94 protein-coding genes and 2 pseudogenes (2 of these 96 cut by a window edge) are annotated in these 115343 nt (G+C 62.7%); 41 read left to right on the top strand and 55 right to left on the bottom strand.

The genetic code is table 11. The features are described 5' to 3' along the window. Positions 1-693, top strand: partial view of a precorrin-4 C(11)-methyltransferase gene (gene cobM / locus QA637_RS14780; protein WP_283062028.1) — the 3' portion only. It extends 66 nt beyond the left edge of the window; only the last 693 of its 759 coding nucleotides appear in the window; its start codon lies beyond the left edge, outside the window; the stop codon is at positions 691-693. Between the two features lie 64 nt (positions 694-757). Here cobM and mnhG read toward each other — a convergent pair whose 3' ends face one another. From mnhG to QA637_RS14730, 10 genes are all read right to left on the bottom strand, one after another. Next, the gene (gene mnhG / locus QA637_RS14775; RefSeq protein ID WP_283062026.1) at positions 758-1129 is read right to left on the bottom strand and encodes a monovalent cation/H(+) antiporter subunit G; all 372 of its coding nucleotides are present in this window, start codon (positions 1127-1129) and stop codon (positions 758-760) included. Next, on the bottom strand, positions 1126-1407 hold the full coding sequence (locus QA637_RS14770) for a K+/H+ antiporter subunit F (protein WP_153436990.1): 282 nt from the start codon (positions 1405-1407) through the stop codon (positions 1126-1128). The genes mnhG and QA637_RS14770 overlap by 4 nt, the downstream gene beginning before the upstream one ends. Next, entirely contained in the window at positions 1400-1888 is a 489-nt protein-coding gene (locus QA637_RS14765) for a Na+/H+ antiporter subunit E (RefSeq protein ID WP_283062025.1), read from the bottom strand. The genes QA637_RS14770 and QA637_RS14765 overlap by 8 nt, the downstream gene beginning before the upstream one ends. A 1-nt stretch (position 1889) precedes the next feature. Further along, the gene (locus tag QA637_RS14760) at positions 1890-3506 is read right to left on the bottom strand and encodes a monovalent cation/H+ antiporter subunit D (RefSeq protein WP_283062024.1); all 1617 of its coding nucleotides are present in this window, start codon (positions 3504-3506) and stop codon (positions 1890-1892) included. Then, positions 3499-3846, bottom strand: a complete 348-nt coding sequence (locus QA637_RS14755) for a Na+/H+ antiporter subunit C (protein ID WP_153436987.1) — start codon at positions 3844-3846, stop codon at positions 3499-3501. Before QA637_RS14755 ends, QA637_RS14760 begins: the two co-directional genes overlap by 8 nt. Continuing rightward, positions 3846-6773, bottom strand: coding sequence for a monovalent cation/H+ antiporter subunit A (locus QA637_RS14750; RefSeq protein WP_346283767.1), 2928 nt, complete (start codon positions 6771-6773; stop codon positions 3846-3848). Before QA637_RS14750 ends, QA637_RS14755 begins: the two co-directional genes overlap by 1 nt. 196 nt (positions 6774-6969) lie before the next feature. Next, positions 6970-9639: a bifunctional diguanylate cyclase/phosphodiesterase gene (locus QA637_RS14745; RefSeq protein WP_283062020.1), complete on the bottom strand. Its 2670-nt coding sequence runs from the start codon at positions 9637-9639 to the stop codon at positions 6970-6972. Between the two features lie 117 nt (positions 9640-9756). Next, entirely contained in the window at positions 9757-11376 is a 1620-nt protein-coding gene (locus QA637_RS14740) for a cisplatin damage response ATP-dependent DNA ligase (protein ID WP_283062018.1), read from the bottom strand. A gap of 5 nt (positions 11377-11381) precedes the next feature. After that, the gene (locus QA637_RS14735) at positions 11382-12392 is read right to left on the bottom strand and encodes a ligase-associated DNA damage response exonuclease (protein ID WP_283062017.1); all 1011 of its coding nucleotides are present in this window, start codon (positions 12390-12392) and stop codon (positions 11382-11384) included. A gap of 67 nt (positions 12393-12459) precedes the next feature. Next, on the bottom strand, positions 12460-13413 hold the full coding sequence (locus QA637_RS14730) for a nucleoside hydrolase (RefSeq protein WP_283062016.1): 954 nt from the start codon (positions 13411-13413) through the stop codon (positions 12460-12462). A 347-nt stretch (positions 13414-13760) separates the two neighbouring features. On the opposite strand from QA637_RS14730, the gene QA637_RS14725 reads away from it, so the two are divergent. Next, positions 13761-14405, top strand: a complete 645-nt coding sequence (locus QA637_RS14725) for a hypothetical protein (RefSeq protein ID WP_283062014.1) — start codon at positions 13761-13763, stop codon at positions 14403-14405. Between the two features lie 78 nt (positions 14406-14483). Here QA637_RS14725 and lysS read toward each other — a convergent pair whose 3' ends face one another. The 5 genes from lysS to QA637_RS14700 all read right to left on the bottom strand — a co-directional run bounded on the left by lysS (position 14484) and on the right by QA637_RS14700 (position 20645). Then, positions 14484-15980: a lysine--tRNA ligase gene (lysS, locus tag QA637_RS14720; protein ID WP_283062012.1), complete on the bottom strand. Its 1497-nt coding sequence runs from the start codon at positions 15978-15980 to the stop codon at positions 14484-14486. Between the two features lie 10 nt (positions 15981-15990). Next, on the bottom strand, positions 15991-17448 hold the full coding sequence (gene gltX, locus QA637_RS14715; protein WP_283062010.1) for a glutamate--tRNA ligase: 1458 nt from the start codon (positions 17446-17448) through the stop codon (positions 15991-15993). A gap of 459 nt (positions 17449-17907) precedes the next feature. Beyond that, positions 17908-18663 carry a TerC family protein gene (locus QA637_RS14710; protein WP_283062008.1) on the bottom strand — a complete coding sequence of 252 codons (756 nt, stop codon included), beginning with the start codon at positions 18661-18663 and terminating at the stop codon, positions 17908-17910. A 211-nt stretch (positions 18664-18874) separates the two neighbouring features. Next, complete coding sequence (locus QA637_RS14705; protein ID WP_283062006.1) at positions 18875-19714, bottom strand: AraC family transcriptional regulator; 840 nt, start codon at positions 19712-19714, stop codon at positions 18875-18877. Positions 19715-19949: 235 nt separating this feature from the next. Next, entirely contained in the window at positions 19950-20645 is a 696-nt protein-coding gene (locus QA637_RS14700) for a TetR/AcrR family transcriptional regulator (RefSeq protein ID WP_283062004.1), read from the bottom strand. 243 nt (positions 20646-20888) lie between these two features. Here QA637_RS14700 and QA637_RS14695 point away from each other — a divergent pair, with 243 nt between their 5' ends. The 5 genes from QA637_RS14695 to xylB all read left to right on the top strand — a co-directional run bounded on the left by QA637_RS14695 (position 20889) and on the right by xylB (position 27571). Then, positions 20889-22103 (top strand): HlyD family secretion protein, encoded by a 1215-nt coding sequence (locus QA637_RS14695; RefSeq protein WP_283062002.1) that lies wholly within the window; start codon positions 20889-20891, stop codon positions 22101-22103. 28 nt (positions 22104-22131) lie between these two features. After that, positions 22132-23721 (top strand): DHA2 family efflux MFS transporter permease subunit, encoded by a 1590-nt coding sequence (locus tag QA637_RS14690; protein WP_283062000.1) that lies wholly within the window; start codon positions 22132-22134, stop codon positions 23719-23721. Positions 23722-23844: 123 nt separating this feature from the next. Beyond that, the gene (locus tag QA637_RS14685) at positions 23845-24963 is read left to right on the top strand and encodes a metallophosphoesterase (protein WP_283061999.1); all 1119 of its coding nucleotides are present in this window, start codon (positions 23845-23847) and stop codon (positions 24961-24963) included. Between the two features lie 105 nt (positions 24964-25068). Beyond that, complete coding sequence (locus tag QA637_RS14680) at positions 25069-26106, top strand: LacI family DNA-binding transcriptional regulator (RefSeq protein WP_283061997.1); 1038 nt, start codon at positions 25069-25071, stop codon at positions 26104-26106. 10 nt (positions 26107-26116) lie between these two features. Further along, entirely contained in the window at positions 26117-27571 is a 1455-nt protein-coding gene (gene xylB / locus QA637_RS14675; protein WP_283061996.1) for a xylulokinase, read from the top strand. 77 nt (positions 27572-27648) lie between these two features. Here the strand turns inward: xylB and QA637_RS14670 are convergent, their stop codons facing one another. Further along, positions 27649-28008, bottom strand: coding sequence for a nuclear transport factor 2 family protein (locus QA637_RS14670; RefSeq protein WP_283061984.1), 360 nt, complete (start codon positions 28006-28008; stop codon positions 27649-27651). 133 nt (positions 28009-28141) lie between these two features. Here QA637_RS14670 and xylA point away from each other — a divergent pair, with 133 nt between their 5' ends. The 8 genes from xylA (at position 28142) to QA637_RS14630 (ending at position 37216) form a co-directional block, all read left to right on the top strand. Next, positions 28142-29452: a xylose isomerase gene (xylA, locus tag QA637_RS14665; RefSeq protein ID WP_283061982.1), complete on the top strand. Its 1311-nt coding sequence runs from the start codon at positions 28142-28144 to the stop codon at positions 29450-29452. Positions 29453-29707: 255 nt separating this feature from the next. After that, positions 29708-30760, top strand: coding sequence for a sugar phosphate isomerase/epimerase family protein (locus QA637_RS14660; protein ID WP_283061980.1), 1053 nt, complete (start codon positions 29708-29710; stop codon positions 30758-30760). 150 nt (positions 30761-30910) lie between these two features. Beyond that, positions 30911-32095 (top strand): Gfo/Idh/MocA family protein, encoded by a 1185-nt coding sequence (locus QA637_RS14655; RefSeq protein WP_283061979.1) that lies wholly within the window; start codon positions 30911-30913, stop codon positions 32093-32095. Between the two features lie 201 nt (positions 32096-32296). Next, complete coding sequence (locus QA637_RS14650; protein ID WP_283061978.1) at positions 32297-33670, top strand: GH1 family beta-glucosidase; 1374 nt, start codon at positions 32297-32299, stop codon at positions 33668-33670. 382 nt (positions 33671-34052) lie between these two features. Then, a complete protein-coding gene (locus tag QA637_RS14645; protein ID WP_283061977.1) occupies positions 34053-35132 on the top strand; it encodes a methionine ABC transporter ATP-binding protein in 1080 nt (359 codons plus the stop codon). Further along, the gene (locus QA637_RS14640; protein WP_283061975.1) at positions 35122-35787 is read left to right on the top strand and encodes a methionine ABC transporter permease; all 666 of its coding nucleotides are present in this window, start codon (positions 35122-35124) and stop codon (positions 35785-35787) included. The genes QA637_RS14645 and QA637_RS14640 overlap by 11 nt, the downstream gene beginning before the upstream one ends. A gap of 39 nt (positions 35788-35826) precedes the next feature. Next, the gene (locus QA637_RS14635) at positions 35827-36603 is read left to right on the top strand and encodes a MetQ/NlpA family ABC transporter substrate-binding protein (protein WP_153436967.1); all 777 of its coding nucleotides are present in this window, start codon (positions 35827-35829) and stop codon (positions 36601-36603) included. 214 nt (positions 36604-36817) lie between these two features. Continuing rightward, complete coding sequence (locus QA637_RS14630) at positions 36818-37216, top strand: GFA family protein (RefSeq protein ID WP_283061973.1); 399 nt, start codon at positions 36818-36820, stop codon at positions 37214-37216. 79 nt (positions 37217-37295) lie between these two features. On the opposite strand, the gene trhO is transcribed toward QA637_RS14630, so the two are convergent. The 3 genes from trhO to QA637_RS14615 all read right to left on the bottom strand — a co-directional run bounded on the left by trhO (position 37296) and on the right by QA637_RS14615 (position 39715). Further along, positions 37296-38240 carry an oxygen-dependent tRNA uridine(34) hydroxylase TrhO gene (trhO, locus tag QA637_RS14625; RefSeq protein ID WP_283061971.1) on the bottom strand — a complete coding sequence of 315 codons (945 nt, stop codon included), beginning with the start codon at positions 38238-38240 and terminating at the stop codon, positions 37296-37298. Positions 38241-38336: 96 nt separating this feature from the next. Then, entirely contained in the window at positions 38337-39245 is a 909-nt protein-coding gene (locus QA637_RS14620) for a CHAD domain-containing protein (protein ID WP_283061969.1), read from the bottom strand. Then, positions 39242-39715, bottom strand: a complete 474-nt coding sequence (locus tag QA637_RS14615) for a CYTH domain-containing protein (RefSeq protein ID WP_153436964.1) — start codon at positions 39713-39715, stop codon at positions 39242-39244. The genes QA637_RS14620 and QA637_RS14615 overlap by 4 nt, the downstream gene beginning before the upstream one ends. A gap of 201 nt (positions 39716-39916) precedes the next feature. On the opposite strand from QA637_RS14615, the gene QA637_RS14610 reads away from it, so the two are divergent. The 4 genes from QA637_RS14610 (at position 39917) to QA637_RS14595 (ending at position 42594) form a co-directional block, all read left to right on the top strand. Then, positions 39917-40555 (top strand): 2-dehydro-3-deoxy-phosphogluconate aldolase, encoded by a 639-nt coding sequence (locus tag QA637_RS14610; RefSeq protein WP_283061966.1) that lies wholly within the window; start codon positions 39917-39919, stop codon positions 40553-40555. 275 nt (positions 40556-40830) lie between these two features. Beyond that, complete coding sequence (locus QA637_RS14605) at positions 40831-41535, top strand: tellurite resistance TerB family protein (protein WP_283061964.1); 705 nt, start codon at positions 40831-40833, stop codon at positions 41533-41535. Between the two features lie 148 nt (positions 41536-41683). Beyond that, a complete protein-coding gene (locus QA637_RS14600) occupies positions 41684-42382 on the top strand; it encodes a GNAT family N-acetyltransferase (protein WP_283061962.1) in 699 nt (232 codons plus the stop codon). After that, the gene (locus QA637_RS14595) at positions 42379-42594 is read left to right on the top strand and encodes a hypothetical protein (RefSeq protein WP_153436959.1); all 216 of its coding nucleotides are present in this window, start codon (positions 42379-42381) and stop codon (positions 42592-42594) included. The genes QA637_RS14600 and QA637_RS14595 overlap by 4 nt, the downstream gene beginning before the upstream one ends. Positions 42595-42662: 68 nt before the next feature. On the opposite strand, the gene QA637_RS14590 is transcribed toward QA637_RS14595, so the two are convergent. From QA637_RS14590 to QA637_RS14580, 3 genes are all read right to left on the bottom strand, one after another. Next, entirely contained in the window at positions 42663-43694 is a 1032-nt protein-coding gene (locus tag QA637_RS14590) for a nickel/cobalt transporter (protein WP_283061960.1), read from the bottom strand. Continuing rightward, positions 43688-44332 carry a DUF1007 family protein gene (locus tag QA637_RS14585; protein WP_153436957.1) on the bottom strand — a complete coding sequence of 215 codons (645 nt, stop codon included), beginning with the start codon at positions 44330-44332 and terminating at the stop codon, positions 43688-43690. Before QA637_RS14585 ends, QA637_RS14590 begins: the two co-directional genes overlap by 7 nt. Positions 44333-44430: 98 nt before the next feature. Continuing rightward, complete coding sequence (locus tag QA637_RS14580) at positions 44431-45321, bottom strand: LysR family transcriptional regulator (RefSeq protein ID WP_153436956.1); 891 nt, start codon at positions 45319-45321, stop codon at positions 44431-44433. A 694-nt stretch (positions 45322-46015) separates the two neighbouring features. On the opposite strand from QA637_RS14580, the gene odc2 reads away from it, so the two are divergent. After that, positions 46016-47155: an ornithine/lysine decarboxylase gene (gene odc2 / locus QA637_RS14575; RefSeq protein ID WP_234886754.1), complete on the top strand. Its 1140-nt coding sequence runs from the start codon at positions 46016-46018 to the stop codon at positions 47153-47155. An 88-nt stretch (positions 47156-47243) separates the two neighbouring features. Beyond that, complete coding sequence (locus QA637_RS14570) at positions 47244-47834, top strand: GNAT family N-acetyltransferase (RefSeq protein WP_283061957.1); 591 nt, start codon at positions 47244-47246, stop codon at positions 47832-47834. Positions 47835-47929: 95 nt separating this feature from the next. Here the strand turns inward: QA637_RS14570 and QA637_RS14565 are convergent, their stop codons facing one another. Both QA637_RS14565 and QA637_RS14560 read right to left on the bottom strand, forming a co-directional pair. Continuing rightward, a complete protein-coding gene (locus tag QA637_RS14565; RefSeq protein ID WP_283061956.1) occupies positions 47930-48322 on the bottom strand; it encodes a VOC family protein in 393 nt (130 codons plus the stop codon). A 24-nt stretch (positions 48323-48346) separates the two neighbouring features. Beyond that, entirely contained in the window at positions 48347-48982 is a 636-nt protein-coding gene (locus tag QA637_RS14560) for a LysE family translocator (protein ID WP_283061954.1), read from the bottom strand. A gap of 412 nt (positions 48983-49394) precedes the next feature. Between QA637_RS14560 and QA637_RS14555 the strand changes: the two genes are divergently transcribed. Continuing rightward, the gene (locus QA637_RS14555; protein WP_283061952.1) at positions 49395-49841 is read left to right on the top strand and encodes a glyoxalase superfamily protein; all 447 of its coding nucleotides are present in this window, start codon (positions 49395-49397) and stop codon (positions 49839-49841) included. A 161-nt stretch (positions 49842-50002) separates the two neighbouring features. Here the strand turns inward: QA637_RS14555 and QA637_RS14550 are convergent, their stop codons facing one another. From QA637_RS14550 to QA637_RS14540, 3 genes are all read right to left on the bottom strand, one after another. Next, positions 50003-50992, bottom strand: coding sequence for a WD40 repeat domain-containing protein (locus tag QA637_RS14550; protein ID WP_153436950.1), 990 nt, complete (start codon positions 50990-50992; stop codon positions 50003-50005). A gap of 43 nt (positions 50993-51035) precedes the next feature. Further along, positions 51036-52115: a CobW family GTP-binding protein gene (locus QA637_RS14545; protein ID WP_153436949.1), complete on the bottom strand. Its 1080-nt coding sequence runs from the start codon at positions 52113-52115 to the stop codon at positions 51036-51038. Between the two features lie 126 nt (positions 52116-52241). Next, positions 52242-53033: a creatininase family protein gene (locus tag QA637_RS14540; RefSeq protein ID WP_153436948.1), complete on the bottom strand. Its 792-nt coding sequence runs from the start codon at positions 53031-53033 to the stop codon at positions 52242-52244. Positions 53034-53145: 112 nt separating this feature from the next. Here QA637_RS14540 and QA637_RS14535 point away from each other — a divergent pair, with 112 nt between their 5' ends. The 3 genes from QA637_RS14535 (at position 53146) to QA637_RS14525 (ending at position 55861) form a co-directional block, all read left to right on the top strand. Continuing rightward, positions 53146-53643, top strand: coding sequence for a MarR family winged helix-turn-helix transcriptional regulator (locus QA637_RS14535; RefSeq protein WP_153436947.1), 498 nt, complete (start codon positions 53146-53148; stop codon positions 53641-53643). Positions 53644-53848: 205 nt separating this feature from the next. Next, a complete protein-coding gene (locus QA637_RS14530; protein ID WP_184108580.1) occupies positions 53849-54871 on the top strand; it encodes a LacI family DNA-binding transcriptional regulator in 1023 nt (340 codons plus the stop codon). A gap of 24 nt (positions 54872-54895) precedes the next feature. Beyond that, positions 54896-55861, top strand: a complete 966-nt coding sequence (locus tag QA637_RS14525) for a 2-hydroxyacid dehydrogenase (protein ID WP_153436946.1) — start codon at positions 54896-54898, stop codon at positions 55859-55861. A 3-nt stretch (positions 55862-55864) separates the two neighbouring features. Here the strand turns inward: QA637_RS14525 and QA637_RS14520 are convergent, their stop codons facing one another. Then, positions 55865-56617 carry a gamma-glutamyl-gamma-aminobutyrate hydrolase family protein gene (locus QA637_RS14520; RefSeq protein ID WP_153436945.1) on the bottom strand — a complete coding sequence of 251 codons (753 nt, stop codon included), beginning with the start codon at positions 56615-56617 and terminating at the stop codon, positions 55865-55867. Positions 56618-57048: 431 nt separating this feature from the next. On the opposite strand from QA637_RS14520, the pseudogene QA637_RS14515 reads away from it, so the two are divergent. The 6 genes and pseudogenes from QA637_RS14515 to QA637_RS14485 all read left to right on the top strand — a co-directional run bounded on the left by QA637_RS14515 (position 57049) and on the right by QA637_RS14485 (position 64343). Further along, positions 57049-59359 (top strand): annotated as a pseudogene (locus QA637_RS14515) (putative bifunctional diguanylate cyclase/phosphodiesterase). A gap of 284 nt (positions 59360-59643) precedes the next feature. Further along, positions 59644-60420 carry an N-acyl amino acid synthase FeeM domain-containing protein gene (locus QA637_RS14505; RefSeq protein ID WP_153436943.1) on the top strand — a complete coding sequence of 259 codons (777 nt, stop codon included), beginning with the start codon at positions 59644-59646 and terminating at the stop codon, positions 60418-60420. 489 nt (positions 60421-60909) lie between these two features. Further along, complete coding sequence (locus tag QA637_RS14500) at positions 60910-61134, top strand: aa3-type cytochrome c oxidase subunit IV (protein WP_153436942.1); 225 nt, start codon at positions 60910-60912, stop codon at positions 61132-61134. Between the two features lie 240 nt (positions 61135-61374). Next, a complete protein-coding gene (locus QA637_RS14495) occupies positions 61375-62523 on the top strand; it encodes a Re/Si-specific NAD(P)(+) transhydrogenase subunit alpha (RefSeq protein WP_283061949.1) in 1149 nt (382 codons plus the stop codon). Next, complete coding sequence (locus QA637_RS14490) at positions 62523-62933, top strand: NAD(P) transhydrogenase subunit alpha part 2 (protein WP_153436941.1); 411 nt, start codon at positions 62523-62525, stop codon at positions 62931-62933. The genes QA637_RS14495 and QA637_RS14490 overlap by 1 nt, the downstream gene beginning before the upstream one ends. A gap of 9 nt (positions 62934-62942) precedes the next feature. Beyond that, positions 62943-64343, top strand: coding sequence for an NAD(P)(+) transhydrogenase (Re/Si-specific) subunit beta (locus tag QA637_RS14485; RefSeq protein ID WP_153436940.1), 1401 nt, complete (start codon positions 62943-62945; stop codon positions 64341-64343). Between the two features lie 394 nt (positions 64344-64737). On the opposite strand, the gene QA637_RS14480 is transcribed toward QA637_RS14485, so the two are convergent. From QA637_RS14480 to rpsU, 4 genes are all read right to left on the bottom strand, one after another. Further along, entirely contained in the window at positions 64738-66006 is a 1269-nt protein-coding gene (locus QA637_RS14480) for an adenylate/guanylate cyclase domain-containing protein (RefSeq protein ID WP_153439457.1), read from the bottom strand. A 262-nt stretch (positions 66007-66268) separates the two neighbouring features. Then, on the bottom strand, positions 66269-66748 hold the full coding sequence (locus tag QA637_RS14475; RefSeq protein WP_153439455.1) for a DUF992 domain-containing protein: 480 nt from the start codon (positions 66746-66748) through the stop codon (positions 66269-66271). A 142-nt stretch (positions 66749-66890) separates the two neighbouring features. Continuing rightward, positions 66891-67757 carry a tetratricopeptide repeat protein gene (locus QA637_RS14470; RefSeq protein ID WP_167528221.1) on the bottom strand — a complete coding sequence of 289 codons (867 nt, stop codon included), beginning with the start codon at positions 67755-67757 and terminating at the stop codon, positions 66891-66893. 272 nt (positions 67758-68029) lie between these two features. Further along, entirely contained in the window at positions 68030-68242 is a 213-nt protein-coding gene (gene rpsU / locus QA637_RS14465; RefSeq protein ID WP_012709405.1) for a 30S ribosomal protein S21, read from the bottom strand. Between the two features lie 345 nt (positions 68243-68587). On the opposite strand from rpsU, the gene QA637_RS14460 reads away from it, so the two are divergent. The 5 genes and pseudogenes from QA637_RS14460 (at position 68588) to QA637_RS14440 (ending at position 75183) form a co-directional block, all read left to right on the top strand. Beyond that, positions 68588-69841, top strand: a complete 1254-nt coding sequence (locus QA637_RS14460; RefSeq protein WP_153439451.1) for a sarcosine oxidase subunit beta family protein — start codon at positions 68588-68590, stop codon at positions 69839-69841. 66 nt (positions 69842-69907) lie between these two features. After that, complete coding sequence (locus tag QA637_RS14455; RefSeq protein ID WP_153439449.1) at positions 69908-70249, top strand: sarcosine oxidase subunit delta; 342 nt, start codon at positions 69908-69910, stop codon at positions 70247-70249. After that, a complete protein-coding gene (locus tag QA637_RS14450; RefSeq protein WP_153439447.1) occupies positions 70246-73239 on the top strand; it encodes a sarcosine oxidase subunit alpha in 2994 nt (997 codons plus the stop codon). The genes QA637_RS14455 and QA637_RS14450 overlap by 4 nt, the downstream gene beginning before the upstream one ends. Beyond that, complete coding sequence (gene soxG, locus QA637_RS14445; protein WP_153439445.1) at positions 73232-73786, top strand: sarcosine oxidase subunit gamma family protein; 555 nt, start codon at positions 73232-73234, stop codon at positions 73784-73786. Before QA637_RS14450 ends, soxG begins: the two co-directional genes overlap by 8 nt. 272 nt (positions 73787-74058) lie before the next feature. Continuing rightward, a pseudogene (locus QA637_RS14440) lies at positions 74059-75183 on the top strand (zinc-dependent alcohol dehydrogenase family protein). Between the two features lie 16 nt (positions 75184-75199). Here QA637_RS14440 and QA637_RS14435 read toward each other — a convergent pair. From QA637_RS14435 to QA637_RS14375, 13 genes are all read right to left on the bottom strand, one after another. Then, positions 75200-76273, bottom strand: coding sequence for a DUF2332 domain-containing protein (locus tag QA637_RS14435; protein WP_153439441.1), 1074 nt, complete (start codon positions 76271-76273; stop codon positions 75200-75202). Further along, on the bottom strand, positions 76266-76754 hold the full coding sequence (locus QA637_RS14430; RefSeq protein ID WP_153439439.1) for a MaoC family dehydratase: 489 nt from the start codon (positions 76752-76754) through the stop codon (positions 76266-76268). Before QA637_RS14430 ends, QA637_RS14435 begins: the two co-directional genes overlap by 8 nt. A 140-nt stretch (positions 76755-76894) precedes the next feature. After that, positions 76895-78859 (bottom strand): glycogen debranching protein GlgX, encoded by a 1965-nt coding sequence (gene glgX, locus QA637_RS14425; RefSeq protein WP_283064974.1) that lies wholly within the window; start codon positions 78857-78859, stop codon positions 76895-76897. Between the two features lie 264 nt (positions 78860-79123). Next, a complete protein-coding gene (locus QA637_RS14420; protein WP_283061937.1) occupies positions 79124-80752 on the bottom strand; it encodes an alpha-D-glucose phosphate-specific phosphoglucomutase in 1629 nt (542 codons plus the stop codon). A 4-nt stretch (positions 80753-80756) separates the two neighbouring features. Further along, on the bottom strand, positions 80757-82199 hold the full coding sequence (gene glgA / locus QA637_RS14415) for a glycogen synthase GlgA (protein WP_153439436.1): 1443 nt from the start codon (positions 82197-82199) through the stop codon (positions 80757-80759). A 6-nt stretch (positions 82200-82205) separates the two neighbouring features. Further along, entirely contained in the window at positions 82206-83468 is a 1263-nt protein-coding gene (gene glgC, locus QA637_RS14410; RefSeq protein WP_153439434.1) for a glucose-1-phosphate adenylyltransferase, read from the bottom strand. A 98-nt stretch (positions 83469-83566) separates the two neighbouring features. Then, on the bottom strand, positions 83567-85777 hold the full coding sequence (gene glgB / locus QA637_RS14405) for a 1,4-alpha-glucan branching protein GlgB (protein ID WP_153439432.1): 2211 nt from the start codon (positions 85775-85777) through the stop codon (positions 83567-83569). Then, positions 85774-88251, bottom strand: a complete 2478-nt coding sequence (locus QA637_RS14400) for a glycogen/starch/alpha-glucan phosphorylase (RefSeq protein ID WP_327791016.1) — start codon at positions 88249-88251, stop codon at positions 85774-85776. The genes glgB and QA637_RS14400 overlap by 4 nt, the downstream gene beginning before the upstream one ends. Before the next feature lie 274 nt (positions 88252-88525). Beyond that, positions 88526-89791: a vWA domain-containing protein gene (locus tag QA637_RS14395; protein WP_153439430.1), complete on the bottom strand. Its 1266-nt coding sequence runs from the start codon at positions 89789-89791 to the stop codon at positions 88526-88528. Positions 89792-89968: 177 nt separating this feature from the next. Further along, positions 89969-90847, bottom strand: a complete 879-nt coding sequence (locus tag QA637_RS14390; RefSeq protein ID WP_153439428.1) for a transglutaminase family protein — start codon at positions 90845-90847, stop codon at positions 89969-89971. Positions 90848-91077: 230 nt separating this feature from the next. Then, positions 91078-93480, bottom strand: a complete 2403-nt coding sequence (locus tag QA637_RS14385; RefSeq protein ID WP_153439426.1) for a circularly permuted type 2 ATP-grasp protein — start codon at positions 93478-93480, stop codon at positions 91078-91080. After that, on the bottom strand, positions 93481-96801 hold the full coding sequence (locus QA637_RS14380; protein WP_283061935.1) for a transglutaminase family protein: 3321 nt from the start codon (positions 96799-96801) through the stop codon (positions 93481-93483). 120 nt (positions 96802-96921) lie between these two features. After that, positions 96922-97956 carry an aldo/keto reductase gene (locus QA637_RS14375; RefSeq protein WP_153439422.1) on the bottom strand — a complete coding sequence of 345 codons (1035 nt, stop codon included), beginning with the start codon at positions 97954-97956 and terminating at the stop codon, positions 96922-96924. A 108-nt stretch (positions 97957-98064) separates the two neighbouring features. Here QA637_RS14375 and QA637_RS14370 point away from each other — a divergent pair, with 108 nt between their 5' ends. Beyond that, positions 98065-99027 (top strand): LysR family transcriptional regulator, encoded by a 963-nt coding sequence (locus QA637_RS14370; RefSeq protein WP_283061934.1) that lies wholly within the window; start codon positions 98065-98067, stop codon positions 99025-99027. A gap of 98 nt (positions 99028-99125) precedes the next feature. Here the strand turns inward: QA637_RS14370 and QA637_RS14365 are convergent, their stop codons facing one another. The 3 genes from QA637_RS14365 to QA637_RS14355 form a co-directional block, all read right to left on the bottom strand. Beyond that, on the bottom strand, positions 99126-99896 hold the full coding sequence (locus QA637_RS14365; RefSeq protein WP_153439418.1) for a VOC family protein: 771 nt from the start codon (positions 99894-99896) through the stop codon (positions 99126-99128). A gap of 144 nt (positions 99897-100040) precedes the next feature. Further along, a complete protein-coding gene (locus tag QA637_RS14360; RefSeq protein ID WP_153439417.1) occupies positions 100041-100514 on the bottom strand; it encodes a DUF1579 domain-containing protein in 474 nt (157 codons plus the stop codon). Between the two features lie 97 nt (positions 100515-100611). Beyond that, the gene (locus tag QA637_RS14355; RefSeq protein WP_153439415.1) at positions 100612-101337 is read right to left on the bottom strand and encodes a DUF899 domain-containing protein; all 726 of its coding nucleotides are present in this window, start codon (positions 101335-101337) and stop codon (positions 100612-100614) included. Positions 101338-101400: 63 nt separating this feature from the next. Here QA637_RS14355 and QA637_RS14350 point away from each other — a divergent pair, with 63 nt between their 5' ends. Beyond that, positions 101401-101889, top strand: a complete 489-nt coding sequence (locus tag QA637_RS14350) for a MarR family winged helix-turn-helix transcriptional regulator (RefSeq protein ID WP_153439413.1) — start codon at positions 101401-101403, stop codon at positions 101887-101889. A 176-nt stretch (positions 101890-102065) separates the two neighbouring features. Beyond that, positions 102066-102470, top strand: a complete 405-nt coding sequence (locus QA637_RS14345; RefSeq protein WP_153439468.1) for a GFA family protein — start codon at positions 102066-102068, stop codon at positions 102468-102470. Between the two features lie 69 nt (positions 102471-102539). Here the strand turns inward: QA637_RS14345 and ilvD are convergent, their stop codons facing one another. Beyond that, positions 102540-104378 (bottom strand): dihydroxy-acid dehydratase, encoded by a 1839-nt coding sequence (gene ilvD, locus QA637_RS14340; protein ID WP_153439411.1) that lies wholly within the window; start codon positions 104376-104378, stop codon positions 102540-102542. 292 nt (positions 104379-104670) lie between these two features. Between ilvD and QA637_RS14335 the strand changes: the two genes are divergently transcribed. Together QA637_RS14335 and QA637_RS14330 are read left to right on the top strand one after the other, a co-directional pair. Next, a complete protein-coding gene (locus tag QA637_RS14335; RefSeq protein ID WP_153439409.1) occupies positions 104671-107934 on the top strand; it encodes an adenylate/guanylate cyclase domain-containing protein in 3264 nt (1087 codons plus the stop codon). Between the two features lie 160 nt (positions 107935-108094). Continuing rightward, positions 108095-108775, top strand: a complete 681-nt coding sequence (locus tag QA637_RS14330) for a peroxiredoxin-like family protein (RefSeq protein ID WP_283061932.1) — start codon at positions 108095-108097, stop codon at positions 108773-108775. A gap of 179 nt (positions 108776-108954) precedes the next feature. On the opposite strand, the gene QA637_RS14325 is transcribed toward QA637_RS14330, so the two are convergent. The 6 genes from QA637_RS14325 to QA637_RS14300 form a co-directional block, all read right to left on the bottom strand. Then, entirely contained in the window at positions 108955-110220 is a 1266-nt protein-coding gene (locus tag QA637_RS14325) for an MGH1-like glycoside hydrolase domain-containing protein (protein WP_153439405.1), read from the bottom strand. A 16-nt stretch (positions 110221-110236) separates the two neighbouring features. After that, positions 110237-111298 carry an ABC transporter ATP-binding protein gene (locus QA637_RS14320; RefSeq protein ID WP_153439402.1) on the bottom strand — a complete coding sequence of 354 codons (1062 nt, stop codon included), beginning with the start codon at positions 111296-111298 and terminating at the stop codon, positions 110237-110239. A gap of 13 nt (positions 111299-111311) precedes the next feature. After that, on the bottom strand, positions 111312-112157 hold the full coding sequence (locus QA637_RS14315) for a carbohydrate ABC transporter permease (RefSeq protein WP_153439400.1): 846 nt from the start codon (positions 112155-112157) through the stop codon (positions 111312-111314). Then, on the bottom strand, positions 112154-113005 hold the full coding sequence (locus QA637_RS14310; protein WP_153439399.1) for a carbohydrate ABC transporter permease: 852 nt from the start codon (positions 113003-113005) through the stop codon (positions 112154-112156). Before QA637_RS14310 ends, QA637_RS14315 begins: the two co-directional genes overlap by 4 nt. Positions 113006-113071: 66 nt before the next feature. Next, positions 113072-114346 (bottom strand): ABC transporter substrate-binding protein, encoded by a 1275-nt coding sequence (locus QA637_RS14305; protein ID WP_153439397.1) that lies wholly within the window; start codon positions 114344-114346, stop codon positions 113072-113074. A gap of 47 nt (positions 114347-114393) precedes the next feature. Continuing rightward, positions 114394-115343, bottom strand: the 3' portion of a protein-coding gene (locus tag QA637_RS14300) for a LacI family DNA-binding transcriptional regulator (RefSeq protein ID WP_153439395.1). The gene runs 55 nt beyond the window's last position; only the last 950 of its 1005 coding nucleotides appear in the window; its start codon lies off the right edge, out of view; the stop codon is at positions 114394-114396.

The following is a 115343-nucleotide window of genomic DNA, read 5'->3' as shown; positions in this document are numbered from 1 at the left end:
CTGATCGGCCGCTGCCCGGTCTGCCTCTATGCCGGCTCCATCGTGTCGCCCGAGCTTCTGCAGTATTGCCCACCCGGCGCCCGCATCGTCGATACGGCGCCGATGTCGCTCGATGAGATCGAAGCCGAATATGTTCGCGCCGCAGAGGCCGGCGAGGACGTGGCTCGACTGCATTCGGGCGATCTTTCCGTTTGGAGCGCGGTCGCCGAACAGATCCGCCGGCTCGAGAAGCATGGCATCGCCTATACGATGACGCCCGGTGTGCCGGCTTTTGCGGCCGCCGCCGCAACGCTCGGCCGGGAACTGACAATTCCGGCCGTGGCGCAAAGCCTGGTATTGACCCGCGTTTCCGGTCGCGCCTCGCCGATGCCGAACAGCGAGACGCTCTCCGCTTTTGGTGCCACCGGCTCGACGCTGGCGATCCACCTCGCGATCCATGCGCTCGACCGGGTCGTCGAGGAGTTGACGCCGCTCTACGGTGCCGATTGCCCGGTTGCGATCGTCGTCAAGGCGTCGTGGCCGGACGAACGGGTCCTGCGCGGCACCCTCGGTGACATCGCCGCCAGGGTCGCGCTCGAGCCGATCGAACGCACGGCACTGATCTTCGTCGGCCCCGGCCTCGAAGCCGCGGACTTCCGCGAAAGTTCCCTCTACGACCCTGCCTACCAGCGCCGGTTTCGCGGTCGCGAATAGAGCGGGATGAGGAAAAGCGTGTGCGGTTTTCCGCCCGCACCCCGCTTCAACTTATTCAAATCGATCAGTCGGTGCCCTTCTCGCCTTCCGGCTTGTGCTTGCGCGGAACCCCGTCCTGTTCTTCGAAGCGGTCGCGGTAGAGCGCCGCCTGGCCGAGCAGCGCCAGCGTCACCGGCGTCGTCACGGTGACGAAGAAGATGATCAGCAGTTCGTGGAAGATCCAGCGGCTTTGCAGCACGGCGAAGCAGAGCATCGACGCCAGGCAGATCAGGATGGTGCCGCCGCTGGTCGCAATTGTCGGGGCGTGCAGCCGTTCGTAGAAATTGGAAAGGCGCAGCAGGCCGAGCGAACCGATCAGCGCCATCGCCGCGCCGAAAAGCAGCAGGCCGCAGACGAAGACGGCGGCCCAAGTCGGCAGGTCGGTCAGATGGCTCATTCGATCACCTCGCCGCGCATCAGGAATTTCGCAAAGGCGATCGAAGAGACAAAGCCGATCAGCGCTATGATCAGGGCGGTCTCGAAATAGATCGTGTTCGCACTGCGGATGCCGAAAGACAGCAGCATGAGCATCGCGTTGATGTAGAGCGTGTCGAGCGCGAGGATCCTGTCCTGTGCTCGCGGCCCTCTTGCGATGCGATAAAGCGCGCAGGCCATCGCCAGGCCGAGCATGACCTGGGAAAGCAGGACCGACCAGGTGATAGCGAGCTCAGTCATGGAATATCTCCTTCAACGCCGCTTCGTAACGCTTGACGGTCCCCAGCCACACTTCCTCGTTCTGCAAGTCCAGCACATGGAAAAGCAAGGTCTTCCGGTGGCGGTCGTATTCGAGCCATGCCGTCCCCGGGGTCGCCGTCATGATGCAGGCCAGGAGCGCGAGAGCGTTCTCGTCTTCAAGATCGACGTCGACGGTCAGAAAGCCGGCAATTGCGGGCACGCGGCCGGCACGCAGGATGATCGAAGCAACGGCGATGTTCGAGCGGACGATGTCGGCGATGACCTCAACAGCGAAGCCAGCCGCGCGTCCGATGCGGTGCAGACGCGATCTTGCCGGATGCAGCTTGAGCGTCACCCAGCCGAGCGCCATGCCGAGCACGAGTCCGATCAGTATCGACCCAGGCGCCAGCGACTGGTTCAAGAGCAACCACATAATGAGCAGGGCGAGCGACAGCAGCGGATAGGGGAACCAGGTGCGCATTCTATTGCCCTCCCGCCCTTGGCGCGGAAAGAATGCGCTCGCTCTGGAACAACGGGTTGAGCAGATCGTCGGCGGTGGCCTGCATGTAGCGCATGGCGGGGCCGGCCTGAAGGCTGAGGAAGATACAGGCGGCAAGCAGAACGAGAACGGGCGTGATCTCGATGACGAAGACCCGCGGCACAGTGCCTTCGATCGAGGCCCAGAAGGTGCGGATGCCGATGCGGTTCATCGCGATCATGGCGGCAAGCCCCGACAGGATGAGAAGCACGACATAGGTCCAATCGGCGGCAGACATAGCCGTCGCCAGATCGGCGCCCGGCACGTCGAAGAGGCCGCGCAGGATCGCGAACTTGGCGACGAAGCCCGACAGGGGCGGCAGGCCGGAAAGAAGCACGGCACACAGGCAGAAGCAGAGGCCGAGAACGGCCATTGTGCCCGGTATCGCGACGCCGACCTCCTCCTCTTCTTCATCCTCATCGAAGTCGCCATAGGCTTCCATCGTCACCGCCAGAACGTCGGCGCCGGCGTCGCGTCCGCGCTCGACGAGTTCGATGAGCAGGAAGAAGGCGGAGATCGTGAGGGTCGAGCTGACGAGGTAGAAGAGAGCCCCGGCGAGCATCCCCGCATGGCCGAGGCCGATCGCCGCAAGCAGCGTTCCGGAGGAGACGAGCACCGAATAGCCGGCGAGCCTGCCCATCGCCTGTGAGGCGAGCACGCCGATTGCGCCGAAAGCAATCGTCAGCATGCCGCCTGCAACGAGCCAGTCCTGGCCGAAGCCCGCCGAGGCTCCGGCGGCGGCACCGAAAACGAGGAAGTGCAGGCGGACGATGACGTAGATGCCGACTTTAGTCAAAATGGCAAAGACTGCGGCGACCGGCGGCGTCGCGGCCGCGTAGGCCGGCGGCAGCCAGAAGCTCAGCGGCCACATGCCGGCCTTGACGAGGAAGGCGATGCCGAGGATCGCGGCACCGGCTTCGACGAACTGCCGGTTTTCGGGCGTAAGTGTTGCGAGCTTGGCGGCGAGGTCGGCCATGTTGAGCGTGCCGGTGACGCCATAGATCAGGCTCACGCCGATCAGGAACAGCGACGAGGCGGCAAGATTGACCGCGATATAGTGCAATCCAGCCTTGACGCGCATGGGGCCGGAGCCGTGCAGCAGCAGGCCGTAGGATGCCGCCAGCATCATCTCGAAGAACACGAAGAGATTGAAGATATCGCCCGTCAGAAAGGCACCGTTGAGACCGGCGATGAGAAGCTGGAACAGCGAATGGAAATGGTGGCCGGCCGTGTGCCAGCGCGCCATGGAATAGACCTGGGCGGCAAGGGCCAGACCTGCCGTCAGGCAGAGCATCAGGGCGGACAACCGGTCGAGCACGAGAACGATGCCGAAGGGCGCCGGCCAGTTGCCAAGCTGATAAATGCCCGTCCCGGGTAGATTGCCAGCGTTCGCGGCGATGCGCATGAGGACCAAGGCGAGAACGAAGACGACGAACGTCGAGCCGAATCCGAACATCCCTTTCAGCATCCGATTGCGCTCGTCGATCGGGATCAAGGCCGCACCGACGGCGAGCGGCAGCAGGATCGGCAGGATCAGAAGGTGCTGCAGCCAATCAGTCATGGCGCTGCTCCCTTCCGTCGACGTGGTCGGTTCCGGTGAAGCCGCGCGAGGCGAGCAGCACGACGAGGAAGAGCGCCGTCATCGCAAAGCCGATGACGATCGCGGTGAGCACCAGCGCCTGCGGGACGGGATCCGTATAGGTGGCAAGGTCGCCGGCGCCGGCCGGATTAAGCACCGGCGGCGCGTTCACGCGCAACTTGCCCATGCCGAAGATGAAGAGATTGACGGCATAGGAGAGCAGCGAGAGGCCGATGATGACCTGGTAGGTTCGCGGCCTCAGCAACAAGTAAACGCCTGACGCGGTCAGCGCACCAATCCCTGCGGAGAGGATGAGTTCCATTACCGGACCCCCTCTTTTTCGGCGCGCGCTGCCCGCATGTGGGCGCGCGGCGCGCGGACGGATTGGTGGGCAAGCGCGATGAGGATCAGCACCGTGGCGCCGAGAACCAGCGAAAAGACGCCGAGATCGAAGAGGATGGCGCTTGCCAGCGGAAATTTGCCGACGATCGGCAAGGTCGCATATTGTGCGTGCGAGGTCAGGAACGGGTAGCCGAAGAGCCACGATCCGGCACCGGTCGCGACTGCCACCAGAAGGCCGATGCTCATCCAGCGCAGCGGATGGATGCGCAACCGCTCCTCGACCCAGCGGGTGCCGCCCGACATATATTGCAGGATGAAGCCGATCGACATGGCGATGCCGGCGGCAAAGCCGCCGCCCGGCAGATCGTGTCCGCGCAGGAAGAAATAGGCGGCCAGCAGCCCGGTAATGGGGAACATCCAGCGCATTATGACGGAGGGCACGAAGAGATACTCGGCAACACTGTCGCCGGCTGCCCGATCCGGATGATCGTCATCGAATGCATTCTGCACCCGCTGCTGTTCCGGGGCTTCCAGGCTGTCGGCCTGCGGACGGAAACGCAAGAGAAGCGCAAAGACCGTCAAGGCGACGATGCAGAGCACGGCGATCTCGCCAAGCGTGTCGAAGCCGCGGAAATCGACGAGGATGACGTTGACGACATTGGTGCCGCCGCCTTCCGTGTAGGCGCGCTCGAGGAAATAGCTGGCGATGGTGTTGGGCAGCGGCCGTGTCATGACCGTGTAGGCGATGAGCATCATGCCGCCGCCGGCCAGGATCGCGAGAATGAAGTCGCGCAGGCGCCTGAGGCGGATGCGGAATGGAAGATCCTCCGTATCCTCCGGCTGCTTGATGCGCTTCGGCAGCCAGCGCAATCCGAGCAGGATGAGCACGGTGGTGACGATTTCGACGAGAAGCTGGGTTACCGCGAGGTCGGGTGCGGAAAGCCAGACGAAGGTGATGCAGGTGACGAGACCCGCGCCGCCAAGCAGCACGAGCGATGCCAACCGATGAAACTTCGCCTGATAGGCCGATCCGACGGCGCAGGCGATGCCGATCACCCAGAGCACGGCGAAGGCCGGATCGATGCCGTGTATGACCAGGGGTGGAAGCTTGAAACCGCCGAGCACAAGCGGTGACGCCCCCGCGACGAGCGCAAGGACGACGACGAAACCCATCTGCGGCTGCAGGCGACGCGTGCCGAGGCTCTGCTCCAGCGAGCGTGCCCACTTCCATGAAAGCGTCACCAGCACGCGTTCGAAGATGCGCTGGCCCTGGAGCAGGCGGAAGACAGGCGGCCCCTCGACGCTGGTCGCAAGGTAGGAGCGCATCAGGAAATAGAGGCCGACCCCGCCCGAAAGCGCCACGAAGCTCATGATCAGCGGGACGTTCAAGCCGTGCCAGACAGCAAGGCTATACTGCGGCGTGCGATCGCCGAGGATCGAAACGACGGCCGTATGCAGAAACGGACCAATCGTCTGGGCGGGAATGATGCCGACGACGAGGCAGGCAAGCACGAGGAAGTCCACGGGCGCGCGCATCCAGCGCGGCGGCTCGTGCGGTTTCTTGGGTAGGTCCTTCGGCAGGGGACCGTAGAAGACGCCATGAATGAAGCGGAGGGAATAGGTGACGGCAAACATGCTCGCGATCGTCGCGACATAGGGTGTTACCGTATCGAGTGTGTTGATGAGGTGCGTCTCGATCGCCTCGGCGAAGAACATCTCCTTGGAAAGAAAGCCGTTGAGCAGCGGTACGCCGGCCATTGCCGCGCTCGCCACCATGGCAAGCGTGGCGGTGATCGGCATGTAGTGGAAGAGACCGCTCAGCCTTCGCATGTCGCGCGTGCCGGTTTCGTGGTCGATGATGCCGGCCGCCATGAACAGCGACGCCTTGAAGGTGGCGTGGTTTACGATGTGGAAGACCGCGGCGACGGCCGCGAGCGGGCTGCCGAGGCTCAAGAGCACGGTGATGAGCCCCAGATGACTGATCGTCGAATAGGCGAGGAGCCCCTTCAGATCCTGCTGGAAGATCGCGAAATAGGCGCCGAGCAAGAGGGTCGTGAGACCGGCCAGCCCCACGATCCAGAACCAGGCCTCTGTGCCGGCCATCACCGGCCAGAGCCGCGCGAGCAGGAAGACGCCGGCCTTCACCATGGTTGCCGAATGCAGATAGGCCGAGACCGGCGTCGGCGCAGCCATCGCGTGCGGCAGCCAGAAATGAAAGGGAAACTGCGCGCTCTTCGTGAGCGCGCCAAGCAGCAGAAGAACGAGGACGGTCAGGTAAAGCGGGTGGTTGCGGATCGTATCGCCCGAGGCGAGCACGACATCGAGGTCGTAGCTCCCGACGATCCGGCCCATGATCAGCAATCCGACCAGCATGCAAAGGCCACCCATGCCGGTCATAGTCAGCGCTATGCGTGCGCCGTCGCGGGCGTGGGCATTGTGGTGCCAGTAGCCGATGAGCAGGAAGGAGACGATGCTCGTCAATTCCCAGAATACTGCAAGCAGGATGAGGTTGCCGGAAAGCACGACGCCGAGCATCGATGCCATGAAGGCGAGGAACAGCGCGAAGAAGCGCGGGACCGGGTCCTCGGCAGCCATGTAATAGCGGGCATAAAGGACGACGAGAACGCCGATCGCCGTGATCAGCGCCGAAAACAGCCAGGCGAAACCGTCCATCCGCAGCGTGAAGTTGAGCCCGAGTTCAGGGATCCAGTCGAGCCGATAGTGCAGCACCCCGCCCGAAGCGACGAAGGGATATAGGCCCGCGGTCATCAGAAAGCAGACAAGGGCGATCGCACCGGCGAACCAGGCCGTGGCACCGCGTTGATCGGACGGAAAGAAGATTGCGATGAGGCTTCCCGCAAAAGGCGCGAGAATGAAAACAGGCAGCAATTTCCCCGCGTATTCTATCGTTCCGTTCCCCTCGTTGGGTATGCTGGAGAGTGGGACCGGGGGTCCCGGAAGTGGCGCTCAAAAGCGACCACCGCAAACGATGCCCGGACAATCCGCGAAGCGGCAAAGGCATGTGTTTTTATGACTTTTTTCCGGCCGACTGCCAAGTCGTTCAGGAAGAAAAACGCTACGGTTGGATAACTTGTCTCAGGTGCTACGCGGCCTGCCAACGGCGTTCGAAAACGAAGGTCGCGAGATCGTTGGCATTCATCGGTCGGGCGAAGGCATAACCCTGCAGACCGTGGCAGCCCAACTCCTTGAGGATGCGGGCATGCTCCAGCGTCTCGACGCCCTCGGCGATCACCTCGATGCCGAGCGAGGTGCCGATGTCGATGATCGATTCGACGAGCCGCCGCTGCGCGGGCGAGGTCAGGATCGGCAGGATCAGCTGACGATCGATCTTCAGCCGGCGCGGCGTCAGTTTCGTAAGGCTGAGAATGGAGGCGTAGCCGGTCCCGAAATCGTCGATTTCGATCTCGATGCCCAGTTCCTTGATGCGCTCGATATTCGAAAGCACCGTCACGTCGTTTTCGTCGAAGGAGATCGATTCGAGCAGTTCGAAGGAAAGCCGCCCTGCCGGTATCCGCAACTGCTTGAGGCGCTGGATCAGGCTGTCGTCGCGCAGCCGAGGATAGGAGAGATTGACCGAGACCTTCGGGATATGGATTCCGTTTGCTTCCCACCTCCAGATCTGAAACAGCGCCTGTTCCAGGACCTTCTGGTCGATCGAGGCGACGACGTTGATATCTTCCGCCGTCCTGAGGAAGGCGTGCGGGCCGAGCAGCCCCTTGGTCGGGTGGTCCCACCGCACCAGCGCTTCGACGCCGATGACGTCGAGGGAGGCTGGGCAGAATTGCGGTTGGAAATAGGCGATGAATTCATTGCGCTCGAGACCGCGAAGAATTTCGTCGGCGGTCTGCTTCGTCTGGAACACCGCCGTCTTAAGTGCGCCCGTGAAGGTCTCGTGCCTGTTGCGCCCGCGGCGCTTGGCCTCATAAAGCGCGATGTCGGCGTTGACCAGAATCTGAGAAAGCTCGTCTCCCGCGAGCGACTGGGCGGCAATACCGATGCTGACGCCGATCCGGCATTCCTGATCCTTGTAGCGGACCGGCACGCTCATCGCTTCGACGACACGTGACGCAAGCGCGGCGTCCTCGTCGCGGCCATGGCTCTGTCGGATGATTACGAATTCGTCGCCGCCGATGCGGGCGACGAAGTCACCTTCGCGCGCATTCCGGCGCAACAGTTCAGCCGCATGCCTCAGGATTTCGTCGCCGGCAGCATGGCCGAGCGTGTCGTTGATCTGCTTGAAGCGGTCGAGATCCATGTGAAAGATGCTGAGCTTCGCTCGGTCATCGAAATGCTGGCTTCGGTCGGCGAGGATCTGATCGAGGAAGCGGCGGTTCGGCAGACCGGTGAGCGGGTCGTGCAGCGCATTGAACTCCATGCGATGGCGCGCGGCTTCCAGTTCGGTGCTATGGGCCTCGGCGAGGCGCTTGGCCTCCGAAAGCGTGGCCCTCGTTTCGAAATCGGCCGTCACGTCCCAGTTGACGCCGACGATCTTCCTGCGCCCGTCCGCGCCGGCATAGGTAGAGCCGATCGCCCGGATATGACGGACCTCGCCGTCGGCGAGGCATATGCGGAACTCGGAATTGTAGGCGCCGCCGGTGGCAAGCGCTTCGGCAAATTCCTCCTCGGCGCGCGCCAAGTCGTCCGGGTGCAGCGTATCCTTCCAGTCGTCGTAAATTTCGCGCATCGAATTCCCGATGCCGTAGAGCTCCTTCATCCGGCTGTCCCACAGCAACTTCCCGCTCTCGATATCGAGTTCCCAGATGCCGATCTCCGAAGTGTCGAGCGCGATCTTCAGCCGATGGGAAAGTTCCTGAAGCCGATCCTTGCTTTGCTTCAGCGCGCGAATGTTCCTCTGACGTTCGGCCATGAGCCGGCCCGTGAAGAGCATGGGCACGACGATCATCAAGCCGCCGATCACGATCAGGAGGCGGATCTGCCAGGCGTTGGCGGGCGTCGCCGGCCAGCCGCCCTTGGGGATTGCCGCGATGCTCCAAGAACCTCCGGGGAGGGATACGCTCATCTCGACAGGGGCCTGGCTGAAGACCGCGGGATCTCCGAAGAAGACCGCTCCCTGGCGCCCCAGGCCGTCGCGACCGGCTATCGCGATGTCGATGCCGAGTGTCGACGAGACGAGGCCGCTGTCGCGGTAAAGGCGGTCGATATCGATCACCGCCGAAACGACGCCCCAGAAGCGGTTGCTGCCGCCGCCGAAATCGGTCGACACCGGAAACCGGCCGATCAGTCCCTTGCCGCCCTGGACGAGGTCGACCGGACCGGCCAGCACCATCTGGCCGGTTTCCCTGACGCGCATCACTGCGGCGCGCTGACTTTCGTTCTTGCGGTAGTCGAGCCCGATGACCCCTTCGTTGCCGGCTGTCGGATAGATCATCGACACGACCAGATCCGGGGCGGCTGCAACGTGGCGAAGCTGTGACCGTTCGGTGAAGATGCTGCGGGCAAGCTTACCGAAGCGCTCTTGCCGCATATCGGGTTCGGTGGCGATCGTGCCAATCAGGCCGCGAACGAGCTGGATATTGCCATTGATGCTGGATTCGATCCGCGAGCGTATCGGATTGAGCTCGTCCGCCACCTGCGCGCGCTCGCGTGCTTCGGAGATGACCAGATTCTGGTTATCGGCAAGGAATCCCGCGATCACGACGACAAAGGTCGCGATGAACGTCGGTAGATAGGTCGGTGTCAAAACCTTAGAGAACCAGGATTCTCTAAGGTTAACGGCACGTTTATCTGTCACAAGGTCACCCCAGAGCGGTGCATACGGCGAAGTACCGCGGAATGATTACAAATTCTTCTTAAAATTTCTTGCCTTGGATCAGTCGATTCTTGCGCTTTTGCCACGCCTCGTTGCTCGTCAGCGCGGTCCCTTCATCTCGATCATCGCCTGCAATGTTTCGAGCCTGTCGGCGTCCCGCGGCAGCTTGTCCGCGCGGAGGCGGGCAATACGCGGAAAGCGCATCGCCACCCCCGACTTGTGCCGGGTGGAACGGTTCAGGCCTTCGAAAGCGACCTCGACGACGAAACCGGAATCGGGCTCGGCGCGGACCGCACGTACCGGACCGAAGCGCTCGACCGTATTGTCGCGGACGAAGCGGTCGAGAATTTCGAGTTCGGCATCGGTGAAGCCGAAATAGGCCTTGCCGACCGGGACCAGGACTGTTTGCCCGTCGCTCTCCGTCCACACGCCGAAGGTGAAGTCGGAATAATAGCTCGAGCGTTTGCCGTGGCCGCGTTGCGCATACATCAGCACGGCGTCAATGTTGAAGGGCTCCCGCTTCCACTTGAACCAGGGTCCCTTCGCCCGGCCAGCGACATAGGCAGAGTCCAGCCGCTTCAGCATGACGCCTTCGATGACCGGGTCCGGCGGGTTCGAGCGAAGCCGATCGAGCTCCTCCCAGGTGGAGAACGGGACGAGCGGGGAGAGGTCGAAATGCTGGGGAGATGCCGCGTCGATCAGCCTGCCGAGGGCCTGGCGGCGCGCCTGGAACGGTTCGGCCCGAATGTCCCGTTCGCCGGAAAAGAGGATGTCATAGCCGCGAATGAAAGCGGGATAATCCTCGAGCAGCTTGCGATTGACGGTCTTGCGGTTCAGGCGCTGCTGCAGGTCGGCGAAAGTGCCGGTCGCCTGGTTGCCGCGTGCCGTTCCGCCGACCAGCAGTTCGCCGTCGATGACGCCGGTGAAGTCGGCCGCGTCGAGGATTTCGGGAAAGGCGCCGGAAATCTCGTCACCGCTGCGCGAATAGAGCCGCCGCACGCCGCCGATATTCGCCAGCTGAACACGGATCCCATCCCATTTCCACTCGGCCGCGAAGTCCGCCGGATCCAGCCCTTCGAGGTCGCCTTCGCCGACCGGTGTGGCGAGCATGACGGCATGAAACACCGCCGGCGTTGTCAGGACCGGCATGTCCGCTTCGCCGCTGAGCCAGAGAAAAAGCGGCAGATAGGGCGGCGTCAATCCGTGCCAAAGGGTGTCTATCTCGCTGACATCCCTGCCGCCCATTTCCGCCAGCGCCTGTTTCGCCAGCCGTGCCGAAACGCCGATCCTGAGGCCTCCGGTCACGAGCTTCAGAAAGGCGAAGCGGCCCGATGTGTCGAGTTGATCGAGCATGTCGCGGACCAGCGATCGCACCTCGGACCGGCCCGCCATCTGCAGCCGCTCGACGACCTCTCCGAGCGGAATATCGGCTGCAACGCGCTCCTCAGGTGGCTCCCAGACCAGCGAGACGGTCTCCGCGAGATCGCCAACATAATCATAGGAATAGCGAAACAGCACCTCGTCCATGCGCTCGAGCAGGAGGTCGCGGATCAGTTGGGGCTTGACAGTGTTGAGCGTCAGCGTTCCGGCGATCGCGGCAAGGGCGTAACCGCGGCTCGGGTCGCCGGCCTCGCGAAAATAGTCCGCAAGCAGACGGATCTTGGCATTTCGCTGCGGCGTCAGAACCAGCCGGTCGAGCAGTTCGGCGAAGGCCTTCATGGTTCTCACTCTCCCTCGTCGTCGTAGCCGACGAGGTGGAGGGAACGCGCCGGAATGCCCTGCAATTCGCACCAGCGCACCAGAGCTTCCTCCCGGCCGTGTGTCACCCAGACTTCGGCCGGCGCGATCTCGCGTATCGTTCCCGTGAGTTCGGCCCAGTCGCAGTGGTCGGATATGACGAGGGGCAGTTCGACGCCGCGTTGCTTGGCACGCTGGCGGATGAGCATCCAGCCTGAGGCGAAGCCAGCGAGGGGATCGGCGAAGCGCCGCGCCCAGCGATCAGCAAAGGCCGAGGGCGGGCCGATAACGATGGCGCCAGCGAAATCCCGCCGGCTCTCGCCGGCCAGTGTCGCAGGTCGGATCTCACCGAGGGCGATGCCCTCGTTCTGATAGTATTCGCACAGCCTGGCGAGCGCCCCATGGATATGGATGGGCTCGTCATAGCCCTGCTGACGCAGGAGGGCGATGACCCTCTGCGCCTTGCCGAGTGCATAGGCGCCGACCATGTGGGCGCGCTCCGGAAACTGCCTTAGCGACATCAGCAGCCGGGCGATTTCGGCGCCGTCATCCGGATGGTGAAAGACCGGGAGGCCGAAGGTCGCCTCGGTGATGAAAACGTCGCAGGGAACGGGCTCGAAAGCCCGGCAGGTCCGGTCCGGCCGCCGTTTATAGTCGCCGGAGACGACGATCCGCGTTCCATTCGCCTCGACGGCGATCTGCGCCGAGCCGAGCACATGGCCGGCCGGATGAAAACGGACGGTCACGCCGTTGACGGTGATCGTTTCTCCAAGGGGAGCGATCTGGCTCGCACCGCAAAAGCCATCGCCGTAGCGGATGCGCATGATGTCCAGCGTCTCGCGCGTCGCGAGCACATGGGCATGGCCCGCGCGGGCATGGTCGGCATGCCCGTGCGTGATCAGCGCCCGTTCGACCGGTTCTACTGGGTCGATGTAGAATTCGCCGCGTTCGCAGTAGAGGCCCTTGGGGGCGGGATAGAGCAGGTTGTCCGGTCTCATGCAGTCAAAGATAGCCGGCAGATGCGTGTCTGCCAGCTATGCGGACAAGATTTTCGCCGCCCGTGCCTCAGTGGCTCAACGAGAGCGTATCGGCGATCAGCTTCAGCACGCCCTCGGCGTCGATGCCGGTGCAGACCTTCTGGCTCGGAAGGCCGTCCCAAGGGCTCGGCGGGAAGAGGCGCGCATCCGGTCTCTGGATCGTCTGGCCATCGGCGATGCCACCGCAGACGACGCGAACCGAGCCGCTGCGGGTGCGGAACAATTCCGGCGCAACCACATAGGCGCAGGCGCAGCTGTCATGGACGATCATGCCGTCATCGACATGCTGCTCGTAGAAGGTGATGTAGAACTGCGAGATGTCGGACAGGAGTCTGGCCGGCGCTCCGCCGCGCTCGGCGATATCGACCAGCATGGCCCGTGTCATCACCGTCCGCGTGGTCACATCGAGACCGATGACGGTGACGGGCCACGGCGCCGTCATCACCACGTCGGCCGCCTCCGGGTCTCCATGGATATTGGCTTCCGCCGCCGGCGTGATGTTGCCGGGAACGTCGAAAGCGCCGCCCATGATCACGACATCCTTGACCAGCCCGGCGATTTCCGGATCGTCGCGCAATGCCAGCGCCAGATTGGTCATCCGCCCGACGGCGACGAGCGTCACTTCGCCGGGATTGGTGCGCAACGTATCGATGATGAAACGATGCGCCGGACGGGGGTCGAGCGGCAGGTCGATCGTTTCCGGCACGTCGATGTTGCCAAGCCCATCTTCGCCATGAATGCCCGTCGGCCAGCCGACATGGGGGCGACCGTGATTGAAGGTTTCGCCAAGCCCCCTGGCGACCGGCGCTGCGATGTTCCACGCCTGCTTCAGGAAAAGCGCGTTGCGCGTCGTCGTCTCAACCGAGGCATTGCCGAAAACGGAGGTGATGCCAATGAGATCGATGTCCGGGTGCCGATGCAGGAAGAGAAGCGCCATCGCGTCGTCGACGCCGGGGTCCGTATCGAAAATAACCTTGTGCATGTGTTCTTCTTTTCTTTTTTGGAAGTGGGATCAGGAGGGTGAGAACGCCGCAGACGCGCCACGATGCGGCCGGCCCCTCACACGAAGAATTTGCGGCATCCCTTTTAATTGAGCCCGGCGCCAGAGCAAGACCCGCGTGTGATCAGTCGCCATGACTGTCCCCCTGGGAGGATCGTGGCAGTTCGGCCAGAGTTCCGCAGCCACACAGGATGAATACCGGTGATCCGGATCACGCATTCTTCTTATCCCGCTGAACGGACTTAAACTTTCCGAAAGGTCGTTGACCTATCGTGGCAACGGCCTGCGGGCTTTTCTTTGCGATTTTGAAGACGACAGCGGAGCCGCAGGTGAAGGCTATTTTCAGCAGATTTCGTCCTTCCAAAAAGCTGGTGGTCATCCTGTCCGCCGCGCTCAGCGTATCCGCAGCCTCCGGTGGCGCCGCCGTCTATGTCGGCCGCGACAGCCTCATGGTCCGACTTGCCGAGCCGCCCCCATCCGGGCTCGAATGCACGACAATCCGGACACTGAAGCTCGATCATCAGGGACAACGCTGGGTCAGGATGCATGTAAAGACCGACAGGGCTAGCGGACCGGACCGCATCAGGACAGCGCTGCGCGTGGTCGGTGCGCTGTCGCAGAAGGAGAAGGCCGATCTCTATCAGGTTGTCGTGCTCGACGCGGCGGGACCGGAGGAGCGCGCTGCGGTGCGCGGCGCGGCGATTGGCGCCGAGGTTCTTTTTGCCCCCGGTCCCCGGAGCGTCAGGGGCATGGAGGAGCCGTTCCGCGCTTCCTACAATGATGGGACGGCGAACGCTTCCGGCATGTTCCACGGCAAGACCGTTTGGCTTGAGCTTGACCAAGTGCGTGCCCTGATGAGCGCCATGGAGGATCGTTCGCTCTGCATCGATCCGTCGGCAGCGACGGAAAGCGCGGAGGCTGACGAAGCCGCCGAGCAAACCATCGAGAGCGCCAAGGCGCCCGCCGGCCATTAAGGCAATCCGTCGCGACAAAAGCATAAAGCCCGCCGGATGAAGGCGGGCTTTATGCTTGGCTGTGTTTGTTCGCGTGGCTCAATCAGCCTTATGGCGTCGGGCCGGGAACAGGATAACGTCGCGTATCGACGGCGCATTGGTCAGAAGCATGATCAGGCGGTCGACGCCGATGCCCAAGCCTCCGGCCGGTGGCATGCCCTGGTCGATCGCATCGAGGAATTCGTCGTCGAGCTGCTTTGCCTTCTCGCCGCGTGCATGTGCCTGTTCGAGTTGCTCGACCATGCGTGCGCGCTGCTCTTCCGGATCGTTGAGCTCCGAAAAGGCATTGCCGAGTTCCCAGGTGTTGCAATAGGTCTCGAAACGCTCGACAAGGCGCGGCTCACCCGGCACTTCCTTGGCGAAGGGCGAGATGTCCTTCGGGAAGTGGGTGACGTGGGCCGGCTGGATCAGCGTCGGCTCGACCTTTTCCTCGAAGACGAAGGCGAGGCACTCGCCCCAGGTCCAGTCCTTTTCGACCTCGAAGCCGGCCGCGCGCGCGGCGGACCGCGCTTCCTCGTCGGTATTCATCGCCAGGAAGTCGATGCCGGTCACCTCCTTGACGGCGTCCGGCATGGGCACGCGGCGGAACGGACCCTTGAAGGAGATTTCCTTGTCTCCGTAGGTGAACTCCGTCTTGCCGTGGACCAGGAGCGCCAGTTCGGCGAACAGCCGCTCGACGAGGTCCATCACGTCCTCGTAGTCGGCATAGGCCCAATAGCACTCCATCATGGTGAATTCCGGATTGTGCCGGGTGGAGACGCCTTCGTTGCGGAAGTTGCGGTTGATCTCGAAGACCTTGTCGGTCAGCCCCGAGACCAGCGTGCGCTTCAGGTAGAGTTCCGGCGCGATGCGCAGGAACATGTCTAACTTCAGCGTGTTGTGATGCGTCTTGAACGGCTCGGCGGTGGCGCCGCCATAGACCGAATGCAGCATCGGCGTCTCGACTTCCATGAAGCCGTCATTTTCCATGAAACGGCGGATTCCGGATACGATCCGGCTGCGCTGCTGGAATCGGAGCTTCGACTCCTCATTGGTCATGATGTCGAGATGGCGCTTGCGGTAGCGCAGCTCGATGTCGGAGAGTCCATGCCACTTCTCCGGCATAGGCAGAAGCGACTTGGTCAGCATCGTGATCGATTTCGCGTTGATCGTCAGCTCGCCGCGCTTGGTCCGGCGGACGATGCCCGTAACGCCGATGATATCGCCGATGTCGATCATCGGCAGCAGCGTCCGCGCGTCCTCCGGGGTCGTGTCCTTGTGCGAGAAAATCTGGATCTTGCCGGAAGCGTCATGGATATCCATGAACATGCCGGAGTTGCGCGAGGAAAAGACGCGGCCGGCGACGGTCACGACGTCCTGCGTTTCGGTGTCCGGCTCGAGGTCATCATATTTCTTCGCGAGTTCCGCATTGGTCATCGTCCGGTGGAAATGCGCCGGATAGACGTCGCCGATCTGTTCGCGCAGGAGCTTCAGCTTCTGTGCGCGCACTTCCGTAGCGTCGGAGGAAAGGCTGGCCGTTGCTGTCTTCTCGTTCATGGTCCTGTCCTTACTTTCCGCTGCCCGCCATCGATGCGACCACCTGGGCCGCGACCTTCAGACGCTGGCGCACGACGGCGCGGCCAAGCAGTTCCATCGAATCGAACAGCGGCAGCGAGCGCTGCGAGCCTGACACGGCGACGAAGAGCGGCGCGACGATGGCCTTCAGCTTCTTGCCCATGCGCTCGGCGATCGCGCGCAGTTCCGCTTCGATCGATTCCTTGTTCCATTCGAGGATCTTTTCAAGATCCGGCTGAACGGTATTGAGGATCTCGAGCAGTTCTTCCGGCGAGGCCTTCACACCGGCAAAAGCCGCCGGCTGCAGGCCGAGATCCGACCTGAACAGGAAGGCCGCGAGGTCGGGAAGTTCGCCGAGCTTCGAGATACGCGACTGGGCGAGCTTCAGGCCCTCCTTGAGGCGGTCGTTTTCAGCCGCCCAGGCGACGACCCGTGCGGCAAAATCTTCCTCGGAAAGCTTCTCGCGGATCCAGCGCGCGTTCAGCCAGTCGAGCTTCTGGATGTCGAAGATCGCGCCAGCCTTGGAAAGGTTTTCCGGATCGAACTTTTCCGCCAGTTCGTCCATCGTCAGCAGTTCTTCGCCTTCGGCGATCTGGATGAAGAACAGGCCAAGGAAGTTCATCAGCGCTTCCGGCAGGTAGCCGAGCGCCGTGTAGTAGGAGATCGATGTCGGGTTCTTGCGCTTCGACAGCTTCGACTTGTCGGCATTGCGCATCAGCGACAGGTGCATGAACTTCGGCGGTTCGAGGCCGAGATACTGATAGATCAGGATGTGCTTCGGCACCGAGGCGAGCCATTCCTCGCCGCGCGCGACGTGGGTGATCTTCATCAGATGGTCGTCGACGACGTTTGCCATGTGATAGGTTGGCATGCCGTCCGCCTTAAGCAGAACCTGCATGTCGACCGCATCCCACGGAATCTCGACGTCGCCATAGACACCGTCGTGGAACTTGCACGAGCCTTCGGTCGGGATCTTCATGCGCACGACATGGGGCTCGCCGGCGGCCACGCGCGAGGTCACTTCCTCGGCCGAGAGGCTGAGGCAGAGCCCGTCATATTTCGGCGGCTTGCCGGCGGCGCGCTGCGCCTCGCGCATCTGCTCCAGCCGCTCGGGCGTGCAGAAGCAGCGGAAGCCGTGGCCATTCTCGACGATCTTCTCGACGTAGGGCTTGTAGATGTCCTTGCGGTCGCTCTGGCGATAGGGCCCGTAGGGGCCGCCGATATCGGGGCCCTCGGACCACTTCAGCCCACACCATTTCAGCGCGTCGAGCACCTTCTGTTCGAACTCCGGCGTCGAGCGCGTCGCGTCGGTGTCCTCGATGCGCAGGATGAACTCGCCGCCGTGCTTCTTTGCGAAGAGATAGTTGAACAGCGCAATATAGGCTGTGCCGACATGCGGTTCGCCGGTGGGAGAGGGTGCAATGCGCACCCGGACTGCTGGATCTGCCATGGTCTTTGCCCGTTTCGACGTGCTCTTGGGCCCTGCCGGAGTGCACTTCCGGCTTATGGCCGCGCATTTTATGGGAAGGAAAGGCCCACAAGGGTGCCGCACCAGCGGTATCGGCGGGCAATTCCAGTCGGCTGGCGTGAGACCATAGAAAGCCCTGCATGTCAACGGAAAGTGGACAAGGTCATTTTGTTGGAACGTTCACGGTCGTTAAGCGTTTGATCAATTGAGGACGCGGACCGTGTCAACCGGACGCGACGGAAGTGGAGAATGCGGGAATTTTTCCGGTTTCTTCCCGCAACCAACGAAAACGGTAGTCGAACTCCCAACCCGTCCGGTTCGTATCCTCACTTGTCTCCCGCAGTCAGAGAGGCCTGCATTCGCCGAATGCAGGCCTCTTCATTTGTCGTTTCGCGTGCGGCTGTCCAGACGGAAACCGCCACCCACTTTTCTGGAGTTGCTTTAGTGCAGCTTCTTCGCCTGCTGCCTTCTCAGCCGGGCGTTGCGCGCCATCATGTTCAGCATCTCGACGAGGGCCGAGAACGCCATGGCGGCGTAGACGTAGCCCTTCGGAACGTGGAAGCCCATGCCCTCGGCCATCAGCGTGGTGCCGATCATCAGCAGGAAGGCAAGCGCCAGCATCACGATCGTCGGGTTTCTTTCGATGAAGTTGGCAAGCGGCGTCGCCGCGAGCAGCATGACAGTGACGGCGACGATCACCGCAGCGACCATGATCGGCAGATGCGGGGTCATGCCGACGGCGGTGATGATGCTGTCGACCGAGAAGACGAGGTCAAGCAGCAGGATCTGGCCGATCGCTGCAGCAAAGCTGTTGATCGCCGAAGAAGCGATGAAGTCCTCGCCATGATCGCTGGGATCGACATTGTGGTGGATCTCCTTGGTCGCCTTCCAGACGAGAAAGAGACCGCCGGCAAGCAGGATCATGTCCTTCCAGGAGAAGGCGTGGCCGAGGGCCTCGAAGACCGGCTCGGTCAGTTGCACGATCCAGGCAACGGTGCCGAGCAGCGCCAGGCGCATGATCAGTGCAAGGCCGATGCCGATGCGGCGGGCGCTGACGCGGTTTTGGGGGGGAAGCTTGTTCGTGAGGATGGAAATGAAGATCAAGTTGTCGATGCCGAGCACGACCTCCATGACAATGAGCGTGATCAGAGCGACCCAAGCCTCGGGGCTTTGGGCGAGCGTCAGGATTTCCTGCATCGGCGATCTTTCCTCTCCTTGATCAAGACGATCTTGGTCGAAACGACCAAATCATTCAACATGATCGGTTCTGGCAAATTTGAGGGCGAGGAAACTGCGTTCAGTTCTCCTCGCCCCGCTCTGGGCGCGTTGCCCAGGATTCGCCGGAGTATTTAAGGACCTTCGCCGGAGTGGCAAGCGCCGGTGCCTTTTAGCGGCTGCGTTTTACCGTTTACTGTTTTATCGGCACCCACATTTCGACGACGCCCATCCCCGTGCGGGGATCGAAGCGCTCGTCATATTTTTCCATCAGGTCCGGAAGCTGGCCGTGCTCCAGCCCGGATTCCGGAAGCCACGACCCAAAAATGTGATGGGCGGTCGTGGAGATCGCCGATATGTGCCCTTTGTGGAGAAATACGGCATAGCGTTGCCTGGGCAGCTTCAGGACGGTGAAGCCGGCTGGCAGACCGTCCGTATCGTCGACTTCCACCGCGGCCATGTAGCGAAAGCGACCGGCCTCACCGTCCGACTGGGTGCAAACGCCGTAGGCGATATTGCCGCGCTGGCCGGGCACATTGCCGAAATGGGCGTTGAAGCGCTGCCAGAGCGAAGGGATGCCTTCGGTGCGATTATAGGCATAGGTTTCAGCGAGACCGGCGAGGAGAAGCCCGGGGCTCTCCTCAAAACGCGGCGGTTCGATCTTCAAGGTGCGTGCGTCGTCCATCCTGATAGGCTCCATCAGTTCGACATTCCGGACGTGCCCTTGCTTTCGGACGGACTCAGGTGTCACGCCGAACTGCTCGCGAAAGGCACGGGTGAAAGCCTCGTGCGAGCCATAGCCCGCGTCGAGGGCCACTTCGAGAATGCTGGATGTGCCATTGGCAAGCGCTTCGGCGGCGTCGCTGAGGCGCCGGCCGCGGATATAGGCGCTGATCGAGCGGCCGGTCGAAAGCCCGAAAATGCGTGACAGATGGTAGCGCGACAGGCCCGCGGCCTCGGCGATCTCATCCAGCGAAATGTCCTCCGCGAAATGGCTCTCGATGAACCAGATCGCCCTGCCGATGGCACTCATGCTCACTCCCTTACAGCGCCGCGCGTCTTGTGAGACGCGCAAAGGTCGCTGTAGCACTTTGAGTCGCTGCATGATTTGTCCGCAAATCGATTCCGATTTGAGGAATCATGCAGTGTCGACATGCACGTCATACGGCCTCACTGCCAGCCGCGTTTGATCGCAATTGCTCGATTGGCAGAGAATGGTGGTGCTGCGCGAAGCGAAGCTACTGCATGCTTCCTTGATGGTAGCCGATTTAGTCGGCGTTCGTTTTCCGACCGTAGGCGGCCAGGAACACATGGATGGCCGATCTCACGTTCTTCTCGATCCGGTCGGCCGAGGGTGCTTCGCACATGCCGAAGAGGCGACCCTTGAAGATTCCCGCCGAGGACAGTTCGATGAACTGTTTCGCGGCTATTTCCGTGTCATCGATCAACAGCGTGCCGGCCTCGACCTGCTGGTCGAGATAAGTTTTCAGGACCGTGTAGCCGTTCTCCGGTGTTGCAGTGAAGAAGCGCTGCGCCAGCCGCGGCATCCGATCCGTCACGCTGAGCACAGTGCGCATGGCCCGGATCGTGTAGTCGGACGTCATGCTCGTCACGAGTGTCACTCCGAAATCATGCAGCGCGTCTTCAAGCGGCGCGTTGTCGTTCAGAAACTGCTTGACGCTGTCGACGATGAGGCTGCGCTCGCGCGCGATCAGCGCCTCGAACAGGTCTTCCTTGTTCTCGAAATAGACGTAGAGCGTACCCTTCGAAACGCCTGCCTCGCGGGTGATATCGTTCATGCTGGCAGCGTCGAAGTTGCTCCTCATGAAAACGCGTTTTGCGCCTTCAAGGATTTGCTCGCGTTTAGCCGGATCCTCGCCGGCGGCGTGCCGCCCACCGCTCGAAGGGTGTAGTTGCTGATCCTGCAGGGATTTTTCCTGCTGTAGGCTTTTCGCTGACGTCATGGCTGCCGAACGTTTCCACTCCTTTCATGAAGATGATCTTAGATGAATTCCATCCAAAACCATAAACACGGCCGATTCGAACAAAGACAAGGGGCGGGGAGGGGCCCGCACATTTTTCTTTGCCATTTGCAAGTAATCGAACCGACCAGTTCGATTGCCTCTTGATATGCGGCGCAAAAGGCATTATGTCAAGTGCAATCGAACCGAACGGTTCAGTTCAATCCCAGCAAAAACCGGTGTCCTATGTCTGTTACCAGCACCTCCAGCGCTGCCCGTGTCCGTCCTGTCGGCGATGATTTTGAAGTCGTGGAGACTCCGGAGGCCGAGGCTCCCGCGCCCGCAAGCGAGGCCCCATCGGTCGCGGAGAAACCGGCGGCCGACGTTGCTGTACCCCAGAAGAAACGCCGCAAGCCGGTGCTGCCGGTTCTGGGGCTGGCGCTGCTCGCCGCCGGTGCCTGGTACGGCTATGACTGGTGGACCAACGGGCGGTTCATGGTTTCGACCGATGACGCCTATATCGAGGGCGATATCGCGACGATCTCGCCGAAAGTGTCCGGCTATGTCGCCAAGGTCGACGTGGTCGCCAACCAGCATGTGAAGGCCGGTGATCCGTTGGTTACGCTCGATGACGGCGACTATCGCATCGCTGCGGAGCAGGCCGAGGCGCAGATCGCCACGCAGAAGCTGGCGCTCAGCCGCTTCGATGCGCAGATTGCCGGTGCCAAGGCGAGCCTCAGCCAGGCCGAAGCCCAGAAGACAGCGTTTGAGGCAACCGTCCGCGGCGCCGAACTGACGCAGAAGCGCGCCAGCGATCTCCAGTCCAAGGCCGTCGGTACCGTCGCCTCACGCGACAATGCCGATGTCGCGCTCGATCAGGCGCGCGCAAATCTCGCCGGTGCCGAAGCCAACATCGCTGCGGCCAAGGCGAATATCACCGTGCTCGAGGCGCAACGCACCGAAGCGCAAAGCACGATCCGTTCGCTGGAGCTCGCGCGCGACAAGGCCAATCGCGACCTGGGCTTCACGGTGCTGAAGGCACCCTATGACGGCGTCGTCGGCAATGTCGCGGTTCAGGTCGGCGATCTCGTTTCCGCCGGACAGCGTCTCGCGGCCCTAGTTCCGGTGGACCAGCTCTACGTCGATGCCAACTTCAAGGAAACGCAGATCGCGCATCTTGTGCCGGGCTCCAAGGTCCAGATCCATGTCGACGCCTATGACGAACATCCGATCGAAGGCACGGTCGCCTCGATTGCGCCTGCATCCGGCTCGGTCTTCTCGCTGCTGCCTGCGGAAAATGCGACCGGCAACTTCACCAAGGTCATCCAGCGCGTTCCGGTGCGCATCAAAATTCCGGCCGATGTGCTGGCCGAAGGGCATCTGCGCGCGGGCTTGAGCGTCGTCGTCGACGTCGATACCCGCACGGCGCCCGATCAGTCGAAAGTGGCTGCAGCAAAGTAAGGCCGCATAGCGGACGAGGAGTGCGGAGATGGCCGCAACGGCAACGGCAGGCTCGGTCGCAGCAAGCGCGCCCAGAGCCGAGGAACATATGGACCCGAGACGGCTGATCGCCTTCTTTGCGATGGTGGTCGGCATGTTCATGGCGATCCTCGACATTCAGATCGTGTCGGCCTCGCTCGCCGAGATCCAGGCCGGCCTTTCGGCCGGATCGGACGAGATCGGCTGGGTGCAGACCGCCTATCTCATCGCCGAAGTCATCATGATCCCGTTGTCGGGCACGCTCGCCCGCATCGTCTCGACGCGGGTGCTGTTTTCCGTCGCCGCGGCCGGCTTCACCGCATCGAGCGCACTCGCGGCGACCGCCACCAATATCGACCAGATGATCGTCTACCGGGCGATCCAGGGCTTTATCGGCGGCGGCATGATCCCATCGGTCTTCGCCGCCGCCTTCACGATCTTCCCGCCGTCGAAGCGCAATGTCGTGTCGCCGATCATCGGCCTCATCGCAACGCTTGCGCCCACCATCGGGCCGACGGTCGGCGGCTATCTCAGCCACGCCTTCTCCTGGCACTGGCTGTTCCTTGTCAACGTCATTCCCGGCATCATCGTCGCGACACTCACGTGGACCTTCATCGACTTCGACAAGCCCGAGCTGGGGCTGATGAAGAAATTCGACTGGTGGGGGCTCATCTCCATGGCGGTCTTCCTCGGCTCGCTCGAATATGTGCTGGAGGAGGGCAATGCCAACGACTGGTTCAATGACGACCATATCGTTATCGGCGCGGTTGCCGCAGCGCTTGCTGCCGCCGTGTTCTTCTACCGCGCCTTCAAGGTCGAGTTCCCGGTGGTCGATCTCAGGGCTTTCAGCAATCGCAACTTCGCCTTCGGCTCGCTCTTCTCCTTCGTCATGGGCATCGGCCTTTATGGTCTTACATATCTCTACCCGCTCTATCTCGGGCGCATCCGCGGCTACGATTCGCTGATGATCGGCGAGACCATGTTCGTCTCCGGCCTTGCAATGTTCTTCACCGCGCCGGTCGCCGGCTTTCTTTCGGGTCGACTCGACCCGCGGGTGCTGATGACCGTCGGCTTTGCCGGCTTTGCGGCCGGCACTTGGACGATGAGCCAATTGACCGCCGACTGGGATTTCTGGGAACTGCTCGTGCCGCAGATCCTGCGCGGCTGCTCGCTGATGCTCTGCATGGTGCCGATCAACAACATCGCGCTCGGCACGCTGCCGCCCGCCCGCATACGCAATGCGTCCGGCCTCTATAACCTGACGCGCAATCTCGGCGGCGCCGTCGGCCTTGCGGTCATCAACACCATCCTGACGCAGCGCCAGGATTTCCACTATGCCCGGCTTGCCGAGCACATCCAGTGGGGCAACCCGGAGGCGGTCGAGCAGCTCCGCAACATGGCCTCGAATTTTACCGCGCATGGCCTCGATGGAGCGACGATCGCGATCAAGCAACTGGCGGCGATGGTTCAGAAGCAGGCGGTGATCCTGTCCTTTGTCGACGTCTTCGTAATCCTGACGGTGCTGTTCCTGTCGCTGATCATCGGCGTCATGATGATCAGCAAGCCGCAGGGCGCCGGCCCCGGCGGCAGCGGCCACTGACGGTACATGCGGCGCGCTTTACGTGCCGCATCGCGTACTGCACACTCCATGGCGGATGAGGCTGATGGGCTATCCAATTCCGGTCGTGCCGGAAGCGGGACTTCGCTGCGGGAGGTGTTCAGCGTGAGCAATCCGGATTGCTGCGGTCTGTCCCGGCGCACCTTTCTCGCGGCAGCTGCAGGCGCGGGTCTGTCGATCGGCGCTCGTATCCGTGCAGCCAACGCGTGGCCCCCGGTCGACGCCACCTTTCTCTTCTCCGCAGACATCCACGCCTGCGTCGTTTCCACCGAAGGGCTGGCGCCGGACTGCGAGGCGGAGGGCAAGACCGACGCCAGCCTCTTGCGCCATGTCGCGGCGCTCAACGCAATTTCCGTGCAGAACTGGCCGGCGACGATCGACGGGGAGCCAAGCGGCCTCGCTAGTGCCGGGCAGAAAATCGGCCGCCCGCTCGGCCTCGTTCTCGGCGGCGACATCACCGACGATGGCGGCGGTCAGGTTCGCCAGCCGCGCGAGGGACGGCAGCTGCAGCAGTTCCAGAGCCGGTACGAGCAAGGTCCGGGTCCGCAGCACATTCACTTTCCGGCCTATGTCGGACTCGGGAACCACGATCTCGACCAGGACGGCCTGCCACCGAACGTCGACTGGTACCGCCAGGAGCTGCGCGATTATGTGGAGCTTACCCACCGCCAGACCGTGTTCTACAAGCCGCCCGTACCGGTGACGAACTACGATCCGTTGTCGGACAATTATTCCTGGGACTGGGGTGGCCTCCATCTGGTCCAACTGCAGCGCTTCGGCGGCGACGAGAACAAGGGCGCGGTGAGCGGCCTCGGCTGGCTCAAGGGGGACCTTGCATACTACGCCGCCGATGGCCGGCCGGTCGTGCTGTTCCAGCATTATGGCTGGGACCCGTTTTCAACGGAGGTCTGGGACACGACGGCGGAGGCCTTCGATGATCGGGGAGAGGGGAGACCTCATTGGTGGGGCCCGGAGCAGCGCCAGACGTTACTCGACGTGCTAAAGGGCTACAACGTTGTCGGCCTCTTCCACGGGCATGAACATAACCGGGTCATGGCCTACCGCGCCGACGGGATCGATCTTTTCAAGCCGAAGGCGGCCTATCTCGGCGGCTTTGCCGTCGTTCGCATCACGGACGCCTTCATGGACGTCGCTTTCGGCGAAGCTCAGGGCGAGGCTGGCGGCATCGTTTTCACCCGCGCCTTCAGCAAACGTTCCAGCTGAAAAAACCTCCGCCGGAAGATGGCAGATCCGGTTTCGTCCACGGGCTCTGACTTTTTGATTTACGTACATCAAAAATTCCTCTAAGGGGTTCCCGGGGAGGAAGGGATGCGACCAACGGTTCACGATATCGCAGCGAAAGCGGGCGTCAGCCTGGCGACGGTCGACCGGGTTCTCAACAATCGCCCAGGTGTGAGAAGCGTCACGCGTGACAAGGTCGAGCGCGCGATTGCCACGCTCGGCTATGTGCGCGACGTCGCCGCCGCCAACCTCGCCAAGGGTCGTAACTACCCCCTCGTATTCATCCTGCCGGAGGGCGATAATTCCTTCATGCGCGGTCTCGAGGGCGAGGTGCGTGCCGCAATGGCGCGGTCCGCTTCAGAGCGAACGCAGATAACCATTCTTCCCGTGCCGGCCTTTGACGCGCAGGCCCTCGTGCAGGCGCTATGGGAGGCGCATCAGCGCCGGCCGGCCGGGATTGCGGTCGTCGCCGTCGACGCGCCCGAGGTGGCCGAAGCGGTGAAGCAACTGCGGGACACCGGCATTACGGTCGTAACGCTCGTGTCGGACCTGCCGGGATCGGGACGCGACCATTTTGCCGGCGTCGACAACATTGCGGCTGGACGCACGGCCGGAACCTTGATGGGCCGCTTTACCGGTGGCCGTGCGGGTCCGATCGCCGTGCTGGCTGGCTCGATGCTCGTGCGCGACCATCGCGAGCGGCTGGAGGGTTTCAGCGCCGTCATGGCCGAGGAATTTCCGGCGCGCCAGCTGCTTCCGGTGATCGAGGGACAGGACGATCCGGTCCTCGTCGAAAATCTGGTGCGCGCGCTTATCGAGCGCGAGCCGGATCTGGCGGGCATCTACAGCCTCGGTGCCGGCAATCGCGGTCTCGTCGCTGCGCTCGAGCAGACCGGCAAGAGCAAGACGATCTGCACCATCGCCCACGAGCTGACGCCGCACAGCCGCGCCGCGCTTAGCTCCGGCACGATCGACGCCGTGCTCAACCAGGATGCCGGGCACGAGGTGAGAAGCGCGATCCGCGTTCTGAAGGCCAAGGCCGACGGGCTCGCCGTGATCGAGGCGCAGGAACGCATCCGCATCGACATTTTCCTGAAGGACAACCTGCCGATCGAGCAGGCATAGGAGGACACTCATGTATCTCGGACTGGATCTCGGCACGTCCGGTGTCAAGGCGATGCTGATCGATGGCGAGCAGAAGATCATCGGCTCGGCATCGGGAGCGCTCGACGTTTCCCGGCCGCATCCCGGCTGGTCGGAGCAGGATCCGGCCGACTGGATCCGCGCCACGGAGGAGGCGATTGCCGGCCTCAAGACGGCGCATCCGGACGCGCTTGCCGCCGTCCGCGGCATCGGCCTCTCCGGCCAGATGCACGGCGCGACGCTGCTCGACGAGAATGACGCGGTGCTTCGTCCCTGCATTCTGTGGAACGATACCCGCAGCTTCCGCCAGGCCGCGGTCCTCGACAGCGACCCGCAGTTCCGTGCCCTGACCGGCAATATCGTTTTTCCGGGTTTCACCGCTCCGAAGCTCGCCTGGGTGCGCGAGAACGAGCCGGAAATTTTCACCAAGGTGCGCTGGGTCCTGCTCCCCAAGGATTATCTCCGCCTGTGGCTGACCGGCGAACATATGTCGGAAATGTCCGATTCCGCCGGCACATCCTGGCTCGACACGGGCAAGCGCAAATGGTCGGAGGGCCTGCTGGCGGCGACCCATCTCGAAGAACGGCAGATGCCGGATCTCGTCGAGGGCACGGACAGCGCCGGCTCGCTCCGGCCGAAGCTTGCGAGCCGCTGGGGCATGGGCGCGGGAGTCGTCGTTGCAGGGGGCGCCGGCGACAATGCGGCCTCTGCCTGCGGCATGGGCACGGTCGCCGAGGGGCAGGCGTTCGTGTCGCTCGGCACTTCCGGCGTGCTTTTCGCCGCCAATGCGAGCTACCTTCCCAATCCGGAAAGCGCAGTCCATGCCTTCTGCCACGCGCTGCCGAACACCTGGCACCAGATGGGTGTCATCCTCTCGGCGACCGATGCGCTCAACTGGCATTCGGGCGTCACCGGCAAGAGCGCCGCAGAACTCACCAGTGAACTCGGCGACGTCCTGAAGGCGCCCGGCTCCGTCACGTTCCTTCCCTATCTTTCCGGCGAGCGCACGCCACACAATGATGCGGCGATCCGCGGCGCCTTTGCGGGACTCGGCCACGAAAGCTCGCGTGCGGTGCTGACGCAGGCGGTGCTCGAAGGCGTCTCCTTCGCCATCCGCGACAGCCTGGAGGCGCTCCGCGCGGCTGGCACGAGACTCCAGCGCGTAACCGCGATCGGCGGCGGCTCGCGTTCACGCTACTGGCTGAAGTCCATCGCGACGGCGCTCAACCTTCCGGTCGATCTGCCGGCGGACGGCGATTTCGGTGCGGCTTTCGGCGCCGCGCGCCTCGGCCTCATCGCCGCGACCGGCGCCGATCCTGTCGCAACCTGCTTCGCACCGGCAACGGCCGAAACCATCGCGCCGGAAGCGTCATTGGTTTCGGCCTATGAGGATGCCTATCAGCGTTATCGTCGCCTCTATCCGGCGATCAGGGATGCGACGCTATGATCAGCCGCGGCACATCCGGCAGCGATCGGGCGGCGCAGGCGCGCGCCGCCAAAGTCGCGCGTCAGGTCAAGTCTCGCCTATTGCGCCGGGATTTTGTCGAGGAAGCCGGTCACCTGTTTCAGCCGGCCATCCTCGATGAGGCCGAAATCCGTGCCCTCGATAACGGAGGTTCCGTTCGGCCCGAGCGTCCAGGAAAAGCGGATCCTGTCGGAGAACCCGTCCGGCTTGCCCTTGAGGGCGAAGCGGAAGCCGGGGAACTGGTGTTGCACGCCGGCAATCAGCGTGTTGATCGCCTCGCGGCCCTCGCCCTGCATGACGGGGTCGCGATAGCCGATCTCCGGCGTGAAGGCCCGTTCGACGAGCGCGTGGCGTCTTGCGGCATCGGTCTCGTTCCAGGCGGCAATATGGGCTTCGGCAATGTGATCGAGGTCGTGCATCGGAATTTTCCCTTCGGTTTGCGTTTCGATGGGCCGACTGTCGGCGATCGAGGGAATGAAACCAATTACCTTCCACGTAATGGCCGGGGCCGCTTGGCGCCGGCGATCCATCATCCATGAGAGGAGCAAGATCGTGAGCACGGGATTTTTCGGCGATATCGCCAAGATCAAATACGAGGGGCCGGAGAGCACCAATCCGCTCGCCTTCCGCCACTACAATCCGGACGAAATCGTTCTCGGCAAGCGCATGGAGGATCACCTTCGCTTTGCCATCGCCTATTGGCACACCTTCGTCTGGCCGGGCGGCGATCCCTTCGGCGGCCAGACATTCGAGCGTCCCTGGTTCAAGGACACGATGGATGCGGCGAAGCTGAAGGCCGACGTCGCCTTCGAGTTCTTTCAGCTTCTCGGCGTGCCGTTTTACTGCTTCCACGACGCGGACGTGCGTCCGGAGGGCAAAAACTTCGCCGAGAACACCAGCAACCTCAACGAGATCGTCGACTATTTCGCGAAGAAGCAGACCGAAACCGGCGTCAAGCTGCTCTGGGGCACGGCGAACCTCTTCTCGAACCGGCGCTACATGTCGGGTGCCGCGACCAATCCGGATCCGGACGTTTTCGCCTTTGCCGCAGCAACGGTGAAGACCTGCATCGACGCGACGCAGAAACTCGGCGGCGAGAACTATGTTCTCTGGGGCGGACGCGAAGGCTACGAGACGCTGCTTAACACCGATCTCAAGCGCGAACTCGACCAGCTCGGCCGCTTCGTCAACCTGGTGGTCGAGTACAAGCACAAGATCGGTTTCAAGGGTACGATCCTGATCGAGCCGAAGCCGCAGGAGCCGACGAAGCACCAGTACGATTTCGACGTCGCCACGGTCTATGGCTTCCTGAAGAAGTACGGCCTCGAGAACGAGGTGAAGGTCAATATCGAGCAGGGCCACGCGATTCTGGCCGGCCACTCCTTCGAGCATGAGCTGGCGCTCGCCAACGCGCTCGGTATCTTCGGCTCGATCGACATGAACCGCAACGACTACCAGTCCGGCTGGGATACCGACCAGTTCCCGAACAACGTTCCGGAAATGTCGCTTGCTTACTACCACGTACTAGCGGGCGGCGGCTTCAAGACCGGCGGCACCAATTTCGATGCTAAGCTCCGCCGTCAGTCGCTTGATCCGGAAGACCTGCTGATCGGCCATATCGGCGGCATGGATTGTTGCGCGCGCGGTCTCAAGGCGGCGGCGAAGATGATCGAGGACAAGGCGCTCTCCGGCCCGCTCGAAAGGCGCTATGCCGGCTGGAACGTGCCGGAGGCCAAGAAGATGCTCGACGGCGGTTTCTCGCTCGACGAGATCGAGGCCTGGGTGCGCAAGGCCGACCTCAATCCACAGCCGAAGTCGGGCAAGCAGGAACTCCTCGAGAACGTGGTCAACCGCTACGTCTGACCGCTGCAAGCGATGGGCGCTCCTGTCGGAGCGCCCATCTTCTCACTCGAATACATGGCCATGCGCTTTGGCGAGGACCGAAAATGCGGCTGGCACGATATGTAGAAGCGGGATTGCCCCTCGTGAAAAATCTGTTAGCTTCTGCCTCCTGCAACGTTTCAGGTCTATCAGCAATCGCGAAAATTGGGTGCGGCCGCACCTTTTCCAGCAACCGGTCATGCGGGCCGGAATCGTGATCTAGGGAGGAAAATCGGGATGAAGACCATCAAGGGCCCAGGGCTTTTTCTTGCGCAGTTCGCCGGTGACACGGCTCCGTTCAATTCCTGGGACGCGATTACCAAATGGGCCGCCGACTGCGGCTACAAGGGTGTGCAGATTCCGAGCTGGGACGGGCGGTTGTTCGACCTGAAGAAGGCTGCCGAGTCCAAGACGTACTGCGAGGAGGTCGCCGGGAAAGCGCGTGACAACGGCGTCGAGATCACAGAGCTCTCGACCCATCTGCAGGGCCAGTTGGTCGCCGTGCACCCGGCCTATGACGAGGCTTTCGACGGCTTTGCCGCGCCGGAAGTGCGCGGCAATCCGAAGGCGCGCCAGCAATGGGCGGTGGAACAGGTGAAGATGGCGCTGACGGCGTCCCGCAATCTCGGCCTGAATGCCATGGCAAGCTTCTCCGGTGCGCTCGCCTGGCCTTTCGTCTATCCTTGGCCGCAGCGTCCCGCGGGCCTCGTGGAGACTGCCTTCGACGAGCTTGCCCGGCGATGGAAGCCGATCCTCGATCATGCCGAGGATTGCGGTGTCGATGTGTGCTACGAAATTCACCCGGGCGAAGACCTGCACGACGGCATCACCTACGAGATGTTCCTGGAACGCACCGGCAACCACGCCCGCGCCTGCATGCTCTACGATCCGTCGCACTATGTGCTGCAGTGCCTCGACTATCTCGACAATATCGACATCTACAAGGACCGGATCCGCATGTTCCACGTCAAGGACGCGGAGTTCAATCCCACCGGCCGGCAGGGTGTCTATGGCGGCTATCAGGGCTGGGTGAACCGCGCCGGTCGCTTCCGCTCGCTAGGCGACGGCCAGGTCGATTTCGGCGCGGTCTTCTCGAAGATGGCCGCCAATGATTTTGCCGGCTGGGCCGTCGTCGAGTGGGAGTGCTGCCTGAAGCATCCGGAAGACGGCGCACGGGAAGGCGCCGAGTTCGTCAAGGCGCACATCATCCGCGTCACGGAAAAGGCTTTCGACGATTTCGCCGACAGCGGAACGGACGAGGCGGCGAACCGGCGGATGTTGGGGATCTGAGGAAACAAGACCCCTCCCCCACCCCTCCCCACAAGGGGGAGGGGCTTGGCGCGGGAGCGCCGCGATTCTTCTCCCCCCTTGTGGGGGAGATGCCCGGCAGGGCAGAGGGGGCATCCCCGACAGCAAATCTGGTCAGGAGAGGAAAACAGAATGGCAATTGAGGGAAGCAGCACGGAAAGTCGTCAAAAGCGCATCCGGCTCGGCATGGTTGGCGGCGGTTCCGGCGCCTTTATCGGCGCGGTCCACCGCATCGCGGCAAGGCTTGATGATCATTATGAGCTGGTGGCCGGCGCGCTGTCGTCGACGCCGGAAAAGGCGCAAGCCTCCGGCCGTGAACTGGGCCTCGATCCGAAGCGCGTCTATTCGGATTTCAAGGAGATGGCGATCCGAGAGGCGAAGCTCAAGGACGGTATCGAGGCGGTTGCAATCGTGACCCCGAATCATGTCCACTACGCTGCCGCCAAGGAGTTCCTGAAGCGCGGCATCCACGTCATTTGCGACAAGCCACTGACTTCCACCCTTGCCGATGCGAAAAAGCTCAAGAAGGCGGCGGACGAAAGCGATGCGCTGTTCGTGCTCACCCACAACTACACCGGCTATCCGATGGTGCGCCAGGCGCGCGAAATGGTGGCGAACGGCGATATAGGCGCGGTTCGGCTCGTGCAGATGGAGTATCCGCAGGATTGGCTGACCGAGAATATCGAGCAATCGGGCCAGAAGCAGGCGGCCTGGCGAACCGATCCGGCCCGCTCCGGCGCCGGCGGCTCCACCGGCGACATCGGCACCCATGCCTATAACCTTGGCTGCTTCGTTTCCGGTCTCGAACTCGAGGAACTTTCCGCGGATCTCGACAGCTTCGTCGGTGGACGCCAACTGGACGACAATGCCCATGTGATGATGCGTTTCAAGGCGAAGGACGGCGCGCGGGCAAAGGGCATGCTCTGGTGCAGCCAGGTGGCGCCGGGCCATGAGAACGGCCTGATGGTCCGGGTCTACGGCACCAAGGGCGGCCTCGAATGGACGCAGAAGGATCCGAACTATCTCTGGTACACGCCGTTTGGTGAACCCAAACGCCTTCTGACGCGCGCCGGTGCCGGGGCGGGGCCTGCGGCCGCCCGCGTCTCGCGCGTGCCCTCCGGCCACCCGGAGGGCTATCTTGAAGGCTTCGCCAATATCTACTCGGAAGCCGCACGGGCGATCTTCGCCAAGCGCAACGGCGAGAAGGTGGATGCGGCCGTCACCTATCCGACGATCGACGACGGCATGAAAGGCATGGTCTTCGTCGATGCCTGCGTGCAGTCCTCGAAGCGCAACGGCGCCTGGATCAAGGTCTGACGTCGGCTGGCAAAGTCAGGGGCGGGGGGGAACCTGCCCCTTTCGCGGGTTGACATTTGCTGGTGTGGGTTTAGGCCACCTTCGAAAACGAGAGCTGGATGAAGGAAAGCGCGTGCGGTTTTCCATCGGCCCCCGCTCTACCCGATGAAGTGCAGCAGCGCCGGTTTCGGCGCACGGCTGCGCAGACCACGAGGCTGAACAATGATCGAAGCCAAGAAGCTGGCAGAGCGCTTTCCCGGTGACTTTGTCTTCGGAGTAGCAACCGCCTCCTTCCAGATCGAGGGCGCCAGCAAGGCGGACGGACGCAAGCCATCCATCTGGGATGCCTTCTCCAACATGCCGGGCCGCGTCTTCGAGCGCCACAACGGCGACGTTGCTTGCGATCATTACAATCGGTTGGGAGAAGATCTCGACCTTATCAAGAGCCTGGGCGTCGAGGCCTACCGCTTCTCGATCGCCTGGCCGCGCATCATTCCGGAAGGCACCGGGCCGATCAACGAGAAGGGACTCGATTTCTACGACCGGCTCGTCGACGGGCTGAAGGCGCGCGGCATCAAGGCCTTCGCGACGCTTTACCATTGGGATCTGCCGCTTGCGCTGATGGGCGACGGCGGCTGGACGGCGCGCACGACCGCCTACGCCTACCAGCGCTATGCCAAGACCGTGATCGCCCGCCTCGGCGACAGGCTCGATGCGGTCGCCACCTTCAACGAGCCCTGGTGCTCGGTTTGGCTCAGCCATCTCTATGGCGTTCATGCGCCGGGTGAGCGCAACATGGATGCGGCGCTCGCCGCGCTCCATTTCACCAATCTCGCCCACGGCCTTGGCGTCGAGGCGATCCGTTCCGAGAGATCGAACCTGCCGACGGGCATCGTCATCAACGCTCATTCGGTCTATCCCGGCGGCACCAGCGACAAGGACAAGGCCGCGGCCGAACGTGCTTTCGACTTCCACAACGGCGTCTTCTTCGGCCCGATCTTCAAGGGCGAGTATCCTGAAGGCTTTCTATCGGCGCTTGGCGATCGTATGCCGCTGATCGAGGACGGCGACATGATAACGATCTCGCAGCCGCTCGATTGGTGGGGCCTCAACTATTACACGCCGATGCGGGTTTCCGATGACCCGTCCGAGGGTGCAGAATATCCGGCAACGGTCAATGCCAAGCCGGTCAGCGACGTGAAGACGGATATTGGCTGGGAAGTCTATGCCCCGGCGCTCGGCGCGCTCGTCGAAACGCTCAATGCCCGCTACACGCTGCCCGACTGCTACATCACCGAGAACGGCGCCTGCTATAACATGGGTGTCGAGAACGGCGTCGTCGATGATCAGCCACGGCTCGATTACATCTCCGACCACCTGTCGGTCACCGCCGATCTGATCGCCAAGGGCTATCCGATGCGCGGCTATTTTGCCTGGAGCCTGATGGACAATTTCGAATGGGCCGAGGGCTACCGGATGCGTTTCGGTATCGTCCATGTCGACTACGAGACGCAGGTCCGCACGGTCAAGAAGAGCGGCCACTGGTATAAGGAACTGGCAGAACAGTTCCCGAAGGGCAACCACAAGGGCGCGTGAGGTTGCGATCGGGCGGAGCGGCGGCGAACCTCGACCTCTTCTCAAAAGAGCAACCTTTTGCGCGCAGCCCTGTCGTTTCGGAAAAATTTGCCTGTGAAAGCGGCCGGACAAAAGCCATAAGAAATGTAGATTGCGCGGCATGGCAGCCATGCTCGCAACGGCGTTGAACTGACCGGTTGCCTGATGATAGAGAGTTGCTCCGTGTTTCGAATGCGTTGTCGAATGTCGGCCTGATTAAGTGAGGTGCGGGAAAAAACCGCGCTCGTCCGTCCCGACGCATTTTCCGTCCCGGCAACGCCAGGGACAAGAATTTCGAACCTCCGAGAGCTTTCATGTATCCTCATCCTATCGCCAAGTTCCCTCCTTCGGGGGTGACCGGACTATGATCGTTTCCGTTCCCAAGCCTTCGTCCGATGACGTCTCGGTCGCCTTCCAGGGCGTCTCCAAGCGTTTTGCGGCGTCCGGCGAAAGTGGCGCCTTTACCGCGCTCAACAATGTCGACCTTAACGTCGGGCGAGGCTCCATTACCGGCATTATCGGCCGCTCCGGTGCTGGCAAATCGACGCTGATCCGGCTGGTGAACGGCCTCGAGAAGCCGTCGAGCGGCAAGGTGCTCGTCGATGGCGTCGATGTCGGTGCGCTTGACGAGGCGGGCTTGCGCAATCTCCGGCGTTCGGTCGGTATGATCTTCCAGCACTTCAACCTGCTCTCCTCGCGCACTGTTTTCGGCAATGTCGCCCTACCGCTGGAGATTGCCGGTGTGGATCGCCGCGCCATCGAAGCGCGCGTGCGGCCGCTTCTCGACCTCGTCGGTCTCGCCGACAAGCACGCTCGCTACCCGGCCGAACTCTCGGGCGGCCAGAAACAGCGCATCGGCATTGCCCGTGCGCTTGCGACCGAGCCGAAGCTGCTGCTTTCGGACGAGGCGACATCGGCGCTCGACCCGGAAACGACGCAGTCCATCCTCGAGCTGTTGAAGCGCATCAACGCCGAACTGGGACTGACCGTGCTCCTCATCACCCATGAGATGGAAGTGGTGAAAGCCGTAACCTCGGATGTGGCCGTTATCGACAAGGGCGAGATCGTCGAACGCGGCCATACTTTCGATGTCTTCACTCATCCGAAGCACGAGACGACGCGGGCGCTCCTGTCCGGCCTGGCCGGCTCGAAGTTGCCGGATGCGGTCGCGCGTGGGCTGAAGCCGGCCGCGAGTGCTGGCGATCGTGCGGTGGTGCGCCTCACCTTCTTCGGCGCGACGGCGGAACGGCCGCTGGTTTCCCAGCTCATCAAGTCGGTCGGTGCCGAGGTCAACATCATTGCCGGCACGATCGACGAAATCGGCGGCAAACCCTACGGCTCTCTCGTGGTCGCCTATGCGGCGGATGACGAGACGTCGGGGAGGGCGGAACGCTTCTTTACCGAGAACGGACTGGTCACGGAGGTGCTCGGCTATGTCGCCTGATCTTCTGCTCCTCATCGCCAAGGCCACGTTCGACACGCTGCGCATGGTGGCGATCGCCGGCCTGATCGGCTCGCTGATCGGCCTGCCGATCGGCATTTTCCTTGCGACCAGCGGCAAGGGCGAGCTGTTTCCGGCGCCCAACATCAACCGCATCGTCGGGCTCATCGTCAATGCCACGCGATCGACGCCGTTCATCATCCTGGTCGTTGCGATCATCCCCTTCACGCGTCTCGTCACCGGCACGTCGATCGGGACGAAGGCGGCGATCGTGCCCCTGACCATCGCGACCATTCCGTTCTTCGCGCGGCTGGTAGAGGCGGCGATTCGCGACATCGACAAGGGGCTGATCGAGGCCGCCCGCGCCATGGGCGCGACCCCGACGCAGATCGTCTTCAAGGTGCTTCTGGCCGAGGCCCGTCCGGCGCTGACGCTGGCCCTTACCATGACCATCGTCAGCCTCATCGGCTATTCGGCAATGGTCGGGGCTGTTGGCGGCGGCGGTCTCGGCGATCTCGGCATCCGCTACGGCTATCAGCGCTTCAGGCCGGACGTGATGCTGGTCGTCGTCGTCGTGCTGATCGTGCTCGTGCAACTGGTGCAGAGCGCGGGGGACCGCCTCGCCCGCCGCTTCGACAAACGCAGCCGCAAGAACTGATCCTCTCCCAAGACATCAAACAGCAACAAGGAGACTTCCATGAAAAAGCTCATTCTAGCCGCGGCCTTCGCCGCCCTTGCGGCCGGCACCGCGCTTGCGGAGACCATCAAGGTCGGCGTCACCCCGGGCGAGCATGCTCAGATCATGGAGAAAGTGAAGGAAGTCGCCGCTCCCAAGGGCCTCGACATCGAGATCCTCGAATTCTCCGACTATGTGGTTCCGAACCAGGCACTCGCCGATGGCGAACTCAACGCCAATTCCTTCCAGCATCAGCCCTATCTCGACAACCAGATCGCCGATCGGGGCTACGATATCGTCAGCGTGGGCCTGACCATCACCACGCCGATGGGCGTCTATTCGAACAAGGTAAAGAGCCTCGATGAGCTGGCGGATGGAGCGACGATCGCAATCCCGAACGATCCGACCAATGGCGGCCGCGCGCTCCTGGTTCTCGCGTCGAAGGGCCTCATCAAGGTCAATCCGGATGTCGGCCTGAAGGCCACCCCGGCCGACGTGACGGAAAATCCGAAGAACATCCAGTTCGCCGAGCTCGATGCGGCCCAGCTCCCGCGCTCGCTCGCCGATGTCGACGCGGCCGTGATCAATACCAACTACGCGCTCGAGGCTGACCTTCATCCGAAGGAGGACGCCATCGCCATCGAAAGCGAGAAGTCTCCTTATGCCAACGTCATTGCGGTGCGCGCCGCGGATAAGGATGCACCCTGGGTGAAGACGCTCGTCGAATCCTATCACGACGACAGCGTCAAAGCCTTCATCGTCGATACTTTCAAGGGTGCGCTGATCCCGAGCTGGTAAGCCTGTCCGCTGAACGCCGATATGGACCGCGCGCCGCAACATGGCGCGCGGTTTTTCTTTGACCACGCGAGCCGCTTCGCTATCCTCTGCACCGCCATGCGTCTTTTCAGGCGCACCAAGGATGCGGTAGCACTTTGAATTGTTGCATGTTTTTGCCCTGAAATCGGCTCCGATTTCAGGAAGCATGCAGTAGGCAGTTTGAGGGGGACATGCCATGAGCGCGATGAAGGGTGGGTGCCTCTGCGGCGCGGTACGGTACGAAGCCAAGGGCTCGCCGATCTACTCCGGCTTCTGCCATTGCCGCGACTGCCAACGGGCCACGGGTACCGGACACTGCTGCTATATGATCTTCTCGCGCGCCGACGTCGAGGTCACCGGCGAGCTCAGGGCCTACGAGAAGCTCGCCGAAAACGGCAATGTGACGATCCGCCACTTCTGCCCCACCTGCGGCAGCCAGATCTTCTCGTCCGGTGCCGACCGTTGGACGGTCTATGCCGGCACGCTCGACGATATGTCACTGTTTGAGCCCACCAACGCGGTCTTCACCCGCAGTCGACCGGATTGGGATCGGTCCGCCGTTCGCGTGGACGAGTACGAGACGCTGCCGGAATGATTTGGCGCGAGGAGTGATTGCTGAGCGGCAGGGCAGAAGGGGGGTATCTACACCTGCGTTCCTGCCTTTTGCCGCCGCCTCAGCTTCCGAGATGCCGCTCGCCGCGCTTTTTCGCCAGCGCGATCTGCTTCTGCCGCTCGCGATAGCGCTCGCGGTCCTCGTCGGTGCGGATCTCATGACAATGGATGCAGGAGACGCCCTCCTCGTGAAGGGGAGACAACAGGTCTTCCGGCGTCAGGGGCTGGCGGCAGGCGTGGCAGAGCGTGTGCTCGCCTTCTGCGAGGCCGTGGGTCACGGAAACGCGCTCGTCGAAAACGAAGCAGGCACCGTCCCAGAGGCTCTGCTCCTCGGGGATCTCCTCGAGATATTTGAGGATGCCGCCTTTCAGGTGGTAGACCTCTTCGAAGCCCTGCTCCTTCATGAAGGCCGTCGCCTTCTCGCAACGGATGCCGCCGGTGCAGTACATCGCGATCTTCGGTTTGTTGTGCAGGCCGGTGTTGTTGCGCACCCAATCCGGAAACTCGCGGAAGGTCTTGGTTTTCGGATCGACGGCGCCGCGGAAAAGGCCGATCGCCGTCTCGTAGTCGTTGCGCGTGTCAATCACCAGCGTTTCCGGATCTGAGATCAGCGCGTTCCAATCCTTCGGCTCGATATAGGTGCCGACCACTTTGTTGGGGTCGATGTTTTCGACGCCCATGGTGACGATCTCTTTCTTGAGCCGCACCTTCATCCGCAGGAAGGGCATCGCCGATGCGCGGCTTTCCTTGTGTTCAAGGCGGTTCAATTCCGGCTGGGCGCGCAGATAGGCGAGCACTGCGGCAATGCCCTCGTCGGAGCCGGCAATCGTACCGTTGATGCCCTCATGCGCGACGAGCAGCGTGCCCTTCACGCCATTGGCGTCGCAGACCGCCTGCAACGGTTCGCGGAAATCGGCGAAGCGCGGGAAGGAAACGAAATGGTAAAGCGCGGCCACCAGAAACTGGCCTTGTGTCTCCGGGCGCGGGTTCGTGGATATGTCGGTCATGGGCTCGCCAATACAGCTTTCAGGCGTCAAGCGCAATCGCGGAGGCCCGCACCGAATTGTCCGGCTGGCGACGCGGAATAACGATCCCCGCCGGCTCTACTGCCCGGCTTCACGCCAGAGCAGCGCAATTGTCCGGCTTTCGTTCTTCGGCTTATCTTGGAAGACAGCCGCCGCCCCTTGCCGTGCCTCCGCCCTCAGCGCCTCTTCCCGCGTGATGACCGCGGAAATGAGGTGCGCCTGGTTTTGGCTGCTGCCGGCAAGTCCCGGTTCCTCGTTGATGAGCGATGTCAACGTGGCGAGGTCGTTCAGATGCCCGAGCACGTCGACGAGCGCCTTGGCTTCTGCCCTCTTTGCCTCCAGTGCCGACGGCCAGGCGGCCCGCATCAGTGCCAGTTGCAAGCGGTAGTCCTGAGTTCGCTTGCGCAGCTCGTGGAAAAGCGCGGCATCGGTGTCCGCTTCGCAGGCTGCTCTCGCGCGCGAGGCGCGCTTCAGCGTGCGCTTCCAGCCCTTCTTCAGTCGGGCGACGGATTTTCGTTTGCCGTCATCGAAGGAAACCTGTGCGAGGGCAGCAAGCGCCTCCTCGCAGTTGGCAATCGTCGCGGCAATCTTGCCCTCTATGTCCGCCTCGGTCTCGGCAATCCGGTCGCGGCGCTCCGCCAGAATGGTGTAGATCCGGTCGAGGGCCGCAGCCTGTTCGTCGCTATTCGTCTGCCCGCGCAGATAATTGATGTTCTCCACGAGTGCGGCGGCATCTCGCACGGTCGAAAGATTCCGCCCCATGGCGCGTATGCGGGCGTTTTCCTGTCTCTGGAAAAGTGGCGCGTCGCAAGCGACCAGACGGTAGAGTGAGCGCAGGCGCTTGAAGTTCTTGCGGGCGTCGTGAATTGCCTCGTGAACGCCTTGCGGCTGGTGCTCGAGCACCGCCACCGCCCGCTCAATCTGCTCGGCCCCAACGGCCCGAAAGTCCTCGGTGAAGGGGCGGCCAGGATTGAACGCATAACTCATGATTGCGCTTCCAGCAGCCCCTCTGTGGCAAGCGCCTGGTTGGAATAGCGGCGGTCTCCCGTAATCTCGCGCCCCAGCCATGGCGGCAGCGCGGGCAGATCCGTTTCGCGCTTCATCTCGACCTCGGCAACGACGAGGCCTTGGAGCGCCCCTTCGTAGACGTCGATTTCCCAGGTGAAACCCTTGTGCGGCACGCGGTAGCGCCGCTTCTCGATGACGATGCCGACCGCCTGGGTCAGCAGTTCGCGGGCGTCATCCATGGGCAGATCGTATTCGTATTCGTTCCGAACCAGCGCCGACTTGCCGATCTTGATGGTCAGCCGGGCCCATTTGCTGCCATGGATTCGCACGCGCACGGAGCGGTCTTCCATGGTGACGACGTAGGCCTGCTGGAGTTTTATGCCCTTGTCCGCATGTTCCTTCCAACCGCTGGACGCGACCAGGAACTTGCGTTCTATCTCCTTCGCCATGGATTTCCCGCCATATCGAGAGGTGGACCGCGGATAAATTATCGCTTTATTGCCAAGGCTCAAGCCATCTTGCTGTGGTCGATGACATTTTATTTTCCGCTACTATATGGCGAGGGTGTGTTCACGACCTTCGGTCTCGACAAGAACGGCCGGGGGGAGTATGCGAAACGCAACATTCAATCGTTTTAAAGGGTGACCGGCATGAGCGCGAAAACCGACAAGCTTCTCTCCATCCTCAAGCTGCAACCGGTGGTCCCGGTCCTGGTCATCGACGATGCCGCAACCGCCGTGCCTTTGGCGCGTGCACTTGTCGCCGGCGGCCTCAAGGCGATCGAGATCACGCTGCGCACGCAGGCGGCGCTGGATGCGATCCGCGCGGTCGCCGCCGAGGTCGAGGGTGCCGTCGCCGGTGCGGGCACGATTCTCGATGCCGCACAGTTCGAACAGGCCGTGGAGGCGGGATCGCAGTTCATCGTCAGTCCCGGCACGACCCAGGAGCTGATCGATGTTGCCAATGATCACGAAGTGCCGCTCTTGCCAGGGGCGGCGACGGCGAGCGAGGTCATGGGGCTGCGCGAGGAGGGCTATCAGGTGATGAAGTTCTTCCCGGCCGAGCAGGCCGGAGGTGCCGCCTATCTGAAGTCGCTGTCCTCGCCGCTTGCCGGCACCTTGTTCTGCCCGACCGGCGGCATCTCGCTTGGCAACGCCCGCGATTATCTTTCGCTGCCGAACGTCGTCTGCGTCGGCGGTTCCTGGGTGGCGCCGAAGGAATTGGTGGCGAAAGGCGATTGGGCCGGCATCACCAAGCTTGCCGCTGAAGCCTATGCCCTCAAGGGGTGAATTTGCGGGTCACCTACAGCGCGGCGCGTCCTTACCAGACGCGCAAAGGACGCTGTAGCACTTTGAATTGCTGGATGTTCCTTGAATCGGGTGCGATTTAAGGAAACATGCAGTGGGTGTGCGCCAGCCGGGCGTTTGCCCGGCTTGTTCATCTTCAACGTCAATTTGTATTTTCCTCGCCACGTTCCTATGTCTCAATCCGCCGACAACGACGCGGGTGCGGGAGAGCGCTTTCTTGCTTTGCCGTCGCGGGATAACCGAAGAGGAGCGAAGCCATGTTCGACGCGAAGAAGTTGCTGGATCAGTTTTTGGGTTCGCAGGTGCCGGGCGCCGGCGGCACGGTGCGCGATCGCGCGGACCAAGTGACTAAGCTCGCCAGGGATAATCCGCTTGCGACCGGCGCGATCGCTGCTGTCCTCCTCGGCACGAAATCCGGTCGTCAGCTCGCAGGCAATGCTGCGGTGCTGGGCGGTCTCGCGGCGATCGCCGGGCTTGGCTATCAGGCCTACAAGAACTATCAGGCCGGCCAGGCGCCGGCCGCCGAACCGGCTGCACGGTCGACACCGGAGCTCCTGCCGCCGCCGTCCGACTCCGGCTTCACGGCGCCGGGAGCCGTGAGCAACGATTTTGCCCTGATCCTGGTGCGTGCCATGATCGCCGCCTCGCGTGCCGACGGCCATATCGACGAGGCCGAGCGCGGCCGCATCATGGACAAGCTGTCGGTTTCCGGACTCTCCGCCGATGCGGCCGCCTTCCTCGAGGCGGAACTCGCCAATCCGGTTGATCTAGATGCGATCGTTGCCGCCGCCACGACGGAGGAGCAGCGCGTGGAGATCTACACCGCATCGCGCCTCGCGATCGAGCCGGAGAGCCGGGCGGAACGCGGCTATCTCGATCTGCTCGCCGGCCGTCTCGGGCTTCCCGATGCGCTCGTCGATCACATCGAGGCAACCGTTTCGGGGGCCAAGGTCCCCGCCTGATCCGGCGGCGCGTGACTGAGAACACTGGGGAGCGGGAGTTCGCTCCCCCCTTATTCGTTCCGCTGCATGGGTCCATCACCAGTTTGAATTTGTAACGGCCAGGCGTCTGTCCTATTGCGAAGGGCAAATGAAAACGCGGGAGCAATCGATGCGTGATCTTGCCAATTGGAAGGGATGTCCGGCGCCGCAGCCGGTTCTTATCGAGGGGCGATATGTCAGGCTGGAGCCCTATGATCGGGCGGCACATCTCGAAGCGCTCTGGCACGACGCCTTCGGCGGCATGGCGATCAACCCGCTCCTGAAATATTTCACCCAGGACGATTTTTCCGGCGTCGAAGATTTCGACGCTTGGCTGAGCGCGGTCCAGGAAAAGTCCGGTTGGATCACAGAGGTCTTTCGCGACAAGGCGACCGGCAAGGTTGTCGGCATGGCAAATTACATGCGGGCGGACCCGGCCAATGGCGTCGTGGAAGTCGGCGGTGTGGCTCACGGGCCGGCCATGGCGCGTTCGCCGCTATCGACGGAGGCGCACTATCTGATGGCCAGGCATGTTTTCGAGGACCTGGGCTATCGCCGCTACGAATGGAAATGCCACAGCGAGAACGAGCCGAGCCGCGCCACGGCGGCGCGCCTCGGGTTTACCTTCGAAGGCATTTTCCGCCAGCACATGATTTCGAAGCACGCTAACCGCGACACCGCCTGGTTCTCGATCATTGACGGCGAATGGCCGCTCATCAAGGCCGCATTCGAAGCCTGGCTGTTGCCCGAGAACTTCGACGGTGACGGCCGGCAGAAGCGGCGCCTCGAGGCTATTCGCGCAGATCTAGTGGCAAAGGAGCGAGCTTGAAACCGCCTGAGAAAAAGGAAAGATCCGCCGCAATCGCGGCGGCGGTCATTCTTGCCGTCGTCGCCGTTGGCTTCTTCGCCCTGCCGTCGATCATGCTTTGGCTGGGCGATATTTCGCCATGGCTTGCGGCTGCCTTTGGCGCTCTCTTCGTCCTCGGCTTCTTCCTGATTTTCTGGCTCCGCGCCCGCCATCAGCGCCGGCGCGGGGAGTAGCAACTACGCGCGTCTAGCTGGACGCGCGGCGCTGTAGTCTTGGCAGTTGGGCAAGTCTTGGACTCGCTCTATCCCTGAAGCGCAGCGCCCAGCAGCACAAGTCCAAGCACCAGCACCATCGCGGCGCCGGCGATCTCGATGCCGTTGGAAATGCGTGCCGCGGCCGAACCGCTCGAGGCGTAGCGGAGCGCGAAGCTCTTGGCGGTGACGGCCATGGTCGCGAGGATAGAGACGGTAATGGCCGTGCCGATCGACATGGCGAAGACCGAGAGAACGCCACCGAGATAGAGCCCGTTCAAAAGCGCGAAGGAGAGCACGATCAAGGCGCCGGAGCAGGGACGCAGGCCGACCGCGACGATCGCCGACCAGGCTTCGCTCAGCGCAAAACGATCACCCTTCAGCATGGTCGGGTCCGGCGCATGCGCGTGGCCGCAGGTCGCGCAGACCTCGCCGGCAGCGTGTGCGTGATGATGGTGGTGATGATCGCCATGGTCATGGTGATCGTGGTGATGGCCGTGCTCCGCCTGCGCGTCGCTGGCTGCAGCAAGAGCGGGCCGCGTCATCGAACGCAGCTTGCGAAAGACCAGCCAACCTCCGAACGCCGCGATCAGCGCGTAACTTGCGATCTCAAGCGAGCGGGTGGCATCCGTCATGCTGATCGACGAGCCCCGCAACAGGAGATAGACGGCGCCGATGAGGAGGATCGCCACCACGCCCTGCAGGATCGAGGAGAGAAAGGAGAGGACGACGCCGCGGCGAAGTTCCGTCTCGTTGGCGATCATGTAGGAGGAAATCACCGCCTTGCCATGCCCGGGACCCGCCGCATGGAAGACGCCATAGGCGAAGGAGAGGCCGATCAGCGACCAGAGTTGCCACGGGTTCTCGCGCATGCCCTTGAGCGTGCCTGTGAGCAGCCGGTAGAAGCTCTGTTGCTCCATGTTGACCCAGGCAAAGAAGCTGCCGAGGAAACCCGTTGTCTGGACCGACGGTTCGGCGGTGCCGATGCCGAGGGGCGATTGCGCCGCGGCCGCTGTTGCGGAAAGGGCCGCCAGGAAGAGCGCGGCCATCAGCGGTCCGCCAATCTTGCGTGCGTTCAGCATTTGACCTCGATCCTGGTTGCAAAAAGCTTCGACATGTCGGTGCCCGTCGGGTCGTTCCAGAAGGCGTCGGTCAGCGTGTCCTTGTTTTCGGCGAGCACTTCGTCGGGATCCGGCCTGACCACCTGATGCTCGCAAGCCTCGATCTTTTCGCCGACGACCGTGAGATCGTCGTCGGTCGGGAAGTCCATCGCGGTGTACATGGTCGGGTCGTAGACGCCGAAGGAGAGCTTGCCCTTGAGCGGCATCGCTTCGGCCGGCTTGACCGCAAACATCATCAGGAGCTGGTTATCCTTGTAGTCGACGGTAATGCTGTCCGGCTTCGACACCTTCACCGATTTGCCGTTGTCGAAGATCGTCGTGTAGTAATTGTATTCCGAAAGGGACTCGAGAACCGTTTGGCCAACCTCCTTGAGTTCGTCCGGGTCGAGGGTCGCGTTCGAGTTCTTGTCGAAGTCGAGCACGACACTTGCGGAAAACAGCTCGTCGAAGCGCCAGACATTGCGCAATTCACCGATCTCGCCCTTGTCGTCGGAAACGATCTCCAGCCGCGCTTCGGCGAAAATGTGCGGATGCGCGACAGCCAGGGCGGGCGCGAGGAGCGTGGCAAGGCCGGCCATGACGAGGCATTTAGTTTTCATGAGAATGGAATCCTTTTCGGCCTGAGCCGCGCGAATCGCCTTCGAAATGTACTGCAAATGGGACGGAATTGGGACTTGCGGCGCGGCACCCGGCATGCTCATCGCGCGCGGAACCAGCCGTGCAGGAAATCGACGAAGGTGCGGACCTTCGCCGGCAGATAGCGCCGATGCGGGTAGATCGCGTAGATGCCGCGGTCTTTGGGCAAGAAGTCATCGAACAACGTCACCAGCTCGCCGGACTGGATCTTCGGCCGGGCGATGAAATCGGGCACCGGGGCTACCCCGAGACCGGTCACCGCGGCACGCGCGGAGGCAAGCGGGCTGTTGACCTCGATCGGTCCTCCCACCGGCACCGTAAAGGGCGAACCGTCCGGCTCGACGAAGCGCCAGTTCGAATAGGACCGGCCATTGGTGTCGAGAATGCAGGAGATTTTCGAAAGCTCGGTCGGATGCTTGAGCGGACCGATCTTCTCCACGAAGTCCGGCGAGGCGCAGAGCAGCACCTGAAAGTCATCGAGCTTGCGCGCGATCAGCGTCGAATCCTCGAGCCGCGTGATGCGGATCGCCACATCGAAGCCTTCTTCCACCAAATCGATGAAGCGGTCGTCAGAGACGATTTCGAGCGACAATTCGGGATGTTGCTTGCCGAAATCGATCAGCGACTGGCCAATATCCGCATCCACGAATGTCCTGGGCACAGTGATGCGCAGCCGGCCGCGCAGGTCGGAATTGTTGGCGCGCACGAGATCGGCGAGGTTGTCGATCTCCTTCAGGATCTCGGAGGCCGTGCGATAGTAGGTGTGGCCGGCCTCGGTCAGGGAGAATTGCCGCGTCGTGCGGTTGAGCAGGAGGGCGCCGAGCTCGTCTTCGAGTTCACGCACATATTTCGACAGGAGCGCCTTGGATTTTCCGACGCGCCGGGCGGCGGCGGAAAAGCCTTCCGCGTCCACGACGTCGATGAAGGCACGGATACGGGTCAAGGTGTCCATGGCTGATTTTCTTTCGTCTGTTCGCCGGGCTGATTCGGCCGCAATCGCTCGCCTGTCGAAGGATCATGAATAACGCCGCCTCGCCCGCGCTCGAACCGGTGCACGGTTTCTCAGCGCCGTCGCTCGGTGTACCCGGAGGAACTTCTTTTAACTTCAAAGGCTTGGCGCATTTTTCCCGGCCTGTTTGATTGTTCAGTGAAGGTGAACACCGACAATGTCGTCGGCTTCGGAAAAAATTCAACCGCGGAACGCAAAAAACTCTTGATTACGACAGTGTTTTTTCTTACCTACCCCTTGCCCAAAGTCGCACGTGCCTGTGGGTGTCCGCCGACCCTCGGATAAGGTGAGGAAATCGGTAAGGTACCTGGAACTAACCCCTCCAGTCGCTATTTCGGCCAACCGGGAAATGCGAGGACATCTTGAAGCAACGACGGTGCGGGCCTTTCTGGTGTCTGCCGGCTTTCCAACAGCCGGGGTTACTGAAGAGGCACACCTTCATTGCCGGAAGTGCGGTTGGGATATTCCCTCCAATCCATGGCAGACAAAGACGAATCTTAGCCTTGGCGGGCTTCGATTCACCGTTTCGCGCATCGAGCGCATGCATGGTTCCGGGGTCTCCACCGGCTGGTTCCAGAGCAAGCGCGCGTATGCCCTTTGTCCTCCACAGTTGTGGAGTCTAATGGATCTGGGGAATATGGCTATGACCACTGCACGCATCATCGACTTTCTGAACACCCGACGACCGGAAGGCCCGTGCCTCGTTGTCGACCTCGACGTCGTGCGCGACAATTTCAAGGCCTTCCGCCACGCGCTGCCCGACAGCTCGATCTATTATGCCGTCAAGGCCAACCCGGCGCCGGAGATCCTGCGCCTTCTCGCCGGTCTCGGCTCCAATTTCGATTGCGCGTCCGTCGCCGAAATCGAAATGGCGCTTGATGCCGGTGCGACCGCCCAACGCATTTCTTATGGCAACACCATCAAGAAGGAGCGCGATATTGCCCGCGCTTATGCGCTGGGCGTGTCCCTTTTCGCGGTCGACAGCCATGAGGAAGTCGAGAAGGTGGCTCGTGCCGCTCCCGGTGCCCGCGTCTTCTGCCGCGTGCTCACCGATGGCGAAGGTGCGGAATGGCCGCTGTCGCGCAAGTTCGGCTGCGTGCCGCAGATGGCCGTCGACGTGCTCGTCTACGCCCATCAGCTCGGCCTCGTCTCCTATGGCGTCTCGTTCCACGTCGGCTCGCAGATGACGAAGCTCGATGCCTGGGATTCGGCGCTTGCCGATGCCAAGCGCGTCTTCGTGCAGCTCGCCAAGCAGGGCATCGAACTCAAGATGGTCAACATGGGCGGCGGCTTCCCGACGAAGTACCTCAGGGACGTGCCGTCGGCGGAAGCTTACGGCCAGGCGATCTTCGGTGCGCTGAAGAAGCACTTCGGCAACAACATTCCGGAGACGATCATCGAGCCGGGCCGCGGCATGGTCGGCAATGCGGGCGTGATCAAGGCGGAAGTCGTTCTCGTCTCGAAGAAGTCGGACAACGACAATCACCGCTGGGTCTTTCTCGACATCGGCAAGTTCGGCGGTCTCGCGGAAACGATGGACGAGGCGATCCGCTACCCGATCCGCACCGCTCGCGACGCCGATCAGATGGAGCCCTGCGTGCTTGCCGGCCCGACCTGCGACTCGGCCGACGTGCTCTATGAGAAGAACATGTATCCGCTGCCGATCTCGCTGACGATCGGCGACGAAATTCTGATCGAGGGCACGGGCGCCTACACGACCACCTACTCGGCCGTCGCCTTTAACGGCTTCGAGCCGCTGAAGGCCTATGTGATCTGATCCTGCCTGCTCCCGCCAACCGCGGGAGCGGCGATTTCACAATTCTTATCCGGTCCGCCTGAAGCGGTTTTGATGACGGGAGGCCCCGATGGCCGCTGTTGTTGATGCCATGCGCGCGTTCTTCGCGCCGTCCACCTTTGTGATCGACTCCGAAAACCCGGGCGACGTCGTCGCGCGTGAAAACCTGCTCGACCGTGCCATGGGGCCGGATCGTCGCCGGAAGTCGTCGGAAAAGCTGCGCCGCGGCCGCGTTCCGGCCGAGGGACTTGCGCTTGTCGCACGCGACGAGGATGTTCATGTGATCGGCACGGTGCGTCTCTGGAATGTCGAGGCGGGTGTCGACCGGGAGGGCCATGGCGTGCCAGCGCTTCTGCTCGGTCCGCTTGCTGTCGATCCGGCGCACGAGGGCAGGGGCATCGGCGGCATGCTGATGCGCGCGGCAATTCAGGAAGCCAAGAACCGCGGCCACGGGGCGATCCTGCTCGTCGGCGACGCCGCCTACTACGAGCGGTTCGGCTTCTTCGCCGAGCGGGCACAGCATCTTGTCATGCCGGGACCGTTCGAGCGGAACCGCTTCCTGGCGCTCGAGCTCAAGGACGGCTGGCTCGATGGTGCGGCCGGAATGCTGGTCGCGAGCGGCCGCAAGCTCGCCCTGCCGCCGCTCAGGCGCGCCGCCTGACTTCGCCGCCTCCAACCCTGCGGAGGCGGACAACCAACAGCGCTCCTGCGCCGGAATGGCGCGGGGGCGCTGTAATCTTTTGTGAGATCAGTTTCTCAGGTCCTTGCGTCGTAGCAGACGAAGGCAAGCTTGTTGCCGTCGGGATCGCGCACATAGGCCGCATAAAAGCCCTCGCCATATTGCGGGCGAAAGCCAGGTTCGCCTTCGCTGCCGCCGCCATTTTCTAGCGCAATCCGGAAAAGGCGATCTATGACATCCGCCGTTTCGACAAGAAACGAGGTCATTACGCCATTGCCGACGGTCGCCGCCTCGCCGTTGAAAGGATAGCCCGTGAAGAAGCGCGGAGCCCTGTCGTTATCCCTCCGCCCCCAGGAGGTAACCTGTTCGTCGCAATAGCAGCGCTCCTGGCCGATCAGGGCCATCAACGGATCGTAAAATCGCTCGGCCCGCCTCAGATCCGTTGTTCCGACCATCGTGTACCCGATCATCCCGTTTTCCTTTCTGCACGCATGTCAGGTGGTGACGCGCCGATAGAATGCCAGCGAGCCGGCCAGCGCCAGCAGTGCGCCGCCGCAGACACGGTCGAGCCAGATCGCTCCGGAGCGTTTCAGGAAACGAACCGCTTGGGAGCCGATCAGCGCATAAGCGAACATCACCGCAAAATCGATCGAAGCGAAGACGATGGCGAGAACAGTGTATTGCGATGCCTGCGGCAGGGCAGGCTCGATGAACTGCGGCAGGAAGGCCGAGAAAAACAGATAGCCCTTGGGATTGGTGACCGCGACAAGGAAACTCTTGAGGAAGATTGTGCGCGTCGTGGCGACGCCGCCCTGGCTCTCCCGCTCGGTGGCAATTTCCAGCGTGCCGTGGGAGCGCAGCAGCATGACCCCCAGGAAAGCGAGATAAGCTGCACCCAGCCATTTGACGACCGTGAACCAGAATTCGGACGCGGCCAAGAGCGCACCGAGACCGAGCGCCACGGCACCGATCAGCACGAAATCCGACAGGACCGCGCCGACCATGCCTGCCGTCGCGCGTTTTACGCCATAGCGTGACCCGTTGGTAAGCGCGAGAAGCACGGTTGGACCCGGAGTCGCGATGCCGATGAAAGCAACGAGCGCGAATGCAAGAATAGTGAAGTCGCTCATGGTGCCCTCCCTCGATATGATAACTCGTCCCACAGCTTTGACGTGCGCGCAAGCCTCGGCTGGTCATGCACCGGTAGGCCGTTGCCGGTTGGCTCTTTATCCGCCTGCCGGGCATCTTCTTCCCGCAAGTGAGGGAGAAGGCACTCGCGGCGCTGCCGTCGCCGGCTCGGCGGGAGGGGGACGTCCCTCCATGCTGCTTCCGGGGGAGAGGCTAATTGAGGCCGATGCTTCTTCGTTTGACAGCTCTGACGGTCTCGCATAAGCAGGCGGCGGGTGAGGGCCCCAGCCGTCCGCGAGCTGAAGCTTTGGTGAAGTCCCTCTTTTCGACACGGTCACGCCGAAACGGCATGCGAACCGATGGCAATGCGGGCACCCATCCTCAAAATTGCATGCCGCAACAGGAGACCCTGTCATGACGCATGGAAAACCGACGCTCCCCGCACTCGATGCGCTGAAGGACCAGGCAAAGCGCTTGCGGTCCCGGCTTGCAGCGGAGGGCGAGGCGATCAGCCACTCCAGATCGCTCGAACTCGTCGCCGCCCAGTACGGCTACCGCGACTGGAACACGCTTCACGCCGCCGTCGGCAACCGCCCGCCCTTCAATCCGTGGATGCTGGGTTCGCGGGTGAAAGGCCACTATCTCGGCCAAGCCTTCGAAGCGGAAATCCTCTCGGTTCACGCGATAAGCGCTGGGCCGGGGCGCTATCGCCTGACGTTCAAGTTCGATGAGCCGGTCGACGTTGTCACCTTCGAAAGTTTCTCGGCGTTCCGCCAGAGGGTAACGGCCACGATAGACGAGACCGGACGGACGGTCGAAAAGACCTCAGACGGCCGGCCGCATCTGGAACTTGAGTGGTGAGGCTTGGACACCCCTCCCCAAAAAGGGAGGAGTGGCTTACCCGCGTTGCGGCAAGCGGAGGGGTTCGATTTGGCAGGTGATCGCAGCGCCAAGCCCTCCCCCTTGTGGGGAGGGGGTGGCGATGGGGTGACATCTCGTCAAAATGCGGGAGGCGAGATCGCCTACCCAGCAAGATCCACGACGCCGCAGTCGCCGGCCGCGGAACCGAAGGCGAGCTGGCGGCCGTTCCTGCTCCAGGCCATGGCGGTGATCGCACCGTTGCCGGGTCGGCGCAGCAGCACTTCCTTGCTGTCGGCGAAGCGGGCAGCGAGGATCATGCCGTCTTCGTAGCCGATAGCCACGATGTCCTCGGCCGGATGGCAGGCGACGGTCGTCACCATGATGTTGCCGCGCGTGCCGAGCTCTAGCGGGGCTTTGCCCATCGGGCCGTCCTTACCCTGGAACGGCCATACGATCGCCGCCGGCGCGCCGGAAGATGCAAGCCACTTGCCCTTGGCGGACCAGGACAGCGACTTCACCTTGGCCGGATAGCCGGTCATGCGCATGTGGCGCGCTTCGGCTCCCGCCTTGGCATCGAGCTTCCAGCCGTGCAGCGCGTTTTCCTGCATGGAGGTGACGACGAAACGGCCGTCGGGGGAAAAGGTGACGCCGGTATGGGCGCCCTTCCATTCGAGGTCGGCCGGCTGACCGGCGATCGCCACCCAATGCATGGACACGCCGTTGTACCGGGCAACGGCGATGCGCAGGCCCTTGGGGGCAAAGGCTATGCCCTCGACCGTGCGCTCTTCGGGAAAATCCTTTGTCTTGCCGTCGGCCAGGCGAACATGGGTCGTCTTGCCATAGGCGTAGGCGACGGCGCCCTGAGGTCCGGCCGCAACCTGCGATATCCATTTGCGCGGCGCTTGGGCGACGAGGCTTATAGCGCCGTCGGCGGAGATCCGCATGACCTTGCCGTCCTCGCCGCCGGTCAGGAGGCTGTCACTCGCTTCGTCATGGTCGAGCGAGAGAAGGCCGTCATGGGCATCGATGGTCTTGTGACCATGATCGAGGTGATGGATGGCGCCGGAGGCTTCGGCGAAGAAGGGTATGTCCTTGAGGAAGGCCACGCCGACGACGTGGCCTTCGAGATCGAGCGGAGCGACTGTGGGCATCAGTTAGCCAGGCTCTCTTGTTTCAGCATGATCTTATCGGGGATCATGCCTGGACCTCGCAGGCCTTGAAGGTGCGCTCGAGCTTCTCGCGGTCAAGATCGCGGCCGATGAAGACGAGCCGGGTCTCGCGTTTCTCGCCGTCCTTCCAGGCGCGCTGGTGGTCGCCCTCGATGATCATGTGCACGCCCTGGACCACGTAGCGCTCGGCATCGCCGGCAAAAGCGATGATGCCTTTGAGGCGCAGGATATTCGGACCATCGGTCTGGGTGATCTTCTGGATCCACGGGAAGAAGCGGTCGGGGTTCATCTCGCCGCCGCGCAGCGAGATCGACTGCACCGTCACGTCATGAATGGGTGACGGCCCATGGTCGTGGTGATGGTGGTGGTGGTCATGGTCATGATCATGATGATGATCGTGATCGTGATCGCACTCGGGACCGCAGACGTGATCGTCGTGCTCGTCCTGATCGAGGAAGTGCGGATCGTTTTCGAGCGCCCTTTCGAGATTGAAGGCGCCCTGGTCGAGCACCTTGGTCAGGTCGATCTCGGAGCGCTGCGTGCGGTAGATGCGCGCGGACGGATTGATGATGCGCACTGTTGCCTCGATCCGCTCCAGCTCTTCCGGCGTCACGAGGTCGGTCTTGTTCAAGAGCACGACATCGGCGAAGGCGATCTGGTCCTCGGCTTCGCGGCTGTCCTTGAGACGCAACGGCAGGTGCTTGGCATCGACCAGTGCCACCACGGCATCAAGCTCGGTCTTGGCGCGCACGTCGTCGTCCATGAAGAAGGTCTGGGCGACCGGAACCGGATCGGCAAGGCCGGTGGTCTCGACGATGATCGCATCGAAACGGCCCGGGCGGCGCATCAGCCCTTCGACGACACGGATCAGGTCGCCGCGCACGGTGCAGCAGACGCAGCCGTTGTTCATCTCGTAGATTTCCTCGTCCGACTCGACGATCAGGTCGTTGTCGATGCCGATTTCGCCGAATTCGTTGACGATCACCGCATACTTGCGGCCGTGATTCTCGCTGAGGATACGGTTGAGGAGCGTCGTCTTGCCGGCGCCGAGATAACCCGTGAGCACGGTGACGGGGATCGGCTTCTGCGTGGATGTTTCGGTCATGGGAGCCTCGAGGATTGGCGATGCGCCGCGGGCATCAATGTCGCGTCCTCATATAGGAGATGAAGCGACGTTGCGCAAATGGCGGCCGTCGAATTCGCTGCGCGGAACCGATCCGCCATTCGCCGATCAGGAAAGTTCGTCGACGTCGAAGGCGTTTACATCCTCGAGCAGCTCGATGATGCCCTTCACCGCGTGTGCAAGAAGGACTTCGCCGCGCGCGGCGGTCGCGGCGCCGGCATCGCCCGCGACGCCTTGTTGATTGAGGTCCGACATTTTCCAACCGAATGCATGCGGGCCATAGGCGCGCAAATGCGTGAACCGGGCGATAAAGTCGCTCTGGCGGGAAGGGAACCGGGCGGCGCGCGTCATATCCACCTTGTCGGGGTGGAGCGCCAGCATCACCGACGTCTCGATATCGCCTCCGTGGATGTCGAGCGCCTTGTCCTCGGCGCTGATCCAGCCCTCCGGCTGCCCGAAACGCGTCCAGCTCGTCGCGACCGCGAGCATGCCGAAGCGCACCCGCGCCTCCGTCGCGACGATCGTCATCAGCGGTGAGTTGCCGCCGTGGGCGTTCAGCATGACGAATTTGCGGATGCCGAGGTTACGGAGATTTTCGGCGATCCCGAGCCAGCGGCCGATCGCTTCCTCAAAGGCAAGCGTTCGCGTGCCGGCCACATCCATATGTTCGATTGAGTAGCCGACGGGCTCGACCGGCAGGAACGTTACAGGGATGTCCGCGGGTAGCGCGGGTGAGACGCGCCGAACGATGCCCTCGGCAATCAGCCGGTCGGTTTCGAACGGAAGATGCGGCCCATGCTGCTCATGCGCGCCGAGCGGCAGCACCGCGATCCACTGCCGCCGCTCGGAAGGTGCGAGATCGGCGCAGTTATCGTTCCAGTTGGGCTCGGGCATCGACATTTCTCTTCGGTTCTCCATCCCTTCTGTCGTAAAATTGTTATTTGAGTCATACAGTTCGTAATCACAAGCTGTATTGCTATAAAATCGTGTACGGGATTCGGCGGGAGGTCCAATGGGCAAGAAGAGCAAGGCCGAAAAGAAGGGCAAGAACGGCAAGAAGAGGGACGAGCTTGCTGTCGAGCCGCATGATCTTGCTTCGGTTCTTGTACAGGCGGCGCGCTCGATGCGCACCGTACTCTCCCGCAATCTCGTCGAAAGCGGCCTCTATGCGGGGCAGGACGGCGTCATGCTCGCGCTGGCCGAGACCGACGGCCTGACGGCAGGGGCGCTCGCTGCAAAGCTGGGTGTCAAGGCGCCGACAATGACACGCACCATCGGCCGCATGGAGGCGCAAGGCTTCCTCGAACGCCGGCCGGACGAGGAAGATGCGCGATTGACCAAGGTCTATCTGACCGTGCCCGGGCGCGAACGGCTGCAGACCATTGCGGAGGCCGGTCAGCATTCCGAAAAGCTCGCCACGCGAGGTTTGACCGACAAGCAGGTGCGTACCCTCCTGAAGCTGCTGAGAGCCGTCGACAGCAATCTGCAAGCGGCGAGAGCGCCCGATTGATCCCATGCCGCTACTGCATGTCGCCTTTAATCGTAGCCGATTAAAGGACAACAACATGCAGCAATTCAAAGGCTACAGCGTCCTTTGCGCGTCTGGTAAGACGCGCGGCGCTGTGGGGTGACACTTCCTGATTGCGGCGATCATTTAAACAGTTTAAAGAGGATTTAAAACGGGCTGAAGAGATCGGTGAATTCGGGGGGACATAGTGGCGCAAAAGGTCAAGCTTTCGACAATCGCGGAAACACTCGGCCTTTCGACGGCGACAGTATCCCTGGCATTGCGTGACAGCCCACTGGTGGCGACCGTAACCCGCGACAAGATCAAGGAACAGGCACGCGCGCTCGGCTATATCTACAATCGTCGCGCCGCGAGCTTGAGAACGTCGCGGTCCGGCATCATCGGTGTCGTCGTGCACGACATCATGAACCCGTTCTACGGGGAAATCCTCAAGGCGATCGAGGCGGAACTCGATCGCGACAAGCAGACCTTCATCCTCTCCAACCATTACGATTCCGTCGAGAAGCAGCGCGACTTCATCGAGACGCTGCTGCAGCTTGGCGGCGACGGTGTCATCATGTCGCCGGCGATCGGCACTCCCCCGGAGGACATCCAGCTTGCCGAGGACAACGGCATGCCGGCGATCCTGATCGCCCGGTCGATCGAAGGACTCGACGTGCCGATTTTCCGTGGCGACGACGCCTATGGCATTTCGCTTGCGACCAATCACCTGATCGGCCTTGGCCACCGCTGCATCGCGATGGTCGGCGGCACCGACCAGACGTCGACCGGCCGTGATCGCTACCAGGGTTATGTAAACGCGCTGCGCAAGGCGAATATCCAGGTCGATCCGGACTTGCGCATTCCCGGGCCGCGCTCCAAGCAGGGCGGGTTCGAGGCGGCGGTGCATCTCTTGTCGCTGCCGCAAAAGCCCACGGCAGTCGTCTGCTGGAACGACCTGGTGGCAATCGGTATGATGAACGGCATTGCCCGCGCCGGGCTCGTGCCGGGCGTCGACATCTCGGTCACGGGCTACGACGATCTCGAGGAAGCCTCGATCGCGACCCCGGCGCTGACGACTGTCTGGAACGGCCAGGCCGATGTCGGCCGCAGCGCTGCGCGAGCGCTGCTCGACAAACTTTCCGGCAGCCATGAGCCGGATGGAATCCATTTGATAAAGCCGGAGATGCGCATTCGCCAGTCGACCGGCCCGCTACGCGTGACCGCCTGAGCGCATCTCCCGAAAGGAGTAACGATGTCGGAGGCTCGCCCCAGAATTCTCGTGCCCGGCAAGATCAACCAGCGCATTCTCGACCGGCTTCCGGAAATGTTCGAGACCGTGCGCATCGAGCGGGCCGATGTGGAACTGGTGACGCCGGAGATGGCGGACGTCGCCGGCGTGGCGGTTTCCGGCCGCCTGCCGGTGGAGCTGATGGATGCGTTACCCCGCCTCGAGATCATCGGCAATTTCGGCGTTGGCTATGACGGGGTTGATGTCGCCCGGGCGGCGGCACGAGGGATCGTCGTCACCAATACGCCCGATGTCCTGACCGAAGAAGTTGCCGACACGGCGGTCGGACTGCTCCTCAATACGCTGCGGCGCCTGCCGCAGGCCGAGCAATGGCTGCGGCAGGGCCGCTGGGTGCGGGAAGGGGCGTTTCCTCTATCGCCGCTTTCGCTCCGGGGGCGCAAGGTTGGACTTTTCGGCCTCGGGCGGATCGGCCTTGCGATCGCCAGGAGGCTGGAGGCCTTCGCTGTTCCGATCGCCTACCACACGCGCTCGCCGCGCGAGGGGCTTGCCTATGCCTATCATTCGAGCCTCAAGAGCCTCGCCGAAGCCGTCGACACGATGATCGTGATCGTGCCGGGCACGCCAAGCACGCTGAAGGCCGTCAACGCCGACATCCTGGCCGCGCTCGGGCCTGAGGGTGTGCTGATCAATGTCGGCCGCGGCTCGACCGTGGACGAGGCGGCGCTCGTTGCCGCTCTTCAGAATGGCGTCATCGCCGGGGCGGGGCTCGACGTCTTCGAAAATGAACCCCACGTGCCGGAGGCATTGCTGACCCTTCCGAACGTATCGCTTCTGCCGCATGTGGCCTCCGCTTCGGTGGCAACCCGCAATGCGATGTCCGATCTCGTCGTCGACAATCTGAAGGCCTGGTTTTCGACGGGAGAGGCCCTTACGCCGGTCGTTGAAACACCGTTCCGGCGCAAAGGGTGAAGTTCAGCCCTTTGCCTCTCTATAGGCACGCACCGCATCGCCGAAGGCCTTGAAAAGCGAGGCGGAAGGCGCGTCGGTTCTGACCCAATATTCCGGATGCCATTGCACGCCGACCGCGAAGGCTTTGGCGCCGATGACCGACACCGCCTCGATCGTGCCGTCATCGGCAACCGCTTCGACGGCGAGGCGCGGCGCGGTCGCGGCGATTGCCTGCCGGTGCAGCGAGTTGACCCTGATACGGCCGGCGCCGAGAACGGGCGCCAGGCAGCTTCCTTCCTTGACGATCACATCCTGGCGAATGCCGTAGGCGATGTCGAGTTCGGGCACGTCCGGCTTGCGATGATCCCAGATACCGGGCTGGTCCTGAATTTCGGTCGCGAGCGTGCCGCCAAGCGCCACATTGAGCTCCTGAATGCCGCGGCAGATCGCAAACAGCGGAACGCCGCGATCAAGCGCACGGCGGATCAACGGCAGGCTGGTGGCATCACGGCCGGGATCGAACGGACCGTCGGCATCCGTCGCTTGCCTTCCATACAGCGAAGGGTGGACATTGGAGCGTGCCCCGCTGGCGAGAACGCCATCCACACGGTCGAGGATCTCGTCGATGTCATTACCGGTTTCGAGTGCCGGAATGAGAAACGGCATGACGCCGGCGCCTTCGACGGCCGCGCGCACATATTGATTTGCGGCAACATGCCAGACATTGCCGTCGAATTCGCGAAAATCGCAAGGGATCGCAACGACAGGTTTCGACATCATCAATCTCCGTTTCCGTTCCGAAAGCCTTGCAGCCAGATATCGGTGAAAGTCAACTGCGAGATTCGCGCTCGACGATCCGCTACCGGTGACTGGGCTTTTCTGGCAGGCTAAGGTAAGAAGGTGGAAGGAATTAAGGGGATTTGTTCAAGGTCGGGTAACCATCTCATCCGGAAAACGGCCGGGGGCGCCTGCCTCAATTGAAGAAATGTCCAAGTCGCAGTCCGAGTTTCCCGGCGTAGAAATACCTATGCGTGGTTGTATAATGCGGCTATTATTACGAGTCTTCTGCAATATTGGGTTGAATCGGTGCGCGTAGCCCAGTGCCGTTTTGCTACTGTCTGGCAATTCGATAGATCTTTCGGGGGTTTAGACGAAATCTTTCGTTAAGTCCTCGACTCTAACAATCCGGCAAACCCGGAGCTTGGTTCATGATGCCCAATGAACGGGGCGCTCTTCCGACAGATGTTTACCTGTCGTCTGTGAGTTCGCTCTATGAACATCGCCGGACGCTGGTAATCGGCATGCTGTCGCACGTCGTGACCTTCCTGCTTGTCTTTCTCAAGACCTCCGATCCCTTCTATCTGATCTGCGCCGCGACCATTGTCGTCGTTTGGGCGCTCCGCAATCTCGACATGACCCGGTTCGACCGGCAGGACTTTTCCGACGCCGACAACGCGATGGTCAGAAAATGGGAAAACCGGTACATCGTCGGCGGCGTCAGCGTGACGCTGACCTGCGGCATTGCCTGCGGATATGCAATCGTCATCAGTCAGGATTCCTTCGCGGAACTTGCGTGCATTTCGGTGACGCTGGCATCGATGATTTCGCTCGTCGGCCGGAACTATGGTTCCGAGCGGGCGGTTCTCTTGTTGTCATCGTCGGCCTGCCTGCCGATCGTGATCGGTCTCTTGACCTTGCGGGATCCCTACATGCTCGTCCTGGCGGTGCTGATACTGCCGTTCATCCTGACCACCTGGACGATGGCAAACAATGTGCGCGCCTTTCTTTACGAGAATGTCCTCGCCGCACGGGAAATCTCGACAATCGCCGGGCAGTTCGACGCCGCGCTCAACAATATGACGCATGGGCTCTTCATGCTCGACGGCGACCATCGCATCGTGGTCGCGAACGAACGCGCCTGCGAACTCCTCGGCCTTGGCGACAAGGCCGTTCTCAAGGAGCGCCTGCTCAGCGAAGTCCTTGAACAAGCGGCCGACCGCATGGCGCTCGGCACGGAGAACAAGGAGACGATTGCGCGACAGCTCGACCTGCTGATCGAGGGAAAGCACTCGCGCGCGCTGATTTCGACGTCACAAGACCGCTTCCTCGAATTTTCGGCAAATCGCCGCGAGAACGGCGAGATCGTGTTGACCTTCGAGGATGTGACCGCGCGTGTGCAGGCGGAAAAGAAGATCCTGCAGATGGTACGCTTCGACACGCTGACAGGCCTGCCGAGCCGGGACTATTTTGCCGAACTTGCCCACCATGCCATGGCTGCCAACGGCGGGCACGGGCGCAACATAGGCTTTCTCCTTATCGACGTGGCGGAATTCAAGCATGTCAACGATACGCGAGGGCATGTGGTCGGCGACAAATTACTTCAGGCGGTCGCCGAACGCCTGAAGTCCCTGACCGGCGACGATGCGATAGCCGCCCGCCTGATGGGCGACGAATTCGTGGTCTTCTTCCCCAACAGGGCAGATGCCTCCGATCTGGAGCAACGGATCCGCGCCGTGCATGCCGGGCTGCGCGGCGTTTACGTTGCTGGCGGTTTCACATTCAATATGACCATGAGCGCCGGTTTCGTCATCGTGCCGAGTGGCGATTTCCGGTTCGAAGACCTGCAGATCAAGGCGGACCTGGCGCTCTCGGAAACCAAGGCAAGGAACAAGGGGGGGCTGCACGGCCTTCGAAAGCGAGATGGACGCCCGCTATCTCGACCGCCAGAAGCTCAAGAGCGATCTGCGCGAGGCACTCAATGCAAATGGCCTGAGCCTGTCCTACCAGCCAATGTTCACGCCGGATGGATCGCGGATCGAATGCTGTGAGGCATTGGCGCGTTGGACGCATCCCGAGCGCGGGCCTGTCCCGCCGAATGTGTTCATTCAGCTTGCCGAAGAAATGGGTCTAGTGACCCACATCACCCGTTATGTTTTAAGGCAGGCGTGCAGGGACTGCACGAACTGGCCGTCGGACATGTCTGTGTCGGTCAATCTCTCGGTCCTCGATCTCAGGGGCGACGAGATCGTCTCGATGGTCACCGAGGCGCTCAAGGAAACGGGGCTGGATCCGGCGCGGCTGCACCTCGAGGTGACGGAAAGCTGCCTGATGGACGAGCCGGCCAAGGTTCAAGGCATTCTCAGCGACCTGCACGAGCGAGGCATAACCATCGCCATAGACGATTTCGGCACCGGTTATTCGAGCCTCAGCTATCTCGATACGCTGCCTGCCGGTATCATCAAGATTGACCGGTCTTTCGTCCGCAACATTCGCGAAGACGCGCGGCGCTTCAAGCTCTTGCGCGGAACCGTCAATCTTGCCCGCGCGCTCGGCCTGAAGACGGTCGTCGAAGGGGTAGAGACAGCGGACCAGCTCCAGCTAATCAACGAATTCAACTGCGCCGATCTGATACAGGGTTTTGTCTTCGCAGCGCCGATGCCGGCCTCCGCGATCGACGCCCTGTGCAAGCAAGGTGCACGGAAACGAACCACCAAGTCGTCCAGCCAGCGCATCGCCTGACGACCCGCCTGCCGTTTTCCGCAGGGCAGGAGTCTCTTCCGCCGCTTCGCCCCGCATCAGGCTTTCATCGTGATCGATTCCAATAAGTTGAGCGGGATGCCGACGGAAAACCGCGCACACTTTCCTTCATCTTGCTCTGAGTCACCCTCAAGCGCCGGATTCACCATAAAATTTAACCTTCTGTTAAGGTTAACAAAAGGTTAAGTGCAGTCTGTATCATTTTGTGGTTGCCAGCTCATCAGCCGTCAATAGGTTAACCCTTTGTTAACTATGGGGGTAAACTTATGGGTGCTGATGGGCGCCAGGCGGAGCCTGGAACTTTTTCCGAGAAGCTGATGCAGCTGCTCGACCGCGTCGAATACAGGCGCGTCGAAACCGGCGAGGACATGGAAGACATCGCGCGGCTCCGATACAAGGCCTACAAGGCCGTCAACCTCATGGAGCTGACGGGATCGACGTTGATAGACGACCTCGACTTCGACAGCCACGCCTATGTCTTCGGTATCTACCTTGACGAGAACCTGGTCAGCACGGTGCGGGTCCACCATGTCACGCCGGACCATCGGGCAAGCACGTCCGGAATCATCTTCGGTCCGGAGATCGATACCTTTCTCGATGCGGGCATGGTTCTGATCGATCCCGGCCGGCTCGCCGTGGATCCCGAGGTGATCGGCGACGAGATGCGGGCGCTGCCCTATCTGACGCTGAGGCCGGTTGCCATGGCCTGTGAATACTTTTCCGCCGACCGCTGCCTGACGGCGTGCCGGCCGCGTCATACGGCCTTCTACAAGCGCATCTTTGCCTCGGAGACGGTTGTGGCGTGCCGGGAAAATCTCGGCGTCTACAATGCCGACGGCGCCCTCTTGGTCGCGCGGGTTCGTGGACAGCGCCCCTCGATCCTCGACCGCTTTCCGGTTTTCGATTCCGAACCGTTCGAGCGCCGGATGATGTTTGCGGACCGCAGCGAAGTGCCGTTCGCACCGCTGACGATCCTGCCCACCGCGCGATTTGCGCAAAGCAGCTACGGCCGCGCTTACTCCCGTGCATCAACGCGCGGATGACCACCGCATGTTTTCCTAAATCGTACCCGATTTAAGGATAAAACATGCGGCAATTTAGAATGCCGCAGCGTCCTTTGCGCGCCTGATCAAACGCGCCGCGGTCCAGGTCATTGCTTTTATGCATGTCGTTGTCCCAAGACCGCTGCACACTTTTGGGTGACATGCATTACAGCGCCGTGCGTCCTTCAGGACGCACAAAGGACGCTGTAACTCTTTGATTCCACGCATCGTGCTTTCCGAAAATCGGGTCCGATTTTCGGGCCGATGCGCTAGGTGCGTCGGCCGCAACCAACGGAAGGGCGCAAACGGGATATCGTTTATGCCGCAGTCCCCGCGGGCGAGTTTTCGTTGCGCATGGCTTTCGCATTGTGTATGCGGAGCTAAAGGACTGTCTGCTTACTCGCTTGGCAGGCGGCTCCGTTCGTGCATCAAGGTTGAAAGGCGGACGTGGCCACTGGCCGCGCCGCGGCATTCTGGGAGAATTGGACGATGGCAGAGCATCATTCGGGACCGGTCGAAACGGGCGCTCCGATGGACTATTCCGAGCATGAGAAGACCTACAACCTCTTCCTGAACGCGACGAAATTCGGCACGCTGTTTTGCGCCACGATGCTGATTGCGATGGCTGCAGCCTTTTTCACAACAATGGGCTTCTTCAGCTCGCTCGTGCTGCTGATCATCCTCAACGTGGCCGGTTTCTTCCTTCTTCGTTAACCGGTTTCTCTGACATTTCTTGCTGAATGCGGGGCAGGAGGGTGCCCCGTCTTCGGCCGTCGGAGGCAATCCGGCATTACCTCACCGCGTGAGGAGCGTTTACGACGGCAGGCGGCGCCTGCCTTCGACGGAAGAGTGCCTGTCACCATGGATGCGGCCCGCCGCGAGGCCAGTCGCTCCAGCAGTCGAACAAGATGCTCGCGGTCCGCTCCGGCTCGACTGTGAGTCGGGAGGGGACTTGTGAGCGAGATTGTTTTTATCGCGAAGGAAACGGACGCGCATGAAGGGCGCGTCGCGGGTTCGGTCGAAAGCGTCAAGAAACTGAAGTCGCTGGGCTTCGACGTCGTCGTCGAGGCGGGCGCGGGCCTCAGGTCGCGTATCCCCGATTCGGAATACGAGAAGGCCGGCGCCCGCATCGGCTCGTCGGCGGATGCCAAGGGCGCCGACGTGGTGCTCAAGGTGCGGCGGCCGACGGCGGAGGAGATCGCCGGCTACAAGTCCGGCGCGATGGTCATCGCCATCATGGATCCCTACGGCAACAACGGGGCGGTCGCGGCGATGGCGGAGGCCGGACTCACGGCCTTCGCAATGGAACTGATGCCGCGCATCACCCGGGCGCAGTCGATGGACGTGCTTTCCTCCCAGGCGAACCTTGCCGGCTATCAGGCGGTGATCGATGCAGCCTATGAATACGACCGGGCGCTGCCGATGATGATGACGGCGGCTGGCACGGTGCCGGCGGCGAAGGTTTTCGTCATGGGCGCCGGCGTCGCCGGGCTGCAGGCGATCGCCACCGCGCGGCGCCTCGGTGCGGTCGTCTCGGCCACAGACGTCCGCCCGGCGGCCAAGGAACAGGTCGCCTCGCTCGGCGCCAAGTTCATCGCCGTCGAGGACGAGGAGTTCAAGGCGGCCGAGACCGCTGGCGGTTACGCCAAGGAAATGTCGAAGGCCTACCAGGCCAAGCAGGCCGCACTCGTCGCCGACCATATCGCCAAGCAGGACATCGTCATCACCACGGCGCTGATTCCGGGCCGCCCGGCACCGCGGCTCGTGACCCGCGAGATGCTCGATTCCATGAAGCCCGGCTCGATCGTCGTCGACCTCGCCGTCGAGCGCGGCGGCAATGTCGAGGGCGCGGAAGCCGGAAAGGTCGTCGAGGTCGGAGGCATCAAGGTTGTCGGCCACCTGAACGTCCCGGGTCGTATCGCCGCTTCCGCCTCGCTGCTTTATGCCAAGAACCTCGTCACGTTCCTGGAAACGATGGTCTCCAAGGAGACGAAGGCACTGGCGCTCAACATGGAGGACGAGCTGGTCAAGGCGACGGCGCTGACCCACGGCGGCGCCGTGGTGCATCCGGCCTTCGGCGGCGCGAAAGAGGGGGACAAGTAATGGCGAACGAACTTCTCGACAAGGCATTGACCGATCTCGACCGGGCGGTCGAAGCGGTCAGGACCGCGGCCGAATATGTGCCGGATGCGGCCGGCGCGGTGGCGCATGGTGCCACGGGCGGCGCGATCGATCCCTTCGTCTTTCGCCTGGCAATCTTCGTGTTGGCGATCTTCGTCGGCTACTACGTCGTCTGGTCGGTGACGCCAGCCCTGCACACGCCGCTGATGGCGGTGACCAATGCGATCTCGTCGGTGATCGTCGTCGGTGCGCTGCTCGCGGTCGGCATCTCGGCCTCGGGCCTTGCCACCGGCTTCGGCTTCGTCGCGCTGGTGCTTGCCTCGGTCAACATCTTCGGCGGCTTTCTCGTCACCCAGCGCATGCTCGCCATGTACAAGAAAAAAGACAAGTGAGGCGGGCCGATGAACGCTAACTTCGCAGCCTTCCTCTATCTCGTCTCCGGCGTCCTGTTCATCATGGCGCTGCGCGGCCTGTCGCATCCGACCACCAGCCGCCGGGGCAATGCCTACGGCATGGTCGGCATGGGCATCGCCATCGCTACGACGCTCCTGCTCGCCATGCCTTCGATCGGCGGCTTTCTGCTGATCGTGCTCGGGCTCGCGCTCGGCGGCGGCGCCGGCGCCTATATCGCCAAGCGCATCCCGATGACGGCGATGCCGCAGCTCGTCGCCGGCTTCCACTCGCTCGTCGGCCTTGCCGCGGTGCTGGTCGCCGCCGGCGCGCTTTATGCGCCGTCCTCCTTCGGCATCGGCGAAATCGGTGCGATCCACGCCCAGGCACTCGTCGAGATGGCGCTTGGCGTCGCAATCGGTGCGATCACCTTCACCGGCTCCGTCATCGCCTTCCTGAAGCTCGATGGCCGCATGTCGGGCAAGCCGATCCTGTTGCCCTATCGCCATGCGATCAACATCGCGCTGGTCGCGCTCGTCGTCTTCTTCATCGTCGGCCTGGCGCTGACCGAAAGTCATTTCGACTTCTGGGCGATCGTTCTTCTGTCGCTCATCTTCGGCGTCCTGATCATCATCCCCATCGGCGGCGCCGACATGCCGGTCGTCGTCTCGATGCTCAACTCCTACTCCGGCTGGGCGGCCGCCGGCATCGGCTTCACGCTCGGCAACCTGGCGCTGATCATCACCGGCGCGCTGGTCGGCTCGTCGGGTGCGATCCTCTCCTACATCATGTGCAAGGGCATGAACCGCTCGTTCATCTCGGTGATCCTCGGCGGTTTCGGCGGCGAGACGGCGGCCACCGGCGGCGACGACGGCATCCAGCGGACCGTCAAGCAGGGTTCGGCCGACGACGCCGCCTTCCTGATGCAGAACGCCTCGAAAGTGATCATCGTGCCGGGCTACGGCATGGCCGTGGCGCAGGCGCAGCATGCGCTGCGCGAGCTCGCCGACAAGCTCAAGGAGAATGGCGTCGAGGTCAAATATGCCATCCATCCGGTCGCCGGTCGCATGCCGGGCCATATGAACGTGCTCCTTGCCGAGGCAAGCGTGCCCTATGACGAGGTGTTCGAGCTGGAAGACATCAACTCGGAATTTGCCCAGGCGGATGTCGCCTATGTCATCGGCGCCAACGACGTCACCAACCCGGCGGCGCGCGACGACAAGACCTCGCCGATCTATGGCATGCCGATCCTCGACGTCGACAAGGCCAAGACCTGCCTGTTCGTCAAACGTTCGCTCGGCTCCGGCTATGCCGGCATCGACAACACGCTGTTCTACAAGGACGGCACGATGATGCTCTTGGGCGACGCCAAGAAGGTCACCGAGGAAATCGTCAAGGCGATCAATCACTAGAGCATTGTGCAGTCAGGTGGAATCACCTGACGTCACACAAATGCCGCAAAAACAAACAGATAGAGCGGCGGCGCGAACGCACGTAAGCTCATCCCGCTCTAGCACATCGGCCCGAAAATCGGACCCGATTTTCGGAAAGCACGATGCGTGGAATCAAAGAGTTACAGCGTCCTTTGTGCGTCCTAAAGGACGCACGGCGCTGTAGGCGAGATGAGGAAGGCTCGTGCAGCCCGCCCGCTTGTGTCCGCCCTCATCCGGCTGCCGCTACCTTTTCCCCGCAGGTGGGGAGAAGGGACTCGCGGCGCCCACTCTCGTTCCTGGCAGCCGTGGACGCCACCCGCACCACGCCGACGGTGTCCCCCGCGCGCGGGGAGAGGGTTAGGGTGAGGGGCAGCTACGACGCTGTGTAGCGAGGGGCCGGCCCGGTTTGATCATTCGAATCGATTGCGGCCGCAATCTCCGGGTCCCAGGTAAACAGCTCTTTTGCCCGGGCGATGCCGCGCAGCGCGAAACGGCCAAGTGAAACGGCGTCGGCACGCAACACGGCCGGACAGGCCTCGACAAATTCCGAGGACATGACAACATGCCGTTCGACCGACCGGCACATCGATGCGATCCGGCTCACCTCGTTGACTGCCGGACCGACGACGGTGAAGTCTAGCCGGTTCTGGCTGCCGATATTGCCATAGAAGACCTCGCCGATATGCAGGCCCAGGTAGATGTCGGTCGTCGGCTTTCCATCATCGCGCCGCTTTGCGTTCAGCTCGTTCAGCATCAGGCGCAACTGCCGCTCGGCAGCGACCGCCGAGGCACAGGCGCTGGCGCGGTCGCCGGCATTGAAGATCGCCAGAACGCCGTCGCCGATCAGCTTCAGGACGCTGCCGCCATGGTCGTGTATCGCGGTGATCACGGTGCCGGCATAGTCGTTGAGAAGTGGAATGACCTCTTCCGGAGCAACCGTCTCGGATATCCGCGTATAGTTGCGCAGATCGGAAAACCACATCACGGTCTCGATCTTCTCCGCCGCACCGCGCTCGATGCTGCCCTTGACGACCCGCTGGCCGGCGTCCTGACCGAGATAGACATCGGCAAGCGTGCTGATGATGCGCACACAGGAGGCCGCCTTGACGGCGAGTGCGAGCGTCGGCAACAGCACCCTTAACGCGTCGATCTCATCGTCGCTGAATCCGTCCGTCCTCTTCGTCGTCCAATAGGAGTAAAAGCAGTCCATCTCGCCGACGCGGCCCCGGTCGGTAAAATAGTGGATCATGCTGATGCAGTCGGTGTAGCCGTCCGCCTTCAGCGTATCGAGGAAATTGTAGGGAACGGACGTTGCAGCGGCGAGCCGAATGCGTCGCTCTGCCTGGCGTTCCACGAGCATGTGATAGAAGATCGAGCGTTGCCAGCTCGCCTGCATTTCGCCGGTGGCGGTCGATCCATAGGGAGTGACCTCGGGGGCTTCCCCGCTTGCGCTGTCCCAAGTGAACGAACGGCCTTCGATTTCAGGATGAAGCGTGTCGATCAGGCCGAGCGCGCGCTCGATCGGGAGTCCGGCCTGTTTGCACCTGTCGCAGAAGCCGGCGAGCAACTCGGGCTCCTCACTCCCACGGATCCCCTGCTCGGATGTCCACAGTATTAGCTCGCGGATCTGCTGGTCGTTCATCGTTCTACCTGTCGACGACATCTGCTTCTGAGCGCCGCGCGTCCAATCGGATGCGCAAGGCTCGCTGGAGGACTTTGAATTGCTGCCGGCACCTGCGGGGCAAATGACCGATGCGATAAACTATTCGACATTTGATCGTTCGGCCAGTTGCGGTTCGCTGTGTCTGACCGGCTGCGAGCATCCGGGTGCGGAACGACAAAGGCCCCGTTTGACCGGGGCCTTGATCTCTTTTCCGCTACATCGCGGATTTCCGGCGTGATGGTCAGCCTGCGGGCGCCAGCGTCAAATGCTCGACGCCGAGGGCAAGGTTCAGCCCTTCCTGGACCTGGACATTCACCGGCTGCAGCATGAAGGCTTTGTTCGTGCCACCGGCAATCACCTTGGCACCGCCGCCGACCGCAAAACTCGCATCGGCCCCAAGGCCGTAATACTCGCCTGCAAGGGCGTATGCGGTTACCGGCGTGCCGGTCTTGGCCAGCACATCCCAGACCATCACACTCTTGCCAGTCGTGCCGACGTCGAGGCCAAATTTCCGGATCATGCCCGCATAGACGGCCGTCGGCGCGCCGTTGGCAGGCCTGTAGGTGCACATCAGGTTCTTCGTCGACGTGATGATGAGACCGGTGCCACCTTCCGAACCGCAGGTGAGGCGGCCGAGCGTGACATAGCTTTGCGCAGCTGCGGGTGCAGCACCCGAAAGGGCCGCAAGGGCGGCCGCTGCGATAAAGGTTTGCTTGATCATGGCTCAGTTTCCGTTATTGAAGCCATGGGTCAAACGGATTTGAAACTGTGAAGGTTCCGCCCGTGCGATGTCCCTTCGCACCCAAGTGAGCACAAAAAACGCCCGCGAGCCTGTCGCGGGCGCCGAAGATCGGAAAGTCCGATCAGGACATCGATTTCACACGGGCGAGACCAGCCCGGGCCGGCTCGTATTTGGGATCGAGCGAAAGCGCGTGCGAATAGGACTTCGACGCCTTGGCCTTGTCGCCGCGGCGCTCGTAGATCAGAGCCTGGTTTGCCCAGGATTCCGCTACTTTGCCATTCAGGTTGATGGCGGTGTTGAAATCGGAAAAGGCATTGTCGTCGTCGCCCTGTGCGACATAGGAAATGCCGCGGCCGTTATAGGGTTCCGGCGAACTCGGCGAGAGCGAAATCGCCGTCGAGAAATCCTCGATCGCCTGCCCATGCTCGTTACGCGCCTGATAGATCAGGCCGCGATTGTGATAGGCGCGGGGGTCGGTCGTGTCGAGCTGGATCGCCTTGTTGAAATCGTTGAAGGCAGAGTCGAGCTGGCCCGCCTGCCGATAGAGATTGCCGCGGCCGATATAGGCGACGTCGTAGCTCGGGTTGAGCTGCAGCGACGTATTGTAGTCCGAGAGGGCGGCCTGCTGGTTGCCCATGTTACGCTGGACGAGCGCGCGGTTGGCATAGGCCTGGTAGAAGCGCGGATTGAGCTCGATCGCCTTGTCGAAATCGGCGAGTGCACGGCGGAATTCGCCGGCACGGCCATAGGCCGAGCCGCGCACATTATATCCTTCCGGATCACTCGGGTTGGAAGCGATGACGCTCGACAGCGAGGCGATGTTTTCCTCCGAGCCCTGCGCCCGCTCGACGCGGATCATCGATTCGGAGTTGTCGGTCTGGCAGCCTGCAAGCAGCAGGGCGGAGCCGAGGATGAGCATGGCAGCAAGCTTCGGCCTGCGCTGGTGGCGGCGGTGCGCCTCACGGATGGCGGAGACGTCCGCAGTCATGGCAGCAAATGTCAAAGTCGATCCCTCAATGCGACAAGGTCCCGAAAGCCTCGGGCTTTCCGTTTACGGAGACCGGCGAATACGCGGGGCTCCAGCCAGGGTTCATCAGATCCTCCGGCGATCCGACCGGCTTATCCCGTCCGGGCGGCTGACCGTCGCAAGCTGACGCATCACGCTAGCTTGCCGACGGACATGGTGTCCATACAAAAAGGCGGCGGCGATATCTCGCCCCCGCCACGACTTACATTAGAAAACGTCGAAAAAACGACAAATCAGCGAGCCAGAAGGCCTTCACGCTGTGCGCGCTTGCGAGCCAGCTTGCGAACGCGGCGGACGGCCTCGGCCTTTTCGCGCGCACGCTTCTGGGACGGCTTTTCGTAGAAGTCACGCATCTTCATTTCGCGGAAAATGCCTTCCCGCTGCATCTTCTTCTTGAGAGCGCGGAGCGCCTGGTCGACATTGTTATCGCGGACAAGTACCTGCACGTGAATCCCGTTCCTTTGTTTCGAGTTGTAAGCCCCACCGCCAGGTAAGGGGAGGCAAAAAATTTGCGTTCGCTGAGCTGACAGCTCGACGATTGAAAAATCGGATAACAGATCGTGCGGGCAAAGTCCAGTGACGACAGCGCGAGCGGGTCGGAAAAAACACAAGTTCGGGTTTCTTCTGCGCTGCCGGCCCTGAATGGCGGCTTTTCGGGGTGTTTAACACGATGTCGCAAGTCCGTCCAAGTTCGCCGAATCGCGTCGCAAAAGAAACGTTGCACGGCTCTCAGATTTGCGATTTCTAACGCCAACAACATGTTTTCTCGGGGTTCATGGAGTAGCAGGCGGATGCGCAAATATTCTGTTTTTGCCGTGGCGCGCGAGGCGCTGCGCGGCCACAAGGGCTGGGGGCCGCAATGGGCCTCGCCGGAGCCGCGCAAGGAATATGACGTCATCATCATCGGCGGGGGCGGGCATGGCCTGGGCGCTGCCTATTACCTCGCCAAGGAGCATGGCATCACCAATGTCGCCGTGCTCGAAAAGGGCTGGATCGGTGGCGGCAACACCGGCCGCAACACGACGATCATCCGGTCCAACTATCTCTATGAAGAGAGCATGGACATCTACGAGCATTCGCTGAAGCTCTGGGAGAACCTGTCGCAGGATCTGAACTACAACGTCATGTATTCGCCGCGTGGCGTCATGATGCTGTCGCACAACATCCACGACCAGCAGTCCTTCAAGCGGCACATCAACGCCAACCGACTCTACGGCATCGATAACGAGTGGCTGACGCCGGAACAGGCCAAGGCCTATTGTCCGCCGCTCGACATTTCCAAGACCGCCCGCTATCCGATCAATGGCGCGGCGCTGCAGCGGCGCGGCGGCACGGCGCGCCATGACGCGGTCGCCTGGGGCTACGCGCGCGGCGCTTCAGACCGCGGCGTTCACATCATCCAGAACTGCGAAGTGACCGGCATTCGCCGCGATGCGACCGGCCGCGTGATCGGCGTCGACACCAATCGCGGCTATATCGGCGCGAAAAAGATCGGCATTTCTGCGGCCGGCCACTCGTCGGTACTAATGCAGATGGCCGACGTGCGCGTGCCGCTGCAGAGCCAGCCGCTACAGGCGCTCGTTTCGGAGCCGCTGAAGCCGATCTTCCCCTGCGTCGTCATGTCGAACTCGGTGCATGCCTATATATCGCAGTCGGACAAGGGCGAGTTCGTCATCGGCGCCGGCACCGACCAGTACAATTCCTATTCGCAGACCGGCGGCTTGCAGATCATCACCCATACGCTCGACGCGATCTGCGAACTCTTCCCGATGTTCCGCCGCGTCAAGATGATGCGGCAATGGGGCGGTATCGTCGACGTGACGCAGGACCGCTCGCCGATCCAGGGCGTCACGCCGGTGCCGGGGCTGTACCTCAACGCCGGTTGGGGAACGGGCGGCTTCAAGGCGACGCCGGGCTCGGCCAACCTCTTTGCCCATCTCATCGCACGTGGCGAACCGCACAGGCTCGCTGCCGGCCTGACGCTCGAGCGGTTCCGCACCGGGCGGCTCATCGACGAGGCGGCCGCTGCCGCCGTTGCGCACTAGAAGGAAGGTAGAGCGACCTTTGCGCGTCCCACGGAATGCGCGGCGCTCTAATGCGAGGACATCCAGATGCTTCTGATTTACTGCCCCTATTGCGAAGAAGAGCGCTCCGAGCTCGAATTCCGCAATGCCGGCGATGCCCACATCGCCCGCCCGACCAATATCGCCGAGATCAGCGACGAAGAGTTCGAGGCCTATTTCTTCCTGCGCGACAATCCGAAGGGTGTGATCTTCGAGAGATGGCGGCACATCCATGGCTGCGGCCGTTTTTTCAATGCGGCGCGTGACACGGTCACCGACCGGTTCCTCACCACCTACAAGGCCGGCGAGCCGAAGCCCGATCTCAACGCAGAGCCGAAGACGAGCGCACAGGTCGAAACCTACGAGGCCCTTGAAGGAGCAGCACAATGAGCGGGGTCAATCGCATTTCGGGTGCGGGACGCCTGACGCCCGCCCGCACCGCGAGGTTCACCTTCGACGGTCGGACGCTGACGGCGCTCGAGGGCGATACGGTCGCCTCGGCGCTGCTTGCCCACGGCATCCACCTTGTCGGCCGGTCGTTCAAGTACCACCGTCCGCGCGGCATTCTTTCCGCCGGCGCCGAGGAGCCGAATGCGCTGCTCGACATATCGCGCGACGCGGCACGCAGACAGCCGAACGTGCGCGCCACGGTGCAGGAAGTTTTCGACGGAATGAAGGTCTCGTCGCAAAACCGCTGGCCGTCGCTCGCCTTCGATGTCGGCGGGTTCAACGATCTGCTCTCGCCCTTCTTCGCCGCCGGTTTCTACTACAAGACCTTCATGTGGCCGAAGGCGGCGTGGCACAAGCTTTACGAGCCTTTCATCCGCCGCGCGGCCGGCCTCGGCGTTGCGCCGACGGAGTCCGATCCGGACCACTATGCGAGCCGGTATGTCCATTGCGACGTGCTGGTGATTGGTGCGGGCGTTGCCGGTCTTTCAGCGGCGCTTGCGGCCGCGCAGGCCGGCGCCAAGGTCATCCTCTGCGACGAGCAGTCGGAAATGGGCGGCGCGCTCCATTATGACAGCGGCACGGTCATCGACGGCAAGCCGGGCTACGAGTGGGCGCAGGCGACCGGCAGGGCGCTCGCGGAGAGAGACAACGTCACCGTGCTGACCCGCACGACCGCGTTCGGCTACTACAACCACAATTTCGTCGGGCTCGTCGAACGGGTCACGGATCATCTCTCTGCACCGGACAAGGCATTGCCGCGCGAGCGGCTCTGGCAGGTGCGGGCGAAGAAGGTCATTCTCGCCAACGGCGCGATCGAGCGTCATATGGTCTTTGCCAACAACGACCGGCCGGGCATCATGCTGGCGTCGGCGGGGCGCACCTATCTCAACCACTTCGGCGTCGCCGTCGGTACCAAGGTCGGCATCTATACGGCGCACGATTCCGCCTATGAGGCCGCATTTGACCTCAGGAAGGCGGGTATTTCCGTGCCGGCGATCGTCGACAGCCGCGAGAAGCCCGGCGAGGCGGTGTTGGCCGAGGCACGCCGGCTCGGCATCGAGGTGCTGACCGGCCATTCGGTCGTCAACACCACGGGCAAGCTCAGGATCTCGTCGATCAGCGTTGCCCGACGGGGCGGCGGTGCGGCACGCAAGATCGCCGTTGATGCGCTCCTCGTCTCCGCCGGCTGGACACCATCGGTGCACCTCTTCTCGCAATCGCGCGGCAAGGTGAAATTCGACGCCGCAACGGAGCGCTTCCTGCCGGGCACCTACGCGCAGGATTGCCTCTCGATCGGTGCATGCAACGGCACGGACGATCTCCAGGCGACGATCGACGAGGCGCTTGCGGCCGGTGAACTGGCAGCCCGCGCTGCGGGTGCTGAAAACGGATCGCAGCTCGCAATCTCCGGCGAAAATGCCTTCGCCTGGACGGGCGGCATGATCGGCGCAGCGGAAGGGGCGGGGCCGGACACGACGGTCAAGGCCTTCATCGACTTCCAGCACGACGTCTGCGCCAAGGACATTCGCCTCGCCGTGCGCGAGGGCATGCACTCGGTCGAGCATATCAAGCGCTTCACCACCAACGGCATGGCGTCCGACCAAGGCAAGCTCTCCAACATGCACGGGCTCGCGATCGCCGCGGAAGCGCTCGGCAAGGGTATCCCGGAGGTCGGGCTGACAACCTTCCGCCAGCCCTACACGCCGGTGACCTTCGGCGCGATCGTCAACCATTCTCGTGGCAGCCTCTTCGATCCGGCCCGCAAGACACCGATGCATGCCTGGGAAGAGGCGCAGGGCGCCGAATTCGAGGATGTCGGCAACTGGAAGCGCGCCTGGTTCTATCCGAAGGCCGGCGAGTCCATGCACGAAGCGGTTGCGCGCGAATGCAAGACCGTACGCGAGGTGGCCGGCGTCTTCGATGCGTCGACGCTCGGCAAGATCGAGGTGGTTGGCCCCGATGCGGCCAAGTTCCTCAATCTGATGTATACGAACGCCTGGGATAACTTGAAACCCGGCCGCTGCCGCTACGGCATCATGCTGCGCGACGACGGCTTCGTCTATGACGACGGCGTCGTCGGCCGCCTGGCCGAGGACCGCTTCCACGTAACGACGACGACCGGCGGCGCGCCGCGCGTGATGCACCACATGGAAGACTATCTGCAGACGGAGTTCCCGCATCTGAAAGTCTGGCTCACCTCGACCACCGAGCAGTGGGCGGTCATTGCGGTGCAGGGTCCGAAGGCGCGCGAGATCATCGCGCCGCTCGTCGACGGCATAGATCTTTCGAACGAAGCCTTCCCGCACATGAGCGTTGCCGAGGGGCGGATCTGCGGCGTGCCGACGCGGCTCTTCCGTATGTCGTTCACCGGCGAACTCGGTTTCGAAGTCAACGTCCCTGCGGACTACGGCCAGGCCGTATGGGAGGCGATCTGGGCTCGGGCTGAACCAATGGGCGCCTGCGCCTATGGCACTGAGACCATGCACGTGCTGCGCGCCGAGAAGGGTTACATCATCGTCGGTCAGGATACGGACGGGACCCTCACTCCGGACGATGCCGGCCTTTCCTGGGCGGTGTCGAAGAAGAAGCCGGATTTCGTCGGCATTCGCGGGCTGAAGCGCCCGGACCTCGTCAAGGACGGTCGCAAGCAGCTTGTCGGTCTCCTCACCAAGGATCCGAAGGTGGTTCTGGAGGAGGGCGCGCAGATCGTTGCCAATCCGAACGAGCCGAAGCCGATGACCATGCTTGGCCATGTCACCTCGTCCTATTGGTCGTCAAATTGCGGCCGGTCGATCGCGCTGGCGATGGTCGCCGGTGGACGGGAGCGCCTCGGGCAGACCCTTTATATCCCGATGGCCGACCGGACGATCGCCGTCGAGGTGAGCGATATGGTGTTCTTTGACAAGGAAGGAGGTCGCCTCCATGGCTGACCAGGCAACTGCAATCCGCAATGCTCCGCTCGCCGGGCTCCGTGGCGGCTCGCCGGCGGCGATCCTGACGCCCGCGGCGCCCGCCTCGCGGATATCCCTCCGCGCGGCACCGGACGCCGTTGCGGCTCTCTCCGCGGCACTCGGGGTCACGCTGCCGACGCGGCCGAAGACCTCTGCCTCGACCGGAAAGCGCCACGCGCTCTGGCTCGGTCCGGACGAGTGGCTGGTGATCGACGAAGACGGCAAGGATTTGATGGCGGCAGCCGCGTCCAGTGGCGTCATGCATTCGGCGGTCGACATTTCCCATCGCAACACGGCCGTCATCATCAGCGGTCCGGGCGCCGAGGTGGCGGTCAACAGCGGATGCCCGCAGGACCTTTCGCTCGCGATCTTCCCGGTCGGCGCTTGTTCGCGGACGATACTGGGCAAGGCGGAAATCGTGCTCTTCCGCACGGCCGAGGATACGTTCCGCGTCGAGTGCTGGCGGTCGTTTTCGCCCTTTGTCTTCGGCCTTCTGTCGGAGGGGGCGGAAGGCGCAGGGCACTGAAGAGGCGTTTTCCTCGAACTTTGCAAGCGGCGGAGCGATCCGCCGCTTTTCTGTTGTAGGAATGCGTATGGCCCCTCATCCGGCCTGCCGGCCACCTTCTCCCCGTTTTGACGGGGAGAAGGGATATGCCGCGCCGCCTAGGTTCCCTCTCCCCGCCTGCGGGGAGAGGGTAAGGGTGAGGGGCAATCTCGCGTCTCGACTTCCCAGAACCGATCACGTTAACTTTTGACTCGATTCGGTCGAGCATGAGCGTGAGAAGCGGAGGGGTGAGCGTGAAGACACGCGCGGCGGTGCTGAGGAAATCACCGGTCGAGAGGCCCTATGCCAACACACGGCCTCTATCGATCGAGACCGTCGACCTCGATCCGCCCGGACCGGACGAGCTTCTGGTCAGAATGGGTGCAGCCGGACTCTGTCACTCCGATCTTTCGGTCATCAACGGCGATCGGCCACGTCCGGTGCCGATGGCGCTTGGCCACGAGGCGGCGGGCACGGTGGAGGCGGTCGGGAGCGGCGTGCGCGATATCGCGCCCGGTGATCGCGTAGTGATGAGCTTCATGCCGAGCTGCGGTCATTGCCTGCCCTGTGCGGAAGGCAGGCCGGCGCTCTGCATTCCGGGCGCGGAGGCAAACGGTAAGGGAACGTTGCTTTCAGGCGAGCGCCGCCTGCGCTGTGATGCGGTTCCGGTGCATCACCATCTCGGCGTTTCCGCCTTTGCCGATTATGCCGTCGTCTCGCGCCACTCGGCCGTCAGGATCGAGGCGGATCTGCCGATGGTGGAAGCGGCCCTGTTCGGTTGCGCCGTGCTGACCGGCGTCGGTGCAGTCGTCAACGCCTGCCAGGTCAAGCCCGGCCAATCGGTTGCCGTTGTCGGTCTCGGCGGCGTCGGGTTGGCGGCGGTTCTAGGCGCGATCGCCGCTGGCGCCGAACGGGTCGTGGCAGTCGATCTGTCTGAGGACAAACTGAAGCTGGCGCTCCAACTGGGCGCGACGGATGCATTCCTCGCTGGCGATCCGGATGCAGCGGAAAAGATCCGCGAGGCGACCCGCGGCGGCGTCGACCATGCGGTGGAGGCGGCGGGTTCGGTCAGGGCTTTCGAGCTCGCCTACCGGATCACCCGGCGCGGTGGCTTGACGGCCTCGGCAGGACTTGCCCGCCCCTCAAGCCAGATCGCCATCCCTGCGGTCAGCCTCGTCGCCGAGGAGCGCACGATCCGCGGCAGTTACATGGGAAGCTGCGTGCCGAGCCGCGATATCCCGCGATTCATTGCCCTCTACCAGCGCGGCAAGTTGCCTGTCGACCGGCTGCTATGAAGCACGGGGCCGCTTGAAGAGATCAACGAGGCGTTCGATCTTCTCGATCAGGGGCGGGTTATCCGCCACGTGATCACGTTCTGAACTTGTGGCTTCGCGATCACCCTTCTTTCCGCAAGCCGGTCCACTCTATCCATCGACCATGGAAGTCCGCCCGACCGATCAGATGTTTCCCGCCGCCGGGCCACGTCTGGAGCGTTAGCGCAGCGCCGGGTCTTGAACCATCCGCTTCCATCTGCAGCCAAGCAAGCGGCGCGTCTGCTGTTGCCGCCCTTCCTGCAGCAGCGATCAGGGCCTCGCCCTCTTGCTGGGCGGACAGAGACAGATATTGCCAGGCGACCGAATGATAAACGACATGGACCGCACCGGGGAAGGGATGGGCGAGGCGCTGTTTCAGCCAGTCCACAGCGTCTCTACGCTCGACAAGGTTGCCATGAGCAGCCGCGATCGCCAGCGCATTTCGGGTGCGCTCGAGCCGGTCCGGCTGGTCGGCCCAGATGTAGGAGAGCAGGCGCAACCGGTGCTCCTCGCTCGCCGGGTCAAGCGGGTTGATGTCGCATCCTGCGCGTCCGACGATTTCGACCGATCCGTCGGGCGGCGCTGCTCCGGACCACTGGGGCGAGATGACGACGCCGGATTCCATGTCGCCCCACTGCCCGCCGGAAAGGTCGTAGCCGTAGCGATCCCAGTGCAGGTTGAGACCGGCACTGGCACCAACTTCTGAAAGGACAAGTGGTTTGCCAAAGCCGCGTGCGACCGTGAGAAAGCCGGCAAGCAGCGCACCTGAGCGGCGCACTTCGTTCGTCTGCGGTGCGGAAGTGAGCCGCTCCAGGATAAAATCGGCGTGCGTCCGAAAGGCCGCTTCGCACGCGGCCCAGAGCGTTTCGTCGTCTGTGACATTCGGCGGATAACATGAAGTCAGCCTGTCGTCGCGTCTCGACAACACAAGGGCATGAAGCGCACCGCACAGCCGCAGCGGTACGGAGTCTGCCTCGGGCCGCGGATTGCCCTCCCAGCTCAGGACGCGGCTGCCGACCGCACGTTCACCATCAAGGCGCTCGGCCGCCAACCGGCAGAGCCGGGCCATGAAAGGCGAGTCGAGTTCTTCGCAGGCCTTGCCCTGGCTACGAAAGGCCCGACGGACCCGCTCCTCGGCCCCCGTTTTCTCAGGCATCCGCCGGCCGGTCCTTCGGGTCGAACTGGATGATTGTCTGCCATGTCGCCGTCAGGGCGGGCTTGCGCTCGCCCTCGATCTCGACGGTTACGTCATAGGTAATCATCAACATTCCGGCGCCGCGAAAGCGGGCGTCTGCCATGGCGAACCGGCCGCGCACCTTGGCGCCGCTCTTTACCGGCGCGATGAAGCGGACCTTGTCGAAGCCGTAATTGATGCCCATCGTCTGTTCGCGAATCTTCGGCAGGCAATTGTAGTTCATCGCTGAAAGCAGCGACAGCGACAGGAAGCCGTGGGCGATCGTGCCTCCGAAGGGCGTCTCTGCCGCGGCGCGCTCCGGATCGGTGTGGATGAACTGGAAGTCGCCCGTCGCCTCGGCAAAACTATCGATGGTCTTCTGCGTCACGGTAATCCAGTCGGAGACACCGAGCTCCTTGCCGATCAGCCCCTTGATCTCTGAAAGCGAAATGTCGTGCGGCATATGCTTGTCCCGATCGCCTCTAGAATGATTTAGAGCGGGACGCGGGCGGAAAAACCGCTCGCACCATTCCTCATCCCACTCATAGCGCCCAACCGATCTATAGGCTGGTCGGGGGAATACTGGCAAGTGGTAGTAAAAACTCAGAAAACTTCGACAAAGAAGGTGACCGAGCGGGGGGCGACGGACGGGGTTGCCGCCGTCCCGGAAAGCGCATCGCACCACTTGCCGTTGAGGCTTGCGGGAAGCTGAAAGGGATGCGGTGCGTGACCGCGGTTTATGACTACCGCGAGCCGGGTCGCCCGTCGCTGCGCCCGGTCGCCGGTCGCAAGCATCATGACGAGATTGTCAGTCGCCGGGTGTTCCCAATCCTCGACCGTCATTGGATGACCGTCGAGACGCAGCCAGGCGACGTCGCCCTTCCCGGTGAGGAAGTGCGTCTCCGCGAAGACATCGAAACGCCGCCGCATCGCTGAGAGCGCGGCTGTGTGGTCGATGAGCTTCCGGTCGAGCTTTGTCCAATCGAGCCAGGTGAGGCCGTTATCCTGCGCATAGGCATTGTTGTTGCCGCCCTGGCTGCGCCCGCCTTCGTCGCCGGCGGTGAGCATGATCGTTCCGCGCGAAGCGAAAAGCGTGCTGATCAGCGCCATGGCGTCTGCCTGCCTCGCTGTCGCGATTTCCGGATCGTCAATGGGGCCTTCGGCGCCATTGTTCCACGAATAATTCTCGTTGTGGCCGTCACCATTGTCTTCGCCGTTCGCCTCGTTGTGCTTGCGCGCATAAGCGGTGAGATCCGTCAGCGTGAAGCCGTCATGCGCGGCGATGAAGTTGACGCTGCGGGTCGCCGTCTCGCCCCACCGCGAGAACGTATCGGAGGAGCCGGCGAGTGCGGTCGCGAGCGCGCCGATCGCATGCCGGTCGCCGCGCCAGTAGCGGCGAATGTCGTCCCGCGTGCGGTCGTTCCATTCGAGGAAGGGTTCGGGGAAGTTGCCGAGCTGGTAGCCGCCGGGACCGGTATCCCAGGGCTCCGCGATGAGAATGCGGTCGCCAAGGACCGAATCCGCGGCGATCGCCGCAAAGAGAGCGGCGTCGCGGTGAAAGCCGCTCATATCACGCCCGAGGATCGAGGCGAGGTCGAAGCGGAAGCCGTCGACGCCGGCGGCAAGCACAAAATGGCGGAGGCTGGCGAGAATGAGATCCCGGACCACCGGATGGTCGCAGGCTATCGTATTGCCGCAGCCGGTGTCGTTGATGAGTTCTCCGGGCTGGTCGGTCACATGGCGGTAATAGGTAAGATTGTCGAGCCCGCGCATGGAAAGGGTCGTGCCGAGGCGGTCGCTCTCGCCGGAATGGTTGAAGACGAGGTCGAGGATGACGCCGATGCCGGCCTTGTGCAGCGTCTCGACAGTGTTGCGCAGTTCCTTGACGCCGCCGGGCACGAGCCTCGGATCGAGCGCCATTGGGACGATCGGATTGTAGCCCCAGCCGTTGTGAAGGCCGAGCGACGGCAGATGCCGCTCGTCGATCCAGGCGACGATCGGCATCAGTTCGACGGCCGAGACGCCAAGGCGCTTCAGGTGGTCAATGATCACCGGTTGCGCCAGGGCGGCGACAGTGCCCCGCTTTTTCTCGGGAATATCCGAGTGCAGAATGGTGAACGGTTTGACCGCCACCTCGTAGATCAATCCGCCAGGCTCAAACAGCGGCGGCTCCACCTTCACCGCCTCTGTTTCGGTCACGATCGCTCTCGGCACCAGATCGGCGGTCTCCTCACCGAAGATCGTCAGGCGACGATCATGGCGAAAGGGACGGTCGAGCTCGATCGCGTAAGGATCGACCAAGAGTTTCGACGGATCGAACCAGAGCCCATGATCGGGCGAGTAGATGCCGTCGGCCCGCAAGCCATAGCGAGTGCCGACGGGTGCATCGGCAAGCGTCAGGCTGTGAACGTCACCGTCGCGCAGCATCGGCAGGCGGCGCAATTCCTTCGCCCCGCTCTCGTCAAACAGGCAGAGATCGACGCGGGCGGCATGGCGGGACCAGACCGCGAAGCGCGTTCCGTCTGGCGTGCGCGTCACGCCGAGGGGTGGAATTCCGGTCGTCGGCATGAAGGCGTGCCTCTTGTTGGTATTGCTGTTCAAGTTAGTGTCCCTGGCACCCCCCTCTGCCCTGCCGGGCATCTCCCCCACAAGGGGGGAGATCGACTCGTTGCAATCCCATCCTCCAACAGGAACGCTCGCATTGCGGAGCCTCCTATTGGAGGCACTTAGCGGGCCACGTCCAATCTCCCCTTGTGGGGGAGATGGCCGGCAGGCCAGAGGGGGGTAGCGGAGCAGCAGAGCGTCGCCCGGAGCGACCGGGTGGCATACACCTCAGGTAATCACGCTCGGTTGATCGCGACCGGTGCGCGTCTTGATCTCGGCGATCTCGTCGGCCACGGCGATGAGATCGGCAAGTGCCTCCTGCGTGTCGAGGTCGTGGCGTGCCGGGTCCGCTTCGAACCGCTCGATATAGACCCTGAGTGTCGCGCCTGAGGTGCCGGTGCCGGAAAGACGATAGACGACACGCGATCCGCCCTTGAACAGGACGCGGATGCCCTGGTTCTTGCTTACCGATTTGTCGACCGGATCGTTATAGGAGAAGTCGTCGGCGGTCTCGACCGAGAGCGCGCCGAAGCTCTTGCCCGGCAGGGTGGCGAGCTTGTCCCGCAAGGCACTGATCAGGCCGTTCGCTGCGTCGGTGTCGACCTCTTCGTAGTCGTGGCGCGAATAATAGTTGCGGCCATAGGTCGCCCAGTGCTTGCGGGCGATCTCGAGTGCGCTTTCCTTGCGCACGGCAAGGATGTTGAGCCAGAGCAGCACCGCCCAGAGCCCGTCCTTTTCGCGCACATGGTTGGACCCGGTGCCGGCGCTTTCCTCGCCGCAGATGGTCGCCAGACCCTCGTCGAGCAGGTTGCCGAAGAATTTCCAGCCGGTCGGCGTCTCGTAGATGCCGATGCCGAGCTTTTCCGCCACGCGGTCGGCGGCGCCGCTCGTCGGCATCGAGCGTGCGATCCCGGCCAATCCCTTGGCATAGCCGGGCGCCAGATGCGCATTTGCTGCAAGCATTGCCAGACTGTCCGAAGGCGTGACGAAGATGCCCTTGCCGATGATGAGGTTGCGGTCACCGTCGCCATCGGAAGCGGCGCCGAAATCCGGGGCGTCCACCGCCATCATCGTTTCATAAAGGGCGCGGGCGTGTACGAGGTTCGGATCCGGATGATGGCCGCCGAAGTCGGGCAGCGGTATGAAATTCATCACCGAGCCTTTCGGCGCTCCCAGCCGCCTCTCGATGATCTCCTTGGCATAGGGGCCGGTCACTGCGCTCATCGCATCGAAGACCACGCGGAAACCGCCTGCGATCAGCTTGCGGATCGCGGCAAAGTCGAACAGGCTTTCCATGAGCTCGGCATAGTCGCTAACCGGGTCGATGACCGTTACCGTCATGTTTTTGATCTGGTGGGAGCTTTCCAGGTCCAGATTGACGTCGGCGGCGTCCGCGATCTTGTAGCTGTCGATGACCTTGGTGCGGGCGAAGATCGCATCGGTCACCTTTTCCGGCGCCGGGCCGCCGTTGCTGACATTGTATTTGATCCCGAAGTCCTCGGTCGGGCCGCCCGGATTGTGGCTCGCTGACAGCACGATGCCGCCGAAGGCCTTGTATTTGCGGATGATATTGGAGGCGGCCGGGGTCGACAGAATGCCGCCGCGGCCGACAAGCACGCGGCCGAAGCCGTTCGCGGCCGCCATCTTGATGGCCTTCTGGATGACGTCGCGATTGTAGTAGCGGCCGTCGCCGCCGATCACCAGCGTCTGGCCCTCGAAGCCTTCGAGCGAATCGAAAATCGACTGGATGAAGTTCTCGGCATAGTTCTTCTGCTGGAATACCGGAACTTTCTTCCGCAGGCCGGACGTGCCGGGTTTCTGATCGCCATAGGGGTTTGTGGAGACGGTTTTAATCATCTTATCAGCCTTTCGCGAGGAGAGCGGAATAGAGCGAGGCGTAGCGTTCCGCGCTCTTGGCCCAGGAAACGTCGGACTTCATGCCCTGATTTTGCATGCGTGCCCACACTTTCGGTTCGCTGTATGCACGGAAGGCACGCCTGATCGCAAGGCGCAATCCGTCGGCGGTGACCGGCCTGAATTGAAATCCCGTGGCGACCTTGGCTGAAAGCGCAGCCTCATTGGCGTCGATGACCGTGTCGGTGAGGCCGCCGGTGCGCGCGACGATCGGCACGCATCCGTATCGCAGCCCGTAGAGCTGGGTAAGTCCGCATGGCTCGAAGCGCGACGGGATGATGATTGCATCGGCGCCTGCCTGCATGAGATGTGACAGTGGTTCGTCATAGCCGGTCACCATGCCGATATGGCCGCGATGGCGCGAGGCGGCGGCGAGCAACGCCCCCTCGAGCGCCGCGTCACCCGAGCCGAGTATCACCAGCTTGCCGCCGAGCGCCACGATATCGTCCGTCACTTCGGCAAGCAGGTCCATCCCCTTTTGCCAGGTAAGGCGGCTGATGACGCAGAAGATCGGGCCAGGACTGTTTTCCAGTCCGAAACGCTCTTCCAGCGCCCTGCGGTTGGCGACGCGTCGCTTGATCGTAGCCGGACCGTAGTGCTCCATGATGTGCGGGTCGGTTTCAGGATCCCATGCGTCGGCGTCGATGCCGTTGACGATGCCCGTCAGGCTTGCGACTCTGCTTGAGAGGAGCCCTTCCATGCCCATGCCGAATTCAGGCGTCAGGATTTCCTGCGCGTAGGAAGGACTTACCGTGGTTATCGCCGTCGCCGTCTGCAGGCCGCCTTTCAGGAAGCCGACATCGCCGTAGTATTCGACGAACTGCATCGAGAAAGCCTCCGGCGGCAGTGCGAGTTCGGCAAACACCGACGCGCCGAACTGCCCCTGGAAAGCGATATTGTGGATCGTCATCACCGTCGGCATGTTCCGCGCCGAGCCGAAGTGCATGTAGACGGGGGTCAGCGCCGTTTGCCAGTCATGAACGTGGACGAGGTCCGGCTTCCAGCCGGGGATGATATTGTCGCCGGCGATTTCGGCCGCCGCAAGCGAGAGTGCCGCGAAACGGCGGAAATTGTCGGGGTAGTCGCGCCCGGTCGGATCGAGATAGGGTCCGCCGTCGCGGGCGTAAAGGGCGGGCTGGTCGAGGACCAGCAGATCCAGTCCGTTGATCTCGGCCGCAAGTACCGTCGCAGGATGGCCGAAGAGATCGTCGAAGCTGCCGACCTTGTGCTTCTTTTTCAGCTTGTGCAGGACGGCGGGATAGCCGGGCACCAGCGTGCGCGTCCGGATGCCGTGCGGAACGAGAGCCGCGGGGAGCGCACCGACGACGTCGGCGAGCCCCCCGGTCTTGACCAATGGATAGACCTCGGACGCAACAGACAGGATGTTCATACGCGGCTACATTCCCAGCTTGTCGATCATCGATTGGGTGATCAGGCAGACGCCACTTTCCGTGCGGCGGAAGCGCTTGGCGTCAAGTTCCGGATCGTCGCCGACGACCAGGCCTTCAGGAATGACGACGCGGCTGTCGATGACCACATTGCGCAGCGTCGAGTGCCGCCCGATTGTCACGTCGGGGAGAACTACGGCATTTTCGAGTCTGGAGTATGAATTGACCCGGACGCCGGTGAACAGAAGGCTTTTGTTGAGCGCGGCGCCCGAGATAATGCAATCGCCCGAAACGAGCGAGGAGGTCGCCGAGCCGCGGCGGTTCTCGTCGTCATGCACGAATTTCGCCGGCGGCTTGATTTCGGCAAAGGTCCAGATCGGCCAGGTGTTGTCATAGATGTCGAGTTCAGGTGTCACGTGCGTAAGGTCGATATTGGCCTGCCAATAGGCGTCGATCGTGCCAACATCGCGCCAATAGGCCTCCCGCTCGAAATCCGAGCGGACGCAGGACCGGGTGAAGCGGTGGGCGACCGCCTTTCCGTGTTCGACGATATAGGGGATGATGTCCTTGCCGAAGTCACGGCTCGACTTTGGATCGGCGGCATCCCGGCGCAGCATGTCCATGAGGAACCTGGTGTGAAACACGTAGATGCCCATCGAGGCGAGCGCCAGGTCCGGGCTGTCCGGAATGCCGGGCGGATCGGCCGGCTTCTCGACAAAGGCGATGATGCGGTCCGTCTTGTCGACATGCATGACGCCGAAGGCGGTCGCCTCCATCCGCGGCACCTCGAGGCAGCCGATTGTCACGTCGGCGCCGGAATCGACGTGCTGCTGCAGCATCAGTTCGTAGTCCATCTTGTAGACGTGATCGCCGGCGAGGATGACCATGTACTCGACGCCGTGATCCTCGATGATGTCGATGTTCTGATAGACGGCGTCGGCGGTACCCTCATACCATTGCGTTTCGGACACGCGCTGGCTTGCCGGCAGAATATCGAAGCTCTCGTTGCGCTCGGGCCGGAAGAAGTTCCAGCCGCGCTGCAGATGCCGGATCAGCGAATGTGCCTTGTATTGGGTGGCGACGCCGATGCGGCGGATGCCGGAATTGAGCGCGTTGGAGAGCGCGAAGTCGATGATGCGCGCCTTGCCGCCGAAATAGACGGCGGGCTTTGCGCGGCGGTCGGTCAATTCCTTCAGTCGACTGCCGCGGCCGCCGGCGAGAACATAGGCCATGGCATCGCGGGCCAGGGGTTGTGTACGCTTTTCCACCATTTGTCCTCCCCATTACCAGTTCGAGGACTGCTCGGCGGCTCCTGCGACGCCTCGCGGTCCAGATGACGTCCTCCTGCCCCGCCCCTCGTACGGGACGGCTAGTCCTGCTCCAGCATCAGCGTCGCCAGAGGCGGCAGCGTGATGGTGGCGATCGTCTCTCCGTTCGATTTCGTCTCGGCATAAACGGCGCCGCCGTTGCCCTTGCCACTCCCTCCATAGATTTCCGCATCGGTGTTGAGGATCTCCCGCCAGCGCCCCGCGATGGGAAGCGGCACGTCATAGTGGTCGCGATAGACCGGGGTGAAATTAGTGACGACCGCGACGAGTTTTTGTCCCGGAGCCTTTCTGAGCCAAGCGAAGACGGAATTGTCCCGGTCGTCCGCGATCAGCCACTCGAAACCCTCGCCCTCGCAGTCTCGCGCATGCAGCGCCGCCTTCGAGCGGTAAGTGCCGTTCAGGTCGCGTATCAGGCGGCGCATTCCCTCGTGCATATTGTATTCGAGCAGGTTCCAGTCGAGCGCGCGATCCTCCGACCATTCCCGCCACTGGGCGAATTCCTGGCCCATGAAGAGCAGTTTCTTGCCGGGATAGCCCCACATGAAGGCGTAATAGGCCCTGAGATTGGCGAACTTCTGCCAGTCGTCGCCCGCCATCTTGGCGATCAGCGATCCCTTGCCGTGCACCACCTCATCGTGTGACAGCGGCAGCACGAAATTCTCGCTGAAGGCGTAAAGCAGCCCGAAGGTCATGTCGTTGTGGTGGAACTTCCGGTGCACGGATTCGCGCGAGAGATATTGCAGCGTGTCGTGCATGAAGCCCATGTTCCACTTGAAGCCGAAGCCCAGACCGCCCGCATGCACCGGATGCGAAACCTTCGGCCAAGAGGTCGACTCTTCGGCGATCGTCAGCACCCCTTGATGGATGCCGTAGAGGCGGGTGTTCATCGTCTGCAGAAAGCGGACGGCTTCCAGGTTTTCGTTGCCGCCATATTCGTTCGGCACCCACTCGCCGTACTTGCGCGAGTAGTCGAGATAGAGCATCGACGCGACCGCATCGACCCTCAGACCGTCGACGTGGAACTTCTCGGCCCAATAGAGGGCATTGTTGACGAGATAGGCGAGAACCTCCTGGCGGCCGAAATTGTAGATCGCCGTGTTCCAGTCGGGATGAAATCCCTGGCGCGGGTCCGCATGCTCGTAGAGCGCAGTGCCGTCGAACCAGCGCAGGCCGTGCTCATCTGTCGGGAAATGCGCCGGCACCCAGTCGAGGATGACGCCGATGCCGACCTTATGGCAGCCGTTGACGAAGCGGGCGAAACCCTCCGGTTCGCCGAAACGGGCCGTCGGGGCGTAGAGGCCGGTGGTCTGATAGCCCCAGGATGGGTCGAACGGAAATTCGGAGATCGGCAGGAACTCGATGTGAGTGAAGCCCATGTCGACGCAGTAGGGAATGAGCCGGTCCGCCAGCTCGTCCCAGGAGAGCATCTCGCCATTGTCGCGCCGCTGCCAGGAACCGGCATGCACCTCGTAGATGGAGATCGGCTGCCGGCGCGGATCGACCTCGGCCCAATGCCGGCGATGCGCTTCGTCCTCCCAGATCTGCGCAATCTCGCCCGTCGTCATCGAAGCCGTATCGGGGCGCAGTTCCGAGCGGCGGGCGAACGGATCCGCTTTCAGCGGCAGGAGCGTCCCTTCGCTGTCGAGGATTTCATATTTGTACGGCGCGCCAGCCGGGATACCGGGAATGAATATCTCCCAAATGCCGGTATCGGCGCGCAGGCGCATGACGTGCCGCCGTCCATCCCAGTCGTTGAAACTGCCGACCACCGACACCCGTCGCGCGTTCGGGGCCCAGACGGCAAAGTGGAAGCCTTCCGCGCCGTCGTGCAAGATCGGATGGGCGCCCATCTTGTCGAAGAGCCTGAGATGCGAGCCCTCGCGAATATAGTAGTCGTCCATCGGCCCGAGAACGGGGCCGAAGCTATAGGGATCGACGATGACCCATTCACCGCCGCTGTTGACGGCGCGATAACGAACGGGCTGCTCCTTGCGCAGCGACACGACGCCCTCGAAGAAGCCGGCGTCGTCGCGCCGGTTGAGCGTGCCGATTTCCTTGCCGGAGAGGGTTTCTGCCGTCACGGCCTCGGCGCCGGGGATGAAGCAGCGGGCAACATAGTCCTTGCCGGCGGCATGAACGCCGAGAACAGCGAAGGGATTGTCGTGGGTGCCGGAAAGTATTGCCGCGATATCCGCCGCTGGCAGCACACCGGACGGATCGGGCGCTGGGTCCTTGCCGGGCGAATCCGTCATCCAGCGCTCCAGATTTCCCCGGCATATTGCCGGATCGTGCGGTCGGACGAGAACCAGCCCATGCGCGCGGTATTGCGGATCGCCTGGGCGTACCAGGAGGAGGGCCTGGTCCAGAGCTGATCGATCTCACGTTGTGCCTTTGCATAGGCCTCGAAATCAGCCGCGACCATGAACCAGTCATGGTTGTAGAGACCGTCGACAAGCCCGGAGAAGCGATTGCGGTCGTCCGGCGAGAACACGCCCGAGGCGATCGCGGAAAGCGCCTGCGACAGCTCGCGCGAGCCCTCGATAATGGCGCGCGGATTGTGCCCTTCCGCCCGCGCCTGCGCCACCTCCTCGGCGGTCATGCCGAAGATCTTGATGTTTTCCTCGCCCACCCAGTCGCGCATTTCGACATTGGCGCCGTCGAGCGTGCCGATGGTGAGCGCGCCGTTCAGCGCAAACTTCATGTTGCCGGTGCCGGAGGCCTCCATGCCGGCGGTCGAGATCTGTTCGGAAAGATCGGCGGCCGGCACCATCACTTCGGCCAGCGACACATTGTAGTTCGGAACGAAGACGATCTTCAGGAGGCCGCGAACGGCCGGGTCGTTGTTGATGACGCGGGCGACGTCGTTGGCAAGTTTGATGATCAGCTTGGCGTTGTGATAGCTCGGGGCCGCTTTGCCGGCAAAGAGCTTGACCCGCGGCACCCAGTCGAGTTCGGGATGCGAGCGCATCTGGTCATAGAGAGCGACAGCCTCGACGATGTTCAAGAGTTGCCGCTTGTATTCATGGATGCGCTTGATCTGGATGTCGAACATTGCGGAGGGATCGAGCCGGATGCCGAGATTCGCCTGGATGATCTTCGCAAGCTTCACCTTGTTGGCGTGCTTGACCGCGGCGAATCTCTCCTGGAAGTCCGCCTTGTCGGCAAAGGCGTCAAGCGCCTGCAGTGCCTCCGTATTGTCCATGAATTCGTCGCCGATCGCCTCACGAATGAGGCCGAACAGGCCGGGATTGCACTGCATCAGCCAGCGCCGCGGCGTAATGCCATTGGTCTTGTTGTTGATGCGGTCGGGATAGATCCGGTGCAGATCGGCAAAGACCGTCTCTTTCATCAGTTCGGTGTGCAGCGCCGAGACGCCGTTGATCGAATGCGAACCGACAAAGGCGAGATTGCCCATGCGCACACGCCGCTCGCCCGTCTCCTCGATCAGCGAAATGTTGCGGATCTCCTCGTCGGTCGCGTGCTTCTGCTTGCGTGCCTCGATCAGGATCTTGGCATTGATGGCGTAGACGATCTGCATGTGGCGCGGCAGGAGCCGCTCGAAGAGGGGCACCGGCCAGCTTTCCAGCGCTTCCGGCAGCAGCGTATGATTGGTGTAGGCGAAGGTGCGGCGGGTGATATCCCAGGCCTGGTCGAAATCGAGTCCGTGGACATCGGTCAGGAGACGCACGAGCTCCGCCACGGAAACGGCCGGATGGGTATCATTGAGCTGGATGGCGACCGCGTCCGGCAAGGACGTGAAGTCCGGATATTGCTGCAGGTGGCGGCGCAGGATGTCCTGCAGCGAGGCGGATGAGAAAAAATACTCCTGTCTGAGGCGCAGTTCCTGTCCCGCCGGCGTCGCGTCGGCCGGATAGAGCACGCGCGTCAGGCTTTCCGCCTTGTTGCTTTCACGCAGCGCGCCGATGTGGTCGCCGGCGTTGAAGGCTTCGAGCAGGATAGGATCGATCGGCTGCGCCGCCCAGAGGCGCAGCGTGTTGACGCGCTTTGCGCGCCAGCCGACCGCCGGCGTGTCGAAGGCAGTGGCGATGACGCGTTCGGCCGGCTTCCAGACGTAGCGCTGAACCTCCTCGTCGATATTGACGGTTTCCACGCCGCCGCCGAAACCGATTTCATAGGAACTTTCGCGCCGTTCGAATTCCCAAGGGTTGCCGTGGGCCAGCCACGTCTCGGGCAGTTCGACCTGCCAGCCGTCGGCCATCTGCTGGCGGAACAGACCGTGCATGTAGCGGATGCCGTAGCCGTAAGCGGGTACGTCGACGGTCGCCATGGATTCCATGAAACAGGCGGCAAGACGGCCGAGGCCGCCATTGCCCAGCGCTGCATCCGGTTCAAGCTGCGCAATCACGTCGATATCGACGCCGAGCGACGCCAGCGCATCGCGCATCTCGTCCATCAGGCCGATATTCGTCATCGCGTCGCGCATAAGGCGGCCGATGAGGAATTCGAGCGACAGGTAATAGACGCGCTTGGCGCCGGTGGCATAGGTCTTGCGGGTCGAATCCATCCACTTGTCGGTGATCCGGTCGCGCGCAACGAGAATGGCGGCCGTCAACCAGTCATGCGGCTTGGCCACTTTCGGGTCCTTGCCGATGCGGTATTTGAGGCGTTCGAGGATTTCCACCGCGAGTTGGCCGGGCTCGGACGACCTGGGTGCGGGGTGCGGCAGTTCGGATGTGGAGAGCCGATTGATCATAAGAACTGTCATTACCTTTTTCTGTTTGCCCTTTTCGCGTGTGGGAGACCGCGGGCCGGCGCCGACCGGGAGTTAGTGCATGTCGCCCAAAAGTGTGCAGCGGTTTTTGGACAACGACATGCATAAAAACAATGACCTAAAGCGCGTCGCATGAGTCCGATTGAACGCAACGCGCTTTAGGGCAATTTATGCATCGATCCGAAGCGCTTGCAACATGTACTTGCGCATAAAGAAAAATGCCGCCCAGCGGGGCCGGACGGCATGAACGGAGCGGTTTGGCGTCGGACTATTCGGTAAGCCGGGAGACCATGGCAGAGGCCCGTTCGCCGATCGCCTTGAAGGCGGCAACGAGGTCGGCTGCTTCCTCGGCCTCGAAATAATGCGCGGTGGAGGAAGCGCAATACTTCAAGAGGGCCTGGCCGCGGTCCGGTGCCATGAACGCGACGCTGTAGATCTGAACCTTGTTGGCCTTGGCGACGTCGCACCAATATTTGGTGACCGTATCGTCGTTGGCGTAGTTGTTCTCGCCATCGGTCATGAAGACGATGTATTTCGTCGGAACCTGACCGTTCTTGCTGTTGTGCGCCGTGTCTTCCGTCGATGCGGTCACCTTGTTGTAGGCGGTCTTGAAGGCGTTGCCGGAAGCCGTTCCGCCTGTCGCGACCAGCGCATTGACGTAAGCTGACGCGCCCGTCGTTCCCCAGGCGAGGCTGCCCGCGGGATCCTGCGAAGCGTTGTAGGAAACGGCGCCGGTGCGCACATAGATCTGCTCCGGATCGGCGAGCATCAGCTGGGCGAACAGGTCGTCAGCGGCCGTCTTCAGAGCATTGACCTTTGTGACGTAGCACGGGCTGGTCGCCTTGAGGTTCGGATACCTGTCCCAGTTCGCCTCCGTGTAATTGGAGCACTTGGACTTCGTCGTGTCGATCGTATTCGTCTTCCAGGCCATCGATCCGGAGCGGTCGAGCACGAGATACATGGACAAGGCGTTCTTGCTCTCGGTTGCGCTTTCCGCCGTTGCCCTGGTTTCGAGTTCGATCGAATCCGTGCCCAGGAGGCGCGTCATCGCGTTGAACTGGATCAGATGCTTGTTGACGATCGAAACCTTGAAGGACTTCCCCTTCACGCCATTGGGCGTCTCGATGATATTAACTTCCGAGGTATTGACATCGTCCCAATCTGGCGCCTCGGAGGCAGCCGCTGCGCTGTCCGCCGACTGGGCGGTTGCTGTTGGCGTCTGGTCACCATCGGCCGGGGTGTCCGCCGAGCTCGAGCTTGCCATCTGCGCCTTCAGGAATTTGCGCGCAATCGCCTTGGCCTCTTCAATGTTGGGCTGCTCGTTCGAGACCAGCGCGGAAGCAGCGGCGAGCGCGGCGGCATCGGTGGCGTCCTGCAACTGGTTCTTGGTCATCAGCATGTTGGCCATGTCGATGGAGACACCACCCGCTGCCAGCAGCAGCGGTGCCACCAGCGCCGTCATCATTCCGAAATTACCGCCGCGGTCCTTCAGCATCATGCCGAAGGACCGGCCCCTCATGGATCGTCTTCCCATCTTCGCGCACCCCAAGAAATACATTGCAAGCTTGGGGCGAGCATTAGCGGCGACGAATTACTATCTCGTTCAGCCAATTGCTTGAATTTTAATGAATTTTGGAAGAAGTTCCATGGTTTCCAATGATTTGCCCGGGACTGGTTGACCGGATATGGGACCCGACTGTACCAATTCGGATCAGCCAACGGGAACGACGTCCACGGCCTGTTCCGTGGTATGGCTGCCATAGCTCTTGAGTATGCCGATTACGGGCGCGACGTCGCCGTAGTCGCGGCCGTGGCCTACGACGATGTGATCCGTGCCGGCCGGAATATTGTTCGTCGGGTCGAGTTCCATCCAGCCGCTCGCGGTGCCGCACCAGAAGCGAACCCAGGCATGCATTGCGTCGGCGCCTTCCAGCCGTTCCTTGCCTGGCGGCGGCAAGGTTCTGAGGAACCCGCTGACATAGCCCGCCGGAATGCCGAGGCTGCGAAGGGCGACGATCATCACATGTGCAAAGTCCTGGCAGACGCCGCGCTTGAGCTTGAAGGCTTCGGCAGCCGTCGTGTTTACGGTCGTCGCCTCGGTATCGTAGACGAAGTCGCGGTGGACGCGCTCGCAGATCGCCGTCCCAATCTGGCGCACGGTCATTCCTTCGTCGGCGATCGCCCGCGCGTAGGCCGCAATCTCCGGGGCGTCCGGCAGGAGCGGACTCGGCCCGACAAAATGGTGCGGGGACTCCGCATCGACCGACCAGCACGCGGCAAGCTGCGACGGCAAACCGGCAAGAGGCGGGGTAAGATCGGCGGTGAGCGCCTGCGCTTCCACCTGAACGCGTGCCTGCATGCGAATGGCGAGGCTGTCGTGCACCGAACGGAAAAGGATGGACGTGGTGGGGTTCGCGAAGAAATCCACGCTTTCGACCCGTTCGCCCGGAGTCGGCTGGCAGCTTATCGAGCCGACGACAAGCCGTTGACGACCGGGGATCGAGGCCGGCAGCACACGTACGAGGTGGCGTCCGCCGGCAACCGGGGCCTCGTAGCCGTAGGTGATCGTCAGGTTGATGTCGTAGAGCATTGGCAAGTGCCGCCTTCGTTGGGCGTTTCGAGGTGGATAGACCCCTCCCCAACCCCTCCCCACGAGGGGGAGGGGCCAGGCGCCAGCTGCGATCTCCTGTCGTTTCCAAGCCTCGCTTCAGGCGCAAGGGTGACGTGGAGTGGGAGACGGTGCGGCAAAGACTGCCCCTCCCCCTCGCGGGGAGGGGTTGGGGAGGGGTAGCATTCGCGTGCCGCGTGACTCATTCCGCTCTAGCCGAGATAGGTTTGCGCGAGCAGGTCCGAAAGCCTTTCGAGATCCCGTTCGAGCTGCTTGTAGACGGTCGCCGTCATTGCCTCCGGCGTCATCACCGCAAGGCCGGAATGAAGCCGCATCGTCTCGCGGTAGAAGGGTGACATCTGACCGTTGACGAAAGCGTTCGGCAAGAGCTCCACCTCGGTCTTGATCTCGTTCAACTGATAGAGAACCGAGCGCGGATTGAGCGGATCGAGGGCGAGGAGGTCGGTGACAGTCAGCGCTGCCGTGTTGACGTTGTAGCGGCGGCGGTGGGTCATGACGCTGTCGCCGATCTCGAGCAGCATGTCATAGGCGCCGTCCGGAGCTTCGGGTCCAGACATATGCCCAAGCAAGCGGGTCATGTGGAGGCCGCGCTCGATATAGCGACCGATCGTCAGGAACCGCCAGCCGGTGAAGCGGTACATGTTTTCGTGGACGAGACCGGCAAAGCCGGCAAGTTTGCGCAACAGAATGGTCATCGCATGCGTGGCGTCGTCGCCGGCCTGCACGGTCGCATGAAACTTCCGCGCCGTCCTCGACAGATCGTTGAGGGCCAGCCAGCCGTCGGGCGAAAACCGGTCGCGGATATTGCCGGCGCTGAAGAGCGCGCTGTCGATATTGGCGAGCAGGCTGTCGGGTACCGGTTGGCGCGTGTTGATGTCGAGGGCCGCGAGATAGTCCGTGACGTCCTTCAGAAGCGGCATTTTCGGATCGGCGGCCTCGGCGAAGCGCCCGTGCCAGGCTCGCAGGATCCTGAGTGCACCTTCCGACCGCTCGATATAGCGGCCCAGCCAGAAGAGATTGTCAGCCGCGCGGCTCGGCAGGCTGCCCGGCATGTTGCGCGTGAAGCTCTCCTCGGCCGGGAGCAGTGTCGTGCGCTCGACCGGCTTGTCGCTGACGATCCAGACATCGGCGGCCGTCCCGCCCGCCTTCATCGCGATAGCCGCCACGTCGTCGCCGGAACCGATACGCGCGAAACCGCCTGGCATGATCTGCCAGCCGTCGCGCGTGCGCGCAGCGAAGACCCGCAAGCTCATCGGCCGCGGCGTCAGCCGTCCGCGCACCCAGGCGGGGGTCGTCGACAGCGTGACGACCTCCTGTCCCACCAGCTTGCCGCCGCCGGTCCCTAGCCATTCCGAAACCGAGGTGCCGTCCTCGCAGAGCGACGTGCCAAGGACCGACTGTCCGTTGTCGTCGAAGAAGGGGCGGGTCGAATAGGCTGGACCGATCACCATGCGCTCGACATTGCCGGCGACATTGTCGCGTTCGGACTGCTGCCCGCACCACCAGGTGGCGATCGACGGCAGCTTTTGCTCCTCGCCGAGCAGGTGGCGGCAGATCGCCGGCATGAAGGCGAGAAGGGCGCGGGTCTCCAGGATCCCAGAGCCGAGCGCATTGACGATCGAGACGGAGCCGGCCCTCAGCGCCTCGACGATCCCGGGCGTGCCGATATGGGAAGACTGGTTGAGTTCGAGCGGATCGGCGAAGGCCGCGTCGAGCCGGCGCCACAGCACGCCGACAGGCTTGAGGCCGGCAACCGTGCGCACCATGACACGGCCGCCGACGACCGTCAGGTCCTCGCCTTCGAGCAGCATGAAGCCGAGGTAACGGGCGATATAGGCGTGTTCGAAATAGGTCTCATTGGCAATGCCGGGCGAGAGGACGGCGATGCGATCGTCCGGATGCTGCTTTCGAGCCTGCAGCGTATCGCGAAATGCGCCGAAGAAGCCCGCCAGTCGGTGCACGTGCGTTTCGGCATAGATATCGGAAAAGGCGCGCGTCGTCGCAACACGGTTTTCCAGTGCGAAGCCGGCGCCGGAGGGAGCCTCGGTGCGATCGGAAAGCACCCACCAGTTGCCATCCGGCCCGCGTCCGATCTCGAACGAGCAGAAGTGCAGGAAATGTCCGTCGGCCGGTTTGACACCGACCAGCGGGCGCAGGAACTCCGGATTGGAGGCGACGAGGGCAGGAGGCAGCAGGCCCTCCCGGACCAGCCGGTTTTCGCCATAGATATCGGCGACCACACGCTCGAGCAGTTCGGCGCGCTGGATCAGCCCTTGCGAAACAACCGCCCATTCCGCCTCGTCGATCAGGACGGGGATGTGGGACAGCGGCCAGCTTCGTTCCGAATTATCCTGGCCGCCATAGGCCCGATAGAAAACACCGGCATCGCGCAGATAACGGTCGGCACGGGCGAAGCGATTGGTGAGATCCGCTTCGTCCATCTGGCCAAGCGCCGAGAGCAGCCGCTGCCAGACCGGCCTGACATTGCCGTCCGGATCGAGCATTTCGTCGGCGATACCCGGAAGGGCGCGATAGCCGAACGCCGGGTCGAGCCGATCCTTCTCTTCCGCCTTTGCCGCCTGTTTCTTCGCCATTTACACTCCTGCTGGACGCCTCAGGTCGAGCGTCAGCGGAAATTCCGCCGGCGGAGCCTCAGGTTGAAGCCGATAGCCACCGGTGGTGTGGCCCCAGGGCTCGAAGCGCGCCAGACGGCGTGCTTCGGCCTCGTTGCCGTTGACCGGAAATGTCTCATAGTTGCGCCCGCCCGGATGCGCCACGTGGTAGACGCAGCCGCCGATCGCTCGATTCGACCATTTATCATAAATATCGAATGTAAGGGGAGTGTTGACCGGCAGGACCGGATGCAGGCCGGAGGCGGGCTGCCAAGCCTTGTAACGCACGCCTGCGACGGCCACACCACCTTTCCCGGTTCGGGTCAGTGGCACGGGCCGGCCGTTGCACGCGACCGTGTAGCGGTCCGGATTGGCGGTTTCGAGCTTCACCTGCAATCGCTCCACCGAGGAATCGACGTAGCGCACGGTGCCGCCGATCGCGCCCTGCTCTCCCATCACGTGCCAGGGTTCCAGCGCCTGACGCAGTTCGAGCTTCGCCTCTTCATATTCCACCTCGCCGCAGAAGGGGAAGCGGAATTCGAGCTGGGCCTCGAACCATTCGGGCCGCAAGTCGAAGCCGTGGGCGCGGAGGTCCGCAAGCACGTCGAGAAAATCCTGCCAGACATGGTGCGGCAGCATGAAGCGATCGTGCAGGACCGTGCCCCAACGCACGAAACCGCCATCGACCGGACTTTTCCAGAAGCGGGCGATGAGTGCGCGGACGAGCAATTGCTGGGCGAGCGACATGCGCGCGTTGGGCGGCATCTCGAAACCGCGAAACTCGATCAGCCCGAGCCGCCCGGTCGGTCCGTCCGGTGAGAAGAGCTTGTCGATGCAGATTTCGGAGCGATGGGTATTGCCGGTGACGTCGACGAGCAGGTTGCGGAACAGCCGGTCCACCAGCCACGGCAACGGGGGCGGGCGATCGGCATCGGGCCGCGGCACCTGCGCGAGCGCGATCTCCAGTTCATAGAGGGAATCGTGGCGCGCCTCGTCGATGCGCGGCGCCTGGCTGGTCGGTCCGATGAAGAGGCCGGAAAAGAGATAGGAGAGCGAAGGGTGGCGCTGCCAGTGGAGCACGATGCTCTTCAGAAGATCCGGCCGGCGCAGAAAGGGGCTGTCGTTAGGGTTGCGGCCGCCCACGACCACGTGATTGCCGCCGCCCGTCCCGGTATGACGACCGTCGATCATGAACTTGTCGGTGCCGAGCCGGCTCTGGCGCGCCTCCTCATAAATCGCCGTGGTGATATCGACGCATTCCCGCCAGTTTGCCGCCGGGTGGATGTTGACCTCGATCACGCCGGGGTCCGGGGCGACGCGGATGACGTTGATGCGCTCATCCTGCGGTGGCGGATAGCCTTCGATATGCACGGGCATGCCGAGCGGGGCGGCGGCCCGCTCGGTCGAGGCGATGAGGTCGAGATATTCCTCGATGCTCGTCGTCGGCGGCATGAACACGCAAAGCCGGCCATCGCGCGGCTCGACGCTGATCGCTGTACGTACGGCGCCGTCGATCTCGTCGCGAGAGGGCGGCAGCGGTGTGGGCGGCTCCTCCGACGGCTGGAAGCGCGAGTGCTGCGCCCGGCCCCGGCTGAAATCCGGCAGGTCGCCGCGTGGAACCGTCGGATCCACCGGATTGATATAGGGATAGGCGGAGGGAGCGATATAGGGCAGCGAGCCGAGCGGCAGGCGATAGCCGACGGGGCTGTCGCCGGGCACGAGGAAAATCCGGCCGCGGCGGGTCTTCCATTTCTCGCTCATCCATCGCCGGCCACTCGCAAGTGCGTTCCAGGCCTGCACCGGCAGAACGTAGCCCGTCGGAGTCGTCAGGCCGCGCTCGAAGACGCGGGCGAGGCGGCTGCGCTCTTCCGGATCCTTGAGTTTCGAATTGGAAGGATCGACGTTGTCCGGAAGGTTTGCTTCCTTGACGATCCACTCGGCCGGGTCCTCATAGGCCGGAACGACCATCTCCGCATCGACGTCGAGCTCGCCGGCGATTGCGACGAGCAGGCGCTCGGCGTCCTGCTCGGTGATGTGGCGCCGGCCGGTTTCCTCCGCGATCAGATTGGCCTCACGCCAGATCGGCACGCCGTCCTTGCGCCAGTAGAGGGAAAAGGTCCAGCGCGGCAGGCTTTCGCCCGGATACCACTTGCCCTGTCCATAATGCAGGAAGCCGCCGGGCGCGAAGCGCTCGCGCAGGCGCCGGATGAGCGTATCCGCCTTCTCGCGTTTCGTCGGGCCGACCGCAGCGGTGTTCCATTCGTCCGATTCGAAATCGTCGATCGAGACGAAAGTCGGCTCGCCGCCCATGGTCAAGCGCACGTCGTTCTCGGCAAGCACACGATCGACCTGATCACCGAGAGCATTCAGTGCTTCCCAGCTCTCGTCCGAAAAGGGCTTGGTGATGCGCGGATGTTCGGCGACGCGGGCAACCTTCATCTCGAAGGCGAAATTGCTTCTCGTCTCCGGATCGCCGAAGAACTCGCCGGATATGGGTGCGGCGTTACGATAGTGCGGAGTGGCGGCCAGCGGAATATGGCTCTCTCCGGTTAAGAGGCCGGACGTTGGATCGAGCCCGATCCAGCCGGCGCCTGGAAGATAGACCTCCGCCCAGGCGTGAAGGTCGGTGAAGTCGTATTCGGTGCCGGAGGGACCATCGAGGGCCTTCAGGTCCGGCGTGAGCTGGATGAGATAGCCGGAGACAAAGCGCGCGGCAAAGCCGAGATTGCGGAGGATCTGCACCAGGAGCCAACTGGAATCGCGACATGAGCCCCTGGCAATGCCGAGCGTCTCTTCCGGCGATTGGACGCCCGGCTCCATACGGATGACGTAGCCGATTTCCTTCTGCAGCCGCGTGTTGAGAGCGACGATCATATCGACGGTGCGCTGACGTGACCGGTCGACGCTCTCCATGAATGCCGAAAGCCTCGGCCCCATAGGCTCCGGCGCCATGTAGATCCTCAGGTCTTCGCTCAAGTCTTCAGGATAAGGGAAAGGCCAATGTTCGGCTTCTTCCTCGACGAAGAAATCGAACGGATTGTAGACGGTCATGTCGGCGACCAGATCCACCTCGATCTTCAATTCCGTTACGGGGTCAGGAAAGACGTAGCGGGCGAGATAGTTGCCGTAGGGATCCTGCTGCAAATTGACGAAATGGTTTGCAGGGGAGACTTTCAGCGAGTGGCTGATGACCTTGGTCTTCGAATGCGCGGCCGGTTTCAGCCTGATGATTTGCGGTGTGAGCCTTACCGGCCGGTCATAGGTATAGTGCGTGAGGTGGTAGATACTGGCCTTGATCGACATGCAGATTTTTCCCCTCGATGGCCGGTCCGTTGCCGGCCATTCATGGGAATTTTGTGCAATGCGAAGAAAGAAAGCAAGCCGAAACCCGGGGGGTGAATCACGGCCGGCTTTCCCGTCTACTCAAACCGGTGGAGGGTTGATGCGGGCAAAACCCTCCTGCCGGTAATAGGGGAAATGCGGATAGGGTGCCGTCGTCGCGCTGACCTTGTCGAGGCGCGCGACCTGATCGGCGGAGAGCGACCAGCCGACAGCGCCAAGATTTTGTCGGAGCTGCGCTTCGTTGCGGGCGCCAATGATGACGCTCGAAACGGTTGGCCGCTGCAGAAGCCAGTTGATGGCGATCTGCGGCACCGTCCTGCCGGTTTCCTCCGCAAGCGCTTCGAGCACCTCGACGATATCGTAGAGCTTTTCATCGTCGACCGGCGGTCCGAAGGCGGCGGTGTCGTGCAGCCGGCTTCCGGCCGGCCACGGCTCGCCGCGGCGGATCTTGCCCGTCAGCCGACCCCAGCCCAGCGGGCTCCAGACGAGTGCCCCGACACCCTGGTCGAGGCCGAGTGGCATCAGTTCCCACTCGTAGTCGCGGCCGACCAGTGAATAGTAGACCTGGTTGGCGACGTAACGGGGATAACCATGCCGCTCGGCGAGCGCGAGCGATTTCATCAGCTGCCAGCCGGAGAAATTGGAGACGCCGACGTAGCGGAGTTTGCCAGCGCGAACCAAGGTATCGAGTGTCGAAAGCACCTCTTCGATAGGCGTTCCGGCATCGAAAGCGTGCAATTGCACGAGGTCGATATAGTCGGTCCCGAGACGCTTCAGTGCCGCTTCGACACCGTGGATAAGGCGCGAGCGGGAGGAGCCAGCATCGTTCGGGCCGTCACCCAGCGGCAGCGACATCTTGGTGGAAAGGATCACCTTTTCGCGTCGTCCCTTGATCGCCGCGCCGAGCACCTCTTCCGAGGCGCCGTCCGAATAGACATCAGCCGTGTCGAAAAGATTGACGCCCGCCTCAAGGCAGATGTCGACTAGGCGGCGCGCCTCCGCGTCGTCCGTCGTGCCCCAGGCGCCGAAGAGCGGACCCTTGCCGCCGAACGTGCCTGCGCCGAAGCTCAGTGCCGGAACCTTCAAGCCGGACGAGCCAAGCCGTCGATACTCCATCTCTCAAACTCCCTTGTCGTCTCGATGTGTCTGGAGACATGAAGATGGAGTTCCCTTCCTTTTGGAGATAGACTGCGGTTCGGAATATCATTTGTGAGTTGAAGTCATATGTCGCGGCTTTCGATCAATCGTTCAGGGGAAATGGAAGTGTTCGCCAAGGCGGTCGAGCTTGGCGCCTTTTCGTCGGCAGCGCGCCATTTCCGCATGACGCCTTCGGCGGTCAGCAAGCTCGTCCTGCGGCTCGAGGACCGGCTCGGCGTCCGCTTGGTCAACCGGTCCACGCGGCGGCTGCAACTGACGCCGGAGGGCTGTGCCTTCTATGAGCGCACCGCCCGCATCCTCGCCGACATCGAGGAGGCCGAACGCTGTGCGGCCGGAGGCGAGATGCCCACGGGCCGGGTCCGGCTGAATGTCAGTGCTTCTTTCGCAACCCATGTCCTGATGCCGCTGCTACCGGAATTCCGCGAGCGCTTTCCCGCCGTCTCGCTCGACATCGTCCAGACCGATGCGGTGGTCGACCTGATGGAGGCGCGTGCCGATATCGCCATCCGATCAGGGCCCTTGAAGAGTTCGGCGCTGATTGCCCGCAAGCTCGGCGCCACGCGAATGGTGATCGTCGCGGCGCCCTCCTATCTCGAGCGGAACGGGACGCCCTCGAGCATCGAAGAGCTCGAGGTCCATAACCGGCTCGGCTTCTGCTACGCGCGCGCCGTCGACGGCTGGCCGATCAAATCCGATGGGGAAACCATCATTCTGCCGGCTTCGGGGACGCTGCAGGTGAGCGACGGCGAGGGACTGCGCCATCTCGCCCTTGCCGGCACGGGGCTTGCGCGGCTTGCGGAATTCACCGTGCGCGCCGACATCGACGCCGGGCGGCTCGTTCCCGTGCTGGAAGACTTGAATCCCGGCGATCTGGAAGAGATTCATGCCGTCTTCCTCGGCCAGGGCGGCGCGCTTCCCGCGCGTGTTCGGGCCGTCCTTGATTTTCTCGCCAAGCACGCCCGCGTGGCGCCGGAACCGGTCGCGCGGCCGAGCGATGACCAGGCTCAGGTTGAGACGGCTTCAGCGTGAGACATACGCAAGGCTTGAATTGGAGAGGGGCGCCCCACGCGGAGAGGCGCCCCTCTTAAAGTGTCATGAGTTGTCGGTCCGTATCCGAAACGCCGCCATCAACGCTTCGGCGCGACAAGGGCAAAAAGTGCGCCCTGCGGATCGATGCATTGGACGATCCAGGAGCCGCCCGGAACTTCCATCGGCTCCAGGACGATCTTCGCGCCGCCGGCTTTTGCCCGCTCGATGGCCGAGTCCAACGCTTCGACGTTGAAATAGTAGAGCCAATAGGGGGCGGGAACCTCCTTCGGCTTGGTCATCATGCCGCCGATCGGGGTGCCGTTCCAGGCGAAGATCTGATAGGTGCCCATATCGCCCATGTCCATTGCCTGGTCCTTGGTCCAGCCGAACAAGTTGGAATAGAACGGAAAGGCGGTATTAAGGTCGCCGGCCATCAACTCGTGCCAGCCGACGTTTCCGGGCGCCATCTGCTCGAGCGCCGGGGGCTCCTCGCTCGTTCCCTTGAAGAGCGCGAAGACCGCACCGTGCGGATCTGTGACGATGGCGAAGCGGCCGACGCCCGGGATGTCATCGGGCGCGCGGTGAACATTGCCGCCCTCCGCGGCGAGCTTGGCAGCCGCCGCATCGACGTCATCGACGGCGACATAGCCGAGCCAGGCCGGCGGGATCTTCATATCGAGCGCGCCCTCGGGCATCGTCATCAGTCCCGCCACATGCCGATCACCGACGGAGAACAGCGTGTATTCGATGCCCGGCATACCGGCATCGCTGCCGCTCCAGCCAACGACACTCTCGTAGAAAGTTTGGGCGGCCTTCGTATCAGTCGTCATCAGTTCGTACCAGACGAATTTCCCGTGCTGACCCGTCATTGTCTCTCCTCCGGTTTCTTGTGGGGATGTGCTGCCATTCGCGGCAGCCGAACAGTGGTTTTCCTGCTACGCGGTTTACTTCTTCAGCGTGTCGTTTGCATGTCGTCGGCTCAAAAACTGCTGCACAATTTTGGGCGACATGCATTAGCGCCGGCGATATTCGGCGGCCATGACCTCCTTCCAGCTCCCGTCTTCGGTCTGGACGCGGGCCGTCAGCGTGCGATGATTGCCGTCGATAAGGGTGATTACGTCCTGATAGCTTGCGGATCTGCCGGGTCGGTCGAAGTCCGGCCCCTCGCAGTTGAGTGTGAGCGTCTTGCGGTCGTCTTCCAGCACGCCGTCATAGACCCACATATGCGTCATCATCGAGCCGACCCAGGTGCCGACATAGCGGTTCGTCTGCGGGTTGAAGCCAAGGGTCATCAGCGACTGGGCGGGGCTGCCGTCCGGCATCGTGCCTTTTCCCTCGCAGACGACCCACAGACCTTGCATCGAGCGAACGTTTTCCGTCCATGGAGTCTGCGGCTGGTCGCCCTCGGTCGGAGGTAGCGACGTCACCTCCCACTCACCGAGCAATTGTTCAAGCCACCGGTGCTCCTCCTGAGGTTCCGCCTTCATCAATCCCTCCAATGGCGAGACGCGGCGCCCCGAACTGGAGCGCCGCGCGATAAAGCAACGCTCGGAAACGCCGATGGTTCCCTGGTTGTCATCAGGCTCAGGCCCTTTGCCTGGGCGCCTCCTCGTATTCGTCGTGGCGGCGGACGAAGTCCATGACCTTACCTTCGTTCCGCCCCTTCGGCGCCCGATCGAGCAGCATGAAGGTGCCGACAAGCTCCTCCAGGCCGCGGGCATAGGTGGAGTAGGTATGATAGACGGTGCCGTCCTCGTCCTTGTAGAAGGCGCTGAGTCCGGGAAGCTCTTCGTAGGCCTCGCTGCTGTCGATTTCGGTGAAATTGTAGACGACCTTGTCGCCCGCAAGCTCGGCGGGCGTGAAGGACACATGGAAGTCGCTGTTGAAACCGTTGCCTTGCGCCGACACCCACGGGAAATGCCAGCCCATTCGCTTGCGATAGGCCTCGATCTTGGCGAGCGGCGCATTCGAAGCTGCGATCAGCGTGACGTCGTGGTGATTAAGATGCGGCAGCATGCCGGCGAAGTGATCGGCCAGAAACGAGCAGCTAGAACAGCCGGCTTCCCAGTCTGGTCCAAGCATGAAGTGATAGACGACGAGCTGGCTGCGCCCGTCGAAAAGCTCGGACAATGTCTTGGGGCCGGCAAGCGTTTCGAAGATGTAGGATTTATCCATCCTGACCCAGGGCAGTGCCTGACGCTCGGCATTGATCCGGTCTCGCAGGTGGGTGTGTTCCTTTTCCAGGGCGAGAAGTGATTTGCGCGCCTTCAGCCATTCCTCGTGCGACACGACGGCATGGTGTGGTCTCATGCTCCTTCCTCCTCATGAAATGTAGCACTTGACTAATTACGTTGATATCAACATTACTCAACCATGTCAAAGTCGCTTCTGGTACCCTTCGCCACCACCGTCCTCGTCAGGGACAACTGTCTCTGCCTGCATGTCCAGCGCGCCGCCCGGGCACTCGCGCGGCGGTTCGACGAGGCGCTTCGGCCTCTCGATATCACAAACGGGCAATTCTCGCTGCTGATGTCGCTCAACCGGCCCGAACCTCCGAGCATGAGCATGGTTGCCTCGCTGCTTGCGATGGACCGTACGACGCTGACCGCCGCGCTGAAGCCGCTTGAGCGTCGCGGACTGGTGGATGGCCTTGTCGACCCTGAGGACCGCCGGTTGCGCCGCCTGAGGCTGACGGCGGAAGGCGAGCGGCTGCTCGCCCGGGCAGTGCCGATCTGGAAGGAAACCCATGCCGAGGTCGACGCGCGGTTGGGCCCGAATGTTCCGGAACGCCTGCGCGCCGATCTTTTGGCGCTAACCCAGGACGGAACGCGAGCCGCCGAGGTCCTATCCGTAGAGGCGTGAACGGTCGGGCCGGCATTTTGCAGCCATTCAAAGCGCTAATGCGTCCTTCGCGCGTCTGATAAGACACGCGGCGCTATAGGCGCCGAAGCGGATTGGGAGGCCTTTCCGTCCGCGTTTCCCGCTCTAACTTTGCGAAAATCGAAGACCTGATGGCACCAAAGGGAGGGGTGATGCCGATGAAGACGACCTATCGGGGCAGCTGCCATTGCGGACGAATTCGCTATGAGGTCGATGCCGATCTCCAGGCGGGGACCAGTCGCTGCAATTGTTCGTATTGCTCGAAGCAGCGTTATTGGGGTGCGACCGTGAAGCCGGAGGACTTCCGGCTGATGTGCGAGGAGGCGGGTATCGGCGACTATCAGTTCGGTACGATGAGCGGCCATCACCGGTTCTGCCCCACCTGTGGGCTGTCGCCCTACGGCCACGGATATGTCGAGGAGCTCGGCGGCGCCTTCGTCTCGATCAACGTCGCCTGCCTGGATGATGTCGATCCGGCCGTGCTCGCGGCCTTGCCGATCCAGTATATGGACGGGCTGCACAACAACTGGTGGAACCCGCCCGCCGAGACACGGTACATGTGATTCAAGCGGCTTGCAACGAAAAGGCCCCCGCCGCGACGGGAGCCTTCTTGCGTTTGCGAGTTGCGCCGATCACCGGTCGCCGAGATCCCGCACGGCGCCGCGGTCGGCAGAGGTTGCGAAAGCGGCGTAGGCCTTGAGCGCGGTCGTCACCTGGCGCTTGCGCTGCTCGGCCGGCTTCCAGCCCTTGGCGTCCTGCTCCTGTCTGCGGGTGGCGAGGTCGGCTTCGTCGACACGCAAGCTGATCGTGCGGTTCGGGATGTCGATGTCGATCATGTCGCCTTCGCGCACGAGGCCGATCGTGCCGCCATTCGCCGCTTCCGGCGAAACGTGGCCGATGGAGAGACCGGACGTGCCGCCGGAGAAACGGCCGTCGGTGATCAACGCGCAGGCCTTGCCGAGGCCCTTCGACTTCAGATAGCTGGTCGGATAGAGCATTTCCTGCATGCCCGGCCCGCCCTTCGGCCCTTCATAGCGGATGACGACGACGTCGCCCGCCTTGATCTCGTTGCCGAGGATCGCCTTGACGGCGGCGTCCTGGCTTTCGAAGACCCGCGCGGGGCCGGAAAACTTCAGGATACTCTCGTCGACGCCGGCGGTCTTCACGATGCAGCCGTCGAGCGCGATGTTGCCCTTGAGCACAGCGAGGCCGCCGTCCTTCGAGAAGGGGTGCTCGACCGAGCGGATGACGCCCTTCTCGCGGTCCGTGTCGAGCTCCTCCCAGCGAGCGTCCTGGCTGAAGGCGACCTGGGTCGGGATGCCGCCGGGGGCGGCACGGAAGAAATTGCGGACCGTTTCGCTCGAGGTACGGGTGATGTCCCAACGGTCGATGGCGTCGCCGATTGTGTCGCTATGCACGGTCGTGCAGTCGCGATTGATGAGGCCGCCCTTGTCGAGTTCGCCGAGGATCGACATGATGCCGCCGGCCCGGTGCACGTCTTCCATATGCACGTCGGCCTTCGCGGGGGCGACCTTCGAGAGGCACGGGACGTTGCGCGACAGCCGGTCGATATCGTCCATGGTGAAATCGACCTCGCCCTCATAGGCGGCGGCGAGGATGTGCAGCACGGTGTTGGTCGAGCCGCCCATGGCGATATCGAGCGCCATGGCATTCTCGAAGGCCTGCTTGGAAGCAATCGTGCGCGGGAGGACGCGTTCGTCTTCTTGTTCGTAGTAGCGGCGGGCGAGGTCGACCACCAGGTGACCCGCCTCGACGAAGAGGCGCTTGCGGTCAGCATGGGTCGCCAGCGTCGAGCCGTTGCCGGGAAGCGACAGGCCGAGCGCCTCGGTCAGACAGTTCATCGAGTTCGCGGTGAACATGCCCGAGCAGGAGCCGCAGGTCGGGCAGGCGGAACGTTCGATGACCTTGACGTCTTCGTCGGAAATATTGTCGTCGGCGGCAGCGACCATTGCATCGACGAGGTCGAGCGCGTGTTTCTTGCCGTGCAGAACGACCTTGCCGGCTTCCATCGGGCCACCGGAGACGAAGACGGCCGGGATGTTGAGGCGAAGGGCCGCCATCAACATGCCGGGGGTGATCTTGTCGCAGTTGGAAATGCAGACCATGGCGTCGGCGCAGTGCGCGTTGACCATATATTCGACGCTGTCGGCGATGATTTCGCGCGAGGGCAGCGAATAGAGCATGCCGTCATGGCCCATGGCGATGCCGTCGTCGACGGCGATCGTGTTGAATTCCTTGGCAACACCGCCGGCCGCCTCGATCTCGCGCGCGACGAGCTGGCCCAGATCCTTCAAATGCACGTGACCCGGCACGAACTGCGTGAACGAGTTCACCACCGCGATAATCGGCTTGCCGAAGTCGCTGTCCTTCATGCCCGTTGCGCGCCAGAGGCCGCGGGCGCCGGCCATGTTGCGGCCGTGTGTGGTGGTGCGGGAGCGATAGGCAGGCATGAACGTGTTCCTTCACGGACGAATGTCATTATGCGGATATGGCGATACGGGAGCGCCGGTGCAGGGTACTAGCGCAAAATTGCGCGCGCGTCATCTTTTGCGTCAGATTATTTCCGCCGACTGAGCAGTTGGCGGTGGGTCGCCGCGTCACCTTAGCGTGTCGCTGGCGCGCGTTGCCGCGGCCATCCTGCGTTTGCTTGCCAAGCCAAGACAACAAGTCCATTGTCATTGGGCATTCATACCCGACAGGCCCTTTCCCGGACGTGTCGGACTTCTTGAGGGTTCGTCCGAGATGAACTGTCACGAATGCGGTTACGAAATACAAAGCGGCTTTGCGTTTTGCCCGAAGTGCGGTGCGAAACAGCAGAACCTGTGTCCGGGGTGCGGCTATTCCTGTCCGCCGCACTTTGCCTTTTGCCCGCGATGCGGCACGCAGCTCGGTGCGTCGGCTCCCTCCGTGCCGGCGCAACGCCCCCGGACTCCCGGCCCGGCACCGCAGGCCGTCTCTCCGCCACGTTCGAGCGCGGACAGTGGTGCCGACCGCCGCACGGTTACGATCGTCTTTGCCGATCTCTGCAGCTTCACCACCCTGGGCGAGCAGGTCGATCCTGAGATCCTGCAGACGCTGCAGAACGAACTCTTCGAGGAGTTGACGGAGGCCGTGGAAGCCTTCGGCGGCTTCGTCGACAAGTTCATCGGCGACGCGTTGCTCGCCCTCTTCGGTGCGCCAGTGGCGCATGAGGACGACCCGGAACGAGCGCTTCGTGCGGCGATGGAAATGGTGCGCCGGGCGGCGCACGTGGGCGAACGCTGGCGCGTGCGGATCGGTCTGCCGCTGAACCTCCATATCGGTGTCAATACCGGCCCCGTTGTCACCGGCGCCTTCGGTGCAGGCGACAGCAAATCCTATTCCGTCACCGGAGACACGGTGAACACCGCGCAGCGGCTGCAGTCGATGGCGGGGCCTGATGAGATACTTGTGGGGCCGGTGACGCACCGCCTCACGCGGCATGCTTTTGCCTATGAGACGCTTGGGGCGGTCACCTTGCGCGGCAAGGCCGGCAGCGTGCAGGTTCACCGCATGAGCGGGGTACTCGACGTGCCGCGCGCGGCACGGGGGCTCGACGCGCTCGGCCTGAGCGCGCCGCTGATCGGGCGCGACAAGGAAATCGGGCGCTTGCGCGACTGTCTTGCGTTGGCCTCCAGCGGTACGGCGCAATTGGTGCGCCTGACCGGTGAAGCCGGGATCGGTAAGACACGTCTCGTCAACGACTTTCTTGCCGGCCTTGGCGAGGAGCCCGAGTTTGCACACGTCGCCGTGCGGCGGGCCGCGTGTTCCCCACTCGGCGAACCCTCCTACGGAACACTCGCCCGGGTCCTGCGCAGTGCCTACGGCATATCCCCGGCCGACACGCCGCAGGAGACAGAGGAGGGCCTGTCCCTGGGCCTTGCCGAAATAGGCTTTCCGCCGGACGAGATCGAACAGCTCATGCCGCTCTTCTTTCATATTCTCGGCATCGACGATCGCGATGGGATGCTGCAGCACGTTGCGCCCGAACAGGTTCGGCGGCAGCTGTTCTCCGCCATCCGGACGATCATGGAGCGCCGTCTCGACCAGGCGCCGCTTCTCCTCGTCATAGAGGACCTGCACTGGGCGGATTCGGCTTCGCTCGAGGCGCTGCGCTTCGTGCTGGACAGGCTCGATCGCCGGCCGTTGATGCTCTTGACGACGCAGCGGCCGGATGCCGGTCCCGACCGGCTGGCGCCCGGCCGCACCAGCATCACCGCCTTGCGCCTTGGTCCATTATCCGCTGCCGATGGCCAGCACCTCCTGTCGGCCTTCTTCGGAGAAGGCGGTCTGCCCAACAAATTGTGTGAACGGATCCTGCGGCGGGCTGGCGGCAACCCGCTGTTCGTCGAGGAGATCGTCCGCAGCCTGATCGATCTGGAGACGCTCACGCGCGACGGTTCCCATTGGCGCGTGGCCGGCGGTGAAGCGACGGTCGATATCCCCATCGGCATCGAGGCGATGCTGCTCGCAAGAATCGACCGGTTGCCGCAGGAGGTTCGCCGGCTGGTTCATTGCGCCGCGGTGATCGGCCCGAGCTTCGACGCGAACCTGCTCAGGAGCATCTCCGTGGCGCCGGCCGAGGTAGACCGGGGCCTGGAATTGCTTTGCGACACGGAAATCATAGAGGAGGCGGGGAGCGAGCGATCGTTGCAGTCCTACCGTTTCACGCAGTCGCTGCTACACGAGGCGGTCTATAACAACCTGCTCGTGAAGCGCCGCACGGAAATTCACGCGACCATCGCCGAGGCGCTCGAGCGTCGCTATGGCGAGAACCCGCAGCGGTTCGAGGAACTGGCGCTGCTCGGCCACCATTTCAGCCAGTCGGCAGACAGGATCAGGGGCGCGCGCTACCTCATGGCGGCCGGCGATCGAGCGCGCCAGCTTTGTGCCAACGAGGATGCCATCCGCTACTACCGGCAGGCCATGGCAGCCCTTGCGGCCTTGGGCGAACAAAGGCCGGAATGGTTCGTCGCCCGCGAGCGCATCGCGGATCTCCTGGTGCCGACCGGTGAGCGTGCCGCGGCGGAGGAGCATTATCACGCGCTGCTCGGCTGCGAGCGGGTCTCGACCGACCCGGTTGCCTCCGCCCGGATCCTCCGCAAGCTCGGCCATCTTCTCTGGGAGGCCGGCAATCGCGAACAGGCACAAGCGAATTTCAGCGATGCGGCGGCCCTTCTCGCAAGCGCGGATGCGCCCGTGGAGAGCGCCTCCCTTCTGCAGGAGCGCGGACATCTTGCTTTTCGCATGGGCGACTATCTTGCCGCGTCGGAATGGGCCGACGACGCGTTGAGCCGGGTCAGGGATTTGGCGCGAGACGCCAGTGACGAGGCGCGGCGCGAGGCGGCCTTGGTGACGGCCGAGGCGTTGAACACCAGGGGCGTGGCGCTGGCGCGGCGTGGCCAGACGCGCGAAGCGATCGCTGCGGTGGAGGAGAGCGTTGCCGTTGCCGAGGCGGCTACCCTGATGCAGGCGGCCTGCCGCGGATACACGAATCTCGGTGTGCTCTACACCATCGTCGATCCGAAGCTTGCGGTCGAGGTCTGCCGACGCGGGCTGGATATGGCGCGGCGCATCGGCGATCTCGGCTTTCAGGCGCGGCTGCTCGCCAACCTGGCCGTGGCCTACTGCACCTTCACCGACCGCTGCGCCGACGACGGCGTGCCAGCCGCCGAGAAGGCGATCGAAATCGACCGCGCCCTCGACCAGCGCGAGCACCTGCCGGTTTCGTTGCTTGTGCTCGGGCAGATTTACCAGTGCCACGACCGCCCGCACGAGGCGCGACGGTTCTATGGCGAGGCGATAGATCTCGCCGCCGAAACGAACGAGGCACAGGTGCTGTTTCCGTGCTATGATGGTCTTGCAGCGCTCTGCCTTGATGCGGGAGATCTGGAGGCGGCCGAGCGCTATTTTACCTTGGCTCGAGACATCTGCGCACGTCACGATCTTGATCCTGAAGCATTGATGATACTGCCATTTCTCGACTAGATCGTTTGATCGTTTCATGGAAACAGTGAAGGGATCCAACTCGTTGGATAACGCAATTCCGGGCGGTAAACCGTACACATTGCCGGAGTTGCACTAAGACATCGGGCTTCGATTTCTGCGAAGATGTCTGGCGCTGGATGATTAGTGGGAGGAGTGCATCATGGTCGAATATCGCAGCACGGGGCCATTGCAGCCGGGCGATCGCGCGCCGAATGTCGTACTCGACGCGATCACGCAGGAAGGCAAGATCGCCATTGATGATTTTCGCGGTCACAAGCCGGTTTTGGTGGGCCTGTTTCGGGGCCTCCATTGCCCGTTTTGCCGCCGGCACATCGCCGCCATGGCGCAGCTCAAGGGTGCGTTGAACGAAAAAGGCGTCGAAAGCCTGACGGTTGTGAATACGCCAATCGAGCGGGCACGGCTCTACTTCCGCTACCATCCCCTGCCGAACCTTCTTGCAGCAGCCGATCCGGAGCGGATTTCGCACCGTGCCTTCGGTCTGCCCAACCTGGAATTCACCGAAAACGAGGATGATTGGCCGCGCAAGGTCGGTATGCAGACCGCGATGTCGATGCGCATCGACATGCCCGAAGAATTGCCGGAGCCAATGGATCCGTTCGCCGCGTCGGAATATCTCGACAAGAAGGACGAATACGAGATAACGGACGAAGACAACCGGATGATCGCCACGGGCATGGGCCAGATGGTCGGACAGTTCCTGCTCGACCGGGACGGCGTGGTGCGCTGGTGCTTCACCGAGGTGACGCCTGACGGCCGCAATATGTTCCGGGCTCCGGCGCCGGAAGAAGTGATGTCGGCGGCATCGCAGGTGGCGCACTGACGGCTCATCGGAGCCGGTCAAAGAATCCACCTTTTTCTGAAACGGTGGATTCTTGACGGAAGGCGGTCTTAGCGCATCGGCCCGAAAATCGGACCCGATTTTCGGAAAGCACGATGCGTGGAATCAAAGAGTCACAGCGTCCTTTGTGCGTCCTAAAGGACGCACGGCGCTGTAGCCTTTCAAGGAAGGCGGGCTTTGGTCAGCCACATATAGGCGGCGGCCGTCCATGAGAAACCAAGGCCGCCGCAGCCCTCACCGGTCACCGGGTCGAAATATTCAGCGAAACCTTCTGTCTCGATCGCCGTAATCGTCGATTTCCTGAGCTCTTCCGCCGCATCCTGATGACCGTTGCGCTTCAGTCCGTCGATCAGCAGCCAGTTGATGATGGCCCAGGCCGGGCCGCGCCAGTAACGCTTCGGTTCCCATCCTGCGATGCCTGGCTTCGTGGTCGGGAATGCAACCTTGAGGCCCTTCGACCATGCTCTCATTTCGGTCACCAGCGCGCCTGCAATCACGGTGTCCAGATCGAGCGATAGGAGAGGGATGAAACCCGCCTGTGTGGCGGCTTCCACGTCGTCGCCGGAGATCAGGTCGCGGGAAACGAAGCGCGACAGCTTCGGCCGCCATTGGGCGAGGATTGCCCTCCGGGTGCGGTCGTTGAAGGCGGCAATCTCGGCCGCCTCTTCCGTCCTGCCGAACAAGCCGGCGAGATATGCAAGGTCCTCGCCGGCCTTCAGCAGGATCGCGGTCGTCTGGATTTCGGCGATCTTGAACGGCGCTTTCTCCCATTGCCTTGCCGGATCCCAGCCGCAGGCGGCATAGGCGTCGACGAGATGGATGAAACGCTTGTAGTCATCGTCGCGCGGCCGCATGTCAGCATTCACATGGCCGGTATCCTTGCGAACCACGGGCGTATCAGTGGTGGTCGGCACGCGGGCGAGCGCGATGTCCCAGGCCGGGGAGTTGTCGCTTCCGCTTTCCCAGGGATGAAGAAGCGCCACGAGGCCGGTGCCTTCGGGATCGCGGGCCTTGTACCACCAACGGTGCCATTTCAGCGCCGCCTCGTAGAGCGGCAGGGTGCGGGCTTCCGCTTGCCTGCCTGCAGCCTCGTGGAGCTTGCGCAGCGCAATGGCGAAGACCGGCGGCTGGGTGATGCCGGACGTCGGGATCTTGTGTTTCGTGCGCCAGACGTTCGGACCGGGGAAGTAGGTATCGCTCGGCTGGTGGAAGACGATGTGCGGAATCATGCCGTCGGCCCATTGGCCCTCCACCAGGCGCTCCAACTCGCGGTAGGCCCGGTCGGTGTCATAGAGCGCGAAACCCATGGCGACGAAAGCGGAATCCCAGTTCCACTGGAAGGGGTAAAGCCGGTCGGTCGGCACGGTGTAGCCGCCGCGATCGTTGGCGACGAGAATCCGCTTGGCCTGGTCGATATGCATGTTCATGCCGGGTACTCCAAAATTATCGGGCCGTTGCGGCCGGAAAGGATTTGCCGCTTTCGGGCGAAAGCCAGGTGATGCGGTTCGGATCGAGCTTGAGGCCGATGACGTCGCCGCTCCTGACGGTTTCCGAAGATGGCAGGATGACGCGCACCGGCTGGTCGTGGATCGAGCCGGTCAGCAGCAAATGCGACCCCATCGGCTCGGCGACGCGGACCTTCATCTCCAGCCCGAGCGCCAGGGGCGCCAGTTGCACTGCCTCGCCGCGCAGGCCGAGAATTACCTCATTGCCGGTTTCCTTGGGCACTGTGAGCGGTTCGCTGCCGGCGGCCACTTGGCCGTTCGTGACCGGCACCTTGATGAAGTTCATCGGCGGGTTGCCGATGAAGCCGCCGACGAAGCGCGTCGCCGGATAGTTGTAGACGTCGACCGGCGTGCCGACCTGTTCGACCACACCGTTGTGCATGACGGCGATGCGGTCGGAGAGGCCCATGGCCTCCGTCTGGTCGTGGGTGACATAGATCGTCGTGGTGCCCGCCGACTGCAGCACAGTTTTGAGCTCGGTGCGCATTTCGAGGCGCAGTAGCGCGTCGAGATTGGAAAGCGGCTCGTCCATCAGCAGAACCTTCGGCTCGACTGCCAGCGCGCGAGCGACAGCGACGCGCTGGCGCTGACCGCCCGAAAGCTTGTTTGGATAGCGGTCGAGATACTGCTCAATGTGGAGCAGGCCCGCCGCCTTCTCGACCTGTGCCTTCACCCGCGCATCATCGGCCTTCTGCATTCGTAGCCCGAAGGCGACGTTTTCGTAGACCGTCATATGTGGAAAGACGGCGTAGTTCTGGAAAACCATCGCAAGACCACGCTCCTTGGGCGGCAGAGCGATCACGGACTTGCCGCCGATCAGGACGTCGCCGGACGTCGAGGTTTCCAATCCGGCGATGATGCGCAGCAGCGTGGTCTTGCCGCAGCCGGAAGGACCGAGCAGCGAGACGAATTCGCCGTCGTTGATCGTCAGCGAGACCTCCTTCAGGGCCTCGAAGGTCCCGAAACTCTTGCGGATGCGGTCAATGACAATGTTGGCCATGGGTATGGTCCCGTTACTTGGAGGAAATGCCCCAGATCGCGAAGAGGTAACGCCTCACCGCGAAAATGAAGACAACCGACGGAAGGATGAGCATCAGGCCGCCGGCGAAGCGGTAATGCATCGGGCTTTCGGAAAGGACCGTTAGCAGATAGGCCGTCAGCGTGCGGTTGCGGACCGTCAGCACCGAGGCCGCGAACACCTCGTTCCACGAAATGACGAAAGCGAAGACTGCCGTTGCGACGATGCCGGGCAGTGCCAGCGGCGCAACGATCTTGAAGAAAGCCTGGACGCGGGTGCAGCCGAACACCCAGGCGGCCTCCTCAAGCTCCCTCGGCACGCCCATGAAGATGCCCTGCGTCACGAGTGCGGCAAACGGCAGGGCGAGCACCGTGTGGATCAGGCCGACGCCGATGATCGTGTCGTAGAGGCCGAGCTTGATGAACGAAACGGTGAGGGGCAGCGCCAGGATCGCTAGCGGGAAAGCGCGGGTGAGCAGCACCAGCAGGCGGTAACTGTCCTTGCCATGGAAATTGTAGCGGGCGAGCGCGTAGCCGGCCGGTGCGCCGAGCAGGATCGAAAGCGCGACGGTGATTCCCGCCGCTCCCAGCGAATTCAGGAAGGACTGCAGCACGCCCTCGGTCTTCAGGAACAGGATGAAGGGGTCTAGCGAGACGCCGGTCGGCAGACCAGTCTTCGGCCATTGATAAACGCCTTGCCGGCCGCCGAGCGCGCCGAGGGCCACGAGATAAATCGGCACTAGGACCCAGGCACAGAGCGCTGCGATACCGCTCCAGAGAAGCCAGCGGCGGGAGGACACGAAGCCTGCGGGGCCCGCTTTGCTCGTGGTTTGCGCACTCATGGCAGGCGCTCCGGATCAACCTTGATGGCTTTCAAATAGATGAGCGTGGCAGCAAGCGAGATGATCATGATCAGCACGGCATAGGCCGCGGCGACGCCGTAGTTCTGGTTCTGGTTCTGCCAAGTGTAGGCCTCGCCGACGAGGACCGGGAAATTGCGTCCGCCGAGCGCATAGACGACCGCGAAGACCTCGAAGGCGAGTACCGTGCGCAGGATGAGCGCCGATTGCAGCGCCGGCCGGATAAGCGGCAGGGTGATGCGCCAGAAGCGCGTCCAGGGCCCGGCGCCGAAGATTTCGGCAGCCTCCCTGAATTCCTTCGGCACCTGATTGAGGCCGGCCACGATGATGACCATGACAATCGCCGTGCCGCGCCAGATCTCGGCGACCGCGATGGCGAAGAAGAGGGCCACGGGCGTCTGGTAGGAGAGCCAGCTCGCCTGCCGCTCGAGGACGCCGAGGCCGAGCAGCAGCGAATTGAAATAGCCGCTGTTCTGCAGGATCGACAGCCAGACGAGACCGGCGGCGAGATCCGAGATACCGAGCGGGATCGTCCAGACCCAGAGAATGGTCTCCCGGCCGCGGCCGACCTTGGCGACCATCGTGCCCATGACAAGCGCTATGGCGAGCTGGACCGGCACGACCGCGATGGTCAGCAGGAAGGTATTCTTGACCGAGCGAGTGAAATTGATGTCGGCCATCATGCGCTGGGCATTTGCCGGCGACGGCACGCCATTGTCCGAGAACGCCAGCCAGATCGTCTGCAGCAGCGGTACGATAAAGAGCAGCGCCAGGAAGGCGACGGACGGCAGGATCAGCAGATAGGGGATCCAGGATCGGTTCTTGGTCATCGGTTCCCGCCTCGGAAGACTTCGATGAGGATGCCCGAACAATCCGCCCGGGCATCCTCGCGAGGATTATTCGACCGGGCAGGGGCCGTCGCTCTTGGCGTCCGGTGCCCAGCAGGGCGCCTTGGTGTCGGTCATCAGTTTGGCCATGGTCTCGCCCTGCGTCTTGAGCACGTCGGCGATCGGCTCGTTCTGCAGCACGATGCGCTGGAAGCTGTCCATGTAGACCTTGTTGAATTCGCCGCCCTTGTCGCCGAGGCCGACCGGCAGAAGCGAGATCAGCGCGTCCTTTGAAGCCTGCGTGGCCGTCACCGCGCCGGCGAGCAGCGCGACACCCGGATCCAGGTCTTCAGGCAGTTTTACGTTGAGCGTCGGGAAGAAACCGACCCGCGATGCGGTAAGGAGCTGGACGTCCGGCGTTGTCAGATGCTCGATGATCTTCGTGGCGCCATCCTTGTCCGGTGCGCCCTTCGGGATCGCGAGACCGGCGACGACCGGCATGTAGCCGCGGCCCTTCGGGCCGGCCGGTGCGGGGAAGACCACGTAATCGTCCGGAGCTGCGGAGATGGCGTTCTTCAGGCGCGCGACATGATCCCAGGCGACCATGACCTCGCCAGCAGCCAGCGGCTCCTGCATGAAGTCGTAGTTGGTCGAATTCGGGTTCACATAGGCCCAAAGCGCCTTCAGCTTTTCCCAGCCAGCCGCCGCGTCGGCACTCTGGAAGGTGCGCACGACGCCGCCTGTGAAGGACGGGTAGAAATAGCCCTGGAAGTAGCGTGCCATCAGGCCTTTCGGACCGGCGGGGAAGCCAATCTGCGGCTGGCCGGTCGCTTCCTGCATCTTCTTGCCCCACTCTATGAGCTGGTCATAGGTGAGGGCATTCACGTCGGCACCGGAAGGCAGGTACTGCAGGGCTTCCTTCTTGGCGGCCATGACATAGGTCGCCTGCATCCACGGGATGTATTGCTGGGTCGATTTGCCGAGCTTGCCGAGATCGAGCAGCGATTGCGGCATGCCGCCGGCCGCGAGCGTCTTGGCCAGATCGTCGAGCGGCTCAAGGGAATCCCTGTCGGCGAGCGGCGAAAGCTCGCCGTGCAGCGCACCGACGAGGCTGACCGTGCGGGTGCCGGCCTGGCGCTCCGCCTCCATGCGCACCGCGAACTGCGGCGGCTCTTCGACGACGTAGTCGACGTCGCCGACATCCTGCAGCAGTTCCTCGCGAACGACGGTCGCTTCTTCGATCGGACGAAGCTGCGTGGATACAAAAACCGTCTGGGCGAGCACCGGTGAGGCAAAAGCCAGCACGGTGGAAGCCACAATTCCGAATGACATCAGGCGTTTCATCTTCTCCTCCTTCATTGTTCTCGGCCGTGATCGAATCGATTATGCCGTCACCCGCGCGGGCGTCGGTGGCTGTCGCGGTCGACGAATTCGATCGCGTGAAGCTCCTGGAGCTCAGCCGCCGGTTCGCCCGCGATGGCACGAAGCAGCAGTGAGGCGAAGCTCGCCCCAAGGTTCTCGCCGGTCATGCGCATGGTCGAAAGCGACGGGCTCGTATAGGCACCGATCGGCAGATCGTCGTGTCCAACGACGCTGATGTGATCGCCGCCGTCGATCTCGCGCAATGCCCTGAGCGCGCCGATCGCCATTTCGTCGGTGGCGCAGACGAGCGCGGTCGGCCTCGAAGGACGGCGGAGCAGCTCAAGGGCCGCGAGGTAGCCCCCCTGTTCGGTCGGCGCGCCCTCGGCGCAGAGGTCGGATTCGAGGCCTGCATCGTCCATGGCCGCCTGCCAGCCCATGCGGCGCACATGCGCGAAGTAATATTCCTGCGGGCCGGCGATATGGCCGATGCGGCGGTGGCCGGTGGCCTGGAAACGCCGGGTCGCGGCAAGGAACCCGGCAAAGCCGTCGCCATCGATATAGGGGTGCGGCTCAAGGCTTTCGGTGCGGCCATTGGTGACGAAGGGGATGCCGCGCGACTGCAGGAACTCGACGCGCTCGTCGCGCCGCTTGGTGCGCACCAGGAGCATGGCGTCGACACGCCGGCCATCGACAAAGCGGCGGCAGATTTCTACTTCGCTCTCGCCGCGCGGAACGGGTGCGATGACGAGGTTCAGGCCTGCGCTCGCCAGATGTTCGGCACAGCCGGAAAGCATGTCGAGAAAGTGCGGCGGGCCGATATGGCCGGGGTCACTCGGCAGTGTGACGGCGACCAATTCGGCACGTTGCTTGCGGAGCCTGCGGGCAGATGCATTCGGCCGGTATCCTGCCTTCTCCGCGGCCTCGCGCACCCGCTCGCGGGTGGCGGCAGAGACATCGGAATAGCCGTCCAGCGCACGGG

The organism is Sinorhizobium terangae, from assembly GCF_029714365.1.
In the GTDB taxonomy this organism is placed as follows: domain Bacteria; phylum Pseudomonadota; class Alphaproteobacteria; order Rhizobiales; family Rhizobiaceae; genus Sinorhizobium; species Sinorhizobium terangae.
The sequence above is the reverse complement of the archived record's forward strand: the minus strand, read 5'-3'. Positions and strand labels throughout refer to the sequence as shown.

What these genes read in the sequence shown, in the direction of transcription:
- mnhG (WP_283062026.1), bottom strand. Translation starts at nt 1,129, where the DNA reads ATGAGCCATCTGACCGACCTGCCGACTTGGGCCGCCGTCTTCGTCTGC.
- QA637_RS14770 (WP_153436990.1), bottom strand. Translation starts at nt 1,407, where the DNA reads ATGACTGAGCTCGCTATCACCTGGTCGGTCCTGCTTTCCCAGGTCATG.
- QA637_RS14765 (WP_283062025.1), bottom strand. Translation starts at nt 1,888, where the DNA reads ATGCGCACCTGGTTCCCCTATCCGCTGCTGTCGCTCGCCCTGCTCATT.
- QA637_RS14760 (WP_283062024.1), bottom strand. Translation starts at nt 3,506, where the DNA reads ATGACTGATTGGCTGCAGCACCTTCTGATCCTGCCGATCCTGCTGCCG.
- QA637_RS14755 (WP_153436987.1), bottom strand. Translation starts at nt 3,846, where the DNA reads ATGGAACTCATCCTCTCCGCAGGGATTGGTGCGCTGACCGCGTCAGGC.
- QA637_RS14740 (WP_283062018.1), bottom strand. Translation starts at nt 11,376, where the DNA reads ATGAAGGCCTTCGCCGAACTGCTCGACCGGCTGGTTCTGACGCCGCAG.
- QA637_RS14735 (WP_283062017.1), bottom strand. Translation starts at nt 12,392, where the DNA reads ATGAGACCGGACAACCTGCTCTATCCCGCCCCCAAGGGCCTCTACTGC.
- QA637_RS14730 (WP_283062016.1), bottom strand. Translation starts at nt 13,413, where the DNA reads ATGCACAAGGTTATTTTCGATACGGACCCCGGCGTCGACGACGCGATG.
- lysS (WP_283062012.1), bottom strand. Translation starts at nt 15,980, where the DNA reads ATGAACGAGAAGACAGCAACGGCCAGCCTTTCCTCCGACGCTACGGAA.
- gltX (WP_283062010.1), bottom strand. Translation starts at nt 17,448, where the DNA reads ATGGCAGATCCAGCAGTCCGGGTGCGCATTGCACCCTCTCCCACCGGC.
- QA637_RS14710 (WP_283062008.1), bottom strand. Translation starts at nt 18,663, where the DNA reads ATGCAGGAAATCCTGACGCTCGCCCAAAGCCCCGAGGCTTGGGTCGCT.
- QA637_RS14705 (WP_283062006.1), bottom strand. Translation starts at nt 19,714, where the DNA reads ATGAGTGCCATCGGCAGGGCGATCTGGTTCATCGAGAGCCATTTCGCG.
- QA637_RS14700 (WP_283062004.1), bottom strand. Translation starts at nt 20,645, where the DNA reads ATGACGTCAGCGAAAAGCCTACAGCAGGAAAAATCCCTGCAGGATCAG.
- QA637_RS14695 (WP_283062002.1), top strand. Translation starts at nt 20,889, where the DNA reads ATGTCTGTTACCAGCACCTCCAGCGCTGCCCGTGTCCGTCCTGTCGGC.
- QA637_RS14690 (WP_283062000.1), top strand. Translation starts at nt 22,132, where the DNA reads ATGGCCGCAACGGCAACGGCAGGCTCGGTCGCAGCAAGCGCGCCCAGA.
- QA637_RS14680 (WP_283061997.1), top strand. Translation starts at nt 25,069, where the DNA reads ATGCGACCAACGGTTCACGATATCGCAGCGAAAGCGGGCGTCAGCCTG.
- xylB (WP_283061996.1), top strand. Translation starts at nt 26,117, where the DNA reads ATGTATCTCGGACTGGATCTCGGCACGTCCGGTGTCAAGGCGATGCTG.
- QA637_RS14670 (WP_283061984.1), bottom strand. Translation starts at nt 28,008, where the DNA reads ATGCACGACCTCGATCACATTGCCGAAGCCCATATTGCCGCCTGGAAC.
- QA637_RS14660 (WP_283061980.1), top strand. Translation starts at nt 29,708, where the DNA reads ATGAAGACCATCAAGGGCCCAGGGCTTTTTCTTGCGCAGTTCGCCGGT.
- QA637_RS14655 (WP_283061979.1), top strand. Translation starts at nt 30,911, where the DNA reads ATGGCAATTGAGGGAAGCAGCACGGAAAGTCGTCAAAAGCGCATCCGG.
- QA637_RS14650 (WP_283061978.1), top strand. Translation starts at nt 32,297, where the DNA reads ATGATCGAAGCCAAGAAGCTGGCAGAGCGCTTTCCCGGTGACTTTGTC.
- QA637_RS14645 (WP_283061977.1), top strand. Translation starts at nt 34,053, where the DNA reads ATGATCGTTTCCGTTCCCAAGCCTTCGTCCGATGACGTCTCGGTCGCC.
- QA637_RS14640 (WP_283061975.1), top strand. Translation starts at nt 35,122, where the DNA reads ATGTCGCCTGATCTTCTGCTCCTCATCGCCAAGGCCACGTTCGACACG.
- QA637_RS14635 (WP_153436967.1), top strand. Translation starts at nt 35,827, where the DNA reads ATGAAAAAGCTCATTCTAGCCGCGGCCTTCGCCGCCCTTGCGGCCGGC.
- QA637_RS14630 (WP_283061973.1), top strand. Translation starts at nt 36,818, where the DNA reads ATGAGCGCGATGAAGGGTGGGTGCCTCTGCGGCGCGGTACGGTACGAA.
- trhO (WP_283061971.1), bottom strand. Translation starts at nt 38,240, where the DNA reads ATGACCGACATATCCACGAACCCGCGCCCGGAGACACAAGGCCAGTTT.
- QA637_RS14620 (WP_283061969.1), bottom strand. Translation starts at nt 39,245, where the DNA reads ATGAGTTATGCGTTCAATCCTGGCCGCCCCTTCACCGAGGACTTTCGG.
- QA637_RS14615 (WP_153436964.1), bottom strand. Translation starts at nt 39,715, where the DNA reads ATGGCGAAGGAGATAGAACGCAAGTTCCTGGTCGCGTCCAGCGGTTGG.
- QA637_RS14610 (WP_283061966.1), top strand. Translation starts at nt 39,917, where the DNA reads ATGAGCGCGAAAACCGACAAGCTTCTCTCCATCCTCAAGCTGCAACCG.
- QA637_RS14605 (WP_283061964.1), top strand. Translation starts at nt 40,831, where the DNA reads ATGTTCGACGCGAAGAAGTTGCTGGATCAGTTTTTGGGTTCGCAGGTG.
- QA637_RS14600 (WP_283061962.1), top strand. Translation starts at nt 41,684, where the DNA reads ATGCGTGATCTTGCCAATTGGAAGGGATGTCCGGCGCCGCAGCCGGTT.
- QA637_RS14590 (WP_283061960.1), bottom strand. Translation starts at nt 43,694, where the DNA reads ATGCTGAACGCACGCAAGATTGGCGGACCGCTGATGGCCGCGCTCTTC.
- QA637_RS14585 (WP_153436957.1), bottom strand. Translation starts at nt 44,332, where the DNA reads ATGAAAACTAAATGCCTCGTCATGGCCGGCCTTGCCACGCTCCTCGCG.
- QA637_RS14580 (WP_153436956.1), bottom strand. Translation starts at nt 45,321, where the DNA reads ATGGACACCTTGACCCGTATCCGTGCCTTCATCGACGTCGTGGACGCG.
- odc2 (WP_234886754.1), top strand. Translation starts at nt 46,016, where the DNA reads ATGGCTATGACCACTGCACGCATCATCGACTTTCTGAACACCCGACGA.
- QA637_RS14570 (WP_283061957.1), top strand. Translation starts at nt 47,244, where the DNA reads ATGGCCGCTGTTGTTGATGCCATGCGCGCGTTCTTCGCGCCGTCCACC.
- QA637_RS14565 (WP_283061956.1), bottom strand. Translation starts at nt 48,322, where the DNA reads ATGATCGGGTACACGATGGTCGGAACAACGGATCTGAGGCGGGCCGAG.
- QA637_RS14560 (WP_283061954.1), bottom strand. Translation starts at nt 48,982, where the DNA reads ATGAGCGACTTCACTATTCTTGCATTCGCGCTCGTTGCTTTCATCGGC.
- QA637_RS14555 (WP_283061952.1), top strand. Translation starts at nt 49,395, where the DNA reads ATGACGCATGGAAAACCGACGCTCCCCGCACTCGATGCGCTGAAGGAC.
- QA637_RS14550 (WP_153436950.1), bottom strand. Translation starts at nt 50,992, where the DNA reads ATGCCCACAGTCGCTCCGCTCGATCTCGAAGGCCACGTCGTCGGCGTG.
- QA637_RS14545 (WP_153436949.1), bottom strand. Translation starts at nt 52,115, where the DNA reads ATGACCGAAACATCCACGCAGAAGCCGATCCCCGTCACCGTGCTCACG.
- QA637_RS14540 (WP_153436948.1), bottom strand. Translation starts at nt 53,033, where the DNA reads ATGTCGATGCCCGAGCCCAACTGGAACGATAACTGCGCCGATCTCGCA.
- QA637_RS14535 (WP_153436947.1), top strand. Translation starts at nt 53,146, where the DNA reads ATGGGCAAGAAGAGCAAGGCCGAAAAGAAGGGCAAGAACGGCAAGAAG.
- QA637_RS14525 (WP_153436946.1), top strand. Translation starts at nt 54,896, where the DNA reads ATGTCGGAGGCTCGCCCCAGAATTCTCGTGCCCGGCAAGATCAACCAG.
- QA637_RS14520 (WP_153436945.1), bottom strand. Translation starts at nt 56,617, where the DNA reads ATGTCGAAACCTGTCGTTGCGATCCCTTGCGATTTTCGCGAATTCGAC.
- QA637_RS14505 (WP_153436943.1), top strand. Translation starts at nt 59,644, where the DNA reads ATGGGTGCTGATGGGCGCCAGGCGGAGCCTGGAACTTTTTCCGAGAAG.
- QA637_RS14500 (WP_153436942.1), top strand. Translation starts at nt 60,910, where the DNA reads ATGGCAGAGCATCATTCGGGACCGGTCGAAACGGGCGCTCCGATGGAC.
- QA637_RS14490 (WP_153436941.1), top strand. Translation starts at nt 62,523, where the DNA reads ATGGCGAACGAACTTCTCGACAAGGCATTGACCGATCTCGACCGGGCG.
- QA637_RS14485 (WP_153436940.1), top strand. Translation starts at nt 62,943, where the DNA reads ATGAACGCTAACTTCGCAGCCTTCCTCTATCTCGTCTCCGGCGTCCTG.
- QA637_RS14480 (WP_153439457.1), bottom strand. Translation starts at nt 66,006, where the DNA reads ATGAACGACCAGCAGATCCGCGAGCTAATACTGTGGACATCCGAGCAG.
- QA637_RS14475 (WP_153439455.1), bottom strand. Translation starts at nt 66,748, where the DNA reads ATGATCAAGCAAACCTTTATCGCAGCGGCCGCCCTTGCGGCCCTTTCG.
- QA637_RS14470 (WP_167528221.1), bottom strand. Translation starts at nt 67,757, where the DNA reads ATGACTGCGGACGTCTCCGCCATCCGTGAGGCGCACCGCCGCCACCAG.
- QA637_RS14460 (WP_153439451.1), top strand. Translation starts at nt 68,588, where the DNA reads ATGCGCAAATATTCTGTTTTTGCCGTGGCGCGCGAGGCGCTGCGCGGC.
- QA637_RS14455 (WP_153439449.1), top strand. Translation starts at nt 69,908, where the DNA reads ATGCTTCTGATTTACTGCCCCTATTGCGAAGAAGAGCGCTCCGAGCTC.
- QA637_RS14450 (WP_153439447.1), top strand. Translation starts at nt 70,246, where the DNA reads ATGAGCGGGGTCAATCGCATTTCGGGTGCGGGACGCCTGACGCCCGCC.
- soxG (WP_153439445.1), top strand. Translation starts at nt 73,232, where the DNA reads ATGGCTGACCAGGCAACTGCAATCCGCAATGCTCCGCTCGCCGGGCTC.
- QA637_RS14435 (WP_153439441.1), bottom strand. Translation starts at nt 76,273, where the DNA reads ATGCCTGAGAAAACGGGGGCCGAGGAGCGGGTCCGTCGGGCCTTTCGT.
- QA637_RS14430 (WP_153439439.1), bottom strand. Translation starts at nt 76,754, where the DNA reads ATGCCGCACGACATTTCGCTTTCAGAGATCAAGGGGCTGATCGGCAAG.
- glgX (WP_283064974.1), bottom strand. Translation starts at nt 78,859, where the DNA reads ATGCCGACGACCGGAATTCCACCCCTCGGCGTGACGCGCACGCCAGAC.
- QA637_RS14420 (WP_283061937.1), bottom strand. Translation starts at nt 80,752, where the DNA reads ATGATTAAAACCGTCTCCACAAACCCCTATGGCGATCAGAAACCCGGC.
- glgA (WP_153439436.1), bottom strand. Translation starts at nt 82,199, where the DNA reads ATGAACATCCTGTCTGTTGCGTCCGAGGTCTATCCATTGGTCAAGACC.
- glgC (WP_153439434.1), bottom strand. Translation starts at nt 83,468, where the DNA reads ATGGTGGAAAAGCGTACACAACCCCTGGCCCGCGATGCCATGGCCTAT.
- glgB (WP_153439432.1), bottom strand. Translation starts at nt 85,777, where the DNA reads ATGACGGATTCGCCCGGCAAGGACCCAGCGCCCGATCCGTCCGGTGTG.
- QA637_RS14400 (WP_327791016.1), bottom strand. Translation starts at nt 88,251, where the DNA reads ATGACAGTTCTTATGATCAATCGGCTCTCCACATCCGAACTGCCGCAC.
- QA637_RS14395 (WP_153439430.1), bottom strand. Translation starts at nt 89,791, where the DNA reads ATGGGAAGACGATCCATGAGGGGCCGGTCCTTCGGCATGATGCTGAAG.
- QA637_RS14390 (WP_153439428.1), bottom strand. Translation starts at nt 90,847, where the DNA reads ATGCTCTACGACATCAACCTGACGATCACCTACGGCTACGAGGCCCCG.
- QA637_RS14385 (WP_153439426.1), bottom strand. Translation starts at nt 93,480, where the DNA reads ATGGCGAAGAAACAGGCGGCAAAGGCGGAAGAGAAGGATCGGCTCGAC.
- QA637_RS14380 (WP_283061935.1), bottom strand. Translation starts at nt 96,801, where the DNA reads ATGTCGATCAAGGCCAGTATCTACCACCTCACGCACTATACCTATGAC.
- QA637_RS14375 (WP_153439422.1), bottom strand. Translation starts at nt 97,956, where the DNA reads ATGGAGTATCGACGGCTTGGCTCGTCCGGCTTGAAGGTTCCGGCACTG.
- QA637_RS14370 (WP_283061934.1), top strand. Translation starts at nt 98,065, where the DNA reads ATGTCGCGGCTTTCGATCAATCGTTCAGGGGAAATGGAAGTGTTCGCC.
- QA637_RS14365 (WP_153439418.1), bottom strand. Translation starts at nt 99,896, where the DNA reads ATGACGGGTCAGCACGGGAAATTCGTCTGGTACGAACTGATGACGACT.
- QA637_RS14360 (WP_153439417.1), bottom strand. Translation starts at nt 100,514, where the DNA reads ATGAAGGCGGAACCTCAGGAGGAGCACCGGTGGCTTGAACAATTGCTC.
- QA637_RS14355 (WP_153439415.1), bottom strand. Translation starts at nt 101,337, where the DNA reads ATGAGACCACACCATGCCGTCGTGTCGCACGAGGAATGGCTGAAGGCG.
- QA637_RS14350 (WP_153439413.1), top strand. Translation starts at nt 101,401, where the DNA reads ATGTCAAAGTCGCTTCTGGTACCCTTCGCCACCACCGTCCTCGTCAGG.
- QA637_RS14345 (WP_153439468.1), top strand. Translation starts at nt 102,066, where the DNA reads ATGAAGACGACCTATCGGGGCAGCTGCCATTGCGGACGAATTCGCTAT.
- ilvD (WP_153439411.1), bottom strand. Translation starts at nt 104,378, where the DNA reads ATGCCTGCCTATCGCTCCCGCACCACCACACACGGCCGCAACATGGCC.
- QA637_RS14335 (WP_153439409.1), top strand. Translation starts at nt 104,671, where the DNA reads ATGAACTGTCACGAATGCGGTTACGAAATACAAAGCGGCTTTGCGTTT.
- QA637_RS14330 (WP_283061932.1), top strand. Translation starts at nt 108,095, where the DNA reads ATGGTCGAATATCGCAGCACGGGGCCATTGCAGCCGGGCGATCGCGCG.
- QA637_RS14325 (WP_153439405.1), bottom strand. Translation starts at nt 110,220, where the DNA reads ATGAACATGCATATCGACCAGGCCAAGCGGATTCTCGTCGCCAACGAT.
- QA637_RS14320 (WP_153439402.1), bottom strand. Translation starts at nt 111,298, where the DNA reads ATGGCCAACATTGTCATTGACCGCATCCGCAAGAGTTTCGGGACCTTC.
- QA637_RS14315 (WP_153439400.1), bottom strand. Translation starts at nt 112,157, where the DNA reads ATGAGTGCGCAAACCACGAGCAAAGCGGGCCCCGCAGGCTTCGTGTCC.
- QA637_RS14310 (WP_153439399.1), bottom strand. Translation starts at nt 113,005, where the DNA reads ATGACCAAGAACCGATCCTGGATCCCCTATCTGCTGATCCTGCCGTCC.
- QA637_RS14305 (WP_153439397.1), bottom strand. Translation starts at nt 114,346, where the DNA reads ATGAAACGCCTGATGTCATTCGGAATTGTGGCTTCCACCGTGCTGGCT.